The sequence below is a fragment of the Catenulispora yoronensis genome, from assembly GCF_039531695.1.
GTDB classification, from domain to species: domain Bacteria; phylum Actinomycetota; class Actinomycetes; order Streptomycetales; family Catenulisporaceae; genus Catenulispora; species Catenulispora yoronensis.
The window spans coordinates 230,687-346,029 of the sequence record NZ_BAAAQN010000001.1 but is presented as its reverse complement, the minus strand read 5'-3'; the positions used below and the strand labels follow the sequence as shown (position 1 = coordinate 346,029).

Genomic DNA, 115,343 nt, shown 5'->3' with positions numbered 1-115,343 from the left:
GCGAGGACCTGATCCCGGAGATGTTCCAGCAGGTCATCGGGATCGCCGACCCGGACGGCCGCCTGGAGGCGTTCAAGGACTACCTGGCCCGCCACATCGAGGTCGACGGCGAACAGCACACGCCGATGGCGATGCAGATGCTCATCGACCTGTGCGGCGAGGACCAGTCGCGGTGGGACGCGTGCGCCGGGACGGTGAACGCGGCGCTGGAGGCCCGGGTCGCGCTGTGGGACGGGATCGTGGGCCTGCTCAAGGGCTGACGGGGGACTGGGAACGGAGAGATTGCTGACAGTGGGCTGACAGAGGGGATCGGCGGCAGACCGGCTTGGCCCCGCTCGGCTCCGGCGCTGGCATCCGTCCCCGGCTCCGCCACCTGTTCGCCATCTCAGAAGCGCGCCGCGCAACTCCTATAATGTCTATGGACAAAGGGGGCTGATGGGGAACGCGAACTGCTGGCCCCGGCCACTCGTCCTCGACCCAAGGAAGCGCCCATGTCTGTCACCGATCAGTACCTGCTGAACAACGAGAACTACGCCGCCGGCTTCACCGGACCGCTCCCGCTGCCGCCGTCGCAGAACGTCGCCGTCCTGGCCTGCATGGACGCCCGGCTGGACGTCGCCGCTGCGCTGGGGATCGGCGAGGGCGAGGCCCACGTCATCCGCAACGCCGGCGGCGTCGCGACCGACGACGCCATCCGGTCGCTGGCGATCAGCCAGCGGCTGCTGGGGACGCGGGAGATCATCCTGGTCCACCACACCGAGTGCGGCATGCTGACGTTCACCGACGACGACTTCAAACAGCAGATCCAGGCGGACACCGGGATCAAGCCGGCGTGGGCCGCCGAGGCGTTCCCGGACGTCGAGGAGGACGTGCGCCAGTCCATCCGGCGCATCAAGGCGAGTCCCTTCATCCCGCACACCGACGCGGTGCGGGGGTTCGTCTTCGATGTCGCCGACGGCCGGCTGAACGAGGTCAAATAGCGAATAGCCGACCGCGAAGCGAAACGCTCGCCGTCCGGACCCGAAGGTCCCGACGGCGAGCGTTCTGCTTTACGGTAGGTGCCCAGTGGTTCCGGGGCGTCAGTACGCTGACGCGGCGAGAGCCAACGCCGGGACGAACCGTGCCCCGTCGATGGTGCCCCAGCCGGTCGCCATGTCGTAGCCGACTCCCGCGCTGGGACCGGTCACGCCGTTGTCGCTGATGTTGCCCACGGTCACGTCCTGGATGCCCGTGAACTTGCCGATCCGCGGGTTCGTCGACAGCGGGCCCAGCTGGTACAGCGCCGAGTTGATGGTGCCCAGCCGGTGGCCGGCCACCTGGTCGGCGAGCGCGACGACGCCGGCCATGATCGGGCAGGACTCGCTGGTCCCGGCGATCAGGTGCCAGCCCGGGCGGGTGAAGCTGAAGTACACCCACGCCGCGCCCGACAGGGTCGCGCTGAACGAGATGTCCGGCGTGCCGCGCTGGGCGCCGACCACGGACTTGACGCCGTTCTGGTAGTCGGGCCGCTTGAACACGTGGGACTGCCCGCCGCCGCCGACGACGCCGCCCGGGTCGAGCAGGTCGTTGTCGTTGCCGGTGACGTCCGGTGCGGTGCGGTTGCCGTTGTCGTCGATCGCCGGGTAGGTGCCGCCGATCGAGGTGACCAGCGGGTCCGAGGAGGGCCAGGAGTTCGCCGGGTACGGGAAGAACCCGTTGCCGTCGAGGGTCTGGCTGGTCACGCCGTTGTCGCCGGAGGAGGCCAGCACCGTCACGTGGTGCGCCGCCGCGTCCTTGTACGCGTACCGCAGGTTCGTCAGCGACGAGAAGTCGTGCTGGTCGAAGCCCGGGAACGTGTCCTCGGTGGCGCCGAAGCTCTGCGAGATGACGTCGCCGACCCCGGAGTCGATGAGCGACTTCTCCGCGTCCATCATCTCCGGCAGGCCGGTGACGCCCTCGGTCTCGGCGACCGCGGTCTCGGCCAGCACGATCTTCGCGCCGGGGGCGATCGCGTGGGCGTACTCGACGTCCAGCGTCGTCTCCTCGGCCCACCCGATCATGGTGGAGTCGTTCGGGTCGAACGGCGGGACGTTCCCGAACTTCCGGATGTCCACCGTGGTGTCCGGCAGGCCCCACTGCTTGTCGAAGACCTCCAGGTCGGCCTGGATGCTGGGCGACCCGTAGGCGTCGACGATCACGATCGTCTTCCCCTTGCCGGTGACCCCGGCCTGGTACAGCGGGTTCAGGTCATAGGCGCTGCGGTACTGCAAGGGGCTGTAGCAATTGATCGCGAGCTGCGTCAGACATTGCGACGTCGGCAGCGGCGTGGGCAGGTTCGCCACCTCCCGGCTCCCCGAGATCATCGGGTGCACCTGGGTGCTCTTGCCGGAGCCCTGGCTGCCCGCGGACGTCACGGTGGACGCCGCGGACGAGGCCGCCAGGGTGAACGCGCTCGCTATGGCGAGGCTGAGCGCGCCGGCACGGGTGGCACGTTTGCGGGTGCTCATTTGACTCCTAGTCCTTGGAAAACACCCCGATGGAACAGTGCACTGTGCACGTCACTCAAAAGGCGGGCGGAACGCAATGGCGCACCGCCGCGATTGACTGAATCGTTATCGGGAAACAGGGTTTACCCTCTGTGAGTCAGGACACTGTTTCAAATCGCGCGAGTGCCGCGTCGGAGGACGGTCACTGTGCGTGGCGCCCAAAACCGATATCGGGCGGGCCGACCACGGTGATAGAACTGCCGCTGTGCATAAGTCTCTGGCGTTTCCCGACCTGCTGCGGCTGATCGACGAGCGCGCGACCGCCTTCCGCGCCGTGATCGCCTCGGCACCCAGCCTCGACGTCCAGGTGCCGACCTGCCCGGAGTGGACGCTGTTCGATCTGGCGCAGCACCTGGGCCAGGGGCGCCGCTTCCGGGCCGCCACCGTCGCTGCCGGACCCGCCGACGCCGCCCCGGCCGAGGCGGTCGCCCAGCGCGCCGTGCCGGCCCCCCGGGAGCGCGACGAGCTGCTGGCCTGGCTGGCCCTGACGACGCAGGAACTGCTGGACGCGCTCCAGGCCTCCGACCCGGACGGCGCCTGCTGGACCGGCTGGGGCGCCACCCAGTTGACGGACACCTGCGGTTCGGTCGCCCGGCACCAGGTCCAGGAGATCGCGGTGCACACCTACGACGCCCAGGCCGCCGTGGGCACCCCGCAACCGCTGCCGTCGGAGGTGGCGCTCGACGGCGTCGAGGAGAACCTCTTCATCACCTGCTACACGACGGTCCCGTGGCCGCACAAGCCCACAGCCTTCGACTTGCACGCCACCGAGGGCCGCTCCTGGCGCCACACGGTCGACGGCGACGGTGCCCGGACCACCCGGCTGCCCGCCGCCGGCGAGGACCCGGACGCGGCCGGCGTTTCGCTGCGCGGTACGGCCAGCGATCTGGTTCTCTTCCTGTACGAGCGCATTCCGGTGGACTCTCTGGAGGTCGACGGGGACGCGGGGCTGCTCGAACTGCTCCGCACCTGGGAATGGTGGCTGTGACGGCACGCCACTGTTGGTTCAGGGGGCGCGGAGCTGGCTCCGCAGGGTGAGCGGCGCGTGTGTCGTGTGAGCGGCACGTGTGCTGCGTGAGACGTGTGTGCGGCGCGTGCGACGTATGCGGCGAGCGAGACGTATCAAGGTGCTGTCTCATCGGGCATCGCTGCTGGATGCCGAAGCTGTTGATAGATGGTGTTCGCCCGCTGCGCGAACGCTGCCGCGTCCGGATCCTCGCGGAGATCGAGCACTTCCCCGATGGCGCGCAGCGCATGGGCCTGGTCGAGCGGAGCCTCGGCGGTAAGGGCTTCGGCGACGGACGCATGGTAGGAGTTCAGCGCCTCGGGAAGTTGCCGCCGGCCACGGTGGGCATGCCCGGTGGTCAGGTGGATGCGGGCCCGGCGCAACGGGTCGTGGATCGACGCGGCCAGGTGTGAGGCGTGGTGGAGATGCTGGAACGCGGCGCCGTGATCGCCCCGGTTGATGTCGGTGCCGGCGAGGCTGATGAGCGTGTCGATCTCGTTGCGATGGTCGCCGAGGGCCTGGAACAGGGTGAGCGCGGTGTGGAACGAGGCCTGCGCGGCCTCGTGCTCGCCGAGGTCGCTGTGGACGGCGCCGATATTGCTGTGCAGCACCGCGGTGTTCTGCGGGTCGCCGAGATCGTCGATGAAAGCCTCGGCCTGGTGGAGATGCCAGAGCGCCTTGTCGACGTGTCCAGCCCTTCGGTACATCTCGCCGAGGTTCGTGTGGACGTCGCACTGCAAGGCCGGGTCCCCGATGTCGCGGGCGGTCTCCAGAGCCCGATGGCTGAGCGTGAAGGCTTCCGCATGCCGTCCGAGCTCGAACATCTGGACGCTCAGGTGGTCTTCGGCGACCGCGCGTCTGCCGAGGTCCCCGAGACTGTCGTAGAGCGCCGCGGCCTGCTCATAGGCGGGGATCGCCAAGGCCGGCTGGCGGGCATGGAAATGGGTCCGGCCGATCTGGACCCAGGCGTTCGCCTGGCCGTACCGGTCGCCGCACTCGACCCACGCGTTCAGTGCACGTTGCGCGAGGGACAGGGCGAGATCCAGCTCGCCGGTGCGGATGCGCGCAGCCGCCAGGTCGGTGAGCAGTCGTGCCGCTGTGGCGTCGCCGAAGCCTTTGCCGGCGTTGGCATGGCTCTCCATCGCCTGTTGCAGGATGCCGATGGCCCGGGTCCAGTCGCCGCGGCGGTCGAGGAACTCCGCCAGCACCAGGGGCAGCAAACGGGCCCGGTCGTGCCAGCCGCGCTGATGCGCCAGCAGGTTCATGGCGTCGAGGTTCTGCCACTCGGTGTCCAGCCAGGCGCGGGCCCGGCCCGGGGAGTCGAAGGTGGGCGTGGTCCGGGCCACCGCGGGCGACTCGGCGGCCGGCCGGCGCCGAGGATGAATCGCGCGGTCGGCGCTCAGCGCCGTGGCCAGATAGAACGACAGAAGACGGGACAGAGCCGCGTCGGTGTCCGCCGGTCCTTGGCGCAGGGCCAGCTCGGTGAGTGCGTACTCGCGCATCAGGTCGTGCAGCCGGTACCGGTGCGGCCTCGTCTCCTCGATCAGGTGGTATTCGAGCAGCGCCTCCAGCGCCAGGTCCGCGGTCGCCGGATCAGTGCCCGTCAGCGCGGAGACCGCGTCCGTCCCGATGTCGGGGCCGGGGTGGGCGGCGAGCAGGCACAGAACGGTGCGCTGCTCCTCGGGCAGGGCGTAGAGCGAGACGGCGAACGCCGCGTAAGTGCGGGAATTGAGATGGTCGGCCGCCGACCGCTTCTGGGCCGTGACCAGGCGGTCGTTCAGGTCTGCCAGCGCCCAGGTGGGGCGGGTGCGGAGGTAGGCGGCGGCGACCTCCATGGCCAGCGGCAGCCCGCCGCAGCGGCGGGTGAACTGTTCCAGGCTCTGGGCCAGGTCGGGCAGGTTCCGCCCGACGATGACCGACAGCATCTCGCCGGCCGCGGCGTCGGACAACGGCTGGAGTGTGTGCTGCCGCAACCCCGACAGGCCGGACAGCCGACGCCGGGAGGTCAGCAGGACGACGCTGCCCGGGGCCGTCGGCAGCAGGGCCTCGATCTGCTGGCTGTCGGCGACGTCGTCGAGCAACAGCAGAATGCGCAGACCGCTGGTGCGCCGCCGCCACAACGCCGCGAGGGCGTTCGTGCTGTCGGCGCGGGCCATCTGCCGTGCCGGGGTCGCGATGTCGTCGAGGGCTTGCACCAGGGCGTCCCGTGCGGTGACCGGCGATTGCGAGAGGTGATGAGTTCGCAGGCTGATTTGCAGGAAGCCGTCGGGGCAGTGCGGGCGCAGGAGGTGCGCGGCCCGGACAGTCAATGCGGTTTTGCCTATTCCGGGCATTCCGTCCAGAGCGAACAAGGCGGGGCCTGACCGGGTGCGGATGTCATGGGCTATGCCGTCGAGCAACTCCGCCAGTTCCTGGTCGCGGCCCGCGAGGTGGGGCGGATCCGGGTCGAGCGTGTCGGGCACCCAGGCGGTGCCGGTCGGCGCGGAGGGCCGGGAATGGGCGGTGCCGCGCAGGATCTGCTGGTGCATCGCACGCAGTTCCGGGCGCGGCTCGATGCCGAGGTTCTGCAGCCGTATGCGGGCTGTGTGGAAGGCGGCCAGCGCTTCTTCCGTCCGTCCGGCGACTTCGAGTGCCGACATCAGGAGGGCCACGGCCTTCTGGTCCGTGTGCCCGTCGCTCGTCAGTTCCGTGAGCTCGCCGATGAGGTCTGCGCTTGGGTTGTCGGTCTGCAATTCGAGCTCGATGCGGGCCAATGTGGCGTTGCGCCGATGCGCCAGGAGTACGCGGCGCGTGGTTTCCGCCCACTGGCCCTCGATCCCGGCCAGCGGCTCGCCATGCCAGAGCGCTTCGGCACGTTGTAGAAGCGAGCGCGCCTTGAGGGGCTCGGCCGCCCGCGTACTGGTGCCCAGGTGGAAAAGCTGGAGGAAGTGCCGCGCATCGATGTCTTCGAGCGGCATGTCCAGCCGATAGCCGCCGGAAGCGGTGCTGACGATGAGGCTGTCGCCACAGACGTCCCGGAGACGTTTGCGAAGGCGGGAGACATGCACCTGGATGCTCTCCCGCGCCGACCGCGGTGGTTCGTGGTCCCACAGGCGTTCGGCCAAGCTCTGGGCCGAGACGGCGTTTCCGGCCTCCATGGCGAGGATCGCCAGCAGACGCTTTTCCTTGCGGCCGCCGATCGGATAGGACCGCGCATCGTGCCATAGCTCCAGTGCGCCGAGCAACGTGAGCCGCACCTGGGTTCCCCCTTACCGGCCGCGTGTACGTCCCCTGCCTTCATGTCTACACCGGACAGGTTTCAGGCTCTAGGGCCTATTGGCTGTATATCGGCAAATGGCGGGCTTCAGCCTTCCATCGCCAGCCCGGTCCGGTACGGAGGGCGTAACGGTGCCAGACGGATCCCGCAGTCCAAGGCCATCGCCCAACGGATGAGGCTGAAGGTGCGCGGAGCCGTGGTCAGGGTCTCCCAGTGCCGGAGCGAAGTCTGGCCGACGCCGGCCCGGCGGGCGACCTCGATCTGCGTCAGCCTGTCTCCTGCCTTGCGGATATCCCGTAGAGTGGTTATCAGTCTCCTGAGCTCGTAGGTGTCCCAGTCCTCGCCGCGATCTCGAACCAGCGGAAGGTGGACTCGTGCGCCGAGGGTGTCCACGATCACGAGCCTCAACATCAGGGCGCGGGCCCAAACGATGAGATGGCGGACTGTCAGGGACTCCCGTCCGGATTCCCAGTCGATCACGGAGTTCGTGGAGACGCCGAGCAGGGAGGCGAGTCTGTGTTGTGGCAGGTCGCCACGTTGTACGCGCGCCGCGGTCAACTGAACCGTGAGGACGGCGACTTCTTCTTGCACTGCCGCGTCCGTAAGCGGCGCCATGACGACTCCAGGGCTTCTGCCGCAGACGCCCGTTTGACGGTCGGCGACGATCTAGTAGCTACGCGGCTTCGGTGGCGCGTCCGGCAGGGAGCGGGCATGCGTCAGCGCACGCCTTGCGAACCCATTCCCGCCGCTGCGACCAGGAAACCTAGGGCATTGCCCGACCAGGAGACCGGGCGGGCAGAGCCAGTGTAGGCCAGATCGGGGAACTTCTCGGAATTTCCGTGGTTCTTGCTGTGATCCAGATAATGAGGGTCCGCTTATACGGACACCGAATCAGAGATTTACCACCAAGTTTTCGGACTCTTCCGATAGCATGACTGCTCATACACTCGCCTGGACATGGCCAGGCCCTGGGACATGAGCGAGAGACAAAAGTGTCGAAGTCGAACAAGCTCCGTCTGTTGGTTGCTCCCGCCGCGGTGGTTATCGGGCTGACCCTGTCGGGGACCGCACAGGCCGCTGTCGTCGCACCTATGCGGGCCACGGCCTTGGTGGCCTCCGACAACTGGGTGGACCATGCCGGGATGTCCCAGAGGGCTGGTGCCCACCAGGACGCGGCCGCCGTGGATTTCGCCCCGCTCCGGGACGCGGCGACCGTGATCATCGAAGTGCTGCGGTTCATAGCTGGGCCGCAGGCTGCTCCGTACGAAGATCGCTGAGGTCTACGGCGCTGCTCTGCGTGCCAGTCCGGAGCAGCGCCGGATCGGTCGCGTGCCGACCCTCTCGTGCTCGATGTGATGCACCATCGGCACAGCAAATCTGAACAGCCGTCGCCGTGCTGGGACGCCCGGACTTCCGGGCGGCCCAGCATGGTTGTTCCGGCTCGGTGTCGGTCAAGATGCGGCGAGATGCGAGATGCGAGATGCGAGATACGCGATGCCGGATGCTTCACGCGCAATCGCATACTCAGGGTTTTTACTCAAGGTGATCGTCTTTACCGGGCGGGTTCGGCCGCTGTAGTGATGGCTCCGGTGCTGTGATCCATCGTCCAGGCCGTGCTCAAGGGGGTAGTTTGATGCGGGAATCAGAGGCTTTATCCGCTCGGTCGCGGGCGTCCAGGCCGTTGCCGTACCGGCTTGCCGGGTGGGGGTGTGCCGTCGGGGTCGTGGCGGCGTCGGCTGGTCCGCTGGCGGCGGCGAATGCGGGTGCGCCGGTGTCGTTCTCCCGGTGGGAGGGGCATGATCGCTATGGCACGGCGGCGGCGTTGGCGGAGGGTGCCTACCCTGGTGGTGCGGACAGTGTCATCGTGGCCAGCGGCTCCTCCTACGCCGACGCTCTTGCCGCCGGGTATCTGTCCGGCTATCTGCACGGTCCGATTCTGCTGACCGATCCCCACTCGTTGCCGGGCGCCACCAGCAGCGCGTTGGCGGCCTTGCATGCGCGGCACGTCTACATCGTCGGTGGGCCGATGGCGGTTGATGCGAATGTCGCTGCTGCTATCGGGGGTCTGCCGGCGGGCGGGGGTGGGCGGTTGCAGGTGACCCGGATCGCTGGGTCGGGTCGGTTTGAGACCGCGGCGGCGGTGGCCGAGGTGCCGCCGGGGTCGGCGGTCGGTGTGGTGGGTGGGCTGCGGACGGCGATTGTGGCGTCGGGCGTGAACTTTCCTGATGCGTTGGCCGGCTCGCCGTTGGCGGCGGGGGCGGCGTTGCCGATCCTGCTCACCGACCCGCGGGCTCTGTCCGGACCGACCTCGCAGGCGCTGACCCGGTTGGGGATCAAGCAGGTGCTGGTCCTGGGCGGACCGGCCGCGATCGACCCGGCGGTGGACAGGACCCTGACTTCGATGGGGATCACGGTGCACCGGCTGGCCGGGCCGGATCGTGGTGCGACCGCGGCCGCTATCGCCAACTGGGCCACCAGCACGCTCGGGTTCACCCCTGGCCGCGTCGCTATTGCGCGTGGGGACAACACCGGCGGTGGTGTGGACGCCCTCGCCGTCGGCCCGCTGGCCGGAGCCCGGCACGAACCGCTGCTGCTGACCGACTCGGCCACCGCCGCCGGCGCCGCGACCCTGAACTACCTGCGTATCTTCGGCCCGCAGATCAGCGGCGGCGACATCGCGGGCGGACCGGCAGCCGTCAGCCCAGGCCTGAAGACGCAACTGGAAGCACTGGCCACCGGCCATTCGCAAAGCCCGGACCCGGATCCGAACCCGGCCCCCGGTACCGGACCTGCCAAGCTGCACATCACCGTCACCGACCTGCCCAGCGGTCTGCCGGCGGCCGTCACCGTGACCGGCCCCGGCGGATACCGCCGTACCGTCACCACGACCACGGACCTCACCGGCCTGGACGTCGGCGCGTACCACATCGCCGCGGATCCGGTCACCGGCAGCAACGGAACCATGTACGTCCCGACCGTCGCCGGCGCCGACCCGACCATCAGTGCCAGTACGCCGGCCACCGGGACCGTCGACTACTACACACAGATCTCCGCCGCCACCAAACCCCTGGCCCCGGCCCAGGTCGCATCGGCCATCGTGAACGCCGACGGCACCACCACCGTCGTGACCGCCGCTGGCGCGCCGGTCCTGAAGTCCGGCGACATCATCGCCACCGGCATCGGCCCCGCGACCCCGAACGGCCTCCTCGTCGTCGTCACCAAGGTCGCCGCCGCCGGTCAGGCGAAGGCTCTGGCCGCCGGCGTCGCCACCACGAACCAGGGCCAGTCGCTGACCACTCGCCCGGCCCCGCTGCAAGCGGCGATCCCTCAGGGCAACCTGGACCTCGACACCGTGCTGCCGACCCAGAACCCGACGTCCGCGGTGCGGCCAGCGTCCGCAGCGCCGGCGGGCTCCGCCGCCGCCTCGTCGTGGACGAAGAACATGACCTGTACCGCCAACATGCAGGCAACGCTTCAGGGAACGCTGACGGCCTCCTTGGCCCCCGCCTTCCACGCCCACTGGTCGGCGAACAGCCTCGGCGCCACCGCGACGGCCACCGCCACGGTCGACTCCGACGTGAAGGCGACGGCCACCGCCGCCGGCGACTGCTACCTCAACCCGACACCGTTGGCGCCGGAACGCTCCTTGACGCCGATCGTCATCGAGATCGGCCCCGTCCCGGTGGTCATCGTGCCGCGGCTGCTGTTCACCGTCCAAGGAGACGCGCAGGCCGACGGCGTGCTCAGCTCCGAGGCCGGGATGCACCTGCAGGCGGTCGCCGGCCTGGGCTACGAGGTGCGCCAGCCCATCACACCCATCGGCTCTTATACGCAGAGCGGGTCCTACCAGCCGCCGACGGTGACCGGCAACGCCCTGGTCAGGTCGACGCTCAGCAGCAAACTGACCCTCGCGCTGTACGGGATCGCCGGTCCGGTCATCAACGTGGACACCGGCCTGTCCTTCGAGGCGTGGGCGGCGACTCGGGACTGGTCTCTGTACGGCACGTTCGCCGCGGGGGCCGAGCTGAACATTCCCGCGCTGGGCATCGACATTTCGAAGCAGGACGTGATCAAGGGCGATGTCCGCATCGCGGGTACGGCCTGAAAGCCCCCGGTCCGGTCGGCCGCCGGACTGCCAGCTTTCTGCCAGCCCCCGGCGTGATGCTGGGGGCTGTTTCCACGTGCCCACGTATGAGGAAGGCTGGGACATTGAACCAGTTGAGGAAGGCCGCCGTCGTTGTGGCGTCGGCGGTCATGACGACCATGACGCTGACGAGCCAGGCGCACGCGGGCTATCCGCTGGAGTACAACGTGATGATCTACAGCGGCACCGGGCAGAATCTCTGCCTCGACGCCGACGGTTCGCACGGGTTGTACGCGGGGGATCCCGTGAAGCTCTGGCCGTGCAGCTCGGGCGACAGCTACGAGGCCTGGGACCTTCACGACGACCTGACCATCAGCCCGCATTCCAACAGCGATCTGTGCCTGGACGCGTCCGATCCCACCGGGACGTTGGCGGTCGGCGCGGCGGTCCAGATCTGGTACTGCAACGGCGGCAGCAACCAGCAGTGGGGCGGCGCGCTCGGCAACGCCGTCAATTGGTACAACGGGGCTGTCTCCAACGGAACCTTCCTGTACCTGGACGCGAACGCCTCCTCGCCGGTGCAGGCGGGGACGCCGGTGGAGGTCTGGACGCTCAACCACGGCTCGAACCAGGGGTGGGCCTGGGCGCCGCGTTCCTGAGGCGACGACTGCTCCGAACTCGATCGCCGGGAAGCCAGGCTCGGCGCCTGAGGAGGAGGGCTCGTCGGCACTGTGCTGGGCTGCGCTGTGCTGGGCTGTGCTGCACTGTGCTGCGCTGGGCTGTGCTGTGCTGCACTGCGCTGGGCTGTGCCGCGCCGAGCCTTCATCAGTCCGTAAGGAGTCGATGGCGTGTGCCGGGCCCGGTCAGGCGGTTACCTGGTGCAGTGAGGAATCCCATCCCGAAGGACCCGCCGTCCTTCGTCCGCGACGGCGCTCCCGACTCCGCCGCCGACGTCCTGGTCGTCGACGACGACGCCACCGTCGCCGAAGTCGTCGCCGCCTACCTCACCCGCGAGGGCTACACCGTCCGCCGCGCCGCCGACGGGCCGGGCGCTGTCGCCGCCGCGCAGCAGCGCCTGCCCGATCTGGTGCTGCTGGACCTGATGCTGCCCGGCTTCGACGGCTACGAGGTGCACCGCCGCATCCAGGCGCTGGGCCCGGTCCCGGTCATCATGCTGACCGCGCTGGGGGAGGAGAGCGATCGGATCCTCGGGTTGCAGGTCGGCGCGGACGACTACGTGACCAAGCCGTTCAGCCCGCGCGAATTGGTGCTGCGCGCGGCCGGGGTGCTGCGCCGGGCCCGGCCGCCCGCGCCGGCCCCCGGAGCCGGTCCGGACCTGCGCCGGGCCGGCGGCCTGGAGGTCGACATGGTCGGCCACCAGGTCCGGCTGCACGGCGAACCGGTCGCCCTGACCGGCCGCGAATTCGACCTGCTGGCCTTCCTGCTCGACCATCCCGGCCAGGCGTTCACCCGGACCGAGCTCATGCACCGGGTGTGGGGCTGGGAGTACGGCGACCAGTCGACGGTCACGGTCCATGTGCGGCGGCTCCGGGAGAAGATCGAGGCCGACCCGGCCGCGCCGGTCCTGATCATGACGGTCTGGGGTGTGGGCTACCGGCTCGACGTGCCGGAGGACTACGAAGGGCAGGTCCACTCGCAGGCCAATGCCGCCCACCTGACCGGACTGGAGACCTCCGATGCGTGACCAGGGCCATTTGCCAGTGAATGCCTCCTGCGCAGCGGCCGCAGACCCGATCGGACTGGAGACCTCCGATGCGTGACCAGGACCATTCGCCGGTGAATGCCTCCTGCGCAGCGGCCGCAGACCCGATCGGACCGGTGACCCGCGATGCGTGACCAGTTCCTCATCATCCTGATGGGCGCGGGCTCGGCCGTCGGAGCGGCCGCGATCGGCTGGACCGCGCTGCGGATGTTGCGTGGCCGCTCCCTGCGCGCCTCACTGTTCGCCAGCGCCGCGACCGCGGTCCTGGCCGTCGTCGCCGGTGCTCTGATCGCCTCCCGCGCGATGTTCATCTCGTCCCACGACGCCGGCGTCGTACTCGTCGTCTCGTTGTCCGGCGCGCTCGTCACCCTCGTCCTGGCCTTCCTCCTCAGCCGCAGCCTCGCCGACGACAGCAAGGCCCTGAGCTCGGCCCTTCAAGCCCTCGGCGACGGCGAACCGCTGACCGGCCGCCACGGCCCGGCGGACGCCGCACCCGCGCTGGCCACCGGCGAACTCGCGGCGCTCAGCCGCGAACTGGCCGCCACCGGCGCCAAACTCGCCGAGTCCCGGGACCGCGAACGGGCGCTGGAGCGGTCCCGGCGGGAACTCGTCGCCTGGGTCTCGCACGACCTGCGCACCCCGCTGGCCGGACTGCGCGCCATGGCCGAGGCCCTCGAAGACGGCGTCGCGCCCGACCCCGCGCGCTACTACACCCAGATGCGCGAGGCCACCGACCGGCTCGCCGGCATGGTCGACGACCTCTTCGAACTGTCCCGGATCCACGCCGGAGCCCTGAGGCTCACCCTGGAGCGCGTGGCGCTCGCCGACCTCGTCGACGGAGCCCTGGCCGAGGGGCAGCCGCTGGCCAAGGCCCGCGGCATCGACCTGACCGGTGTCGTGACCACGAACGCGACGGTGCACGGCGACATCCGCGAACTGTCCCGGGCCTTGTCGAACCTGGTGGTCAACGCTATTCGGCACACCCCGGCGGACGGGATGGTCCGGATCGAGGCGAGCGAGGTGGTGGCCGCCTCGCCGCCGTCGCCGCGGTCGACCCGCGAGCCCGATGCGGCGGGTGCGACCAGCAAGGCTGGCATGGCCAGCGCAACCACCACAGCCGGCGCAACCACCACATCCGCGCCGGTGCCAGTGCCAATCGCGGTGACCGAACCACAGGTGCGGATCTCGGTCACAGACGCCTGCGGCGGCATCCCCGAGGAGGACCTCGACCGCGTCTTCGACGTCGCCTGGCGCGGTACCCCGGCCCGCACCCCGGAGGCCGCCGGCCCGATCGGCGCGGGCACGGGCGCGGGCCTGGGATTGGCCATCGTCCGCGGCATCGCCGAGGCGCACTCCGGCGACGTGACGGTCGGCAACGTCGAGGGCGGCTGCTGCTTCGAGATGCGCTTGCCGGTCCCCGTCCCGGTCGGCTGACGCGGCGCGGAGCGCGGCACAGTCGCCAGGCGAGCCTGCCCCTCCACGCACGACGGCCGTGCTTGGCTTGGATCATGAGGCGCTCGATTCCCCGGGGGGTATCTGTGTTCGAGGACGCTCGTGCCTGAGATCACGAGCGTCGACGTCGAGCGCATGACGTCGGCCTTGTTCATCGAGCCCGGAGTGCGCTCGCCGAGCTTCACCAAGTTCTGGACGCTGCTCGTCCTGGCCGCGCTGATCGCCTCGGCCGGGGTCGTCGGGGACTCCACCGCCACGGTCATCGGAGCCATGATCGTGGCGCCGCTGATGACGCCGATCCTCGGCAGTGCCCTGGCCTTCGTCCTCGTCGACCGGACCCACCTGGTCCGCTCGGTGCTGCTCGTGCTCTGCGGCTCGGCCGCCGTCGTCGCCGTCGGCTACCTGGTGGGGTGGGTCGCCGCGCCGCCCGACGACTTCGCGGGCAACAGCCAGGTCGCCGCGCGGATCAGTCCGCATCTGATCGACCTGGTCGCGGCGCTGGCGACGGGGACCGCCGGCGCCTTCGCCCTGGCCCGCACCGACGTCTCCGACGCCCTGCCCGGCGTGGCCATCGCGATCTCCCTGGTGCCGCCGCTGGCGGTGACCGGGCTGCTGCTGGACGTCCATCGCTACCACGACGCCGGCCAGTCGGCCCTGCTGTTCGGCACGAACGTCGCGGCGATCATCGCCACCGGCATCGCCGTGTTCCTGGCGTACCGGGTCCGCGCCGCGGCCGCCGCCGCGGGCCGGCATGTCGGGCGGCTCCGCGGCCGCGGCCTGGCCCTGGTCGGCGCGCTGCTGGTCCTGGTCGCGGTACCGCTGACGGTCGGCACCTTGTCGGTCACCCACGACCGGCAGCTGGCCGCCGACGCCGGCCCGGTCGCGCGCCGCTGGGCCGACGGCCACGGCTGGGAGGTCGAGGCGGTGAGCGCCCGGGACGGCAAGGTCGAGATCACCGTCGTCGGCCTGCCCCCGGCGCCGGACCCGGAGGGCCTGCGGGCGGCGCTGGACGGCGCCGGAGCCGGCGACGCCCCGCTCCTCCTGCACGTGCTGGGCGGCGACAGTCTGCTGTGTCCGGCTCATGGCGGCCAGTGCAAGGCGGCCCACACGGCCACCGTGCCGAATCCCGCCTCGTAAGGCTCGCCCGCCGCCCCGATTCGTATCTATTTTCCGACTGTGCTACAGTGATCTTGTTGCAGTAGTGGTACCCATGAACTAAGTGTGCGCCTGATGCTTTGCGGCTTCAGGCGTCTTTTGTTTCCGGAGTTCTCCGGTTGGGGTCATTTCGGCGGCCAGGGCTCCGCGCAGTGCGGAAGTCCTTTCGTTCCCCACACCGAGGAGGAAGATCATGACGACCGGTACCGTGAAGTGGTTCAATGCGGAAAAGGGTTTCGGGTTCATCGAGCAGGATGGCGGCGGCCCCGACGTTTTCGCGCACTTCTCCAACATCGCTTCCGACGGCTACCGCGAACTGCGGGAAGGCCAGCGGGTGAGCTTCGAGATCACGCAGGGCCAGAAGGGCCCGCAGGCCGCGAACATCGTTTCGGCCTGATCGCGCGAAGCCTGATCGCAGCGCGGCGAGCCCGGATTTCCGGGCTCCGCTCGACGTGAGTCCGGCCCGGCACCTGGACAAGGTGCCGGGCCGGACTTTTCTGTTCCGCGGGGGCGACCGGGGGTGCGGCCGGGGATGCGACGGGGGGGTGCAACCCCGAGTGCGACCCCGAGTGCGACGGCGGGATGCGATCGCGAACGCGGGGGCGAGTGCGGGGGCGAAGACCGGGTCAGGCGGCCGCGCGCAGCTTGGTGAGGGCCTCGGCGAGGATGGCCTCGGCGTCGGCGTCGCTGCGCCGTTCGCGGACGTAGGCCAGGTGCGTGCGGAACGGGATCGTCGGCGTCGGCGCCGGCGGGTTGTCCCGGTCCAGGCCGGCGGGGCGGTGGCAGTCGCGGCAGTCCCAGGTCGTGGGAATGTCCGCGGAGGCGGCGAAGACCGGACTGGTGGAATGGCCGATCGCGCACCAGAAAGTCACCGCGCTCCGCGCGACCGACGGGCCTCTTTCGTTCTCGCCTCTGGGGCCGGCGCCTATCCTGCTCCCACGTAGTCCGCTGCGCGCCATAGTTTTTGGAGCCTCCTTTGCCGCGGTCGGCTTCGAGCTCAGCTGAGCGAACCGTCCCGCTGTGACGAACAGTACGCCCTCGCGACGGCCCTGATCAGAAAACTGTCCGACCGGTTATAGGACCGTTGGGCAAAGTTGTTCCCGGGCGTAGGATGACCCCGACCGAGGACATGTCGCACATCGGTATCCGCATTGGTGTCGCCCTGGGTTCACGACCGATCTCTCATCGGATCAGACGGGCGGATCATCCCGCATGTCGAAGCGTTTCTTCCCCACGACTCCGGAACCGGGATGGCAGTACTTCGCTTACGGCAGTCTGCCTCGCCTGGCCCTTGAACCGACGATGGCGGGGACGGGTCTGTTCGACGGGGCGTGGTGGCCGCGGTCCTATGAGGCGGCGGCCGAACTGCCCGGCCTGATCACGGCGCTCGGCGTCCATCTGGGCCGGATCCGCAGGGTCGCGCTGGAGACCGCGGTGTGGGCGGACGCGCCGCGCTCGATCACCGTGAACCGGGACATCATCCGGATCGGCTGGCTGGCCGCCAGTGCCGGAACCATCAGCATCAGCCTCGGGATCCACGAGCAGCGGCTGCTTCTGGTCGTGCCGCCGGAGACGGACCTGCGCACCGCGGCCTCGGCGATGGAGTGCGCCGCGACGACCGGCAACCACACCCCGGCCGACGAACTGCTCGGCCCGGAGATCGAGGGCATCACCGGATGGTGATCGGTATCCGCACGACCGTTTCGTCGATGTCGTCGGTGCGGACCGTGACGGCGAGCTGCCAGGAGCCCGCGACGGGCACGGCGACGGTGCCGGTGAGGTGACCGAGGCCGGAGGCGCGCAGCCGTACGGGCAGGGGCCCTATGTTCTGGGCGGCGAGTCCGAAGGACGCCTCGATTTCGAGGACTTGCTCTCGAGCGCCGTTCGCGCCCAGCGTGTAGAGGTGGACGGTGTCGGTTCCGGTCCTGGCCGGGTCGACGGTCACCTGGACGGTGCCGGTGCCGGCGGGTCCGCCGGTGTCGAAGGCCACTGATGCGCTGACCGGACCGGCCCCGGCGGCGACGGCGGTGCGGGCGGGTGCGGCGTTGACCAGCGCGGAGGTGAGCGCGAGGACGCAGACTCCGACGGCCACCTCGCAGGCCACCGAGCGTCGCAAGGATCTGATGGCGGTGGTTGTGGTTGTGGTTGTCGCGGTAGCGGTGGCGGTGGTGGTCTGGCTGCCGCGGTGGCGCGCGATCCAGCCCCGGGCCAGCGCGCCCAGACCGATCAGCAGGAGAACGCCGGCCAGCTTGACCAGCAGCAGCCGGCCGTAGGCGGTGCCGGTCAGCGCCGACGGGGTGCCCACCTGCCGCCAACTCTGGTAGGTGCCGGTGCCCACGAGAACGATCACGCAGGACAGCGCGACAGGTGAGAACCGGCGGACCAGCCGGGCCTTCTCGTCCGGGTCTGCGGGGCCACGACGGCTCAGCACGATCCCGGCCAGCAGTGCCAGACCGCCGAACCAGACCGCCATCGCGACGAGGTGCGCGACGTCCACCGGCACCGCGAGCGCGACCTGCATGCCGGTCCCCGCATGCCCGGCGACGGCCCACGTCGCCGCCGTGCCGACGGCCAGGACGGTACCGGCGGCGGCCGCGAGGAGCCGGGCTCGCCGGGAAGCATCGGCGACGCGAGCGACCAGCCAGGCCAGCAGGCCGGCGGCCAGGACGAGCAGCGCCAGCCGCACGCTCAGGGCCTCCCCGAGCCGGGTCGACAGGGTCGCACGCACCACGCCGGTGTCCCACACCCGGCCGATTCCGAAGCCGCCACCATAAGGACCCTGCAACGCCAGCACCCCGACGGTCGCCACGAACAGCCCACCCCAGGCCGATCCCAGCAGCAGCCGCACCGGCCTGGTCCGGGCACCGGCCGGCCACCAGGCCAGAACGAAGGCCGAAGCGCCGACCAGTACCGCGAACGCGGCGTAGGCGACGGTGCGGGCCACGCCGTAGGCGACGCCGACCGCCGTGCTGCCGGCCGGGTTCAGCGCCGCGGGATGCAAAGCTGTGGCCGAGGCCGCTCCGACGCTGAAGGTGAAGGCGCCCTGGACCGGATGGGAATCGGCCGAGACGACCCGCCAAGCCACGGTGTAGGTGCCCGGTGCCGAGGCCGCCTCCAGGCCGACGGCGACTTGATCGGCATGGCCGGCCGGATGGTCGGGGCTGCCGGTGTCGACTCTGGTCCCGTTCGGCGCGAAGACCCGCAACGCGCCGAACTGGAGCTCCACCGGCTCGTCGAACGTCACGGAGACCTGGTGCGGGGTCGAGGCGAGGAGTTGGCCGTCGGTGGGGGAGGTGGTCACGACGGTGGCGTGGGCGAAGGCGCCCGGAGCGGCGAGAAGCAGCAGGCTGATGATCAGGATCGGTAATATCAGCAGTCTGCGGAACATCGCGGTCTCCTTTCGGCTTCGCGGGCGGTCGGTCGCGGTCCGGTCGCGGTCGGGTCGCAGTCAGGTCGCAGTCGGCTTCGCGGTCAGTCGCCGTTCCAGCAGCCGATGACGTCGGTCGCGACTTCGTAGGCCACGTCGGCGCGCGTCAGTTTGTTCGGTCCGGAGGCGGCGGGCAGAGCGGTGGCGTCGACGCGCAGCGTCTTGGCGTCCTTGAGAATGACCACTGTTCCGTCGGCGGTCTGATAGCCCGGGTTGCCCAGGCCGAGGGTGCCTGTGAGCTGGCTGGTGGTGCCGAGCTGCTGTCGCAGGGTCGTGAAATAGGTGTTCGCGGACGGGGTGTCCGGCGACTCCTTCACCGACAGCACCAGCGTTCCGGAAGGAAGGTGGTAGGTGCAGGTGAAGAGGTGGTCGGTCCAGGTGGAGGTCGTGGTCGGGGCGGGGGACGCCGCCAGGATGGCGGCCACGTCCTTGGCGATCTCCGGGCCGCACACCATCGATGCCGACGCCGAGGGCGGCTCGGCGGTTGTGGTCGTGGTCGTGGTTGATGTCGGAGCCGCCGGAGCCGCCGGAGCCGCCGGAGCCGCAGCCTTCGCCGACGCGCAGCCGGCCAGGACCGCCGAGACGCCGATCGCCGCGACCAGCTTCAGGGCGCTCATCATGTCCTCCTCGCTAGGCCGGACGGATGCCGGTCAAAGTGGCGTAGACGACGATGTCGTCCAGGTAGTGCTGGTTCTCGAACGGTCCCGCGCAGGTGATCAGGCGGAGCTGGGGGTTGGCGGTGTTGCCGTAGACGGTCGCGGTCGGGAAGGAAGCCTTGGGGTACTTGGTGACGCCGTCGATCCGGAACCGGGCCACCGTGCCGTCGCCGCGCGTGACGTCGACCGTGTCGCCGGGCCGCAGGGCGCCGAGCTTGAAGAAGACGCCTTCGGCCCCGGTCGTGCCGTCGATGTGGCCGACGATGACGGCGGGTCCGACCTGGCCGGGGACCGGGGAGTAGCGGTACCAGCCCGGGGTCGCGGGGTCGGTCAGCGGCGGTACTTGCAGGGTCCCGTCGGAGTTCAGGCCCAGCTGGATCAGCGAGTGGTGCACGCCGATGGCCGGGATGCTGATGGCGGTGGGGGCGGCCGCCGGCGCTGCCGGGGGTGCGGTGGTCGCGGGTGCGGTGGTCGAGGGTGTGGCGGCCGCTGATGTGGTGGCCGGCAGTTCGGGGACGCTCGGCGCGGTGCTCGGCATGCTGCCCGCCGCCGGTCCGGCGGAGACGGGGAGGCCCGCCGAGGCCGGCGGCTGGGGAGCGTGTCGCTGAGCACTGAAGCCCAGGATCAGCAGAGCCGCCGCGATGAGCAGGAGGGCGGCGGCCGCCGACGTCAGCAGACGCCGACGACCGCTGCCTGACAACCCTGTCAGCGAGAACATGGCTGCCTACTTCTGGACCCTCTTCTGGGCCTTCGGCTGGACCTTCTCAGTGTTCTGGACCTGAAGGGCCGGCTGGGCGCCGGTCCGTCGGCGCAGGAACAGCATGCCGCCGGCCGCCGCCGCCAGACTCGCGCCGGCTGCGAACAGCCACGGCTCCTGCACGCCAGCGGTCCCGCCGCCACCGGTGTTCACACCGCCGCCGGGCACCGCGGTCATCTGCGAGACCTGAAGCGTCCCGCACAGCGCCGGCGACGTCGCCGCCAGCGGCAGCGACGGCACCAGGTCGCTCGGTGCGGCCTGCGCCTGCGCGCTCAGCGTGGACGGGTCCAGGCCGTGCACGACGATGACGGCCTTGCCGGCCTTGATGGAGGACACGGTGGCCGCGTCCAGAGTGATGGTGCGGGAGTAGTCGAAGCTCCCGCCGGACGGCGCGATCTTGACATCGGTCCCGGCCGCCGGGCTGGTGTCGCCGCTGACGCTGAGCGTGGTGCCGATCCCGCCGTAGGCCGGACCGCCCTCGGTGGTGCTGACGACACCGTCGCCGTTGGCGTCCGCCGAGGCGGCCGGGCACATGCCCATGCCGTTGATGTGGATGTGCTGGACGTGCGGGTACGGGGCGTTCATGAACGTCGCGGCCAGGCCGTGCACGTTCTCGGTGACCACGGCCTGGTCCCCGGTCAGCTGAAGCATCAGCATGCCGGAGCCGGTGGCGTGGTTCAGGGGGTTCAGCGTCGCCATGTAGGTGGTGGTGTCGCTGCTCTGCGCGCTGGCCGCCGAGGCGGTGAAGGCCAGCGGCAGGGCCAGGAGCGCCGCCGGTGCGGCCAGCGCCAGGATTCTCGTCGTGGTGCGATGCGTCATCGTGCTCTCCTCCAGCTGGTTCTCAGCTTGTTGGCTCGTTGATGACGTCTCTGATCCGCGGGCGGGCGCCTGTCACCAGCAAAGGAGGAATTGGCTCGGTCGTCATGACCAGGTGGCCCGCGAGGGGCAGGGAAATCAGCCTTCTCCAGCTATTCGGAGGTGATGCCACGACGGATTGGTCGCGCGGCGACTGGATGTGGGAGTTGCTGGGGCGGGCGTGCTCCCGAGGGTGCTCCCGGGCGTCGAAGGACTCGAAGGACTCGAAGTCGCGCTCGACGGCGGTGGCCTTAAGGGGCGCGAACCGCTGCCTTGAGGAGCTGCGGTTATCAGTTGCCCGCGCGGCCCACGCCGACTCCAGCTTATTGCGAGTAGCTCGCAGTTGCATACTATTTGCAACTAAGAGTCGGTCTTTCGGTGGTGTACGGACCACCTCTACGCTCGTGATCATACTTAGGCTAGCCTTACCTAAATCTGATCTGGGCCGGTGCGGCCCCTGACGGGAGGGACCTGCCATGACCGACACGGTGACCGAGACGGCGACCGAGACGGCGACCGGCGGCTTCGCCGCCCTGCTACGTAGCGCGAGCGCGGACGAGCACGAGAGGGCCGAGAGCTCGCCGTTCGTGGGCGATCTGCTCGGCGGGCGGCTCGGCGTCGAGGCGTACTCGGGCCTGGCCGGCCAGCTGTGGTTCGTGTACCGGGAGCTGGAGCGCGTCGCGCAGGAGCTGGACGGCCACCCGGTCGTCGGGGCCTTCGTCGACCCGGCGTTGTTCCGGACCGCCGCGTTGGAGCGGGACCTGCGGCATCTGCACGGCGACGCGTGGCGCGAATCGCTGGTGCCGCTCGCCGCGACCGACGAGTATGTGGCGCGGCTGCGCGACGTGGCCCGCGACTGGCCGACCGGATACGTCGCGCACCACTACACGCGCTACCTCGGCGACCTGTCGGGCGGGCAGGTGATCCGGGATGCCGCCGAGAAGTCCTGGGGCTTTCAGCGCAAGGGCGACGGGGTCCGCTTCTACGTCTTCGACGAGATAGGCAACGTCGCCGCCTACAAGCGCTCCTACCGGGCCAAGCTCGACGCGATCGGGGTCGACGAGGTGGAACAGCGCCGGATAGCGCAGGAGTGCAAGCGTGCATTCCGGCTCAACTCCGCGCTGTTCCAGGACCTCGGTCGACGCTATCCGCCGGCGGCCTGACCCGGCGCGGTGATCAGCTGCCCTGGTCCGTGCGGCGGCGTCGCAGGACGAACGCGCCGCCGCCGGCCAGGACCACGATCACGGCGCCGACGCCGAGCACGACTGGGAGGGACGAGGAGCCGGAGTCCTCGGTGGCGACGGAGGCTTCGGCCTTGGAGTTCGGTGCGGTGGCGGGGGTGGTGGCTGCGCCTGTGGTGGCGGCGCTGGTCGCGGCGGCGCTTGTGGCGGCGCTGGTGGCGGCGGCTGTGCCGGCGGACGTGCCGGCGGCCGAGCCGCTGCTCGGGGCGGTCGGCGTCGAAGCCCCCTGCGAGGCCGACGGCGCGCCCGATCCCTGGCTCAGGACGACCTTGAGCGGGTCCATCGCCGATCCCGCCGGGTAGAAGCCGCCGAACGCCTTGGCGCCCTCGGCGGTCAGCGTGGTCGTGACCGGGCCGCCGCCGAAGGAGTCCTGCGCCACCGCGAACGTCAGCAGCGGGACGGCCTTGACCGCGGTGGTCGTGCCGTCCTGCTGCTTGCTGGTGGTGTCGGCGCTGAGCGTGCCGGTCGTGCCGCTGGTGCTGAGCTTCAGCGCGGCGAGCCCGATGTCGAGCTGGCCGCCGTGCCCGGTGATGTGCAGGCTGCCCGCGAACGAGGAGGTGACGGCGTGGGTGGTGGTGTCGTAGTCCGCGGTGCCGAGCGGGAAGTGGAAGGTGCCGTCGGCGTTCGTGGTGGCGCCGTCGGCGGGGGCGATCACCCCGCCGGTGCCGGGGCTGGCGAGGTAGTCGCGGAAGCTCGCCTTGATGCCCCAGTCCAGCGCTCCGGACCCGAACGGGACGGTGGACGCGGCGGCGCTTCCAGCGCTCACGGCGGGGGCGGCGAGGGCGAGGGCGAGGACCGCGAGGGACGTCGCGAGTCGGGTACGCGAGCGGCGGACGAGCATGGGGGCCTCCAGAGCATCGGCAATAAATTTAGGTAAGGCTATCCTAAATAACGCTCGCCTTCGGCACCCGGACCGGATGCCCGATCCGGGCGCCGATTCAGGTGCCGATGTGGCTGCCGGACCGGAGGCCGAAGCGGGCGCCGGATCCGACCTCCGCAAGCAGTGTTCGAACCATCCCCGACTCGTGAAGGACCGCCATGCCCCGACTGGTATCGCCGGCGCTGATCGCCGTAGTACTGCTGGCCGCCCCGCTCGCCGGCTGCGGCAGTACGACCGGCGCCACGAGCGCCGCGGCCGCTGCCCCGGCCACCGGTCCGGCCGCTTCTTCGCCCACAGCTTCTGCTTCGCCCACAGCCCAGGGCGCCGTGATCCCGCTGAGCCATACCGCCGAACCCCGCCTGCCGGTCACCGTGACCTCGGCCGACGGGCAGCGCGTCACGGTCAACGCCGCCCGCCGGATCGTCCCGCTCAGCGGCAGCCTGTCCGAGCTCGTGTTCAGCCTGGGGCTGGGCAGCCGGGTCGTGGCTCGCGACGTGTCCACGACCTTCCCGCAGGCGGCCGGGCTGCCGCTGCTGAGCACCAACCACGCCATCAGCGCCGAGAGCGTCCTGGCCCAGCGCCCCGACGTGGTCCTGGCCGACAGCTCGACCGGCACCTCGAACGCGACCGCGATCACCCAGATCCGCGCCGCGGGCGTCCCCGTGATCACCTTCGCGGATCCACGCCAGCTGTCCGACATCGACCCCCGCATAGCCGCGGTCGCCGACGCGCTGGGCGTACCGCAATCCGGAGCAGCACTGACCCAGAGAACTGACACAGAGTTCGCCGCGATCCAGCCCGGAGCTCACACCGACGGCGCCAAACCGCGAGTAGCCTTCCTCTACCTGCGAGGCAAGTCCGCGGTATACCTGATCGGCGGCAAGGGCTCCGGCGCCGAATCGCTCATCACCGCGGCCGGCGGCCTCGACGCGGGAACAGCCGCCGGCTTCACCGCCCCATTCACCCCGATCACCAGCGAGGCACTCGCCCAAGCAGCACCGGACGCGATCCTGCTGATGAGCCAAGGCCTTGCCTCGGTCGGCGACGTCGACGGACTACTCAAGCTCCCCGGCATCGCCCAAACCCCGGCCGGCCACCATCGACGCATCATCTCGATCGAGGACGGCGAACTGCTGAGCTACGGCCCTCGCACGCCGGCGGTACTCCAGTCGATCGTCGCGCAGCTCTTTGCCGAGAAGGCGGCGAAGTGACTATCAACCGCACCTCGACACCCACACCCACCTCCACACCCACACTGACCTCGACCTCGACACCCGCACCCGCACCGACACCCGCACCCGCACCGACTTCGCCTCCGAGCCTGGCCCCGACTTCAATGGCAACTCCGACACCGACTCCGACGGCAGCACCGACACCAGCACCGGCCCCGACTTCGCCTCTGACTTCGACTTCGACTCCGGTCTTGACTTCGACCCCAACCCCAGTCCGGAGCTCGGCCCGGATCCCGATCCCGGCTTCGGCTGGGACTTCGGCCGCGACTCCGACCCCGACTTCGGCCGCAGCGATCGCGCCCCGCCCCCGCCCCCACCCCCGCACCCGAATCAGCATCCTGACCACCGCCCTGGCCGCCTCCCTAACCCTCCTCACCCTCCTCGCCTGCGGCCTGGGCGCCTTCCACCTCGCGCCCGCCGACATGCTCTCCTCCATCGCGCACCGGGCCCATCTCGGCGGTCGGCCGATGAATCCGATGGCTGAGTCGGTTCTGTGGAATGTGCGAATGCCGCGCGTGGTGTTGGCTGTACTTGTCGGGGCTTGTCTTGGCTGTGCCGGGGCGTTGATGCAGGGTGTGTTCGGTAATCCGTTGGCTGATCCGGGGGTTATCGGGGTCTCGTCGGGTGGGGCGGTTGGTGCGGTGGCGGTCATTGTGTCGGGGGTTCGGGTGTTCGGGCAGTGGACTGCGAGCGTCGCGGCTTTCGTCGGGGGATTGGTCACTGTGTTTGCCGTCTATCTGATGTCTCGATCCGGTGGGCGGACAGAAGTGCTGACGCTCGTCCTCACCGGCATCGCGGTCAACGCGCTCGGTGGCGCGCTGATCGGGATACTGCTGTTCCTCGCTGATCCGGTGGCGGTGAACGAGGTGGCGTTCTGGCAGCTTGGCTCGTTGAGTCAGGCGACGTGGCCGCAGGTTGTCGCGGTGCTGCCGTTCGCGGTGGTCGGGCTGGTCGTGGCTCCGCGCTTCGCCGGTCGGTTGGATCTGCTCGCTCTTGGTGAGGGGCCGGCCCGGCATCTGGGTGTGGACGTCGAGCGGCTGCGGCTGGCGCTGATCACCCTGGTCGCGGTGTTGACCGCCGCCGCGGTCGCGGTCAGTGGGATCATCGGTTTCGTCGGGCTGGCGGTGCCGCATCTGCTCCGCATGGCCGCCGGTCCGGGCCATCGCTTCCTGGTCCCGGGCAGCGCCCTGGGGGGCGGGGTGGTCCTGGTGGGCGCCGACCTCGCGGCCCGGACCGTCGCGGCCCCCGCGGAGCTGCCGCTGGGAGTGCTGACGGCGCTGCTGGGCAGCCCGGTGTTCTTCTGGCTTCTGCGCCGCTCGCGTCTCGCCCGCGGAGGCTGGGCATGATGGGCCGCCGTCCGGAACCGCCAATCCGCCGCCCGCCCGGCGCCCTGATCGCCGAGGCCCAGGCCGTGCACTTGGCCCGCGGTGGCCGCACCGTCCTGGACTGCGTCGACCTCCCGGTCCGCGCTGGCTCCCTCCTGGCCCTGCTCGGCCCCAACGGCGCGGGCAAGTCGACACTTCTGGCGGCCCTCAGCGGCGACCTGTCACCGAACAGCGGCCGCGTGCTCCTCCACGGCCGTCCCCTGCACGACTACCGCGCCCAGGACCTGGCCCTCCAGCGCGCGATGCTGCCGCAGTCCTCCCCGGTGAGTTTCCCCTTCTCCGCAGTGGAAGTGGTCCGCATGGGCCGCGCGCCGTGGGCCCGCCACGCCACCCTCGACGAGGACGAACGCGCCGTCACCGAAGCGCTGACCGCCACCGACACCCACCACCTGGCCGACCGCCCCTACCCGGCCCTCTCCGGCGGCGAACGAGCCCGCATCGCCCTGGCCCGCGTCCTGGCCCAGCAAACCCAGCTCCTCCTCCTCGACGAACCGACCGCCGCCCTCGACCTCCGCCACCAGGAACTCGTCCTCCGCACCGCCCGCACCCGCGCCAGCGCCGGCGACGCCGTGGTCATGGTGCTCCACGACCTCAGCCTGGCCGCCGCCTATGCCGACGTCATCGCGCTGCTGCACCAAGGCCGCATCCTCGCCCAGGGGCGTCCCGAGGAAGTCCTGGAAGCCTCGACACTCAGCGCCGTCTACGGCTGCCCGGTCGACGTCTTCTCCCATCCGACGCACGGCACGCCGATGGTGGTGCCGGTGCGAGAACGAAAAGTGTGAGGCGCCGCACCCGGAGGACCCGGGTCGGCGGCACCCTACCGCCGGAGCAGACGCTTCGCCGCCTCCGAACCGAACCGCCACCCCCGGATCGCCCACAGCCCGACGGCTCCCCAGAGCCCATCAGCCAGGACGATCCGAACGCTTTGCACCGGGCTCGGGGACAGCCGGTATTTGTGCGGTTCGGTGCCGCGGAGCAGCGACAGCTCGGGAATGGCTCGTTCGGCGGTCAGCGCCATCGCGGCGCGGGTGAGGGCGACGGAGACGTCCACGCGGGATCGCAGGCTGGGGAGGTAGCCGTACAGGTACCCGCCGACCATCGATTTGCCGATGATGAGCACGTCGGAGGCGACGTGCTCCACCTCCAGCGTCTCCTTGTTCTTCAGCGAGAACTCCGCGAGAACGGCCTGGAAGCCGACGGTCTCACCCGGCTCGGTCGAGTTCCGCAGCACCGTCGTGAGGTGATGGCTGAAGCGCTCCGTCATGTGCTCCGAGTTGACCGAGCGGTCGGCCCATTGCTGGCGGTGCAGGTCGAGGAATCTGGCCACCGCGTCCTCGGCGTCGGCCGCCGGTATCAGGCGAGCTTCCAACCCGACCTTGTCGAGTTCGCGCAGACGCCGGCGCAGCTGCTGCCGGGTCTTGGCCGTCTCGATCGTCTCGACGTGCGCCTCCAGCGGCACACCGGGTAGCGACAAGCACACCACGCCGGGGATTTCCATCGTTCCGCCCGGCCAGCTGTCGCGGACCTGGGCCAGGACGCTGCCGGGTCGGACGTCGGCGAAATCCAGCAGATCGAAGCGCAGCTCGCCGCGGATCGCGGTGACCAGCTGGTCGATGATGGCTGGTGCGTCCGGTATGCCCTCGCCCGAGTCGTCGACCAGAACGTCGCAAAAGTCCGATTGCTCGATGCCCACGGGTCGGAGCACCCGCCACAGCCGTTGCCGGGTGAGCACAAAAGCCGCCGCGGCGACCAGGACACCCTGGTGCCGGACGCCGACCACGCACAGCCGGCCGTCGGCCGGCGCGTACCAGCGGCACCAGGACGAGAGCCAGGTTCTCGACTGGAACGGTGTCGCTGCCGAGCAACGCCTGAAAAGTTGGTCCCACTCGGTTCCCAGGGCGTCGAGCGCGTCGGCTCCCCAGGCGACCTCCGCGGTCCAACCGGTCTCCCGCCAATTCACTGCCGACATCACCTGCCCCGTGGTTCAGCTGTGGGTTTGTCTCCCCATACCGTGTGGCGTCCCGTAACGAGCGCCGTTGCGCGTCAGATACTAAGCCACGCTCAGCATATGGTCGCGTTCGAGTCTGGACCGGGGCGGCGGCAGTTGGTCAACCATCAACTAGATGATATTTTTGTTCGATTTCGGAGGCTTGGATCCCACTGGCGGCTTGCGGGGTCGGCGTCGCAAAGCTCTTAAACTGCCTGAGTAACTGACGAGAGCTGTGTCCGCCCCGGCGAACCGGGGCGGACACAGCTCTCGCTTCGGCTCAGCTGCCGAAGGTCGCCCAGAACGAGCAGTGGTGGTCGGCCGCGAAGGTGCTGATCGGTGCGGTGGCCGTCGGGGACAGGGACAGGAATTGGTCGACGACGGGGACGTAGGGGGTCCAGATCGGCTGGCCCGCCGTGATCGGGGTCCCGTGGGCTGCGAAGTCGGCCCAGTACGCCATCATCTCCTTCGAGAGAGCGATCTGCGCCGCGCTCATCCCCGGGAAGCCCGGCCTCGGGAAGACGTACTGCAACTCCGCTGTGTGGAAGGCGCCGAGGGCGAGCCCCGGCGGCAGGAACGGCGGTGTCGGCGCGCTCGTGTCGTTGAACTCGTAGGCGTATACCGGGACGGTGCCCGCTATGGCGCGGTCGGCTGTGCGGGCCGGGCAGACGAAGCCCTCGTCCGTCGCGATCGCGTCGTAGGCCTGAGTCGGAGTGGCGTAAGCGGAGTCCGGATACTGGGCCAGCACTTCGGGAGCGCGGGCGCCGAACAGGCGGCCGACCAGGCCTTTGTAGGAGGCGTCGGTCAGCTGGAGTCCGGACAGGGTCGTGAACAGGCGCCACTCGTCGTGGTTGCTGCCCTGGAGGATCGGGACCCGGTTGTACGCGCCGTTCGCGAAGGCCGCGGCCGGAGTCTGGGGCAGCGCGCTGCCGCCGACCGTCGGGGCCCAGGCCATGTTCGAGGGCAGCAGGATCGGGGGCGCGCCGGCGAGCTCTTTGCCGAGGATCGCCGTCACGTCGGTGGCACGCAGGCAGGCGAGCTGCGTTGCGTCGGCGGGGCATCCCAGGTTCGTGGCGAGCAGCGCGCCTTGGGCGTCAGCGGCGGCCTGGTTCGTGAAGCCCACGCCCGCGCCGCTCTCCACGATGGCCCGCTGGAAGAGGCCGGCGGCCGTCGGCGAGACCACTTGGGCCCAGACCGCCGCGCCGCCCGCGGATTCCCCGGACAGGGTGGTCCGCGCCGGGTCGCCGCCGAAGCCCGCGATGTTCCCGCGAACCCACTTCAGGGCCGCCTGCTGGTCGAGCAAGCCGAAGTTCCCGGCTGCCGCGGAGTCCTCCGCCGCCAGCGCCGGCGTGTGGAGGTAGCCGAGCGCGCCGAGCCGGTAGTTGACCGTCACCACGATCACGTTCTCGGTCCGGGCCAGAGCCCTGGGGTCGACGTCGTTGTCGGAGCCGAAGACGTAGCCGCCGCCAGGGATGAAGACGATCACGGGCAGCTTGCCGAGCGGCTGCGGGTCGGGGGTGTAGACGTTGAGGTTGAGGCAGTCCTCCGACCCCTCGACGGCGCCGCCGGCCAGTTCCTCGACCTGGGCGCACTTGTTGCCCGGCGCCGTCGCGGCGCGGACTCCGGTCCACGGCGCCGCCGGAGCCGGAGCCTTCCACCTCAGGGCGCCGGTGGGCGGAGCCGCGTAGGGGATGCCGAGGAACGTGCGGTTGCCGGCCGCGACCGTGCCCTGGACCACTCCCTTGTCGGTGGTGACGAGCGAGGGGTCCGCGGTGGCCGCGGCGGCCTTGGTGAATGCGGCGGCCGTGGTGGCGGCGGCCGGCTGCGCGGCTGCGATCTGCCGGCCGGGGCCGACCAGCAGCACGGCGGCCCCCAAGAGTGCGGCTGACGCCGCGGCGGTTCTGCGGAGGAAGGACTCCATGCGGTACTCCAGTTCGATGACGTGGCGCCGACTCGGATTTCCTGTGCGTGAACTAATTCATCATTATCTTCATGGTGATCTAGATCACGAGGCTCGTGTCCTGCGATGCCATTGGGTGGAACGCGCATGTCCGTCCCGGGTCCGGGGGATCGTCACCCCGGCGTAATTCACCATGTTTATTATGGAGACCTGGCCGCCGCGGTCTGGTGCCGCACGTCGGATCGGCCATATCCTCCCTGCACGGGACCGAACGAGGGGCAGACATGGTTGCCAGCCACGGCGTCGAGGGCGCGCCTTCGAGCGAGACCGGCGCATCCGCCAAGAACGCCTCTGCCGCGTCCGGGCGCCGGCGGCTCGCCCCGGCCGCCGCCGCGGACCGTCCGGCGCCGCGGCTGTCGCGCGCCGAGAGCGTCGCCGAGCAGCTGGCGGCCATCGCCGAGAGCGCGGAACCGGGCGACCGGCTGGGTTCGAAGGAGGAGTTGCGGGCGCGCTGCGGCGTCTCGGTCGGCACGTTCAACGAGGCCATCCGCATCGCCCAGTCGCGCGGGATCCTGTCGGTGCGGCCCGGGCCCGGCGGCGGGCTGTTCGTCGCCGTCCAGTCCGCGATGGTGCGGCTCGGCAACTCGGTCCTGGCCCTGGATGCCGGCGGCACGACGGTCGCCGAGGCGGTGCGGATCCGCGACGCGCTCGACCCCCTGATGATCGAGGACGCCCTCTGGTACGCCTCGCCCGCCGACATCGCGGAGATGCGCGGGGTCGTCGCCGACATGGCCGCCGCGGTCGAGCGCGACGACCCGACCGCCTTCATCCACGCGAACTGGCGGCTGCACGCGCGGATCGCCGCGGTCAGTCCGCATCCGGTGTTGCGCTCGCTGTATGTCAGCCTTCTGGACCAGATCGAGTCGCACACGCTCGACGTCCTGCCGGTGAGCGAGCAGCCGCTCCCGGCCTACATCGCCGAGCGGCACGCGCTGCACGCGGCGATCGTCGACGCGCTCGACGGCCGGGACCGGGAGCTGGCGCTCCGGCTGATCGCGGAGCACAACACCAGCAACGCGCTGCCCGCCGCCCTGGGGCCGGCGCGTTAGTGGGTTCGACGATCGCCGCGTGATGTGTGGCGGTCGGTTGGGCACGACCCTCGCGTAATCAGCCGCGATCAGCCGCAGTCAGCCGCAGTCGGCTGCAATCAGCCAACGATCAGCCGACGATCGGCGCGGCGGTCGCGGCGCGGACGTCCTCGACGCTGACACCCGGCGCCGTCTCGCGCAGCACCAGGCCGTCAGCGGTGACGTCGAGCACGGCGAGGTCGGTGATGATCCGCTGGACGCAGCGCGCACCGGTGAGCGGCAGCGAGCACTCCGCGACGATCTTGGCGCTGCCGTCCCGCGCGGTGTGCTCCATCATGACCACGACGCGCTTGGCGCCGTGCACGAGGTCCATCGCGCCGCCCATGCCCTTGACCAGCTTGCCCGGGACGGTCCAGTTGGCCAGGTCGCCGCGCGCCGAGACCTGCATCGCGCCCAGGATCGCGACGTCGATGTGGCCGCCGCGGATCATGCCGAACGAGGCCGCGGAGTCGAAGAACGACGCCCCGGGCAGCACCGTGACCGTCTCCTTGCCCGCGTTGACCAGGTCGGGATCGACCTCCTCGGGCAGCGGGTAGGGGCCGACGCCCAGGATCCCGTTCTCCGACTGCAGCACGACGTGCACGCCGTCCGGAATGTGGTTCGGGACCAGGGTGGGCAGCCCGATGCCGAGGTTGACGTACTGCCCGTCGGCGAGTTCCCGCGCGACGCGGGCGGCGAGTTCGGACCGGGTGAGGGCCATGGTCAGGGTTCCGTTCGTGGTCGGGTGGTGCGCTTCTCGATGAGCTTGCCGGCCGTGCCGACCTCGACGACGCGCTGGACGAAGACGCCCGGGGTGTGGACGCGGTCGGGGTCGAGCTCGCCGGGTTCGACGAGCTCCTCGACCTCGGCGATGGTGATCCGTCCGGCCATGGCGCACAGCGGATTGAAGTTGCGCGCCGACGCGTCGTACACCAGGTTGCCGTGCCGGTCGCCGACGGCGGCCCGGACCAGCGCGAAGTCGCACACGATCCCGTGCTCCAGGACGTGGTCCCGGCCAGCGAAGGCCCGTACCTCGCGGGCCGGCGACGCGATCGCGACCGTCCCGTCGGGGTGGTACCGCCAGGGCAGGCCGCCGGTGGCGACCAGGGTTCCGACCCCGGCGGGGGTGTAGAAGGCCGGGATGCCGGAGCCGCCGGCCCGTAGGCGCTCGGCCAGCGTGCCCTGCGGTGTGAGCTCCACTTCGAGCTCTCCGGCCAGGTACTGCCGGGCGAACTCCTTGTTCTCCCCGACGTAGGAGCTGACGGTCCGGCGGATCCGGCCGGCCCCGAGCAGGATCCCGAGGCCGGCGTCGTCGACGCCGCAGTTGTTGGACACGGTCTCCAGGTCGTCGGCGCCCGCCTCGTGCAGGGCGCTGATCAGGACGTGCGGGATCCCGCACAGCCCGAATCCGCCGACGGCCAGCGAGGAGCCCGACGCGATGTCGGCGACGGCCAGCGCGGCGGAGTCATAGGTCTTGTCCATGCGGTCACTTCCTGTCGGGTGCGGGGGCGGCGAGCCGGGCCCCGAGGGCGCGCAGCGTGCCGTCCAGGCCTGCGGCGTCGGTCGCGGCGTGGACGTAGAAGTCGGGCCGGATCACGACCGCCTCGGCGCCCAGGTCGGCGAACCATCCCGCGTAGCGTCCGTCGAGGTCGACGACCTCGGCGTCGGGGCTGTCGGGAGCGCCCACGCGGAGCACCTTCGCGCCGAGCCGGGCCAGGACGGCGCGGCTCGCGGCGGTCAGCGCCACGGCTCCGGCGGCCCTGGGGCCCGGGTGCGCGTCGATGAGCACGAACCAGCCGTGGCCCACGACGTCGTCGAACAGGCCGGTGCATCCGTCGTACTCCACCCGGGACTGGATCGAGAGCAGGCCGGCCTGTTCGTCGCCGTCGGCGAAGACGCCGGGCCCGAGCCGGGGCGCGGGCGGCGGGGCCGGCGCCAGGGCGGGGTCCGCGATGGCGGCCATCAGCTCCCGATCACGCTCGGCCGCCTGCTCCTGCCCGGGCACGCAGATCACCTTGCCCAGACCGATGGAGACGTCGATGAAGTGGCGCACGTGCGGCGACCGCTCGGGTCCGTACGTGTCCAGGAGCCGGTCGTCCGCGGCGCCCCGCAGGACGAGATCGAGCTTCCACGCCAGGTTGAACACGTCGCGCAGACCCGCGCACATGCCCTGGCCCGCGAACGGCGGCATCAGGTGCGCCGCGTCGCCGGCGATCAGCACCCGGCCCGCGCGCCACTCGTCGGCCCAGTGCGCCTGGAAGCGGTAGACGGTGTGCCGTTCGAGCTCCGCGTTGTCGGGCGTCAGGCCCCAGGGCCGCAGGAGCTCCCACGCGGTCTCGGCCTTGTTCAGGTCGTTGACGTCCTCGCCGGGCAGGGCCATGAACTCCCACCGGCGCCGTCCGGGTCCGCCGGGGACGATGGTGGTGGGCCGCGCGGGATCGCACAGCTGCCAGGCCGGCGGATCGAACGTCATCGGCTCGTTCGGGATCATGTCCAGGATCAGCCAGTCGAAGAAGAACCCGAGGTCGGTCAGCTCGAGGCCGAGCAGGTTCCGGACCGTGCTGTTCGCGCCGTCGCAGCCGACCAGGTAACGCGCCCGGACGGTGTGCGGCTCGCCTTCGGCGCCGGAGTCCCCGGTCGGCCGCACCGTGACGGTCACTCCGTCCCGGTCCTGGTCCACCGCGACCGCGCGCAGCCCGCGCCGGACGGTCACGGTCGGGTGCTTGCGGGCGCGGGCGTCCAGCTCGCGCTCCAGGTCGGGCTGCGCGAAGAAGTTCGCGGTGTTCCACCACGACGGGCCCACGCCGCGCCAGTCGACCCGCAGCAGGGTCTGCCGGTTGGCGTTGCGCCACTCGTACCAGTCGTCGTAGGGCTCGATGATCGGGTCGGTGTCCGGCCGGATGCCGACGGATTGCAGGATCCGGGCCACCTCGTGGTCGAAGTGGACCGCGCGGGGCATCGGATAGATCCCGCCGTAGCGTTCGATCACGACGACTTCGTAGCCGTGCCGGCCGAGCAACGCGGCCAGCAGCTGCCCGACCGGGCCGTAGCCCACGATGGCGACGTCGGCCACGCGGGCCGAGTCCGCCGAGTCCGCCGGGTCGGCCGGGCCGGCCATGCCGGGCTCGGCGGCCGGGTGCGGGGAGGTGTTCATGGTGCGTCCTTTTGAAGCGGGTGCGCGAGCCGGGGCAGGAGCGTGCCGAGCCGGCCGGCGCCTCGGATCAGCAGCGGCCACAGGCCGCGCGGGGCGAAGCGCACGATCGCGATCAGCAGCGCGCCCTCGATGATCACGCTGGCGGTCTGGTAGCTCTCCAGCTGCTTGGTGAGCAGGTAGTAGACGACGACGGCGCCGACCGCCGGCCCCAGGACGGTCCCAATCCCGCCGACGATCGTCATCAGCAGGGCGTTGATGGTCCAGCCCAGGCCGAGCATGCCGCCGGGCTCGAAGCTGATCTGCTGGAGCGCCAGCAGGGCTCCGACCAGGCCGCTGAGCCCGCCGCTGATCAGCAGCGCGCCCAGGCGGTGGCGGAAGACCGGGACGCCGAGTCCGACCGCTGCCGGCTCGTTGTCCCGGACCGCTTTCAGGCGCATCCCGAAGCCGGAGTGCGCGACCAGGTACGCCGCGATCATCGCGATCGCGGCGACCGCGCAGGCCAGCTGGAACACCTCCACGGGCCCCGGAACCCCGGCGGCCGGCAGGCTGATGCCCGTCGAGCCGCCGGCGAACGACCAGTTCACGGCCCAGGCCTGCAACGCGAGCGCGGCGGCCAGGGTGCCGATGGCGAAGTAGTCGCCGCGCAGCCGCAGCAGCGGGTAGGCGAGCAGCGCCGACAGCGCCACTCCCGCGGCCACGGCGCCGACGACCGCCGGTCCGTAGCCCAGGCCGGCGTGCACCTCCAGCAGCCCGGCGCTGTAGGCGCCGGTGCCGACGAAGGCGCTGGCGCCCAGGGACATCTGGCCGGCATAGCCGGCCAGGATGTTCCAGGCCTGGGCCAGCGCGATGAAGGCCAGCAGGGTCGTGGCGATGTCCAGCTGGTAGGCGGTGAACGCCGAGGTGGACTGGGCCGCGATCGCGGCCGGCACGGCGAAGGCCGCGACGCCGGGCCACAGCCGCCACCGGTGGTCCGGCGTGCGCAACAGTGCGGTGAGACGGCTCGTCATGCCGGCGCCCTCCGGACGAACAGGCCACGCGGTCGGACCGCGAGGACGACGAAGAACAGCAGATACACGGACAGGTCGCGGTAGCCGCCGCCGAACTGCGCCGCGGCCAGCGACTGGACCAGGCCCAGCAGCAGCGCCCCGGCGAAGGTGCCGGCGACGTTCCCGACGCCGCCCAGCACCACGACCGCGATGCCGATCACCAGGTAGGGGATGCCGGCGTCCGGCGTGAAGCTGAAGGTGACCCCGAGCAGGACCCCGCCGACCGCCGTGACCGCCGCGCTCACCGCGAAGGTGACCGCGTAGACGCGGCGGATGTCGATGCCCATCAGCCCGGCGGTCGCCGGATCGGCCGCCGCGGCCCGGACCGCGAGCCCGGCCCGGGTCCGGGTCAGCACCAGGTGCGCCGCGCCGCACAGCGCCGCGGCGACGAGGAACGCGACCAGGTAGATGCCCCGGACCTGGACCCCGGCCACGGTGAAGCCGGACGTGGACAGCGAGCTGGTCAGCGCCTTCGGGGTCGAGCTGAACTCCTGGGAGAACACGCCCTGCACGAGCATCGAGATCCCGAACGTCGCGACCAGCGCCCCCTCGGCGCCGCGGACCAGCAGCCCGGTCAGCAGGAAGCGCTGGACCAGGTAGGCCAGGACCGCGACGGCGGCCACCGCGAGCGGCAGCGCGAGGAACGGCCCGATGCCCAGATGCTCGCTGATGACGTAGGCGAGGTACGCGCCGCCGATGAGGATCTCGCCGTGCGCGAGGTTGATCAGCCGCAGGACCCCGAACACGATCGACAGGCCCAGGGCCACCAGCGCGTACAGGCCGCCGAGGAGCAGGCCGTTGACGACGGCGTTCGCGGTCACCGGGGTGCTCCTGCCAGGTGGGCGGCGGGGTGCTCGGCGCGGCGCTGATCGGTGCCGAGCGAACTGTTCCGGCGCGAACCGGTGCCGAGCTGAGCGGTGCGGAGCTGAGCGGTGCGGAGCTGACCAGCGCCGAGCTGCTCGTTGCGGCACTGCTCGGTGCGGAGCTGATCGGCCCGGCGTGGACCGTCCCGGCGCGGACCGGCCGCCGTCACCGCAGGCCCTTCGCGGGTTCTTCCAGCTTCGCGTCCGGCGTGCTCGGCACGATCAGCACCGTGTCGTTGTTCTGCCACTGCGTCAGCAGGAACGGGGTGGCGGCCGTGTGCTTGTCGCCGAACTTGATGTGGCCCAGCGGGTAGTCGGCGTCGGTCTTGCCGATCGCGGCGTTGAGCTTGGCCGGGTCGGTGCTGCCGGCGCTCTTGATCCCGTCGGTGACGATCGCGGCCACGGTGTAGCCCAGCACGGCGATGTTGAGGTCGGACATGTTGCCCGGGTACTGCTTGCCCAGCGTCCCCATCAGGGCCTGGCTGTTGGCCAGGCCGGTGCCCGGGGACCAGAAGGCGTCGGACAGGGTGCCCTCGGCGATCGGGCCCAGGGCCTTCGGCCAGCTGTTGCCGGCCGCGGCCTTCGCGACGAAGGCGGCGTCGGGCTGGAATCCCAGGGCCTTCATCTGCTTCCACAGGGCGATGCCGTCCGGCGGGACCATCTGGCCGGCGACCAGCTGCGCGCCCTTGCTCTTGGCGTCGTCGATGAAGGAGGAGAAGTCGGTGGTGCCGACCGGGAAGGAGTAGTCGCCGACGACCTGGAGGCCGGCGGCCGCCAGCGCCTGCTTGTACAGGGGGCGCTCGGCGACGCCGTCGGGCTCGGTGTCGGTGAACAGCGCCACCTTCTTGCCGCCGGTGGTCATCGCCAGCCCCTTCGCGACGGCGGTGGCCTGGTCCTGCTCGTCGAAGAACAGGTCCCAGGCGTAGGTCCAGCCGGCGGTGTTGCCCGCTTGGAAGGCGTGGACGGGGTTGCACGAGGACACGTAGGGCACCTTCTGCTGCTCGGCCGCCAGCGCCTCGGGCGCCACGATCGGCGGCGTGCAGGCTCCGAGCAGCGCGACCGCGCCGTCCTTGAGGACGAGTTCGCGGACCTGCTGCGTCGCGGTGTTCGGGTCGCTGCGGTTGTCCAGCACGGTCAGCGCGACCTTGCGCTTGGTGCCGCCGACGTCGAGGCCGCCGGCCGCGTTGAGGTCGGAGATCTGCTGCTGGTAGCCGGACTGCAGGGCCACGCCGAACTGCCCCAGCGGGCCGGTCAGCGACAGGCTCGTGCCCAGCACGACGGTCTGGCCGCCGCCCGAGCCGCCGGCGGCGGCGTTCGCGCCGCCGCCCTTGGTGCTGCCGCCGCACGCGGCGGTGAGCGCCAGCGGGGCGACGGCCCCGGCGACGAGGGCTCTGAATATGGTGGATCGGCTCATGATGATGCGGGTCCCTTCGGTCGGTGGATCGGCGTTCAGGCGTCGCGGGCCGGGGCGAGAGCGGTCCTCGTCCCGAAATAGAACTCGTCGAGGGTGGCCTGGTCGGTGAGGAACTCGGGCGCGCCGGTGTAGCTGACGCGGCCGCGTTCCAGGACGTAGACCCGGTCGGCCACGGTGAGGCTGCGGTGCACGTTCTGCTCGACGAGCAGGACGGCGACGCCGCGCTCCCGGATCTTCACGAGCGCCTCGTAGAGCGCGTCGATCGCCACCGGGGCGAGTCCGAGCGAGATCTCGTCGCACAGCAGCAGCCGCGGGCGGGACATCAGCGCCCGTCCGATCGCCAGCATCTGCTGCTGGCCGCCGGACAGTTCGCCCGCGCGGCGGTCGGCCATCTCGGAGAGCATGGGGAAGATCTCGTGTACGTCGTCGAGCCGGTCGCGCAGCTCGGCCCGGCGCAGGCGCAGGCCGCCGCTCAGCGACAGGTTCTCCAGCACGGTCAGCTCGCCGAAGATCCGGCGGCCCTCGGGGCAGTGCGCGATGCCGTCGCGGTTGCGGGCGTACGACGGTTCGCCGCTGACGTCGCGTCCGGCGAACTCGATCCGGCCGGACGCCGCGCGCAGCGCCCCGGACAGGGTGCCGGCCAGGGTGGACTTCCCGGCGCCGTTGGCCCCGAGCACGGCGACGATCTCCCCGGCGTCGACGTCGACGCTGACGTCCCGCAGCGCGACGATGTCGCCGTAGGCGGTGGTCAGGGACGTCGCCCGGAGCAGCGGTTCTCGCGCGGGCTTCCGGGCAGGACGCTGATCGGGGACCGGCTTCGCGTCCGGTTCGGTGTCCGGTTCGGTGTCCGGCTCGGTGTCCGGCTCGTTCTCCGGTTCGGCATTCGTCCCGGCGGCGTGACCGCTGCCGAGGTACACCTCGCGCACTCGCGGGTCGGCGGACACCTCGGCCGGCGTCCCCTCGGCGATGACCCGGCCCCAGTCCATGACCAGGACCCGGTCCACGAGCGCGGCGACGACGCCTTCGACGTGCTCGACCAGGATCAGGCTCCGGCCCTGCGCGTGGATGGTGCGGATGAGCTCGACGACCTGGTCGAGCTCGCGCCCGTTCAGCCCGGCGGCGACCTCGTCCAGCAGGATCAGCGACGGGTCGACGGACAGCGCCCGGGCCAGTTCCAGGCGTTTGAGGTCCAGCAGGCGCAGCGCGGACGCGGGCAGCGCGGCCTTGTCGGCCAGGCCGCACGTCTCCAGGACCGCCTCGACCGCCGCGTACCGGTCCCGCGAGGCGGGTCCGCCCCGGCCGCCGAGACCGCTCCAGCTGCCGAAACCGCCCCAGCCATCGAGGCCGCGACGGCTGCGGCCGCCGCGCTCTCCGCCACCGCGCCCACCGCCGCCACGCTCTGCGCGCTCACCGTGCTCACCACGGCCACCGTCCCGCCGGGCCATCGCGCCGATCGCGATGTTCTCCCGGACCGTGAGCCCCTTGAACGGCCGCGGGATCTGGTAGGCCAGGGCGATGCCGTGCCGCGCGACCTCGTGCGGGGCCAGGTCGGCCACGGCCGTGCCGCCGAACCGGACAGACCCCTCGTCCGGCCGGTACGCCCCGGACAGCAGTTTGAGCAAGCTGCTCTTGCCCGCCCCGTTCGGACCGATCACGGCCAGGGCCTCGCCCGGGGCGAGGTGGAAGCTCACGTCGTTCACGGCGGTGACGCCCCCGAACCGCTTGGTCAGGTGCTCGACGCTCAAGGAGGGAAGAACCACAGTGCGCCCTTCGGCAGGCAGGAGGGGTGGGTCGAAAACATCAGGGGCCTTACTCGGTGGGGATCCGGGGCCGGCGCTACCGCGCGCCGTGGCTCCCGGTCATGAGCGCGCCCAGGTCCTCGGGCGCCAGGAACGACGGCGGCGGAGGCGGGCCCCAGTTGAACAGGCCCTTCGCGCCCTCCAGCACCTCCGGCGTCCAGAGCTGGTCGTCCGGGACGCAGTCCATGTCGGAGTAGTACTCGCTGAAGTTGCCGGCCGGGTCCTTGAGGTACCAGAAGAAGTTCGAGCCGGCGTGGTGCCGTCCCAGGCCCCACACGTGCCGCTCGGGGTGGTCCTCCAGCATCGCCGCCGCGCCCCGGCCGACGTCGTCGATGTCGTCGACCTGCCAGGACGTGTGGTGCAGGTAGGTGACCGGCGCCTGGAGCAGCAGCAGGTTGTGGTGGTCGGTCGAGCACCGCAGGAAGACCCCGACCTCGCCGATCCGGTCGCTGACCTTGAACCCCAGGCCCTCGGTGAAGAAGGCCCCCGCGACCGCCAGGTCGGTGGTGCCGACGACCGCGTGCCCGAGCTTGCGGGGCCGGACCGGCCCGGTCCGCAGGATGCCCGGCGCGCGCGAGCCCTGGCGCTCGATCCGGCCGGGGCCGTTATACGAGGTGGCCGGAACGCGCTCCTGCACGAGCCGGGGCGCCACCTCCAGGACCGCGCGCACGCCGGTGGCCGCTTCGACGGCGGTCAGCGTGTCGGCGGTGCGCTCGACGCCGACGACGCCGAGCCGGGCCAGGTTCGCCGCCGCGCGGCCGAGGTCGTCGCGGTCGTCGACGCCGACGCGCAGCTCCACCAGCCGGCGGGTCGGGGCTGCGACGATGCGCAGCTGCCGTCCGGCGTCCCGGGTGGTGAACCACCCGTCCGCCTCGGCGCCGAGCCCGAACTCGGAGTAGTAGCCGGCGGTCTGCGCGACGTCGGGGACGCCGATGGAGACGGACAGGAGCCGGTGCAGAGTCATGGTCAGGCCTCCTTGGCCGAGACGAAGCGTTGACGGAGCTCGCCGATGCCCTCGATCCGGCTCACCAGCTCCTCGCCGTCCCGCAGCCAGCGCTGGGGTTCGCGCCCCAGCCCGACGCCGGACGGGGTCCCGGTGAAGATCAGGTCGCCGGGCAGCAGCGGGATGCTCGCCGACAGCTTGCTGACCAGCGCCGGCACCGAGAAGATCAGGCCGCTGGTGCGGCCCAGCTGGACCTGCTCGCCGTCGATGGCGCAGCCGAGCTCCAGATCGTTCGGGTCGTCGAACTCGTCCAGCGTCACCAGCCACGGCCCGACCGGCCCGAACCCGGGCAGCGACTTGGCCAGGCTGAACTGCGGCGGGGTGGCGGCGGTCTGCAGGATCCGCTCGGAGATGTCCTGCCCGACCGTGTAGCCGGCCACGTGGGACAGGGCGTCGGCCTCGGAGACCTGGTAGGCGCGGCGGCCGATGACCGCGACGAGCTCGACCTCCCAGTCGGTGTGGCCGCCGGGCGGGAGCACGACCTCGCCGTACGGGCCGGTGATGCACGAGCTGAACTTGGTGAAGACCGGCGGCTCGGCGGCGGGGGCCGCGTAGCCCGACTCCGCGGCGTGCTCGCGGTAGTTGAGGCCGATCGCCAGCACCTGGCGCGGGGCCGGGACCGGCGACCCGAGGTCGTCCGCGTCGAACGGCTCGCCGGCCGGGAGGTCGGCCTCGCGGGCCCAGGCGGTGAACTCGTCCCAGCGGGCGTAGACGCCCTGCGGGTCCGGCCCGAACCGGCCGGCGCTCGCCGTCTCGACGTCGACGGCCGTCCCACCGGTGATCAGGGCTAAACGTCCGGCCACGTTGGCGATGCGCATGGGGTGTCCTGTTCCGTCAAGGATCCGTCAGAAGAAATAACCATGATGAATATGGAGAGCATGTTGGCTGGTCTTATTCATGTCAAGAGTGTTGCGGCGATTCATCATGGTGAATTTTCGAGGGTCGGCCGGGTGTGGTGCCCGGTGCCGCCCAGGAGCAGCCGCAGCGCGCCGGCCTCGTCCATCCGGTGCCCGCGCCAGGCCACGTGCTGGTCCGGGCGGACCAGCACCAGCGGTGCCTCGAACCAGTCCCGAGCCCCGGGCAGCTCGACCACGGTCAGCGGTATGCCGAGCCTGCGGGCGGCCTCGGCGATCGGGGCCGCGGCCGGGGCCGTGAGCTCCCCGACGAGGCTGTATTCGGGGCCGAGCACGTCGTAGAGGGATCGGCCGGGCGCCAGCCACCGGTGCGGCAGCCGGTTGCCCGGCGCGGCGCTGGGACGGTAGTCGCCGTCGGGGGGCGTTTCGGCACCGTCCTGAGGCGGTCCGGACGCACTGGCGGCACCGGACGCGTCGGCCGTACCAGCCGCACCAGCCGCGCCGGCCGACGCCACGATCGGGGAGTGCGCGTAGGAAGTGCCCAGCACCAGGTCCAGGCTGTGGAACTCGCGGTCCTTCGCCGCCCGGACCGCCGCCGCCACGGCCGGCCGGGCCGCGGCGAACTCGGCCGGCGGGCCGAGCAGCCTCGGATCGGCGAGTTCCGGGGCGAGGGTGGCCATGTTCCGCACCGCCACCGCGATCGTCTCGGCGGCCACCGGCCGCCGCTCGGCCTCGTAGCTGTCCAGCAGCGACGGCGGGGCCCACCCGTTGAGGACCGCGGCGAGCTTCCAGCCGAGGTTGACCGCGTCGCCGATGCCGGTGTTGTAGCCGTGGCCGCCCCACGGCGGATTGAGGTGCGCCGCGTCGCCGGCCAGGAACACCCGGCCGCTCCCGAACCGGTCGGCCAGCCGCATCCGGGCCCGCCAGGGGTCGGTGGCGACGATCTCGATCGGCACCCCGGCGCCCGGCTCGCCGATCAGGGCCCGCACCAGGCCCACCGGGTCCGCCGCGCCGCGGTCCGCCTCGACGCCCATGGCGATGCACCACCACGTGTCGGCCAGGTCCATCCGGCCGACCACCCCCGGCTGCCGGGGATTGAGCGCCCAGTACTGCACCGCGTTCCCGTGCCGGACCAGCTCGGCCAGCCCGGGGGCCCGGAAGACCAGGTTGAAGTTGGGCCGTCCGTCGTCCTCGCCCTCGAAGACCGCGCCGATGGCGTCCCGGACGACGCTGCGCGCGCCGTCGCAGCCCACGACGTAGGACGCCCTGATGCTCCGGACCCGGCCGGCCCCGTCCTGGACCAGGGCGGTGGCGCCGCCGCCGTCCTGCTCCACGGCGGTCACGGTCCAGCCGGTGGCCAGCCGGGTGTCCGGCAGCGCGGCCACCGCCTCCCGTAGCACGAGCTCGACCGCCGGCTGCGGGATCTGCTGGCCGGCCTCGGCGACGAGGTGGTCCGCGCCCAGGTCCAGGCCGAAGCAGCGGTCGAAGCGGGTCACCTCGGGCCCGAGCAGGGTGGTGCAGAAGACCACTTCGTCGGACCACGACGGCGCCAGCGCGGCCCGCTCGCGGACCGCGTCGGCCAGACCCCAGCGGCGCAGGTGCTCCATGGTGCGGGCCGAGGTCGTCTTGGCCCGGGGGCGCAGCCAGGAGACCGCCGGCCGGGTCTCGACCACGGTCGAGGCGACGCCGTGGGCGGCCAGCTCGACGGCGGTCGCCAGACCGGCCGGACCGCCGCCCACGATGAGGACCGGGGTCCGGTCGGGCGGCGGCGGGTGGCTTTCTTCATCGCGCGGCAAAGCAGCGCCTCTCCTCGTGATGTGCGGGTGTCGGTACGAGCGCGGTCAGCCGGTGGACGGCTCCGGACCGTCGTTACGGGACGGTTCGCGCGGCCTCACAGCGGTGGCGGCGTGTTCGAAATGATGTGCGCGGCACCCGGTCCGGGTCGTGCGCGGTTTCATTGATTGGCACGCCGGGCGCGAGCGGCGTGCGGCGTGTTTTTGGGCGGCAGGCGGCAGGCGGCAGGCGGCAGGCGGCAGGCAGCACGCAGCAGCGGCCCGCTGTGAGTAATGGAGCCAAGCCGGACCAGTCCGGCGACGCCTCAGCCGGCGGTGCTGCCCGAGCCCGGCCCCGGCGCCTTGGTCGAGCCGAGCTCGCGCGAGATGGCTCGCGCGGCGGCGCGCACCGCGGGGATCAACGCCAGCGGATCGGTGCCCGGCGTCGGAAAGACTATGGACAACGCCCCGGCCAGGGCGTTGTCGCCGTCCCAGATCGGCGCGGCGACCGAGACCACCGGGACCGGCTGGGAGCGGGCGACCTGCGCGTAGCCGACGCGGCGGACCTCCGCCAGCGCCCGGCGCAGATCAGGGTTGGAGACCGGCAGGCTCTCCGGCGTGAGCCGCCATTCCTTGTCCAGATAGTCCTGCTGGAAGTCGAAGCTCCCGAAGGCCAGCAGGATCCGCCCGACCCCGGTGGAGTGCAGAGGAGCCCGTCCGCCCACCCGGTACAGCACGGGACTGGCCCCGCGCGAGGACAGCCGCTCGACGATCAGCGCCTCGTCCCCGTCCCGGACCGCCAGCAGCACATGCTGTTTGGTGACCAGGCTGAGGTCCTCCATGTAGGGCATCGCCACCGCGCGCAGCCCCTGCCCGCGAGGCGCGAGCGAGGCGATCTCCCACAGCCGCACCCCGACCGCGAACCCGCCGTCCGCCGCCCGCTCCAGCACCCCCAGCTCGACGAGCTTGCGCGCCAGGCGCAGGGCGGTGCTTTTCGGCAGTCCCGCCCGCCGGCTCAGCTCGGCCAGCCCCAGGGTGCGGTGCTGTGCGCTGAACGCCCCGAGCAGCGCGAACGCCCGCTCCAGGACCGGCTCGCCGTGGGCCGGGCGTTTCCCGCGCGCGACCTGCGCATAGCCGACGCGGCGGTCGTCGGCCGGGTCCGTCGTCATCGATGTCGCCTTTCGGTCCGGCGCCGCTGCCGTCGGGCCGGGATTCCGTAGGGAGAGCAGTGGCGGACACCGTACCTTCCGCGCCGACCCGCCGCACCCAGAGCGCCCGCAGCGAATAGCTGCGGAGAGTGCGGTGGGCCCGCGCTCCGATTCCGCAGAGCGCGGGCCCACCGGTACTACTATGCCCACTACAGCCCGCCTCGGCTCACCGCCGAACCGGGCCCGGAGCGGTTAGCTGCCGTCAGGACGGCAGCGTCCAGTGCTGCGCATTGGTCGAATTGCAGTCCCAGAGCTCCAGCTGCGTGCCGTCGGTGGTCGTGGCGCCCGGATCGTCGAGGCACCGGCCCGACTGGGGGTTCTGGAGGGCGCCGGTCCCGGCCACGTAGGTCCACTGCTGGTTGGCACCGCCGTTGCAGTCCCACAGCTCGATCTTCGTGCCGTTCGTCGTGCCGCCGCCGGTGACGTCGACGCAGCGGCCGGCCAGCATCAGGGTTCCGTCACCCGGCACCGCGAACGACTGCGCCCCCGAGCCGTTGCAGCTCCACAGCTGGATGTGGTTTCCATCAGCGGTCGAGCCAGTGTTGTCGTCCACGCACTTGCCGGCGACGGCCGACGTGATCGCGCCGGTGTGGACGACGGGAGGCGTCCACTTCTGGGCGACCGAGCTGTTGCAGCTGTAGAGCTGCAACTGGGTGCCGTTGGTAGTGGTCCCGGCCGGATCGTCGGCGCACAGCCCCGAGTTCAGGTTCACCAGCGCGCTGGTGGCCGTGTCGACGCGCCACTGCTGCGCGCCGGAACCGTTGCAGCTCCACAGCTGGAGCTTGGTGCCGTTGACGATGCCGCTGCCCGAGGCGTCCAGGCACTTGCCGAGGGCGTGGACCGACCCGTCGCCGGTCACGGTCCACCGCTGGGCGGAGGAGCCGTTGCAGTCGTACAGCTGCACGGCGGTGCCGTCACCGGTGCCGGAGTTCGCGACGTCGACGCACTTGCCGGCGAGCCCGGAGGCGATGGGCCCGGTCGCGCCCGGCTGGGTCACCGGGGGCTGGGCACCGCCGGTGCCCGCGTAGGACGGAGGCGCCGACGAGCCGGCGGCCGCCCAGCCGGTGTTCGCGCTCGTGCCCAGGGTGAAGGCCAGCGTCCCGCCGCCGGTCGCGAAGGAGGGCGGGAGGTAGGCGTTGTTCCAGGCGGACCCGTTGAGGGTGGCGCTCTGGACGAACGGGGCGTTGTCGGCGGCCTGGGGCGCCGAGATGGAGATCTTGCCGCCTCCGCCGAGCGTGACGGTGACGCTGGTGAACAGCGGGCTGCCGATCGCGAGGTCCGCCGTGCCGGGCGTCTCCGGGAACAGGCCCATCGCCGACCACACGTACCAGGCGCTCATCGTGCCCAGATCGTCGTTGCCGACCGACCAGTTCGCCGGGTTGTTCGGCCACAGCTGGTCCTGCACCTGCCGGACGATCTGCTGCGTCTTCCACGGCTGCCCGACGTAGTCGTACTCCCACGGCAGTTCGAGCGAGGGCTCGTTGCCCAGGTCGGCGTGCGTGCCGTTGGAGCCGTGGAAGTTCGACAGCACGTTGTCCAGGTACGTCCCCATCGGGCCGTTGCCGCCCATGGCGTCGGCCAGGCCGCGCACGTTGAACGGCACCATGCCCGTGTACTGCCACGAGGTGCCCTCGACGAAGTTGTTGCTGCTGCTCGGATCGAAGCCGCCGGTCCACGACCCGTTCATCAGCTTGGGCTGCATGAAGCCGCTCGCCGGGTTGAACGAGTTGCGCCAGTCCTGCGCGCGGTTGAGGAACTGGCTCTGGGTCGCCGAGTCGCCGAGCGCCCCGGCGAACGACGACACCGCGAAGTCCGCGGTGTCGTACTCCAGCAGCGTCGCGACCGAGCCGTAGAAGCCTGACGCGTACGTTCCGTCCGAGGGCAGATAGCCGTAGTTCGTGAGGTAGTTCAGCCCACTGCGGATGCTGTTCGGGACCGTGGACTGCTTCACCATGGCGGCCTTGGCCGACGCGGTGTCGAAGTTGTGCGCGCCGAACGCGTAGTAGTCCGCGATGATCGCCTCGGCGGGGTCGCCGTTCATCACGTAGGTCTCGGCGTTGTCCAGCCCCCACTTCGGCAGGATGCCGCCCTGGGTGTAGTCGTTGACCATCGACTGCGCGCTGTCCCCGGCCTGCCGCGGTGCGACGAGCGCCTCAAGCTGGGCCTGCGAGCGGTAGATGTCCCAGCCGGAGTAGTTCGCGTACTGCGCGCCCTGGCCCCCGCCGACCGTGTGCACCTGGTGGTCCCACCCGGTGTACTGGCCGTTGGTGTCGCTGATGACGTTCGGATGCAGCAGCGAGTGGTAGAGCGAGGTGTAGAAGACCGCCTGCTGATCGGTCGTGCCGCCGGCTATCTGGATCTTCCCCAGGACGTTGTTCCAGGCGTTCTGCGCGTTCTGGCGGGTGCCGTTGAAGTCCCACCCGGAGTTCTCGGCCGTGCGGTTCGCGACCGCGTTGGCGGCCGAGACGTAGGAGATGCCGACCTTGGCCTGCACGACATGGTTCGACGACGCGTCGAACGTGACCGAACCGCCGTTGGCGAACGTCCCGTTCGTGCTGAACGACCGGTCGAAGACCATGTCGAAGTAGATCGTGTAGGTCGGGCTGGAGGCGCAGAAATGCCCGGACGTGATCGCTCCGGCGACCTCGTTCGTGCCGACGGTGCCGAAGTTCAGGACCGTCGTGCTGGTGGCCGCCGAACCCAGCTTGAACAGCAGGTTCGCCTGGTTGGTCGTCGGAAACGTGAACCGGGCCATGCCGGAGCGCGTCGTCGCCGTGAGCTCGGTCTTGACGCCGTTGCCCAGCGTCACGGCGTACGAGCCGGCGCTCGCCGACTCGGTGCCGTGGGAGAAGCCCGAGGTGGCGTTGGCGTCGATCCCGCCGACCGTCGGCAGGATCGGGATGTCGCCGGTGGCGTTGCACCCGGGTCCGGACAGGTGGGTCAGGCTGAAGCCGGTGATGGTGCTGTCGCTGTAGTCGTAGTTGCCGCCGGCCGGCCGCTTGGGGGTGTCCGGGCTCCACTGCACCATGCCGAACGGCGCGTCGGCGCCGGGGAAGGTGTCGCCGCCGTTGGACGTGCCCAGCAGCGGGTTGACGATGGAGGCGGGATTGGTCACCGGGCCCGCGGCCGCCTCGGCGGCGGTCGGGGCGACGGATCCCAGGACGGATCCGACGAGGGTCAGTGCGACGGTCACTGGCAGGCGCCATCGTTTCATTGGCTCAGGGCTCCAGGGTCGAATGGGGCGGTGTTCGGGTGCTGTGATGGTTCCGGGCGATATGTGCGAGTACTGCTATAAATGGGCACGAGTGCTGCGACGGAGACGCGGCGGGCCGGCGGCGCGGATGTGGATGATCCGCTCCGCCGGCCCGTCCCGGGCTCAGCCGGTCGGCAGCGTCGTCCACTTCTGGTTGGCGCCGCCGTTGCAGTCCCACAGCACCAGCTGGGTGCCGTCGGTGGTGGACAGCCCGGGGTCGTCGAGACAGCGGCCTGACACCGGGTTGCGGTAGCCGCCGTTGTAGGCCTGCCAGACCTGGTTCGCGCCGCCGTTGCAGCTCCAGGTCTCGACCTTCGTGCCGTTGGCGGTGCCCTGGCCGGTGGCGTCCAGGCACTTGCCCTCGGCCCGCAGGGTCCCGTCGGCGTACGCCGACCACCACTGGGCGTCGGTGCCGTTGCAGCCCCAGATCTGGGCCACGGTGCCGTCGGCGGTGCTGCCGCCGTTGACGTCCAGGCACTTGCCGGCGACCCCGGACTGCACCGCGCCGCCGGTCGGGGCCGGGGCCTTGAGCCAGCCCGCGGCGTCGGCGGCCTGGATGCCGCCGTTGAACGCGTCGGCCATCTTCTTGTAGCCGCCGTCGTTCGGGTGCAGCGCGTCCGACAGGTCGGCGGCGGTCAGGGCGCTCATATCGACGTAGCGGACGTGCTTGCCGGCGGCCTGCTCGGTCTGGACGATGCCGGGGATCTGCTGGTTGAAGGCGCCCCGGTTGGGTTCCTCGACGGAGTTCGTGGACACGATCACCGACCCGACCAGCACCGTCGCGTCCGGGGCGTCGGCGGTGAGCTGGTCGATCAGGGTCTTGAGACGCGCCGGGGCGGTGGACACCTGGTAGTTCTGGTTCAGGTCGTTGGTGCCGATCTCCAAAGTGATCACGTTGGGTCGGCGGTGGTCCACGGACGCGTCGGCCAGGGCCGAGATCTGGTCGATGCGGTAGCCGGAGTGGCCCTCGTTGTCGGGATCGGACATGGTGCCGTTGCGGCCGGTGCCGACGAAGTCCAGGGCGTGGCCCTCGGCGGACAGGTCGTCCCACAACGCCCCGCGATAGCTGTTGCCGGTGCTGCTGCCGACGCCCCAGGTGATCGAGTCGCCCAGCGGCATCAACCGCAGCGAGGTCGCGGCGGCGTTCGGAACGGCGGCGTTCGCAGTGGCGGCGGCCGCGGTGGTGGTCGCGCTCGTTCCGGCGACGCCGAGCGCGGCCAGAACGGTGGCGGCCAGGGAAAGTGCTGGTCGTTTCATGAACAATCCTCACTGTGCTGCGGGGGGTGGCGTGAAAGAGGAGTGGCGCAGGCGGCGCCGGGCGCCCACCCGATCGGGGTGGACGCCCGGCACTACGTCACAGAGGTCTGCCGGCGATCAGGCCGAGGGCAGGTGCCACTGTTGGTTCACTCCGCCGTTGCAGTCCCAGATCTCGACCTGGGTGCCGTTGGTGGCGCTGAAGCCGGGGTCGTCCAGGCAGCGTCCGGAGTCGGGGTTGACCAGCGTGTTGCCGTTCTGCTGCCACTGCTGGTTGCCGCCGCCGTTGCAGTCCCAGATCTCCACCAGCGTCCCGTTGGCCGTGGTCCCGGCCCCGGTGATGTCCAGGCACTTGCCGTTGACCTGCAACGCCCCGCCGTTGTACGTCCAGGTCTGCGCGCCGGTGCCGTTGCAGTCCCAGATCTGGGCCTTGGTGCCGTTGACGGTCGAGCCGCCGTTGTCGTCCAGGCACTTGCCCGCGATCCCGGAGGTGATCGGACCGCTCGGCGGCTGCGCCGTGCCGTTGCCGGGGGTGATCGTCAGGTTGTCGAACATGTCGGTCTGGTAGCCGACGACGCCGATGCCGACCTGCCCGGACAGGAACGTGCTGTCGTTGACGGTGCTCACCGTGCCGCCGTCCACCGTGGCGGTGATCTGCGTGCCCTGGAACGTCAGCCCCAGCGTGTGCCAGGAACCGGTGCCCAGCGCCCCGACCGTGCCGCTCGCCAGCGTGGTGGAGCTGCCGCTGGAGTAGTTCTTGACGATGGACCAGGCCCCGGTGTTGGAGACCCGGAACTTGTACAGGTTCTGGTTCCCCTGCGGCCGGGACTGGGTGCCGGCCCGGCCCAGCAGCTCCGCGGTGCCGGCCTGCCGCAGATCGACGTCGACCTTCACCGTGTAGTTGGACCACGTCGGATCACCGATCAGGGAGAACGCGTCGGAGTCGTTCTGCCACTCGATCGGGATCACCGGCGTGACCTGCTGCACGCACTGGCCCGAGCGGCCGTCGGCACACGGCTGGGCCTCGAAGGAGCCCTGCATGTCCGACAGGTACTTCGCCTCGGTGTTGGTGGCCGTGGACTCGAAGTTGTCGCTGTAGGGCAGCGCCAGCGCGGCGTTGGCCGGGGAGGTGGCGGTGCCCTTGCCCTGGCCGGTCGTGGTGGTGATCGAGTAGACGTAGCCGGGCTGCACGGTCAGCGTGTACGAGCCGTTGGACGGGGTGATGTCCTGGGCGTGGACCAGCGAGGAACCGCTGCTCGGGTTGTTGACGTTGGTGGACCAGACATGCACCTGGCCGGTGGACAGACCGCCGCTGACGTTGATCGTCACGCTCTGCGCGGCGCTCGCCGTCGTGGTCTCGACGATCGTGGTGTAGTCGCTGTTGTTCGTCGATTTCAGGGTGACGTAGGTGCCGTTGGACTCCGAGCCGCCCAGGTAGCCCGACCCGGCGTCCAGGAACTTCCAGCCCGGCTGGGTGAACTGGGTGACCTGTGCGGTGGCCCAGGTGTTGGCGCCGATGGTGTAGGCGCCGGACCACGGCGAGCCGGCGGTGGCCAGGCCGACGGTGGCGTAGGGGAGGTTGGGGTAGATCGCGGCGATCAGCGGCCAGTTGAAGTAGCTGACCATTTTGGCGTCGAGATAGCCGCGGGTGATGGCGCGGATCAGCGCCGGGGCGCCGGTGTTCATGTCCTGCGATCCCTGCTCGCTGTCCCACAGCGGCTTGCCGTTGGCCTGCGCGGCGGAGTCGCTGGAGCAGGTGTTGGCGTTGCCGCCGTCGCCGCCCTGGCAGGAGTAGTGGGCGCCCCAGATCGACACGGCGTTGTTGAACGCCGAGTTGGAGGCGGCCGCGTCGGCGGCGTCCCAGCCGGAGTCGTCGGCGACGATCTTCACGCCGGAGTAGCCGGCGTTGTTCAGGGCGGTGCGCAGGTTGATGTACCAGTTGGCGTCGTATCCGCGTTCGTTCCAGCCGCCGAGGTAGGTCACCGGCACGCCGTCGGCCTTGGCGCAGCCCAGCCAGCTGATCAGGTAGTTGATGGTGTCGGTGGACCAGAATCCGCCGTTGATCCAGCCGGGCGCGGCCCAGGCCAGGCCGTAGAAGGCGATGTTGGGGTTGCGGGCCTTGGCCTGCTGCGCCAGCCAGAACTCGTATCCGGCGTTGCAGTTCACGACCCCGCGGGTGTGCTCGATCGAGGGCTCGGAGCCGTCGGTGGAGTTGGCGTCCCCGCCGATCTCCAGCTTCAGCATCTGCAGATCCGCGCCGTAGCCGGGCTTGAACAGGTAGTCCAGGATCTGCGACTGCTGGGCGGCCGGGTAGTCCCGCAGCAGCCGGGAGTTGCCGCCACCGCCGCTGATCGCGCCGATGCCGTCGAACGTCCGACCACCGCTGTTCCCGTTCGCCGAGATCGTGGTGGACGTCGCCGCCCGCGCCGGAGTGCCGGAAACGGTGAAGAACACCGACGCCAACAGCGCGGTCAGGGCCAGGTAGAGCAAGGGTCTCGGTGGTCGGGTCGTGGGGGTGGGGCTCATCGGACTTCCTCTCGGGACGGTCGACCGGTCCACGCGCGCCGATCGGCGACGATGGTGACGCTCGCCCCTGGCGACAGCCGGTGGGCAGGACTCGCCGCGCGGGCGCCCGTCGCCGCGCCGCGTCGGCCGTGGAGCATGATGTCGGTGGACGGCCGCCGGCGCGACGTGGATCAGCGTGCTGTGGGGCGCCCGACGGGAACGAGGCGTCGCCGGGTGACTGGCGACCCCTGCTGTGTCGGATGAGGGCGGTCGCCCGGCAGCCGGTGGGTCACCGTGGTGCATCGTGGTGAGTATTGAGCGGTTCTGTCAATAGCCTGGAAATAACTCGGCGATTTCAACGAGATGGCCCAGAGTCGAACAACAGGACTTCGAAGCGGGCCGGCCCGGGTCACCGGGCGCTGACCGGCGGGGAAGCCGTCCGGCGCGCCGGACGTCCGGGTTCGGCCCGCTCCGCCGTCTTGACAGGGCTTTGAGTGCGCCCGATACTCACCCCGGTGTGTGAACGTTCCCATGAGCGTGGGCGGTGCGCTCGACTCGATCTCCTGCTCTTTTGATCAGAAAGCAAGGCCAACAACCGGACAGGCTCCAAGGGTCGCGCTGCCGGTGTGTCCAGAATCTGGGAACGTTATCAGCTTTGGACGCACGCGAGCCGGGCGGCGCCCAGGTGGGCCGTGACTTTGTGGACCTGTGATCCGGCCTTCCCGCCCCCACCGAAGCACTCAGGAGCCGCACATGTTCAGAACGAGAACGAGGAGACTGACAGCAGTCCTGGTCGCGCTGGTCTCGGGCCTGGCGTTCGCCATCGGCGTCGTCGGAGGTGGTTCGGCGGCGGCCGCCCAGTCGCCGGCGCCCGCCGCCTCCAGCCCGGCCGCGGCTTCCGGCGCCAAGGTGCTGATGGCCGGCTACAACTCCGGCACCGGGCTCATCGGCACCGACGGCTGGTGGACCTCCGCGGTCGCGCTGAGCACGATCATGACCTACCAGCAGACCACCGGGGACACGTCCTACAGCTACGCCATCGCGGGAGCCTTCAACGCGAACAAGGGCTCGAACTTCGAGAACGCGTACATGGACGACACCGGCTGGTGGGGCCTGGCCTGGGTGCAGGCCTACGACCTCACCGGCAACACCGCGTACCTCCAGATGGCCCAGACCGACGCCGCCTACATCCACAACTACTGGGATTCCAGCTGCGGCGGCGGAGTCTACTGGAGCACCGCCAAGTCCTACAAGAACGCGATCCCCAACGAACTCTTCCTGGACCTGACGGCGGCGCTCCACAACCGGATCCCCGGCGACAGCACCTATCTCGGATGGGCGAACGCGGAGTGGAGCTGGTTCAACGGCAGCGGCCTGATCAACGGCTCGCACCTGATCAACGACGGTCTGAACAGCGGTTGCCAGAACAACGGCCAGACGGTCTGGACCTACAACCAGGGCGTGGTCCTGGCCGGGTTGGCCGAACTGTCCCGGGCCACCGGCAACACCGGCCTGCTGTCCACCGCCGCCACGCTGGCCGGCGCCTCGACGGCGCACTTCAACCAGAACGGGATCGTCGTCGAGCCCTGTGAACCCAACTGCGGCGCCGACGGGCCCTCGTTCAAGGGCGTCTACGTCCGCGGCCTGCGCACCCTGGCCACCGTCGCCGGCACCACCGCCTACGACGGCTACCTCCAGGCCCAGGCGAACTCCATCATCGCCCACGACACGAACAGCGCCGGCCAGCTCGGCCTGAGCTGGGCCGGCCCGATCCAGGGCCTGACCTCGGGGGCGCAGGCCAGCGCCGAGGCCGCCCTGGTCGCCGCGCTCGGCGGATCGGCCCCGCCGACCGGCCCGATCACCTCCGCGCTGGCGGGCAAGTGCGTGGACGACGACCACCAGAGCACGGCCAACGGCACCGCGATCCAGCTGTGGAGCTGCAACGGGTCCGTGGCGCAGCAGTTCACCGTGAATTCCAACGGCAGTCTCAGCGTCCTGGGCAAGTGTCTCGACGTGATCAGCGGCGGCACCGCGAACGGCGTCAAGGTGCAGCTCTACGACTGCAACGGCACCGGCGCCCAGGTGTGGAGCGCCCGGTCCGACGGCTCGCTGCTGAACCCGCAGTCCGGCCGCTGCCTCGACGATCCCGCCAGCAGCACCACCGACGGCACCCGGCTGGAGATCTGGGACTGCAACGGCGGCGCCAACCAGAGGTGGACGCTGCCGTAAGCCGTCGCCGGCACCACCCGCCGGTCTTCTGCCCGGCCACGAACGGTCCACGGACCTCCTCCAGCGGCTCGGCGGTCAACGCGTCCGCCGAGCCGGCCATCGACCTGTCCACCATCCTGTCCACCACTTCTGCCCATCACCCTGCCCATCACCTGGAAAAGAGAACTCATGGCCCTCCCCAGTCCCCGCAGATCCAGAACCCTGATCCGGTCGTTCGTCGCCGGGGCGACCCTGGTCGCCGCCGCGGCCTTCCCCAGCCTGACGTCCGTGGCCCACGCCGCGACCCTGGTGTCCGATCCGGCCTCGCTGGTCGACGCCCGGATCATGACCAGCGGCGGCGGCAACGACTTCCCGGGCGCGGACGTGCCTTTCGGCATGGTCCAGTGGAGCCCGGACACCGCCACCGGCCGCAACGACGGCGGCGGCTACGACTACGGCGCCAGCCAGATCCGGGGCTTCGGCCTGACGCACATGGCCGGCCCCGGCTGCGGCGCGATGGGCGACCTGCCGATCCTGCCGCTGACCGGCGCGCTGCCCTCCGGCGACCCCGGTGCGCACATGGAGTCGTTCACCCACACCGGAGAAGTCGCCACTGCCGGCTACTACTCGGTGAACAGCGGATCCTCCGCGATCAAGACCGAGCTGACCGCGACTCAGCGCTCCGGTATGGCGCGCTTCACGTTCCCGGCCACGACCCAGGCCGACCTGCTCGTCAAGCTCCTGGACAGCCAGAACAACACCTCGGCGTCCAGCGCGCAGATCGTCAGCAACACCGAGATCTCCGGCACCGCCACCAGCGGTGGCTTCTGCGGTGAGGCCGGCAGCTACACGGTGCACTTCGACATGGTCTTCGACCAGCCGTTCACCGCCAGCCAGATCGTCAACGAGGGCCAGAGCGCGGGTCCGAACTCGGTGTTCCTGACCTTCAACACCAGCTCCAACCACGTCGTGCAGGCCAAGGTCGGCGTCTCGTTCGTCAGCACGGCCAACGCCAAGGCGAACTGGCAGGCCGAGAACAGCGGCTTCGACTTCAACGCCACCCAGACCGCGGCGCACAACAGCTGGAACACCCTGCTGAACAAGGTGCAGGTCGGCGGCGGCACGGCGGCGCAGCAGCAGCTGTTCTACACCTCGCTGTACCACGTGCTGCTGCACCCCAACGTGGTCAGTGACACCAACGGCCAGTACATGGGCTTCGACAACGCCGTGCACACGGCCTCGTCGGGACACGCGCAGTACGACCAGTTCTCCGGCTGGGACGTCTACCACGCGCAGACCCAGCTGTCCGCGCTGGTCGCACCAGTGCAGACCTCTGATATAGCCCAGTCGCTGGTGAACGACTACGCCCAGGGCGGCACGTTCCCGCAGTGGGGCTTCATGAACTTCTACAACTGGGTGATGGCCGGCGACCCGGCGACCGCCGCACTGGCGAACTACTACGCCTTCGGCGCCACCAACTTCGACACCGCCACCGCACTGTCGGACATGCTGCAGGAGGCCACGACCAACAACAACGTGCGTCGCGGGACGACTCTGGAGAACCAGTACGGCTACCTGCCGGACGATCTCTACAACGGCAACCTCGGCTGCTGCAACGTACACGGCTCGGCCGCGAGCCTGCTGGAGTACGACCAGGCCGACTTCGCCCTGTCCCGTTTCGCGTCCTCGCTCGGCGACTCCGGCAACGCCACGACGTTCGCCAGCCGGGCCAACAACTGGAAGCACATCTTCAACACCGCCAACGGCCTGATCAACCCCAAGAACAGCAACGGCTCCTGGGTGAGCATCAGCCCGACCAGCTCCAACGGCTTCATCGAGGGCAGCGCCGCGCAGTACCGCTTCGTCGTGCCCTTCGACCAGCCCGCCGAGGCGGCTCTGCTCGGCGGCAACTCGGCCACCAACTCGCTGCTGGACAGCTTCTTTACCACCATGGACGGCTCCAACGGCAACCAGTCCTTCCTCTCCAACGAATTCGACCTGGGCACCCCCTGGTTCTACAACTGGACCGGCGCACCCTCCCACACCCAATCCGTCGTCAACCGCATGCTCAACCAGTTCTACAAAGACACCCCCACCTCCGCGGCCTTCCCCAACAACGACGACCTCGGCACCATGTCCGCCCAATACGTCTGGGGCGCCCTGGGCATGTACCCGGTCACCCCGGGCAGCGGCGACCTGATGTTCAACAGCCCCATCTTCACCCAGGCCGTCGTACACCTGCCCAGCGGCAACACCATGACCATCAACGCCCCCGCCGCCTCAGCGAGCAACTACTACGTCCAGTCGCTCAACGTCAACGGCGCGGCCAGCACGAAGAACTGGATGTCGCAGGCCACGTGGAAGAACGGGGTCACCCTGGACTTCACCCTCGGCTCGGCGGCGTCCTCCTGGGGCTCCGGGGCCGCCGACGCACCGCCGGCCTATGATTCCGGCACCAACCCGACCTCGCACACCGGCCCCGTCACCTCCGGGATCGCGGGCAAGTGCCTGGACGACAACGGCGGCTCGACCGTCAACGGCACCAAGGCCCAGATCTGGGACTGCAACGGCACCGGCGCCCAGCAGTGGACCTCCACCGGAGGGACGCTCCAGGTCAACGGCAAGTGCCTGGACGTCACCGGGGCCGGAACCGCCAACGGGACGCTGGTGGAGATCTGGGACTGCAACGGCGGTGGCAACCAGCAGTGGCAGCAGAACGGCAACACGCTGGTCAACCCGGCCTCCGGACGCTGCCTGGACGACCCCGGGTTCAGCGCCACCAACGGCACCCAGGTCGAGATCTGGGACTGCAACGGCGGAGTGAACCAACAGTGGACGCTGTCATAGCGGACCGCTGGTGATCCGGTGCTCCGACCCGCCTGTGCGGGTCGGAGCACTGTCGCGTAGGGCGAATCGATCACCGGACCGGTCCGGCCGGAACCCTGGCCGGATCCGGCCGAGTCCTACCTCCGGCGCGAAGGCGTCGGGCCGGCCTTCGTCGCCGCGCTCCAGCACCTGCCCGCGACCCGGCCCGCCACACCCGATCCGCCACACCGGCCTGCCACACCGGCCCGCTACCCAGCGCGCCGCACCGGTCGACAGTGTCCTGCGACGGGCCCGGCGCCAGGCCCGGCGCAACGCCCGGTGACCATGGGCGCCCCTGCCGGCGGCGGGTCCGGAGCCCGAGCTCCGACCTCGCCAGGGCGTCGATCAGACGTGGGAACGTTATCAGTGGAAACAGGCCGGAAACAGTTCCTTCAGGATGCTGAATTCCCTGCTCAGACTGCGATCTTCCCTCATAGATTTGTGAACGTTATCATCAGGGCGGGGGGCTGATCCGGCGCCCCGGCCGGGTCGTCGTGTGCTGCGCTCGGCAGCTCGGTGGGGTTCACGCAGGAAGGCTGGTGTACATGGGGCACAGGGCTGGACGGGAGCGGGGTCCGGAGGTCGCCGGGCCGCGCGGCGGCCGGGGATCGCCGGCGGTCGCGCTCGACATCGGGGGGACCAAGACCGCCGCGGCCCTGGTCTCCGACCGCGGCGAGATCCTGGGCTCGGCCACGATGGCCACCCGCGGTGGGCACGCCGACCTGCTGGCCGGGATGGAGCGGCTGGTGATCGAGGCCGTCGGCCCGGTGGGCCTGGCGGAGGTGTCCGGGCTGGGAATCAGCTCGGCGGGGCCGATCGATCTGGCGTCCGGAACGGTCGCGCCCGTGAACATCCCCGAGTTGCGGGGCCTGCCGCTGCTCAAGCGCATGGCCGCGCTGGTCCCCGGCCGTCCCGCGCGGCTGCTCGGCGACGGCTTGGCGGCCGCCGCCGGAGAACACTGGGTCGGGGCCGGGCAGGGTTTCGAGGACCTGCTGGCCATCGTGGTGTCCACCGGGGTCGGCGGCGGCCTGGTGCTGCGCGGCCGGCTGCACGGCGGGGCGTCGGGCAACGCGGGTCACGTCGGCCACGCGCCGGTGGTGATGGACGGCGATCCGTGCCCCTGCGGGGGCATCGGATGCCCGGAGGCGTACGCGAGCGGGCCGTCGATGGTGGCGTTCGCGGTCCGTAGCGGTTGGCGGACGGACGCGCGGCCCGACGGCGAGGCGCTGGCCGAGGCGGCCCGCCGCGGAGAGCCGGCCGCGGTGCTGGCTTTCGAACGCGGGGCCGGCGCCCTGGCCGCGATGATCGCGGCCGCGGCGGCGACCTGCGACCTGCGCCGGGTGATCATCGGGGGCGGGGTGGCCGCCGCCGGGCCGGTGCTGATGGACCCGCTGCGACGGTCGCTGGGCAGATACCTGTCACTGACGTTCCTGGCCGGCCTCGAAGTGGTGCCGGCCGGACTGGGCGCGCGGGCCAGCCTGATCGGCGCCGCGGCGGCCGTGCACGAGCCGGACCGGTACGCCATCAGCGAAGTCACCGCCTCGCTGGTGAGCTCGTAGCCGGGCGGCCGGGCGGCCGGGCGGCCGGGGCGCCGGGCCACTGGTGCCAGTGGCGGCAGAAGCCGTGGTCGGGGATCGGGTCGCAGGCTGCGCCGGCTGGTGCGGTGGCCGTCGGCCCGACCGGGTCGGCGGGGGTTTGCGGCGGGGTTCGCGCAGGGTTTACTGAGGGGTCGGCACGGGGTTGCGGCAGGTTGTCCGCATTGACCTCTTGCGAGACGCTAAATCCCGTCCTGTCTTGCGAACGTTATCACGATCCGGCCACGGTGCCCCGGCAGCTCGAAACACCTCTTGCGGAGAACGAGAACCGGCCGACACAATGCATCTGTGTGAACGTTATCATTTTCGCCGAGTACCGGCGGGGCTGGTGGCGGTCCACCTCCGACAGCCTGCGCGAGCGCGGGTCGTCGATTCCACACCTGGTCCGGTAGCGCCCGCAACGGCGCCGTCGCAGAACCCGCTCCATCCCCGGCATGTCAGCACTCTGCTGTTGTCGGCCGGCGCGCTTCCACGACAGACAACGATGGCAATGAACGGAGAGGTAATGCGCTTTTCGCGACAAGCCGCGGTGGCCGTTTGCGGCGCCGTGGCCTTCCTGGCCGCGGCGTGCGGCAGCAGCAGCAGTGGCAGCGGCAGCAGTGGTGGCAGCGCCGGGGGCGGCTCCAAGAGCGTGGAGGTCTTCACCTGGTGGGCCGACGGCGGTGAGAAGGCCGGGCTGGACGGCCTGGTGGGCGTCTTCAACACCGCGTGCACCGGCGACAAGTTCGTCAACGGCGCGGTGGCCGGCGGCGCCGGCGCCAACGCCAAGCAGGTCCTGGCCTCCCGCCTCCAGCAGGGCGACCCGCCGGACACGTTCCAGGCCCACGCCGGCGCGGAGCTCTCGGACTACATCAACGCCGGTCAGATCGAGGACCTGAGCGCGGAGTACAAGGAGTGGGGCCTGGACACCGCCTTCCCGAAGGGCCTGCTGGACAACATCTCGGTGGGCGGCAAGATCTACTCGGTGCCGGCCAACATCCACCGGGCCAACGTCCTGTGGTCGAACAAGACCGTCGTCAGCGGCGCCGGCATCACCACGGCCCCGACGACGATGGCCGACTTCCTCGCCGACCTGGACAAGCTGAAGGCCAAGGGCGTCCAGACGCCGCTGGCCCTGGGCAAGGACTGGACCCAGGAGATGCTGTTCGAGGCGGTCCTGATCAGCGACCTCGGCCCGGCCCAGTTCACCGGCCTGTGGAACGGCACGACCGACTGGAAGGGCGCCGCGGTCACCCAGGGCATCAACGACTACAAGAAGCTGCTGTCCTACACCAACAGCGACCGCGACACCTACGACTGGACCGACGCCGAGAAGCTCATCATGGAGGGCAAGGCCGGCTACCAGCTGATGGGTGACTGGGAAGCCGCCGACCTGGACACCAAGGGCTTCAAGGACTACGGCTACCAGGTCTTCCCGGGCAACGGGAACACCTACCAGTGGCTCGCGGACTCCTTCGTCCTGCCGAAGGGCGCCAAGAACGCCGACGGCACGAAGTGCTGGCTGAAGACCGTGGGCAGCGCCGACGGGCAGAAGGCCTTCAACACCAAGAAGGGCTCGATCCCGGCCCGCACCGACGCCAGCCCGGCGGACTACCCGGCGTACCAGCAGGCTGCCATGGCCGACTGGAAGGTGGACACGGCGGTGCCGTCCTGCCCGCACGGTTCGGCCTGCTCCCAGGGCTGGCAGGGGGCTGTCGCCTCGGCCCAGGGCAAGTTCTCGACCGACCAGAACGTCTCGGCCCTGCAGAGCTCGCTGGCCGCGGCCGCGGCCCAGTTCGCGCCCAAGAAGTAGCGGGCCGGAGCAGTCCGAGTCAGGATCCTGAGTGATCCACGAGTGATCCACGGCGGGTGCGACGGGCTCCGGTCCGGCGCACCCGCCACCCGCCGCATCCGCCGGCCCGGCGCCGCCGTGGCATCCGCCGGCTCGGCGCTGCCGTACCCCCTGCCGAGCCCGCGCGGTGCGTGGCTCGCGGACGGGCGGCCGAACCACCACCCCGCCCCGGAACGCCACGGGTGGGATTTCCGCGAACCGGAGGTTGGCAGTGCGTTACCGAACAAGGCGATGGCTTCCGGGCCTGCTGCTCATCTCGCCTTCGTTGATACTGTTGGCCGTACTCGTGTACGGCCTCATCGGTTGGACTGTGAACCTGTCCTTCCAGAACCGTCATAATGCGTTGCCGTCCAAGGGCTTCGCGGGCCTGTCCAACTACACCGACCTGTTCACCCAGGACATCGGCGGACGCTTCACCCACTCGCTGTGGAACCTCGCCGTCTTCACCGTCGCCTTCATCGGCGGCACCCTGCTGCTCGGCTTCCTCTGGGCCTTCCTGCTGGAGCGCCGGGCCCGGGGCGAGGGGTTCTTCCGGGCCGTCTACCTGTTCCCGATGGCGGTCTCGTTCGCGGCCTCCGGGGTGGTGTGGCGCTGGCTCATGAACCCGGGGAAGGGATCGGCGGCCGGCGGCATCAACGCCATCTTCGGGGACCTGCACCTGTCGTTCCTCCAGAACGACTGGTGGACGAACCCCGACTGGGGCATGGCGGCCATGGCGCTGCCGGCCATCTGGCAGCTCTCCGGCTACATCATGGCGCTGTTCCTGGCCGGCTTCCGCGGCATCCCCGCCGAGCTCAAGGAGGCCGCGACCGTCGACGGCGCCAGCACCTACCAGCTCTACCGGCACGTGCTGTTCCCGCAGCTGACGCCGGTCGCGCTGTCCGCGCTGATCATCACCGGCCACGTGTCGATGAAGATGTTCGACCTGATCATGTCGGTGTCCGGGGCCCAGTGGCTCACCGAGGTCCCCTCGGTCTACATCTGGCAGACCCTGCTGACCAGCGACTACGCCAAGGCCGCCGCCATCTCGGTGATCCTGCTGCTGTTCGTCGCCGTCCTGATCGTCCCGTACTTGATCCATGTGTACCGAGTGGAGAAGGCCCGATGACCGCCACCGACCTGACTCGGAGTGCCCGGGCCGCGAACCACGCCAGGCCGCCCGGCCGGCGTACCGGCGCCCGCGCCGTCTCGGCGCACACCGCCAAGTACACGCTGCTGATCCTGTCCGTGCTCGTCGTGCTCATGCCGGTCTACGTCCTGGTGGTCACCAGCTTCAAGTCGGGGTCGGAGATCGGCGTCACCGGGCAGTGGAACCTGCCGAAGCACTGGACGACCGCGAGCTGGGACAAGGCCTGGCGGGCGCTGGGGCCGTCCTTCGGGCGGACGTTCCAGATGGCGATCCCGGTGGCCCTGATCTCGTCGCTGATCGGCTCGGCCAACGGATTCGTGCTGTCCCGCTGGCGGTTCCCCGGCGCCGACCTGGTCTTCACGCTGATCCTGTTCGGCATGTTCGTGCCCTACCAGGCGGTGATGATCCCGCTGCGCCAGATCGTGCAGAACATCGGGATCACCCCGGGCATTCCCACCCTGATATTCGTGCACTGCGTGTACGGGATTCCCATCTGCACGCTGATCCTGCGCAACTACTACGCGACCACGGTCCCCGAGGAAGTCATCGAGGCCGCGCGGGTGGACGGCGCGGGGATGCTGCGCACCTTCTGGTCGATCATCCTGCGGCTCTCGGCACCCGGCTTCGTGGTGACGATCATCTGGCAGTTCACCTCGGCGTGGAACGACTACCTGTTCGCGATCTTCCTGTCCAACACCCGGAACGGGCCGATCACCATCGCCTTGAACGCGCTGGCCGGGGCGCAGTCCCCGGACTACGCGGCCAGCATGGCCGGGGCGCTCATCACGTCCCTGCCGACGCTGGTCGTCTACATCCTGCTGGGGCGCTGGTTCATCGGCGGCCTCATGGCGGGGTCGGTCAAGAACTGAGGCGGCTCAAGAGCTGATGCGGCTCAAGAGCTGATGCGGCGGCGGCCCGGGGTCGGGGGTCCGCCGCTCAGGGCCGCGGCGCGGCGTCCTCGGCGACCGGCCGCAGTTCGCCGGATCCCCGGGTGACCACGCGGGTCAGCAGGACGACGGAGCGCGGCGGCGACTCGTCGCCCGCGATCCGGGCGAACAGCAGGTTCGCCGCCGTCGTGCCGATGGCGGCCGGGTCCTGGCTCACCACGGTCAGCGGGGGCTGGAGCTGGTCGGCCAGGGCCACGTCGTCGAACCCGATCAGCGCCACCGACCCGGTGCCGGGCTGCCCGGCCTGGCGCAGCTGCCCGAGCCCCTCCACCACCCCGGTGGTGATGAGGTCGTTGCTGGTGAACAACGCGGTCGGCGGGGCCGGCAGGCCCATCACGGACAGCACCGCGGTGTGCGCGTCGGTCTTGGCCCGCAGGCCGTGCCGGATCAGGTCCGGCTCCTTGGCAATGCCCCGGGAGGCCAGCGCGCGGAGGTAGCCGGCGAAGCGTTCCTGCTGGGTCCAGATGTCGTGCTGGTCGCCCAGGAACGCGATCCGCGTGTGCCCGTGGTCCAGCAGCTGGGTCACGGCCCGGAAGGCGGCCTCCTGGTTGTCGACCGTGACCGTGTCGACGTCCAGCCCCTTGGCGGGGCGGTCCACGCACACGACCTTCGTGCCGCTTTTCATCCGGGCGCGCAGGAACGTGTGGCTGCCGGCGGTGGGCACCACGATGAGCCCGTCGACGTGGTGCGCGCAGAACGCCGACACCATGTCGCGCTCGCGCTCCAGCTCGTCGTTGGTGCTGCCGACCAGCACCAGGTAGCCCCGGCGCCGCGCCTCGTCCTCGACCGCGCGGGCCATCGTGGCGAAGAAGGGGTTCGCCAGATCGTCCAGGACCAGGCCGATGGTGGCGCTGGTCCGGTCCTTGGTCCGCAGGTTCCGGGCGATGTCGTCGCGCTGGTAGCCCAGCTCCCGGACCGCCTTCTCGACCTTGGCGATCGTCTCCGGCGCGACCCGCGGCTCGCCGGACACGACCCGGGAGACCGTCATCAGGCTCACCCCGGCGGCGTTGGCGACGTCCCTCATGGTCGGGCGACGGGTCACGGTGCTCCTAGTTCTTCCCGGTTCTTCCGGCGTTCGGCCATCGTACCCGGTGGGCGGAGCCAAACGTCCGACGACCTGTCCGTGAGCGGCCGGCGGGGGAGCGGGCCCGGGCGGCGAGCGGCCGCTCAGGACAGGTGCGAGCCGGGTTGATTCAGCCTGGCGACCCAGGAACATCCGGGGTGGAAGCGGCTGTTGACGCACTGCTTCCTGGCCCGGTGGCCCGGTCCGGCCGCCGCCGGCTCCGGTATCGCCACGGCGAGATCCCCGTCGTCGCTGAGGATCCGAGCCTGGAGATCGCGCAGCGACGGTCCCGGGTCGCTGCCCAATTCGGCGGCCAGGCGGCTGCGGGTCTGCTGGTAGCGGGCCAGGGCGTCGGCTTTTCGGCCGCAGCGGTAGAGCGCGAGCATGAGCTGGCCGGCGATGCGCTCGTCCAGGGCGTTCTTCTCTGCCTGGTCGGTCAGCTCCCCGACCAGCGCGGTGTGCCGTCCCAGCCGCAGATACAGGTCGGTCAGATCCAGGCGGGCCGAGTACCGCTGGAGCAGCAGATTCTGACGCGCGGCGTTGCTCCACGGGGTCTCCATCCCGGTGTACGGCTCGCCCCGCCACAGATCGAGGCCCGCCTGGAGCAAATCAGCTGCCTGGCTGTCCGAGGACTGGGCGCGGGCCGCGGTGAGCAGCTCGCGGAAGCGGTGCACGTCCACGCACCGCTCGTCCAGGACCATCTTGTAGCCCGAGGGATGGCGCACGATGTGCACACCCGACGTGGTGTTCAACGCCCGGCGCAGCAACGAGATGTAGGTGCTCACGGTCGGGCGCGGATTCTCCGGCACCGGGCCCTGGCCCCACACCCGGTCGATCACCTGGTCGACGGTGACGACCCGGTTCGCCTCGGCCAGGAGCACGGCCAGGACCGCCCGTTGCCGGGCCGACCCGACCTGCACCGCCCGACCGGCGACCATCGTCTCGATGGCGCCGAGAACCCGGAACTCCGTCATCGCCACAGTGCCCACCCTCTTTGCGCTCATGGTTCCGTGAAGCGTGTGCTGGCCCGAGGCCACCCCGCTCATCGTCACAACCACTCGCACAGGGCGCGGGCAATGTCGGCGCCCGGCGGAAACGAGCAGAATTCGGCGGACATCCGCGGCGGCTCACCGCCATGGCTGGATTCCGGCACGCGGGCGCGGCCGAGGTGGGGAGACTGTAGGCTGCGATGGTTCATGACATGTCGGTCTATGCCTGACCGCGGGGGTGCGGTGATGGACGGGGTGCGGTGATGGACGCTGATCCGTACCAGCGGCCGCTGCTGTCGGTCGAACGGTTCGCCGAGGCGGTGGCCGGGGCGGAGTCGCTGGAGGATCTGGCGGAGCTGCTGCGGACGCTGCGGCGCCGGCATGCGCGCGAGCGGCGGGACAGCAGCCTGACGTATCAGGAACTGGCTGAGAAGACCGGATGGTCGCGCAGCGCGATCGCGGAGTATTTCACTGCTCGTACTCTGCCTCCCATCGACCGGTTCGACGCGCTGCTTGAGGTGCTGGGTGTCGCGCCGGCTGAGCGGCGCGCATTGGCGAGTGCCCGCGACCGGGTGGAGGAGAACCGGCGGCGCGAGCAGCATGCCGCGGCACAAACCGACAGCATCGGTCGCGCCAACCGCAACGACAGCCGCGCGGGCGCATCGCGGCCGACGCGGGGACCGTGGCAGCTTCCCGCCGACACCGGCCTGTTCACCGGCCGGGCCGGCGAAGTCCGGACCATCCTGGACCTGGCCGAGCACGCCGTCGCCCCCGGCCCGGGGGCCGTGGTGATCTCGGCGATCGACGGAATGGGCGGAGTCGGCAAGACCGCTCTGGCTGTGCATGCCGGGCATTTGCTGGCCGACCGGTTCCCGGACGGGGCGCTGTTTCTGGAGCTGCACACCCACACCGTCGGCACCCCGGCGCGCACCGCCTTCGACGTCCAGGGCACCGCCCTTGTGGCCTTGGGAGTGGCGCCGGAGGCCATCCCGGCCGACCCCGACGCGCGGGCGGCGGCCTACCGGGACCGCTTGGCCGGCACTCGCACGCTGGTGCTGGTCGACGACGCCCGCGACGAGGCCCAGGTCCGGGCCCTGCTGCCGGGCACCGCGGGCTGTCTGGTGCTGGCGACGAGCCGCAATCGGCTCAAGGCCCTGGACGACGCCGAAGCCGTGCCGTTGGACGTGTTGGCGCATGGCGAGGCCGTGGAGCTCTTTTGCAGAACCGCCGGCATCGGCCGCGCGAGCCCGGACGATCCGGCGGTGCCGCGGATCGTCCGGCTGAGCGGTGGGCTGCCGCTCGCGGTGCGGATCTCCGGGGCGCTGCTGCGGGCCCGTCCCGCCTGGACGCCGCACCATCTGCTGAACGACCTGACCGAGAACCTGGCCCTGGCCGGGTTGGAGGCCTTCGACGACGGTCGGCGCCGCCTGCCGGCCGTGCTCGACATGTCCTACCGGCACCTTCCGGAGCGGGCGCGGGTCCTGTTCCGGCGGCTGGGGCAGATTCCCGGTCCTGACGGCGACGTCCACGCCGCGGCCGCTCTGCTGGACTGCGACCCCAAGACGGCCGGCAGACTGCTGAGTCTCTTGGCCGACCACAGCATGCTCACTGAGCAGACGGTCGGCCGCTGGCGGATGCACGACCTGTTGCGTGAACACGCCCGAGCCCTCGCGGACAGCGAGGACACCTCCGAGCAACGTCAGGATGCCCTCGACCGGCTTCTGCACTTCTATGCCCACGTCGCACAAAGCGCCTCCGTCCCGATCGCGCGCCTGCCACGCTCCGCTCCCGGTGGCCCGGCCCCGGCTCACGTCCCCGACCTGACCGATCCCGAGGCGGCGCGGACGTGGCTGCGCAGCGAGCACCGCAACCTCGACGCCGCCTGCGCCCATGCTCACGAACACCACCTGGACCACCACACCGTCGCCCTGGCCGCCGGCCTGGCCGAGATTCTGATCACCGATGGTCCGTGGACCCGCGCCCTGGAAATCCACCAGGCCGCCGAGACGGCCGCCGGCCCCGACCGGCCCGCGGCCCGCGCCACCGCCTTGACCAACCTGGGGCGAATTCGCTGTCTGATCGGCGACTACGCGGGGGCCTCGGACACCTACGCGCGGGCCCTGGACCTCCTTCGCCTCCCGCAACTCGGCAATCAGCTCGGCAATCAGCTCGGGGAAGCCACCGTTCTGACCGACCTGGGGCAGGTGCGCTATCAGACCGGGGACCTGCCTGGCGCGGTGGAGGTTCTCCAACGGGCCTTGGACATCTGTGGGCGGCTCGGCAACCGCCTTGGTGAGGCGAACGCGCTGACCAACTTGGGGCATGTGCGGGACCTGATGGGCGACCTGCCAGGCGCGGTGGAGGCCTTGCTGCGGGCCCTGGACCGCTATGAGCAGCTCGGCAACCGCCTCGGCGAGGCCACCGTCCTGACCAACCTCGGCCATGTACGGGATCTGATGGGGGAGTGGCCGGGGGCAGCCGAGGCCCAGGCGCGGGCTCTGGACATCTACGAGCAGCTCGGCAACCGCCTCGGCGAAGCCAATGCCCTGACCAGCCTGGGGCACATATGCTGCGTGACCGGGGACTACCCGAGGGCGGCAGAGCTCTTGGAACAGGCCCTGCGGATCTTCCAGCAGATCGGCCACCGCCTTGGCGAGGCGTCCGCCTTGAACAACCTGGGCCGAGTACGCCACGCGACCGGGGACTATCCGGGAGCGGCGGACGCCCAGCAACGGACCCTGGAGATCTTCCGCCGGATCGGCCACCGCCTCGGCCAGGCCTACGCCCTGACCGACCTGGGGCATGTGCGGTACTCCACCGGCGACTACCCCGGAGCGGCGGACGCCCAGGAACAGGCCCTGCACATCTACCGACGCTTCGGCAACCGCGGCAACGAGGCATATGCGCTGAACCGTTACGCAGCCACCATCGCCGCCCTTGGCGACCGCCCGCGCGCCCTCACCCTCTACCAGCAGGCCCTCGCGATGAACCGCGAGCTGAGCAAACCCGACGACGAGGCGATCTCGCTGGAAGGCATCGGCGAGCACTTCCTCGCCGCTGGTGACCCGGAGCAGGCGCGAGCGCACTTGTGTCGGGCCTTGGAGATCTACCGACGACTCGGCATGCGCCTCGACATCGAGCGCGTCCAGGCCCTGGTTGCCTCGCTCGAAAGCGAGTAGCAGCGTTGCCCTTGTGCGCTATGGAATCACGAAGCCCAGTCCGTCTTCGTCGACCTCGACTGATGGCGCTGCCGCGCGGAGGGCGCCTTCGGGACCGAGTACGGCTATCCCGTCCTGGCTGCCCGGCCAGATCAGGGCGAGGCGGCGATCGCTGCCGGCCGCTGCCAACAGGCGGTTGACCTCAGCGGCTGGAACGAGCGAGCAGTCCAGCCACGGGTCTTCCGTAGCCGGACTGCGCGGGTCGGCCAGATCGAAGCGGTAGAGCTCAAGCGTCTTGCCGTTCACGGCCACTGCGTAGCCTGGCGAGCCCAGCTCGCAGGGATCAACCGTCGCGACTCGCAATTCGACGCCGCACTCCGCGAGCGCCGGCGCCAGCCCGTGAAGCCACTTTTCGACGTCCCCTTTGCTGAGGTCCTCACCGTTCGTATGCCAGAATCCACCAGCCGCCCATCTCTGCTGCGACTCCTCATAGGTGGACTCGGGCGAGGTCAACACGGCTATGACGGTGTTCTTCTCCGCGATCGGCACGTCGTCCCATACGCCGGCGACGTCCAGGTTCCTGACGGTTTCCACATATCGCCGCCATCCTGGCAGTGCTTCGCGGGGATGCTTGGCGGAAGTTTCATGCCGTACGCCCGTCCCGGCGGGGTGGACAACCCTTCGGAGAAGGTTCACGGGCTCATGATGCCGCTGCAAGCCAGGCCGCAGCGAACTGTTCGCGCGCCTGACTTGCAGCGGCTTCTTGCTTACGAGGATCGAGGACTGATCGCGTTGGTCTGTCGAAGCTCTGTCGTCAGCTTCTCCACGACCTCCTCCTGCGGCAGAGAGGTGTCGGCGTTGATGAACCGACGCACGGTCTTGGTTCCTTGCTGCTGTTGCTGCTGCTGTTGTTGCTGCTCGGCGTCTGCTCGGATGCCCAGGTTGTTGAGAGCACCCAGATCTGTGATCTCGGGGCGTTGGGCGGCCATGATGGACTCCTCCTCTTGCTGGTTCTTCAGTGGATTCAGGAGGGCTGGTTGATGCCGATCAGTCCGCGGTCGGCAAGTTTGGTGAGAAAGTCCGGCAGGGTCTGTTCGACGCCGTCCGGGGCTTGTGGCGAGTCGTCCTTGGCGGCGAAGTCCGCGACCAGCGCTTCGTAGGCGAGACCCCGGTCGAGGCGTTTCCAGATCTCCGTCGCCGGCGCGTTGAGCCGGTAGCTCTGGTTGCGCAGGGTGTCGTAGAGGACCATCTCGTCGTCGACGTCGAGGCTCTCGATGCCGAGTCCGTGCTGGACCATCGCCCCCTTGGGGATGTCGAGACGGGAATTCTCGTCGATGGTGAACGTCGATTCTTCTTGGCTTGCGGACACCGCGTTCTCCTCAACAGGGATATGGGTTTCTTCTGCTTTCCGCCTCAGTCGAGGCTCTGGACGACGGCGCGTGCGCTGTCGCAGACGTTCTGCGTGAACACCTCGCCGACGGGTGTGAACCGGCCGCTCGAAAGAATCATCGGGATCGCGAGTTCGAGCCCTGAGCCGATCTCGTGGAGACGCTTCGCCGCCGGGGCTCGGGTCTCCGGGCGGGACCGCACCACGCGTGCGTAGTACTGCGCGAGCAGCGTGTAGATGTAGAACGCGTGGTAGAAGCCGTAGTAGTCGCGCTCGGACCCGGACCACGGCAACGTGAAGTCCGGCCCGTTCTCGGTGTTCTCGAACAGCGGATCCGTCTCCATCACCCAGTACAGGACCTGGTGGCCGAACTCGTGGATCAGCGACTCCTCGACCTCCAGGAGAGTCCGGTCGTCGCCGGCGATGAAGATCAGGCCGGTGTACCGCGAGGCCGAAGCGCTGCGGAACTCGCTGTCGGGCACGTGGACCACGGTGTGCACGAAGCGCGGAAACATGTCCCCCAGCGCGGGCCACGCCGCTCGCGCCCGCCCGAGCGCGGCATCGGCGACCCCTGAGAAGAATTCGAGCGGATACGCCTCGCACGCCTTCATGCGCTCCTCCTCCGCGGAGGAGCCGGAACCGGTCGGGAAGGTGTACGTCGGCGACGAGACCATGCTGACCAGCGGATCCACGTCATGGCGCTTCAACCGCACCGAGCCGGCCACCGTCAGCCCGTCGGGCCCGCCGTCGGCCACGCACCGGTCGCGCACCGAGGCGAAGTCAGTGAGCCAACCACCGACCGCGTCCACTCCCGGGCCGCCGGCCCGCATCCCGGACGAGGACTTGGCCACCGCCTGGCGCAGCCAGATCAGCATGGCCGGATGCGTCATCAGCCGGTGCCGGTCCTCCGGGTTCATGGCGAGCAGGTCGCGGACGTCGTCGCGATACGTGACCACGCTCGTCTCGCGCGGCGCCGAAGCCGACCACCGCAACATCAGATCGGCGATCACACTCTGCCGAAGGGAGACGACCTCGCTGCGCAACGCTTCCCAGGCATCAGGCGGATCTGACGGGTAATACGTCGCTCCCTGCCGAATCTGGTCCTTCACGCTTTCTGGATAGCAAGCGGACATCATCGCTCCAGGGCAGATTCAGATCTCCGCGCATTTGCACGAATTGTGGTGGATCAGAATTCTCCACCACCCCCAACCGTCCTGCCGTCGACCGGTCCGCGCATCTCGGAACGAGTCCGGCTCCGGCGTTCCGAGATCGCTCCCTCGCAGGTGAGGGCCGGAAGACCGGCCCACCGCGGCGCCGAAACCTGTTTTAGCCCATGTGGGGGCCGCCTCACGCCCCGGGATCAGCGGTGATCGGCGATTTCACGCCGGCCCGCCGACTCTCCAACTGGGCGGCGAAAGCGACACCGTAAAAGAGCGCTATCGCACTCAGATTGGCCCACAAAAGAAACGCCAGCACCGCGGTGAGCGGACCGTAGGTGGTGCTGAAAGTCGAGCTGCCGTTGATGTACCACGCCAGTGCGGCGGTCAGCGCCAGCCACAGCACCAGGGAGACGCCGGCGCCGAACATCAGCCAGGTCGCCGAGGGCTGGCGGCGGCGTGGGGCGCTGCGGAACAGGATGCCGGCCGAGATCAGGGCCAGCAGGACGCCGACCGGCCAGCGGGCGACGTTCCACGCGTTCGACCATCCCGGCGACCACCGGTACACCTCGGTCAGGGAACTGCCAAAGGACTGGCCGAACACCATTAGCGCCAGGCCGCAGGCGATCGGCACGCCGGCCAGGACGGCCCGCAACAGCGCGCCGCCGTACTTGGCGGGGAACGGCCGATCGCGTTGCACGCCGTAGATGCGGTTGGCGCCGCGCTCGATCTGTCCCATCGCCACCGTCAGCGACAACAGCGCGGCGGCCAGGCCCAGCCACACGGCCGCGCTTCCGCCGTCGCCGGCTCCCTGAAGCGCCTTCTCCACGGAGTCACGGCTGGCCGCGGGTGTGACTCGCTCGATCGTCCTCTGCAAAGCCTGGCCCCACCGGGCGTCATGCGCGGTCTGCGCCAGACCCACCAAGGCGATCAGGCCCGGCATGGCGGTCAACGCCATCTGGAGAGCCAGAGCCCTGGCGTGGCTGAAACCGTCGCCGTACCGAAGGCGCACGAACGCGTCCTTGGCCAGTCCGGCGCTTCCGGTGTGGCGCAACGTCCGCCAGGCGTCGTCCGCCGACAACTCCTCGCCGGACATGGTCCGGGTCTGCGGCACCCTCGTCGTGGTCGACATGGCTCGCTTCTGTCCCGATCGGCACGGATCATGCGCCGGTTTCGGCTTCCCGGCCTGGGCAATCGGGCCACCATGGAATCCGTCGCGGTCGTCGCCCATGAGGACAAACTCGCCACTCTGCCCGGAACCGACCCCCGGGAGCTGCTGCGCGCGGCGCTCGCGGCGCGGGGTGAGCCACCGCCGAGGTGCTACGCGACCACCGCGCGCGACTCCGGCGGTGAGGCGACGCGGGCCGCGCTGGCCGCCGGTGCGCGGCTGGTGGTCGTCTGCGGGGGTGACGGGACGGTGAGCGCCTGCGCCGCGGTGCTGGCCGGGACCGGGGTGCCGATGGCGGTGATCCCGGCCGGGACGGGGAATCTGGTGGCCGGGAACCTCGGGATCCCGAAGGACCCGGCGGCGGCGGTCGAGATCGCGCTCAACGGCGTCGACCGCCCGATCGACGTGGGGCGGATGACCGAAGGCGTGGTCGTCGGCATGGCCGGCCTGGGACTGGACGCCGCGATGGTGCAGGACGCCCCGCGCTCGCTCAAGCGGCGTCTGGGCTGGCCCGCCTATCTGGTCTCGCTGACCCGGCACCTGGCCGACCGGGGATTCACCATCGCTGTCGAGGTGGACGGCCACAGCACTCAGTACCGGCATGTGCGCGCCGTGGTCATCGGCAACTTGGGGGCCCTGCACGGCAGTCTGACGTTGTTCCCCGACGCGCAGGCCGACGACGGTGTGCTGCGGGTGGCCATCCTGGCTCCGCGCTCGCTGTTCGGCTGGCTGGTCGTCGCCACGCGGCTGCTGCGCAAGCGCGGCCGAAACGGCGGTTCCGTCCAGCGGCTGCACGGGCAGCGCATATTCATCAACGGCTCCCGGGAGCTGCGCCGGGAGTCCGACGGCGAAGCGCTCGCGGACGGTTTCGGGCTCGACGTCGTCGTGGAGCCCGCGGCCCTGATGGTGCGGTCGGACCGGAACCGCGACGGCGGCTGAGTCCGAGTTCTGACTTGGTGCTGTTTGTTTGACCGCCGGTGTCCCGGTCAAACGAAGACCTCCGAAGCTGGAACGTCCGAGCGAAGGAGCACCATCATGAACGATTCCTCTTCCCGCCGCGCCGGCGGCGGAGAACGATCCGGTCCGAGCTGGGGCCTGCCCTGGGCGCCGCCGGCGGAGCTGGACGAGCTGTTCGACCGCCTCGCCCGCTGGGCCGGCCGGTCGCCCGGCGGAGGCTCGCGCGGCCCCAGGTGGACGCCGGTCGTGGAGGAGGACGAGAACGCGGACGCCTGGTGGGTCCGCCTGGAGCTGCCCGGCATTCCGCGGGACCGGATCCAGGTCGAGATCGAGGGCCACCAGCTGTGCGTCCGCGGCGATCTGGAAGACGCCGGCGCGGGTCGGACGGGCCACTTGGCGCATCGCGCGGGAAGCTTCCTGTACCGGACCTCGCTGCCGGCCGACGCCGACCGCGACAACGTGCACGCCGATCTCGCTGACGGGATCCTGACCTTGACCGTGCCGCGAGTCGGCCCCGGACAGCGCAGGACGGTCACGATCAGCGGTCGGTCCGGAACGCCCGCGACCCCGTCCGCCGCCCCGTACGCCGCCTCCGGAACGCCGGCGACACCGCCCGGAGTGTCCGGGACACCCGGAAGCTCCGGAAACTCGGGAGTACCCGGAAGCTCCGCGATCCCGTCCGGAACGTCAGCGACCCCGTCCGGAACCTCCGCGACCCCGTCCGGCGACCGCCAGTCGGTGATCGTGGCGGGCGACGCGGGCAATCAGGATTCCGACACCGCACGACCGGATCGGCCGGGCGACCGCCCCTGAACCGCGGGGGCCGGGCCTGACTCCCGAGCCCACCATGCCCGCGATCGGGCTCCCACTATTTGCCGCTGGTCGACTGCGAAAGCCGACCGGCGGCAGTGCTCTGTCGCTCCTCGTCACCCCTCGGTGCGCGGGACCGTGCTGGCGGTGTCGAAGAAGAACGTATGGATGTTGTGGACCGCGGCGGTGAAGTCGTCCAGGTTGAACGGCTTCGCGACGTACGCGTTCGCATGCCGGGCGTACGCGCCCGTCACGTCGTCCGGCGCGTCGGACGTGCTGAGCACGACCACCGGGATAACCTTGAGCGCGGCGTCGGCCTTCAGCACCGCGAGCAGCTCGTGGCCGTTCATCCGCGGCATGTTCAGATCCATGACGATGAGGTCCGGGTGTGCGAACCTCGGGTCCTGGAGCCGTTGCAGCGCCTCCACCCCGTCCTCGACCCGGGTGATGACGTGCTGTCCGCGCTCCAGCAGCGCGTCCTTGATGAGAAGCGCGTCCGCGGCGTCGTCCTCGACGAGCAGGATGTCGTAGGCGCGCGGGCGCACCAGGGATCCGGTCGTCATGAGTCGGTCTCGTCGGACGGTTGGCGCGAGGTCTTGGCGGCGGTGACCAGTCCGGGCCAGCGGCGCCGGGCGCCCTGCCGGCTGATGTTGGTGGCCTGCCCGAGCTTGGGGTAGTCGGCACCGGCGAGCACCGCGCGCTCGGCCGCGGCGTTCTCTTGGCGGATCACCGCGCGGCGGACATGAGTCAGGGCATGGAGATGGGCGAGGGCGTCGCTCTCGGCCAGCTCGTCCGGGTGGCTCGACTCCGCCGACAACGGACGGAACGCTCGATGCGCCAGACGCTGCGCCAGATCCTGCACGGCGGCGTCGGCGAGTGCCGCGATCTCCTCCTCGGAGAGGACGACGACGAAGGGAGGGCCTGGCATGCTGCCAGCCTAACCCCCCGGACTGAGGCTCGACAACACTTGTTGTCGAGTTGGATGTATGGTGTGCCTGCCGCTCCCGCGAGGCTGCGGCGCCGGTCGCCGTGTGCTGGTGCGGGATCTCCAGCAACGGCGGGCGGACCGGGAAGGGTCTTTGTTAAGCGTGGGCGCAGGGGAGGGTGGACGCGGTGCCGAACTCGTCTGAGTCCGCGGTCCCGGCGGGCCGGGTCGTCGTGGCACCGGCGCCTGGGCGGTTTAACCTGACGACCCGGCAGTGGCTCTGGACCGCGGTCGCCTCGACACTCGCCGTGTTGTCGATCCTCGGGGCATTAGGCGTGTGGGTCTTCAACCTCAGCTCCGCCGACACCTCCGCCGTCGTGGACCGCCACACCCCGGCGCTCGTCCAGGCGGTGCGCCTGGAGACGGCGTTCATCAACCAGGAGACCGGCGTCCGCGGCTACGGCCTGTCCGGGAGGACGGATTTCCTTCAGCCGTACACCGACGGTCTCGCCCAGCAGGAAGCAGCGGCCGCGCAGCTCCGCAAGCTGTTCGCCGGCGATCCGAGGAACCTCGCGGAGCTCGACAAGCTCCTGGCCGACGCGGACGCCTGGCAGTCCTACTTCGCCCGGCCGACAGCCGCCGCCGCTCCGGATGTCGTGCAGGCGCTCACCGCGCAGCGCGTCACCAAGAGCAAGGCGCTTTTCGACACCGTGCGGGCCGACACCGCCGCACAGCAGGCGCATCTCCAGTCCGCGCGAGTCGCGGCCCGCCAAGCCCTGACGAACGTGAACGCGTTGCGTGACTGGGTCTTCGCGGCGATCGCCGTCGTGATCTTCGTGGTCGCGGTCCTGATCTTCGAGGGCCTGCGGCGCGGCGTCACGAGCCCGCTGGCCCAGCTGGCTGCGGACGCCCGGCAGGTCGCCGACGGCGACCTCGACCACCCGATCGCCGGAACCGGCCCGGCGGACCTGCGCCAGCTCGCGGACGACGTCGAAGGCATGCGGCGGCGTCTGCGCGACGAGCTCATGACCGTGGACGAGGGCCGCCGCCAGCTCGACGCGCAGACCGTCGAACTGCAACGTTCCAACGCGGAGCTGGAGCAGTTCGCCTACGTGGCCTCGCACGACCTCCAGGAGCCGCTGCGAAAAGTCGCCAGCTTCTGCCAGCTTCTTCAGCGCCGCTACGGCGGCCAGCTGGATGAACGCGCCGACCAGTACATCGAGTACGCCGTCGACGGCGCGAACCGGATGCAGACCCTGATCCAGGATCTCTTGGCATTCTCCCGCGTCGGCCGGACGCAGGAGCCCTATGACGACGTCGACCTCGAAGCCGTCTTCAACCGTGCGCTGGACTCCCTGAGCATCGCGGTGAGCGAGTCCGGAGCCGAGGTCACGCACGACGCGCTGCCCGTGGTCAGCGGTAACGCGACCCAGCTGGGCATGCTTTTCCAGAACCTGGTGGGCAACGCCATCAAGTTCCGCGACCCTGCTCGTCCGTCGCGCGTGCACGTCTCGGCGACCCGGACCCGCGACGGGGACGAAGGCGGAGTCGGGGCCGAAGACGGGGACGGTGCCGAAGGCATGTGGACCGTGGCGGTGTCGGACAACGGCATCGGGATCGGCAGCGAATACACCGACCGGGTCTTCACCATCTTCCAGCGCCTGCACCCCCGGGACGCCTACCCGGGCAACGGCATCGGACTGGCCGTCTGCCGCAAGATCGTGGAGTTCCACGGCGGCCGGATCGCGGTCGACCCCGAGTACGCGCCCGGAACACGGATCGTCTTCACGCTGCCCTCCGGGGCGGCCCTCGACGGCGAAACGTCGGATCTCCTCGCCGGCACCTTGGTCGAAAGCAGGGAAGAGAGCAGGGAAGTATGAGCGTCCCACTCGATGACGACCGCCTTCTGCACGACGCCTCCGACGACGACTACCGGATCCTCCTGGTCGAGGACGACGGCGGCGACGCCCTCCTGGTCCGGGAGATGCTGGCCGACACCGGGCTGCGCCACACCCTGCTGTGGGCGACGACGCTCGCCGACGCCCTGAAGCTGCTGCGCGGCGGGCGCACGGACTGCGTCCTGCTGGATCTCAACCTCCCCGACGCGTCCGGCCTGCCCTTCATGCGCGCGGTCCAGGCCGCGGACCCGGACGCCGCCATCATCGTGCTGACCGGCATGGCCGAATTCGGCAGCGGCGTCCCGGCCATGGCCAACGGTGCCCAGGACTACCTGGTCAAAGGTCAAGTCGACGCCGACATGCTGCAGCGCGCACTGCGCTATGCCGTCAACCGGAAGCACGCCGAGCGCGCCAACGCCGAACTCATCGAGAAACGCGTCCGCGCCGAGGAGAACGTCCGCCTGGAACGCGGCCTGCTGCCCGCTCCGCTGCTCACCAGCTCGGCGGTCACCGCCACCACGCGCTATCTGCCCAGCCGGGAACAGGCGCTGCTCGGCGGCGACTTCCTGGACATCGTCGAGACCGCCGACGGCATCGTGCACGCGATCATCGGCGACGTCTGCGGCCACGGTCCCGACGAGGCCGCGCTGGGCGTGTGCCTGCGGATCGCCTGGCGGACCCTGGTGCTCGCCGGCCACCGCGACGTCGAGCTGCTCGATCTCCTGGAGCAGGTCCTGGTCGCCGAACGCTCGCGCCCGGAGGTCTTCGCGACCTGCGCGACGATCTCGATCGACCTGGCCGCCGCCTCGGCGACGCTGTTCCTCGCCGGCCATCACGAACCCCTGCTGATGACGGCCGAGAAGGCCGAACCGGTGTCGGCCCGGCACGGCGCCGCCCTGGGCCTGGCCCCGGGCCAGCGGATCTGGCACCCCAGCGTGATCGACCTCGCCGACGCCAACGCGCTGCTGCTCTACACCGACGGCCTGATCGAGGGCCACGACGGCCCCGGCCGCCGCCGGCTCGGCGAGGCCGGGCTCGTCGACATCATCGCCACCGCCCCCGCGCTGGCGGCGAGTCCCTTTCTGGACCACCTGATCACGGTGGTGCGGACCCTGGATGCCGGCCGGCACGCCGACGACATCGCCATGCTGCACATCGCGTGGGATCACGCTGTGCAGCGGGGCGGCGCCGGAAACGGGCCGGTGCGCGCGGCCGGCGCGTCCCATCGCCGGACCGCCGGCGCCTCGATCGAGCACCGGGTCCGGAGCGGAGGGCGGCCATGACGGCGTCCCGGAGGCCTCACAGGCCCGGTACATCCCGAATATCCCGAAAATCCCTAATGCGCCGAATGCACCGAATACCCCGGATGTCCCGCCCCGCCGACGACTACCCGGCGGCGAACCGGGCCGCGTCGAACTCCACCCACACCTTCTTGCCTTCGGCGAGCTGCTCCACGCCCCACCGGTCGGTCAGCTTCGCGACGATGTACAGCCCGTGCCCGCCGATCACCCCCGGCCGGTGCGGCGAGCGCAGCTCCGGGGCGGACGCCTCGAAGTCGCTCACCTCCACCCGCAGGACCGCGTCGGACAGCAGGACGACGAGCTCCCGCGGACCCTTGCCGTGCAGGCAGGCGTTGGTCAGCAGCTCCGAGACGACCAGCACGGCGTCGGAAGCCGCGGAAGGCGCCGCGGCGGCGGGTACCGCCGGCCGCTGCCAGGCGGCCAGGGCCTCGCGGACGAAGTCGCGGCCGCGGCCGATGGGTTCCTGGACCCCGGTCAGCGGCAGCCGGAGCTCGGTGCGCCGGTCGTTGCCCGTCATGACGGCGACCTCGGGCAACCCGGTGCCGTCCATATCGGCGTACCACTGCTCGGTTCGGCGCACCAGCCGCCCGCGGCCCTCACGTCCTGCCCTGGGAGTCGTTCGGCCGAGCTGGCTCCCGGATGACGAAGATCGCGCCGGCGCCGGTGATCTCGAACACCCGCGTCACGGCCGGCGACAGCGACGCCAGTTCCAGGGCGAGGCCCGCCGACTCGGCCCGGGTCCGGAGCGTCAGGAGCAGGTTGAGGCCGGAGGAGTCGAAGAACTCCACCGCCCGGAGATCGACGACCAGCGGCGAGACGCCGGAGTCGATGACCTCCTCCAACGCCGGCCGCAGGGCCTCCACGGCGGCCCAGTCGACGTCGCCCCGCAGCCGGCACCAGGCCTGGTCCGCGGGCGTGCGCTCAAGGGTGGCCGTCAGGCGCCCGGGAATCGCGACCAGGACCATGCCGCTATCGTGGCTTTCGAGGCGCTCGTCCTCAGCCATACACCAGACACCTTTCCGTCCGGATTCATCACGGAATGCAAATACCACCGCCACCCCGGCTTCGCTGTCGGATCCGGCACGGTCATACCCCGATACCTCGTTCGCAACTTCATAAACGAACCAGCACCTTAGGAGACAACGGTGGCAGACAACATATCGAAGCGGCTTCTGGAGCTGCTCTCGGCCAAGAACGACGAGGTGATCGCCGCTTGGACGACGAACGTGGCCACTTCGTTGCAGGGCCGGGTGAGCCGGGCGGAGCTGGACCGTGAGCTGCGGGAGCTGTACGGCGCGTTCGTGACGGCGCTCGCCCAGGGCGGTTCGACCACGAGCGGCGAGGAATTCGCCGAGGTGCGGGCGCTGCTGGCCGAGCTGTCCCGGGCCCGGGCCCGGCAGGGCTTCAGCCCGACGGAGACGGCGCTGAGCGTCTTCGCGCTCAAGTCCGCCCTCGAATCGTTGCTGCTCGCCGACCTGGACGCCGAGGATCTGCGGGCCTACCTGCAGCTCTCCAGGACGCTGGACGACCTCGGCCTGTTCACCTTCGAGAGCTACACCAGGGTGCGCGAGGAGGTGATCAGCAGCCAGGCCGAGCAGCTCATGGAGCTGGCCACCCCGGTGGTCAAGCTGTGGGACGGGGTGATCGCGGTGCCGCTGGTCGGCACCCTGGACTCGGCCCGGACCCAGGTGGTGATGGAGAAGATGCTCCAGGCCCTCATCGACACCGGCTCCGAGCAGGCCATCATCGACATCACCGGGGTCCCGGCGGTCGACACGCAGGTCGCGCAGCACCTGCTCAAGACGGTCGTCGCGGCGCGCCTGATGGGCGCGGAGTGCACCGTGTCGGGCATCCGGCCGCAGATCGCGCAGACGATCGTCGCGCTGGGCATCGACTTCGGCGACATCGTGACGAAGGCGACCCTGGCCGACGCGCTGCGGCACGCCCTCAAGCAGGCCGGCACCGACCTCGGCGGCCAGGGCGGCCAGGGCGGCCGGACCCGATGAGCGATCGGATACCGATCCTGCGGATCGGCGACGTGCTGCTCGCCTCGATCCAGACGGACCTCGACGACGAGGCCGTCATGGCGCTGCAGGACGAGCTCGGCAACCGCATCGTCGAGTCCGGGGCGCACGGCGTGGTGATCGACATCACGGCCGTGGAGATCGTCGACTCCTTCGTGGGCCGGATGATCGCGACCATCGCCACGGTCGCGCGGATGCTCGACGCCGAGACCGTCGTGGTCGGCATGCGCCCGGCGGTCGCCATCACCCTCGTCGAACTCGGGCTGTCGCTCGGCGGCGTGCGCACCGCCCTGAACCTGGAGATGGGCCTGCGGGCCCTGGAGCGCCTGCGGGCCGGCCGGGACGCGGGTGCGGAGCAGGAGCGAGGGTGAGCTCCGACACGGCGTCCCGGACCCAGACGATCACCTCGAACGACGACGTGGTCCGGGCCCGCCAACTGGTCCGCAACCTCGCCCAGGAGTGCCGGCTGTCGCTGGTCGACCAGACCAAGCTGGTGACCGCGGTGAGCGAGCTGGCTCGCAACACCCTGATCCACGGGGGCGGCGGGACCATGGCGGCGGACTTCACGCAGGAGGGCGCCCGCCGGGGCCTGCGGGTCCGGTTCGAGGACTCCGGGCCCGGGATCCCGGACCTGCAGCAGGCCCTGACCGACGGCTGGACCTCCGGCGACGGCCTGGGCCTGGGGTTGAGCGGCTCGCGCCGGCTGGTCGACCACTTCGACATCGTCACCGCCCCGGGCGAGGGCACGACGGTCACGATCACGAAGTGGGCGCGATGACCCCTCCGCTCCTGGAATCGGAGGACGTCGCCTGGTTCCGTGACGAGCCGGCCTCGGCCCGGGGCGCGGCGGCCGCGCTCGGCCGCCGCATCGGGCTGGACGAGCAGCGGTCCTCCGAGGTCGCGCTCGCCGCGTCCGAGGTGGCCACCAACCTCGGCAAGCACGCGGTGGACGGCGCGATCCTGCTGCGGGTGATCCGGACCGAGGAGCACGCCGGCATCGAGTTCCTGGCCATCGACCACGGTCCCGGGATGCAGGACGTCGCGGAGTCCCTGCGCGACGGGGTCTCCTCGGCCGGCAGCCTGGGGATCGGGCTGGGCGCGGTGATCCGGCTCGCCGACGCCTTCGACATCCACACGCTGCCGACCCGGGGGACGGTGCTCTGGGCCCGGTTCTGGCCGCGGACGCACAACGGCGTCGGTCCCGCCGTCGTTCTCAGCGAACCGACCGTGGCCGGGGTCACCAGGCCGATCACCGGCGAGGAGGTCTGTGGCGACTCGTGGGCGACGCGGCTCGACTCCGGTGCGCCGGTCGGCGCGGTCGCGGCCCGGCAGTCGAGTGCCGTCGGCGTCGGCGCGGCTTCGGCTGCGTCGGGTTCGGGCAGCTCGGGTTCAGGCAGCTCGGGTTCGGGTGCCGCGATACCGGGTGCCGGGGGCTTGGCTGCCCCGGGTCTCACTGCCTCCGGCCCCGGCACCCCGGCCGGGCTTCGGAGAAGGTCGCCGCAATGGGCCGCGACGGCGGGCCGGTCGCAGCGCGTCGGCGACGACCCGGCGGTGCTGATCATGCTGTGCGACGGTCTCGGGCACGGTCCCCTCGCCGCCGTCGCGGCGGACACCGCGGTCCGGGCGTTCCGCAACGGCGTGGGACGGCATCCGGAGGACATCCTCCAGGAGATCCACCAAGCTCTGCGAGGAACCCGCGGCGCGGCGGTGGCCGTGGCGCGGATCGAACCCTCGGCGGGTCGGCTGCTGTACTGCGGGGTCGGCAACATCGTGGGAGCGCTCGTGGACACCGAAGGCCGATGGGGGCTGCTCAGCCAGCCCGGGATCGTCGGCCTCCAGATGCATCGGCTGCGCACCTTCGAGTACCAGCTGCCGCCGCACGGGGCCCTGGCCATGCACTCCGACGGGCTGTCGGACCGCTGGAGCGTCCAGGCCCTGCCCGGGCTGCTGCACCACGCGCCCATCGTCATCGCGGGCCAGCTGCTCCGCGAGGTCGGCACGCGCCGGGACGACGCGGGCATCGTCGTGGCCAAGGGGCTGTGGTGAGCGCGGCGAACCCGGCGAACCCGGCGAACCCGGGGAACCCGGCGGGTCCGGGGAGCCCGGGCGGTGAGGCGTCCGAGAGCATCCTGACGGTCACCGTCGCCTCCGAACAGGACATCTTCGCGCTGCGCCGCTACGGCCGGGCCGCCGCCGACGGGGCGGGTCTGGAGAACCTCGACCAGGTCCGGCTCGCCACCGCGCTCAGCGAGCTCGGTCGGGACCTGCTGCGCAGAGCGCCCCTGTCCGTGGATTTCAGCCTCGTGAAGCTGGCCGTCCCGATCCTGCGGGTCAGGCTCCTGTGGACCGACGGCCGGGTTCCGAGCCCGGCGGCGCTCAGCGCGGCGGCCCGGTTGATCGCGCGCGTGGAGCACATCGTGGGCGAGGTCGAGGGGCAAGGGAGTGTGGTCATCGAACACGTGCTGCCCCGGGACGCATCGGGGTCGGGGCCGGTCGCCCCCCAGCCGACGGCCGGTCCGCTGGCCGAGCGGATCCGGTCGGCCGTGACGGCGGCGGCGGCCAGCCGGGAGGACGAGCGCGGAGCCCAGACCCAGGACCTGATAGCAGCCCTCGAAGACTCCAAGGCCCGCAGCGAGGAACTGGAGCGGCTCAACGTCGAACTGATGGAGACCAACACCGGAGTCCTCGCGGTCTACACCGAGCTGTCGGAGGAGCTCGAACAGACCAACAGGGGCGTGGTCGCGCTCTACGCGGAGCTGGAGGAGAAAGGCCGCCTGCTCCGGGAAGCGAGCGAGTCCAAGACGCGGCTGTGGTCGAACGTCAGCCACGAGCTGCGCACGCCGCTGAACTCCGTCATCGGGCTCAGCCGCCTGCTCCTGGATCCGGACTCCGAGCCGCTCACCGCCGCGCAGCAGCGCCAGGTGGCGCTGGTCGCCAGCGCGGGCAGCACGCTGCTGGCCCTGGTCGACGAACTCCTGGACGTGGCCAAGGCCGAGGCCGGCCGCATGCAGCCCAACCTCGCTCCCGTCGACCTGCGGGCCGTGTTCGCCCAGCTGCGCGGCGTCCTGGCGGCCACGGCGCCCGGCGACGGCGTCGCCCTGCGGATCCCGGACGACGAGGATCTCCCGGGCCTGGTGACCGACGAGGCCATGCTGATCAGGATTCTGCGGAACCTGCTGTCCAACGGGCTGAAGTTCACGCAGCACGGCGAGGTGCGGCTGGGCGTTGGCCGGGATCCGGCGGAGGACCGCCTGGTCTTCGAGGTCCGCGACACCGGAGTGGGCGTGCCGGAGGACCAGCAGGCGGCGGTGTTCGAGGAGTTCTACCAGGTGCCTGGTCCGCACCAGCGCGGCCACACCGGCACCGGTCTGGGCCTGCCCTACGCGCGCCGCCTGGCCGAGCTGCTCGGCGGATCGCTGACGCTGGAGAGCACTCCGGGCGAGGGGACCTGCGTCACCCTCCGGCTGCCGACGGCCCCGACGGCGCAGTCGGCGCAGTCGGCGCCGCGCCGGCTCGACGTCCTGGTCACGATCGACGACGATCCCGGCTTCCACGACCTGTGCCGCCAGGAGCTGGCCGTGCTGGCCGACCGGGTCGTCGAGGTCTGCGATCCCCGGCTGGCGGTCGAGACGGTGGCCCGGGAGCGGCCGGGAGCCGTCCTGGTCGATCTGCACATGCCGGAGATGGACGGATACGCGGTCCTGGCCGCGCTCGACAGCGATCCCGCGCTGCGGGCCGTGCCGGTCGTCCTGGTCACCTCGGCCGATCCCGCGCTCGTCGACACCGAGCGGCTTCTGCACGCGACCGGCGTGCTGTCGAAGTCCCGGCTGACGGCCCGGGCAGTGGCGGCCGCGCTGTTCCCCGAGTCCGGCGCGGCCCCCGAGACGGGCACCGGCCCCGGCGGAGAGCGGGCATGACCCGCCCGGCCTCGGCCGACGAAGCACCCGCCCTGGTCCTGGTCGTCGACGACAATCCCGCGAGCCGCTATCTGATCGGCACGTGGCTCACGCGGGCCGGCCACACCGTGATCGAGGCGGCCGACGGAACCGAGGCGCTGGCGCTGCTCGCGGCCGACCGGACCGACCAGGCCGACCTGCCGGAGCTGGCGGTGGTGGACGTGCGGCTGCCCGACATGAGCGGCTTCGAGGTCTGCGAGAGGATCAAGGCCGATCCCCGGACCGCCGGCCTGCCGGTGATCCACATCTCGGCGACGGCCGTCGCCACCGCCGACCGCACCCAGGGCCTGGACCGCGGCGCCGACGCCTACCTGACCGAGCCGATCGCTCCCAGCGAGCTGGTCTCCACGGTGGCCGCCGTCATGCGTTATGCCCGGGCGCGCTCGCGCGCCGAGCGCCTGGCGTCCCACCTGGCGACGCTGAACCAGGCGACGCTTGATGTGTACGCGGCCCAGGACGGTCTGTCCTTCCGGATGGCGGCCGCCGCCGGGGCTGCGGCCCTGGTCCAGGGCACCGCTGTGGTGATCGCTCATTCGGCCGACAGCGAGTCCGTCTACGCGGACACCGCCTCGCCGGACGGTCCGACGACCTCGGACACGGTGACGCTCGGCCTGCTCGACCGCCTGACGCGGGGCCTGCCCGACAAGGTCGGCATGGGGACCTGCGAGGTCTCGGCGGAGACGCGATCGGCCCCGGCCCTGGAGCGGCTGCGGGCCGGCAAACTCGCCTTGTTCACGGCCAGGACCCAGCGCACCCGCCCGGCGTTCTGCATCGCCGTGGGTGCGGATTCGCTGCGTGCCGCCGAGGACGCCCGGTTGCTGACGCAGTTCGCACAGGCCTGCGCTCTGGCGCTGGAGGCTTTGCGGAGCTTCAGCGAGGAGCACGAACTGGTTCTGACGCTCCAGCGGGCGTTCCTTCCCGATCTCCCCGATCTGCCCGGCGTCGATATGGCGGTCCGCTACCTCCCGGCGGCCACCGGGAGCGAGATCGGTGGCGACTTCTATGAGGCGGTCGACACACCCGACGGGCTGATCCTCGCTGTGGGAGACGTGGCTGGGCACTCGCTCCAGGCCGCGATCGTCATGGGCGAACTTCGGCACGCACTGCGTGTCTACGCGATCGAGGGCCACGGCCTCAAGGCCCTCTTGGAGCATCTCGACAACGTGATGTGCCGCGAGCGGCCGGGCTGGACGGCGACGCTGTGCTTGCTGCGGCTGGAACCGGGGACGGGGCGGCTGGAGGTCGCCAACGCGGGCCACCTGCCGCCGCTGCTGCTCGACCCCGGCGGCGGTTCGCGGTTCGTGACCGAGCACGGGCCGCTTCTGGGCACCGGCGTGCCGATCCGCTGGGGATCCCACTACGTCGACATCGCGGCGGAAACCCGCATTCTGATGGTGACGGACGGACTCATCGAGGTCCGCGGGGTCGACCTGGCCGACAGCCTCCAGCAGCTGCGGGCGGCGGCGGTCGCCGGGCCCGCGAGTCCCGGGGCGCTCTGCGACCACCTGCTGGAGGTCTTCGGTCGAGACCATGACGACGACGTCGTGATCCTCGGCGCCCGCGTAGGGGATTTCGGAAGTCAGGGCGTGTCCCCGTTTGAAACGGCGGCGCCGGGTCAACCTGCGGTAGACGCCGCGACCTTGACGTCCGGCGGCCCCGTCCAGCCTGGTCGTCATTTCCAGCATGGAATGCCCTCGAACAGCACGCCTTGAACGATGCCATCGACAACCAACGGAGAGCTTCCATGACCGGATTCTCGTGCCAGGCCAGCGTTGACGACTCACAGACCGTGGTCGCGGTGAGCGGAGATGTCGACCTCGCCGTGGTCGACGTCTTCTGGGAGACGCTGGACACGCACCTCGACACCGGGCGCGTTGTGGTCCTCGACTGCTCCCGGGTGGAGTTCCTCGACTCCATGGGACTGCGGATCCTGGTCAAGGCTTCGCAGAAGGCGAACGAGGTCGGCGCCACTTTCCGTCTCGGGGAGTGCTCGCCGGCCGTTCAGCGGGTCCTGGACCTGGCCGGCTTCGCTGAGGCCTTCTCGACGGATTCCCAGTAGTTCGTAGTAGTTCGCAGTAGTTCGTAGTCGGTGCCGAAGTAAGGACGTAAGGACGGCGACGGCAGGACCGTCGCCGGCTCCACGTCCTTTACACCTACCGTCGCATCAACATCAGAACGATGACGATGATGAGCACCAGAACAATCGCGCCGACGCTGATATACATGCGGATCTCCTCGGTAGTTGTTCGTTCTTCGTTCTTCGCTTGGACCGGCGCCTTCTTGCCGTGAAAGCACTGAGTAAACCTCGCTGTACGCAATAAGAACCGCGTTGTTCTCCGAACGCGGCGGTCGGTCCTACTCGTCCACGACGACGGTGTCGCGGGATCCGCCCAGGCCGGCGGCGATGCACAGGACCGAGCCGGCGAGCGCGAGCCACATACCGATCTGCAGGCCGTGGTCGCTCGACCGCTGCACCTCGATGACGAACAACACCAAGCCGACGACCCCGACCGCTCCGGCCAGGCGCGTCAGCCACCCGCTGGCGTCGGCCAGGCCCAGGACGGCGACCAGCCCGACGAGGATGGACACGCCGCCGACGGACTGGACGAGGTCGGTCGTGCTGCCGAACGCGCTGTCATAAAGGGCGCGCCAGGAGATGTGGGTGCCCTGCACGTTCCGCGTCCAGTCCATGAACGCTCCGCCGATCAGCCCCGCCGCGCCGAGCGCGGTGAGCAGGAGTCTGGACGTCACTCCGGTCGATCTGGTGCGCGTCATCGATGAATGGATCACCATGGGGTGTCACCTCCGCGCGGCGCCCACAAGGCCGCGAAGGATCCTCCTCCGGGCTGGCACCGCCCTGACCGGTTGACCCACCAGCACATATCGAAACGGTCTCATCGATTCCGGAATCGGCTCCGCGGAGCACGGCCAACCGTCGTTTGACTCGCGATCCGAGGGGTAGCCGCGATCGGCATACGGACAGAATCCAGGAGGGGCCATGGGCTGGTGGCAGGACAGGGCAAGAAAGGCCGCGTACGCGCGCCTGACGGCGCAGGTCGCGGATCGGGAAGCCGTCCGCGCGGCGGAGGAAGTACTGGGTGCCGCCTGGATGCGGCAGCTGACGCAGGCTGAACAAGAGATCGCCGGCGAGCAGAAGATCTTCACGCATATGCGGGACACCGCTTATGACGTCTACCGCGCGTCCGGCGGCACGCCCGGCGGCGAGAACACAGGCGAGACCTACCAGAGGCTCGCGGTGTCCCAGCAAGACCTGCAACGCATCCGCGACCGGCGCAGCACCCTCGAACGCTTCGCAGCCAACGAACGTGCGTCATGGGCGTCGGCCGTGAGCGCGCGGGCCCTGGAGGCGGTCGAGGACCAGGAACAGCTCGGCGAGGCCGAGCGGGCCGCGCGCAGTCGATCCTGATACGGCCGTCGGTCCGCGTCCGCGCTGGTGTACGGCGGGGCCGGCGTCTGGAAGACTATCGGGAAACTACATTGCGTCGGCCCGCGGTTGCCCTTTCGCAGCTCATGCGGGATCGAGGGGGCTTCGATGGACGACGGCACCTCCGCACGGTCGCGACTCATCCTGTCGGTCTCCGATCAGGTTCAGCTCAGCCCACTGACTCGCCATCTGGAGAGTGTTCCGGGGATAGAGGTCGAACGCGGCGCGGCGCGAACTGCCGAGGGCGAGCAGGGCGCCATGGACGTTCTGACAGTGGTCGCCGGCTCCGGCGGTCTGATCGCCGCCATCAAGGTGCTGCCGGAGTTTCTTCGGGCCCGGCGCAGCGATGTGACCATCACCGTGGCCCTTCCCGATGAGCGAACCATCACTGTCGACGTCACGAACGTTCAGGATGCGATGGCCGTCCTGGAACGGCTCATCAATGGCTGACAGGGCATTCGACTTCTCCAGGTCGACCGCCGTGCTGATCGGGACTTCCGAGTACTCCACTCTGGTTCCCCTGCCGGCGGCGGCGCACAGCCTGGAACGTATGCGCCGTTTGCTGACGAGCCCCCTCTGCGGATGGCCTGAGAGCCGGGTGCACGTGTTCTTCAACGAACGCACCCCTTCCGACCTTCCGGAACGGCTGGGCCGCCGCCTTCAGGAAGCGCGGGACGTCGCCCTGTTCTATTACGTCGGGCACGGCCAGGCCGAGGACCCCGATGAACAGCTCTGCCTCGGCCTGACGGATTCCCAGTCCGTCTTCGGCCGTCGTGCGACGACGAGTCTGACCTTCGACTCGGTGCGGCGGTCCTTGCAGCAGAGCGACGCCGCGGTCAAGATCGTGATCCTTGATTGCTGCTTCGCCGGACTCTCCGTTTACAACGACGGCGGGCTCGGCGTCGTGGTTCGCGCCACCGGCGCCGGCGTCTTCACCGTGGCCGCCAGCGACAAGTCGCACTCGGCCTGGTCCGAGACCGAGCAGACGGCCGGGGTTCCGCACACCTACTTCACGAAGTACCTGGCCGAGATCGTCGAGCAGGGAATAGCCGGCCAGTCGGCGGCTCTGCGACTGGACACCATCGTGGAGCGTCTCGTCGATCGCCTCAAGGCGGATGGAAGAACAGCTCCGACCTATATGAACCGCGACTCCGGCGGCTCGTGGCTGTTCGCCCGCAACGCCGCGTACGTTCCTGGTGACCGGAGCGAGCACGAGGAAAAGTCGTCGAGCGAAGCGCCACCGAGGCCGGGCCCCGGCGGCGGCCCGTGGACCGTCCGGGGGCCCTCGGCGGTCCGGACGCTGGGCCCGGACCAGTCCAAGCGCACGATCAACGCCATGGCCTGGCTGACCCACTGCTACGGGGTGGCGTTCAGCCCGGACGGGAGCTACCTGGCCACCGCCGCCGCCGATTTCTGGGTCCGGGTCTGGAACGTCAAGACGGGCAAGGTCGTCAGGAGATTGAAACGCCACTTCGGGCGGACGCGAAGCGTGGCGTTCAGCCCCGACGGACGGACGCTGGCGGTCGCCGCCGGCAGTGAGATCCGCCTGTGGGACTGGCGCAACGGCGAGATCACCAAGATCTTGTTCGACCATACGGGCGTCGTGTACAGCGTGGCCTTCACCCACGACCCCGACGGGGAGGTCCTGCTCGCCAGCGGCAGCCGTGACGCCGCCGCGCGGTTGTGGAATCTGAAAACCGGAGAGGTGCGCAGACTGAAGCACGCCCGCGGTGACGTCCGGGCCGTCGAATTCAGCCCCGACGACCAGACCCTGGCGAGTGTGGGTGCTGACGAGAGTGTCCGCCTGTGGGACACGGCCACCGGGACCCTTCGGCATACCCTGACCGGCCATCAAGCCAGTGTGACCAGTGTGGCGTTCAGCCCTGACGGGCGGACGGTGGCCAGCGGAAGCTGGGACAAGACCGTACGGCTGTGGACCCGGGAGACGGGCATCGCCAACGAGCCCCTCGGGCACGACGGCAGCGTCTACGACGTGGCGTTCACCCCCGACGGCCGGTACTTGGCCAGCGTCGACACGAACTATGTGATCTGGCTGTGGGACCTGGCGAACGCCGGGCTTCGAATAGACAGCATCGGCGTCGGCGGCCTGGTGGGCGCGATCGCGATCAGCCCCGACGGCTCGGTGCTGGCCGGAGTGCAGTCCGACGGGCAGCTTCGACGATGGGGAATCCACGGATCCTCCATCGCGCCGAGCTGAGCTTCGGTACTCAGGCTTTGGTCTGCGGGCTTCGGGCTTTGGTCCGCGGGCTCTTTGTGGCCCTCAGACTTCGGTCTGCGGGCTTTGGTCCGCAGGCTTGCCTTGGCCCTCAGGCTTCGGTCTGCGGGCTTGCCTTGGTCCTCAGACTTCGGTCCGCGGACTGTGGTCCTCAGACTTCGGTCTGCGAGCCTCGGTCCTCAGGCTTCGGTCCGCGGACTGCGGTCCTCCGGCTTCGGTCTGCGGGCTTGCTTTGGCCCTCCGGCTTCGGTCCTCGGGCTTTGGTCGGCGGGCTTGCTTTGGCCCTCGGGCCTCGGTCTGCGAGTCTCGGTTCTCGGTCCGCGGTCAGCCGAGGTCCAGGAGCTGCTCGTAGAAGCCGCCGAACCTGCCCTCCGGCTCCACCAGATGGATCTCCAGGATCCAGTGGCAGATCCGGCCGGCGCGGTCCTTGCCGCGCATCGGCGTCGTGTTGCCGGGCGCGATGTAGGACTGGATCCGTTCGGCGTCCATGATCTCGTGGGGGAACTCGCCGATCAGGTGCCCGGCGAAGCCGGTGCCGCCCAGTTCCCAGCCGGCCGCGCGGGCGAGCCGCTGGATCTCGGCGTGCAGCTGGGCGCCGGTGATGTCCGGGTGCTCGGCGAAGAATCGGCGGCCGGCGTCGAAGACGGTCGGCAGGTCGGCGGCGAGCCGGTGCTTGACCGGATCGTCGCCGAGCACGTGGGTGCGGCCGAGGTCGGCCTCGAAGTCGGCGAAGATCGGGCCGAAGTCGGCGAAGGCGATGTCGTCGTCCTGAAGGACCCGGTCCGGCGGGTTGTCGTTGTAGGGGAGCAGCGTGTTCGGGCCGGAGCGGATGATCCGCTTGTGCCAGTGCCGGGTGGTGCCGAACATCTCGTCGGCCAGGTCCCGGATCCGGTCGCTGATCGCCCGCTCGGACTCCCCGGCGACGATCAGCTTCCGTTCGACGACCTCGTCGAACAGGGCGATCGCGTTGGCCTGCGCGTCGAGCAGCCGTCGGACGCGGAAGTCCTCGGCGGTCGCGGTGTCGACGTACACCCAGGCCTTCGCCCCGGAGCGCAGGGCGACTTGGATACGCAGGTAATCGACCTCGTAGGCGTCGGCCGCGGCGAGATCGTCAGGGGTGAAGGTGAACACGACGCCCTCGATGACGTCCTCTGAGGCGCCCGACGGTACGGCCATCGGATGCTGGTCGCTGCCGCTGTCGGCGATCACCGAAGCGTCGGTAATAGTCACGGTTTCCAGGCGGAAACCCGGTAGCGCGTCACGGTGGCCGGCGAGTTCGCGCCCGAACCGCGCTTTCTGCACCTGCGGTGCTTGCAGGGTTCCGTAGGAGAACAGCAGGTGCTCGGGCAACGGGACTCCCAGGGTGCGCGGCAGCGAACGATGCGGCCTACTTACGGCGAGGTGCTTACTCATGATCGGTTGCGCTGCCCGCAGAATCAACCTGGAAGCCCGCGGTGAGATGCAGATGCGAGGCGCAACAGCAGCCAGGCATCGTAGATGCGAGCCTGATGCCCACCGATTTGCGTATCAGTGTGCGGGGGCGGTTAGCGTTAGAGCCGGCCGGGCAGATTCCGGTGGGACCCGCGGTCCCGCCGACCCACAGGACAATCCTCAGGGGGATGAACGTTGCAGCCCACGGTTCCGCACCAACCCGCAGGTGCGGACGTTTTCTCCGCGCTGGAGAAGATCAAGAAGCTCGCGTTGTCACGTCCCGCTGCGCGGGGCGGACTTGACCGGCTTCGCGGCGGGCACATAGCCGTGATCGCTGAGCTCGGTCCTGCTCACCCCGCCGCGTCCGATCTCGGCAACCGGTATGTCAACGCGGGAGCGGCCGCGATCGCCGTCCGTGCCGACTCGTCCACCGCGGAGCCCGATTCCACGGCACGAATCAGTGCCCAGGTTCAGGCTCCGATGGTGTCCCTTGAGCCGGCCGGCACGAGCTACGAGATCTGGCGCGCCCGAGCCTGCGGCGCGGACATGGTCGTGCTGCCCGCCGCGACGCTGTCGGACTCGGCGCTGTACTCGTTGCTGGAGCGCGCCGAGTCGATCGGGATGGACGCGATCGTCGAGGTGGGCAGCGCCGCCGATCTGGTGCGCGCACTGCGGGCCCGGGCTCGGGGCGTCCTGCTGCGGTCGACCGCCGACGCGGTGTCTGTTGATGCAGCGTCCGCTGATGTGGTGTCGGCAGACGTGGTGTCGGCCGGCGCGAGCGTGGACGAGTTGCTGCTGATGGTCCCCGACGGCGTGGTGAAACTGGCCGAGTGCGGCCCGGGCGGCCGCTCCGGCCTGATCTCCCATGCCCGCAACGGTGCCGACGCCGTGGTGGTCGGTGCCTCACTGCTGGCCGGCGCCGACTCGGTGTCGGTCGTCGCCGACCTGGTCGCGATCGGCGCGCACCCGGCTTTGTCCGCACGGGGCCGCCGAGCCGCCTGACGGCTGTGCGGCAGCCCCTGACCCTGTCCTAGGCGCGCCGACCGGTTCCGGTCGGCCTGCCAGGACTCCACACCCGCGTCGACGGCCGCCCCGTGTCGTCGACGGCCGCCCCGCGTCATCGGCGGTCGCCAGCGACATCGCGTGGCTGACCGCGGCGCCTGGGCCGGGTCGAAGGACTCTGGTTCGGTGTCGAGAACCGGCAGGGTCCGCAGTAGGTCGCGAACCGTCTGCTCCTCGTTCTGAACCGAAGCAGAGTACGTGTTTTCTCTGATGTGCGGGCATGACCTGCTTGAGAACCTGTGCTGGAACAGGTTGCGGATCGGCGCCTGGCACGTCGGTCAGGAGGTCGGATCATGCTCGGTGGGCGTTCGGGGGTCGCCGGGGCGTGGCTGCGGTGCTTCCATGACAGCGAGCCGGGCGCGCCCAGGCTGGTGTGCCTGCCCCACGCGGGTGGTTCGGCGAGCTACTTCTTCCCGTTGTCCCGGCGGTTGGCGCCGTCGGTCGGGACGTTCGCGGTGCAGTACCCCGGCCGTCAGGATCGGCGCGCGCAGGATCCGATCACGACCATCGCGGGACTGGCCGACGGAGTGGTCGCGGCGCTCGCCGATGAGGGCGGCGTCGGTGGTCCGCTGATCTTGTTCGGGCACAGTTTGGGCGCGGTGGTCGGGTTCGAAGTGGTCCGTCGGTTGGAGCAGGGTGCGGCGTCGGGGTCGGCGTCGGTGCCGAAGCCGGCGGCGCTGATCGTGTCCGGGCGCCGGGCCCCGTCCCGGCAGGTCAGTGAGAATGTGCACCTGCGCGACAACGACGGGGTGCTGACCGAACTGGCACGGCTGGGCGGTACGGACGGCGGCCTGCTCGGTGACGAGGACCTGGTCAAAATGATCCTTCCCGCGCTCCGCGCCGACTATAGGGCGTTGGCGGACTATGCCGCGGCCGGGGGCTCACCGGAGGTGGTGGGGACGGTCGCGTGTCCGATCGTGGCGATGGTCGGCGACGCCGATCCGGTCACGCCGGTGGACGACGCGCTCGCGTGGTCGGAGTTCACCGCCGGCGGCTTCGAGTCCGAGGTGTTTCCCGGCGGTCACTTCTATCTGTCGGAGCATCAGGAGCGGGTCACCGACGCTGTTCGGCGCGTGGTGAAGGCGTATGCGTGAGGACGCGTTCGGACAGGTGATGGGGACGGAACCGTGAGTCCGATCAGGTGCAGAAGAGACCGCAAGGCCGACAACGGGAGAGGGAGCCGCGCGGCGGGCGGGGCGGCCCGGAGAGAGCCGGTCCGCGACCCGGACGGCAGAGGAATCAGAGACCTGGTTTTCCTGTTCGGGCATGCCGTGTCGATGTTCTGGGTCGGCTGGGGCTGGACGAGCTCGCTGGGCGTCTGGCTGGTCATCCCGGAGGAGCCGGTGACCGGTCGGGACGCCTTGACCGGCCGTCGCTTGTGCGGTCCGGCACCCGGCCATCCCGAGCGGCTCGTGCCGGGGATTCCCCTGAGCGGGCACGAGTGCGAGCTGTGGGCACAGCTGGAGGATCTCCGCGTCGACGGCGGCAATCGTTACGACTGAGGGTCGATACTTTCTTCGTATATCGGACCCTGCTGTGCGAAAGGTTCGCATAAGGGCTGCTTTAGGTCGGCTGAGAATGATGAGAGGCCAGTCGCCCCACGCCGGCGCACGAGCCGGCAGCGCACGGAGGGAACCACCATGGACGCACCCGAGATCCACCTTTTGGCGGCCGGCGGCGCCCTTCCCGGACCAGCGGTGGACAACGCCAGGCTGGCCGGGCTGTTCGGCGCGGACGAGCTCTGGCAGCAATGGGTCGACGTCTTCATCGGCACCCAGACCCGGCACTTCGCGGTCGACCTGGAGACCAACGAGGTCCGGTACTGGCTGGCCGACCTCGGCGCGACCGCGGCCCGGCGCGCGCTGGACGCGGCCGGGCTCGCCGCCGCCGACGTCGAACTGGTCGTCCTGGCCACCTCCACGCCCGACCAGCTCATGCCGGCCACCGTGAACGTCGTCGCCGACCGGCTCGGGATCGACGGGGTGCCCACCTTCCAGCTCCAGTCCGGGTGCACCGGGGCGTTCCAGGCGCTGGAAGTGGCCCGGCAGATGCTGCTGTCCGGCCGGCACCGCAACGCGCTGGTGATCGGCGGCGACGTCTGCGCCAAGCTGCTCGACGTCGACCGGGACCGGGGCCGGGTCCGGGCCGAGGACCTGGTCAACATCGCGATGTTCGGCGACGCGGCCGGCGCCGCGGTGCTGTCCGCGTCGCCGGGCCCGGACAGTGTGCTGATCCGCCACCTGGACCTGCGGCTGACCGGCCTGGGCCGGGCTCCCGGCCACACCGTGCAGTGGTGGGGGCCGGCCCGCAGGGACGAGGACGGACCGGGCGCGGCCGAGGACTACAAGGCGATCGAGGAGCGGGTGCCGGTGATGTCCGCCGAGGTGCTGCGGCGGATCCTGGACGAGCTGGGCTGGGCCGGCTCCGAGGTCGACTACCTCCTGCCGCCGCAGCTGTCCGGCCGGATGACGGCGAAGATCGTCCAGCGGCTCGGGCTGCCCGGGGCCAAGGAGGTCAGCTGCGTGCGGGAGACCGGGAACACCGGCAACGCCCTGCCGTTCTTCCAACTGGAGCGCCTGCTCCCGTTGCTCGGCGCCGGGCAGCGGGCCGTCGCGGTGGCGATCGAGTCCAGCAAGTGGATCGAGTCCGGGTTCGCGGTGGAGAAGCCCGGCGGGCGGCCCGGACCCGGCGCCGACCCCCGGAGCGGGTCGCAGGACCATGATTCATTTCGGTGACCAAGGCATCTTGACGTGGCCGGGAGCCCGGTGGAACCGCCCGGCGCCACATCATGATCCTTCATTGACAGGCATCTCAGGACCGTGCGAATATCGCCTCGTGTTGTCCTCATATGGCAGAAAACTGCTGCCATGCCTCATGCCGTTCTGGATCACCCGGCGGGGTGACCATTTCGACGAGACCTGTCCGCGCTCCCCGCGGCTCGGGTAGCCGGCACGAGGAAGTTCAGGGTTTTGCTTTTGTGGTTCCCGCCTCGACGAAGGCGACGAGGACCGTTCGGGCGACCACCGCCTGCCCCCCGGTGGCGCTCTCTCTCCGACTGCTGGGATGCCTCGGTTCCGTGCGACGAGGCTGCGCCGGCCCGCCGACCCGCCCCCGGCGCCGCTGCGGCGGCCCGGGTCCGGCCGACGGTGCGAACCCCATCACATCGGCGCACGACGGAAGGATGTCAGCCGTGTCCGACACCGTTCTCGACTCCTCGGCCAGGTTCGCCGCGCCCGGCGTCCAGGTCCGCTCCGGAATCCGCCCCGACGTCCGCCCCGAAGTCCGATCCGACGGCCGTTCCGAAGCCCGGCCCGACGGTCGTTCCGGAACCCGATCCGAAGCCCGGCCTGACGGCCGATCCGAAGCCCGTCACGAGGAGCGCCGTCGCCTGCTCGCCGCCCTGACCGCAGTCCGCGGCGGGAGCGCCCGCATCGTCGAGATCGCCGGTGAGCCGGGCAGCGGCAAGACGCGCCTGCTCAACGAACTGGCGTCGGCCGCCGCGCGGGCCGGAGTCCGCATGCTCAGCGGGCGGTGCAGCGAACCGGACCGGGACACGCTGGTGCACATGCTCACCCGGGCGATGGCCGCCGAGGCGGTGATCGGGGCGGGGGTTCCCGCCGTTCCCATCGTTCCCGTCGCCCCCGCCACCCTGGACCCGGCTCCGAACCTCGACCGCGAGTGCCCGCCCCACCCGGTCGACGACGAGCACCTGGACGCGTTCCGCGCCGCCGTCGGCCGGTTCGCCCGGGAACCGCTCGTGCTGATCCTCGACGACTTCCACTGGGCCGACGAGGCCTCGGTCGAGTTCATCGACCACCTGCTGCGCTGGCCGCCGGCCGCGCCGCTGCTGCTGGTCGTGTCCCACCGGCCGGCCCAGAGCGGGGCCCGCCTGCGCAGCACCCTGGCGCACTGCGCCGAGCTGGGCACCGTCGAGCGGATCGAGCTGCGCCCGCTGACCCGGGCCGAGTCCGCGCTGGTCCTGGAGCTGCCCGAGGACGACGAAGTCCTCGGCGGGCTGCACGAGGCCGCCCGGGGCAACCCGCACTGGCTGGTGGTGCTGGCCGGCCTGGACCGGTCCGGCGCCGGCCCGGAGCCGGCGCCCGCCCGGCCCGACGACGATGTGTTCCACCAGTTCACCGCCCGGACCCTGGGAGAGACCGCGCTGCTCGGGCCCGTCGAGCGGACCGTGCTGAACACCGCGGTGGTGCTCGGCGGCGATTCCGACATCGACTTCCTCGCCGCGGCCGCCGGCCTGGACTACGACGCGGTCTGCGACGGCGCCGGCGACCTGGTGCGCCGCGACCTGCTGCGGCCGGCCGGCCCGGCCCGGTTCGCCCTGCGCCACCCCCTGCTGGGCCGCGCGCTGCAACCGGGGATCCCGTCGTGCTTCCCGGAACTCGTCCACCGGCGCGCCGCGCAGTTCCTGGCCGACCGGGACGCGCCCGCCGCCGAGCAGGCGGCCCACCTGGAACTGAGCGGCGACCTGACCGGTCCGGAGGAACTCGGGATCCTGATCCGCGCCGCCGCCGACGTCGTGCGCACGGCTCCGGACCAGGCCGTGCACTGGTGCCGCGTCGCCCTGCGCTGGCTCGCCCAGGGCGGCGTGCACCAGGGCTGCCGGGCCGAGGTGCTGCTGCTGTTGGCGCGCACGCTCGGCGGATCCGGACAGCTGGAGGAAAGCCGCGAACTGCTGCACGAGATCCTGCGGCTGGAGCCGGAACCCGGCCGGATCCGCGCCGCCGCGGCCTCGCTGTGCGCGATCATCGAGTACCTGATAGGCCACCGGCCGGAGGCGCGCGCGGTGCTGGCCGCCGAGCTGGAGTGCGCCGACCGGTACGCGCCGCAGGACGCGGCCCGGCTCCGGATCGAGCACGGACTGCTGACCATGAGCGGGGAGGTCGGACTCGACCCCGAGCTGATGCGCGCGGTGACCGCCGCGGCCTCCGAGGCCGGGGTGGACCGGGCCACCGCCTCCGGGGCGCTCGCCCTGCGCGCCCTCGACGACGTGCTGCACCGCCGCTACGCCGCCGCCGACGAGAGCATCCCGGCCTGCGCGGTCAGGATCGACGGCATCGCGGACGCCGCGCTGGCCGACAAGCTGCTCTACCTGGTCGCGCTGGCCTGGGCCGAGATGTACACCGCCCGCTTCCGCGACGCCGAGCGACATTTCCGCCGGGCCGTCGCGATCGCGGCGAGCTCGGGCAACATCGTGGTCATCCCGATGTTCCTCAACGGCCTGCTGTACGTGGACCTGCACGTCGGGCCGCTGGACACCGTGGAGATCAAGGACTGGCACAGCCTGGAGGCCGGCGGCGGCCACGGCGACGACGTGCGGACCGTGGCCCTGGCCCTGGAGTCGATGTCCACGCTGTGGACCGACGACGGCGACAGCGCCCGGGCCCTGCGCCTGGCCGAGGAGTCCTTCTCGCTCTATCCCTCCCGGCTGTGCGGGAAGACCAGCTCGACCCTGGCCCTGGCCAGCGCCACGGTGCTGGACGGCGACGTGTCGCGGTGCGTGTCGTTGGTCCTGACCAGCGGCGGCGGCCCCACGCTGGAGAACCTGCCGCCGGCGCTGCGCCCGATGTGCTTCGAGCTGCTGACCTACGCCGCCGCCGCGGCCGGACACCCGACCGCCGACGACTGGGCCGCCCGCGCCCAGGAGTCCGCCGGAACCATGCCGATGCCGCACCAGCAGGCCTACGCGCTGACGGCGCAGGCCCACGTCGCCCGCCACCGGGGCGAGCACGCCGCCGCGGCAGCGCTGTACCTCCGCGCCGCGGACCTGTTCGGCTCCGTGCAGATGGTCCGAGTCCGCGCCAGAACCCTGATCCTGGCCGCGTCCTGCCTGGCCGACGCGGGCGACCTCGGCCAGGCCGACGCCGCCTACGGCCTGGCCGAGGAACTCGGCCGCGACTGCGGCGCGGCCCGCCTCAGCAGCGACGCCCGCCGCCTGCGCGGCCGCCTCGCCGAGAACCGCCCGCCCGGCCGCGACCACGGCGACACCCGCCGCGCACTGTCCGCGCTGACCAACCGGGAACGGGAGATCGCCGTCGCGGTGAGCACCGGGAGGCGGACCCGGGAGATCGCCGAGGACCTGCACCTGAGCCCGCGAACAGTGGACGTGCACCTGACACGGATCTACCGCAAACTCGACCTGAGCTCGCGGGCCGCCCTGACGAAACTGATCACCGAGATGGAGCTGCTGCTTCCGGCCTCGCTCGGACCGGTGGTCGGCCGGGGCCCGGGAGCCGGCCCGGGGGAGCGGTCCGGGAACGGTTCCAGAGCGGGCACGAAGCGGCTCGCTCCGGCCCGTCCCGCGCGCTATGAGAACGGGACGCTGGGGGCTGTGGGGTAGCGGCGGCTCGGAGATTCGCATCGCTGCTGCCGGTTGCCCGCCACCACTGACCATCCACCATCCACCGAACACCACCCACCGAACACCACCCACCGAACACCACCCACCGAACACCAATCACCGAACACCAATCACCGAACACCAATCACCGAACTGCTGCCCGCCGACCGTCGCCTGCCAGCCGGTCATCGCCGACGCTTGGCTGCCGACTGCCGACTGCCGACTGCCGACTGCCGACTGCCGACTGCCGACTGCCGGTGAGTAGCTGGCAAGGAATCTCCGAACCTGGTCAGGGCCGACGCGCGCGTTTCGGGCGCACATTTCGCGCGCGCTCCGACCCGTTCCCGAGCTGCGCGTTACCGCCCGTTCGCCGACCTCGCCACCCGTGGTACGTAGTTTCTCTGATGTGCCGCCGTCGGGCGCTGGCGATACTGGCCGTGCCGCATGCGTCTCCGGGTTCTTATTCACCTGGGACCGCGTATGCCTTTCACTCAGCAGCCGGCCCGCTCCCGCCGCCGCGCACGGGGCCAGGCTCGAAGCCCTAGGAGAACCACGCATGACGCAAACCCCTGCCCGCGTTCCCTTGTCCGTTCTCGACACCGCGCCGATCGGCGTGGACTCCACTCCCGCGGAGGTGCTGGGGGCCACCCGGACGCTCGCCCAGCATGCGGAGGGGCTCGGGTTCACCCGGTTCTGGTCGGCGGAGCACCACAACGCGCCGAGTATCGCGGCGTCGTCGCCGGCCGTGGTGGCGGCGGCGCTGGGGCAGGCGACGAGCCGGATCCGGATCGGGACCGGCGGGATCCTGCTGCCGAACCATTCCGCGCTGGTGGCGGCCGAGCAGTTGAGCACCCTGGCCGCGCTGCATCCCGGGCGGGTGGACTTCGGGATCGGGCGGGCGAACTCCGACATCAGGATCGCCACGGCGCTCGGTTCGCCGCAGGGCGACGACTTCCCGCAGCAGATCGCCGATCTGCTCGGGTATCTCGGCACCGAGACCACCGGCGTGCCGTACAAGGGTCTGATCGCCGCGCCCGGTTTTGTCGGCAAGCCGGCGTTGTGGCTGCTGGGCTCCAGCACCTACAGCGCGACCCTCGCCGCGCGGCTCGGCCTGCCGTTCGGCTTCGGCCACCACTTCCGTCCGGACAACACGCTGGCCGCGCTGGAGGCCTACCGGAACGGGTTCCAGCCCTCCGCGGTGCTCGACCGGCCCTACGCCTTCGTGGCGCTTCAGGTGATCTGCGGCAAGGACGACGAGCACGCCGCCTATCTGGCCGGCCCGGTCGCGCTGACCTACCTGAAGATGCAGACCGCGCCGCCGGAGCGGCTGCCCACGTTCGACCAGGCCGCCGCCTACCCCTGGTCGCCCGAGGAGCTCAAGGCCCGGGAGCAGGTGCTGGCCAGCCAGGCCGTCGGCGGCCCGGAGACGGTCCGCACCCGGCTGGCGGACATCCTGGAGGCGACGGGCGCCGACGAGATCATGGCCACGACCATCGTCCCCGACGGCCCGGAGACGGTCGCCTCGCTGACCCGGGTGCGCGAGCTGTTCGGCGACGCCGACCTGCCGCTGGGACTGGCCCTGTAGGTCCGGCCCCGGAAAGGAAAAGCCGCCGACCTGTCTTGCCCTGGCGGAGGCAAGACAGGCCGGAGTCCTACGGTGTCGTGCCGCCGTGCCGCGTCCTGCTGCGGTTGGGTCGCGTCCGGCGGCGTCGTGCTGCGTCGTGCTGCGTCGTGCTGCGTCCGTGCTGCTCCGCTACCCCTCCAGCGCCCGCAGCGCCGCGGCGAGCAGCTCGGTCCGGGCCTTGTCGGACAGCGTGCCGCCCTCGTCGGCGAGGATGCCGGCCAGGCTCTGCACGGCGCCGACGGCGGCGCGGGCGCGGACCCGGGCGGTCACGTCGGCGTCCGGCCCGGCCAGGGCCGTGACCAGGCTCGCCTCCATGTCGGCGACGTCGTGGCGGGAGAGCTCCTGCTGGACCGAGGGGTCGTTGCACATCTCGGTGAACTCCGCCCCGGAGCCCGCGAGCCGGTCGATGTAGCCGGCGAGCAGGTCCCGGGGGGCCAGCCGGCCGGCGTTGGCGGCGTCGACCAGCCGGCGGAAGTCCGCCACGTGCTCGCCGAGCAGGCTGCTGAGGATCTCCGACTTGGACGAGAAGTGGTAGTAGAGGGCTGCCTTGCTGGTGTTCACGCCCGCGGCGATGTCGGCGATCGACGTCCCGGCGTAGCCCTTGCTGAGGATCAGCTCCCGGGCCACGTCAAGGATCTGCGCACGCAGGGGGGACGCTGCCCGTTCGGCCACGGTGGTTCCTCTCGACTCAGACAGCTTACTTGACAACCGTTCGGTCAGCTACTCTACTTAACGATCGTTCAGTAAGTGAGAGTCGTGAGACTCCCGGGCAGGGAAGGACGGATGTCATGGCGCTGGACAAGACCGGGGGGACGCCGCCCGCGGCGCCGGCCCCGGACGACGACGGCTTCCGCTGGGGCGGCACCCACGTCGTGGTCCTGATCGTCGTCTGCCTGGCGCTGCTGCTGGAGCTGATCGACATCAGCGTGGTGAACCTGGCGCTGCCCACGATCAAGACCGACCTCGGCTTCTCCCAGGACGACCTGCAGTGGGTGGTCAACGCCTACACCGTGCTGTTCGGCGGCTTCCTGCTGCTCGGCGGCCGGACCGGGGACCTGGTCGGGGCCTGGCGGGTGTTCCAGATCGGCCTGGTCGTCTTCATGGGCGCCTCGCTGGCCTCCGGGCTGGCCCAGGACGGCGGCACCCTGGTCGCCACCCGGGCCGTGCAGGGCATCGCGGCGGCGTTCGTCTCCCCGATGACGCTGGCGATCATCGCCTCGGTCTTCCCCGAGGGCAAGCACCGCAACAAGGCCGTGGGCATCTGGGGCGCGACCGCCGGGATCAGCACGGCCCTGGGCGTCATCCTCGGCGGCGTCATCGTCAACGAGTGGGGCTGGCGCTGGATCTTCTACATCAACCTCCCGCTCGGCCTGGTGATGCTCGCGCTGACGGTGCGCTACTTCAACGCCGACCGGCCCGAGCGCGGCAATCGCAACTTCGACGTGGTGGGCGCCGTGACCGCCACCGCCGGCCTGAGCCTGCTGGCCTACGCGGTGGTCCAGACCGACAGCCACTCCTGGGGGTCGGCGCGCACGCTCGGCCTGCTGGCCGGGTCGGCGGTGCTGCTGGGCTGGTTCGGCGTGCACGAGTCCCGATTCGCCACCGAGCCGCTGTTCCCCTTCTCCCTGCTGCGCAACCGCACGGTCAGCGGCGCGAACCTGGTGCAGACCCTGTTCGGCGGCGCGATGTTCTCGATGCTGTTCCTGATCTCGCTCTACCAGCAGCAGGTGCTGCACTTCTCGGCGCTCAAGGCCGGGCTCGGCGAGCTGCCCTTCACCGCCGTGCTGGTGCTGTTCGCCCCGCTCGGACCGGTGCTGCTGCCCAAGATCGGGCTGCGGCCGATCATCCTGATCGGCTCGGTCGTCTCGGCCGGCAGCCTGGTGCTGTTCGCCGAACAGGCCTCTCCGACCGCCGGGCTGGGCTCGGCGATCATCGTCCCGGGCATCGTCCTGGGCGTGGGGATGTCCCTGCTGTTCATTCCGCTGACCATCGCGGCGGTGGAGGGCGTGCCGCCGGAACAGCACGGCATCGCCTCCGGCGTGCTCAACATGACCCGCACCGTCGGCGGCGCCATCGGCCTGGCCGTGATCTCGACGGTGGTGGCGAGCCGGACCTCGCACCGGCTGCTGGCCGGGCGCCCGACCCCGGTGGCGCTGACCGACGGCTTCCGGCTCGGCTTCACGATCAGCGCGGTGCTGATGGCGCTGTGCGCGGTCGCGGCGGTCGTGGTGTTCCGCGGCTCCGCCGCCACAGCCTCGGCGACGATCCCGGGCCCGACCTCCGGAGCGGGCGCCGCCGGCGAGTCCGCGGCTGTGGCCGAGGCGTGAGGCGACCCTTCCAGCGCGCCCGAGGCGTGACGTGACCCCTCCCGAGCAGCCGCCGAGGCGTGAGGTCATCCCTCCCGCGCGGCCGAGGCGCGAGGGGCCACCTCACGGCAGCCGGACCGGCGCGTTTCCGGCGCGGCCCGGCCGGTTGGCCGCGTTGGCCAAGTTGGCCGCGTTGGCCCAGCCGGCCGAAGCGGCCGGGTTGGCCGACCGCGGATGAGGCCGGTCGGGCTGCGGCACGGCGCGATCGGGCGGCGCCGCCGGGCGCCGCGGGCCCAGGGTCCGGCCGTGCGGCTGGTGCGGTTGGTGCGGGAACCGGCCCGGGTGCTGCCCGTTCGGCACCGGGGAACCCGGGGAACCCGGGGCCTGCGGGCCCCGCAGCCCGCGGCCCTGGCCGCCGTCCAGCCGGTGGTCGGCGGCCAGGATCGCGCGCTGCAACTGCCGCAGCGCGCGGCCCGGCTCCAGCCCGAGCTGCTCGTTCAGCACGGTGCGCGCGCTCTGGTACACCGCCAGCGCGTCGGCCTGCCGGTCCGATCGGTAGAGCGCGAGCATCAGCTGGAAGTGGAAGGGCTCGCTCAACGGATGCTCGGCGGTCAGCGAGTACAGCTGTCCGACGAGCTCGCGGTGCCGGCCCAGCGCCAGCCCGGACTCGATCTGCAATTCCAGGCACTCCCGGCGCGTCTCCTCCAGCCAGGTGGCGAATCCGTTGATGATCGGCCCCTCGCGCAGATCGCCCAGGACCGGCCCGCGCCACAGCCGCAGCGCGTCGTCGAACCGCCCCGCCGCCTCCTCGAAGCGCCCGGCCCGCACCTCCTGGCGCCCCTGTTCGGCCAACTGCTTGAACTCGTGCAGGTCGAACTCGTCGGAGCCGATCGTCAGCGCGTAGCCCGGCTTGCGGGTCACGATCGGGTCCGGCCGTCCGGGCCGGTGCAGGAACTTGCGCAGTTGGGAGATGTGCACGTACAGCGAGGCCGTCGCGGTCCGGGGGAGCTCGTCGTGCCAGATCTCGCCCATCAGCTGCTCGGTGGAGACGAGCTGGTCGGCCCGGACCAGCAGGGCGCCCAGCAGGGCCTCGATCTTGTGGGCGCGCGGCGAGAAGGTGCTGTCCCCCTCCACCAGGCGCAACGGTCCAAGGATCTCGTATCTCATGGTGTACCAGCCGTGTTCTGCGGTCCTGACTGCGATGTATGCGGCCGTGCGAACGACTGCGGGCACACGGGTGCGGCCGGCGGATCCGCCGCGGACGGGACCAGCTCAGGACCTTGATTCTTCCGGTCCGTCCTTGCACCGAATATCGCCGCCGCCCGGCCGGGAGCGCATCAGCGAAACTACCTAAGTTGCTTCCAAGGCCCCGTTAAAGCCTGATGTCGCAGCTCGCACAGGTTTCCGACCATTAAGGGCCCTGCGACGCCCGGCCGGATGCGGGCCGGGCGCGGGCCGGATGCGGGGCCGGGCGCGGGCGTCCGCGGGCCGCCGACAGCCCTTCCCGGCAGATACGTAGTTTCTCTGATGTGCGTCCCGCGGAGCGCTGGAACGCTGATGACGCGACGCCGACGCCTGCCGGCCCCGCACGCCGGCCCCGCTCCTTCGAACCTCTTCGCCGCGACCTCGGCGATCTCGGCGCCCACGGCCCCGACGTGCCGGACCGGAGCGGGCGCCACCGATTCCGACGCAGCCTTTCCCGTGGGGAGTGTGGATACAGCCATGCCAGGACGAAGCAGATCACGGACACCGCTCCGGTCGGCCGGGGCGGCGGTCGCGCTCCTGCTCGCCGCCGCGGCCACGGCGGCCTGCGGCTCCTCCGGGTCGCCGGCCTCGGCGGCCCCGGCCGCCGGCGGCACCCTGACCTACGGGTCGGACCAGCTGCCGGACTGCCTGGACCCCGCGGTCAGCCCCGAGGACATCACCGGGATCGTCGACCGCGAGGTGTTCGACTCCCTGGTCTCCGAGAGCCACGACGGCACCTTCCACCCCTGGCTGGCCAGCAGCTGGAGCGTCGATCCCGCCGGCACCGTGTACACCTTCCACCTGCGCACCGACGTCAAGTTCCAGGACGGCGCCGCCCTGGACGCCGCCGCCGTGAAGGCCTCGCTGGACCACGTCGTCGCCCCGGCCACCGCGTCCCAGTACGCCGCCAGCCTGCTCGGGCCCTACACCGGGACGAAGGTCGTGGACCCGGCCACCGTCCAGATCACGCTGTCCGCCCCCTTCGAACCGCTGCTCCAGGCCCTGAGCACGCCCTACCTCGGCATCCAGTCGCCCGCCGGGCTCCAGGCCGGCAAGACCCAGCTGTGCACGCACCCGGTGGGCTCCGGACCGTTCAGCTTCGTCAGCTGGACCAAGCCCACCAGCCTGGAGCTGAAGAACAACCCCGCCTACAACTGGGCCCCGGCCGACGCGGCCCACCAGGGCGCCGCCTACCTGGCCGGCATCACCATCCAGTTCAACACCGAGAACGCCAGCCGGTTCGGCTCCCTCACCAGCGGCCAGTCCCAGGTCATCGAGGACGTGCCCCCGGTCGACATCAAGACCCTCAAAGCCCAGTCCGGCCTGGGCCTGCTCACCGAGCAGCGTCCCGGCGCGGTCTACACCATCGGCCTGAACACCGCCAAGGGGCCGCTCGCGGACCCGAAGGTCCGCACCGCGCTGATGCGCTCGGTCGACTTCGACCAGCTCATCCAGTCCATCTACTTCGGCCAGTACGCGCGGGCCTGGAGCATGCTCAGCCCCACCACCCCCGACTACGACGCGACCCTGGCCAAGTCCTGGCCGCCGGACCAGGCGCTGGGGAACCAGCTGCTGGACCAGGCCGGCTGGACCGCGCACGACGCGGCCGGCTACCGCACCAAGGACGGCCAGGAACTCACCCTGCGCTGGCCCGCCGCCAGCCCCCGCCAGGACCGCGCCGCCCTGGCCCAGGGCATCCAGGCCGAGGCCAAGGCGGTCGGCATCAACGTCCAGTACGTCAACGAGGACCAGGGCGCCTACATCCAGGACCTGATCGGCGGCAAGCTCGACCTCGTCGACACCAGCTTCGTCCGCGACGAGCCGGACATCCTGCGCCACTTCTTCGCCTCCGACCAGACCATCCTCAAGGGCGGGGCCAACGAGTTCGGGCTCCACGACCCGCAGCTGGACCAGTGGCTCAACGGCGCCGCCGCCGGCTCCGACGCGGCCCAGCGCAAGCAGAGCTACCTCGCGGCGCAGCAGTACATCATCAAGAACGCGCTGGCCATCCCGGTCTACGTCCCGACCACCCTGGTCGGCTACCAGACCAAGGTCCACGGCCTGGCCCTGGACGCCGACGGCTCGCTGCTGTTCCACGGCGCCTGGATCGCGAAATGACCGGGCGCGCGGCCGCCGGCTGGCTGCTGCGGCGCCTGGCCCTGGGCGCCGTCGTCGTCCTCGGGGCCGCCACGGTCGCCTTCCTCGCCTTCCACCTGGCCACCGGCGACCCGGTCCGGGTCCTGCTCGGCGCAGAGACCCCCACCCCGGCCCAGCTCGCCGAGGTCCGGACCCAGCTCGGCTACGACCGGCCGGTCCTGGTCCAGTACGGCAGCTTCCTCGGACACCTGGTCCGCGGCGACCTCGGGTACTCCTACCAGACCCGGGAACCCGTCTCCGAGCTGATCGGCGACCAGCTGCTGCCGACCGTCGAGCTCGCCGGCAGCGCCCTGATCCTGGCCCTGGCCGCGTCCGTCGCCCTGGCGGTGGCCACGGCCGGCCGGCGCCCCGTCCTGCGCGGGGTGTCCAGCCTGCTGGAACTGGTCGCGATCTCCGCCCCCAGCTTCTGGGTCGGCGTGCTGCTGCTGACCTTCTTCTCCTTCCGGCTGCACCTGTTCCCCGCCGTCGGCTCCGACAACGTGGACGCCCTCGTGCTGCCCGCCGTCACCCTCGCCCTCGGCCTGGTCGGCACCTTCACCCAGGTGCTCCGGGCCGGCATCGAACGCGCCCTGGCCGAACCCTTCGTGCTCAGCTCCCGGGCCCGCGGCACCGGCCAGACCCAGGTCCGGCGCCGCCACGCGCTGCCGCACGCCCTGGTCCCGCTCATCGCCCTGTCCGGCTGGACGGTCGGAGCCCTGCTCAGCGGCTCGGTGGTGATCGAGACGATCTTCTCCCGGCAGGGCCTCGGCCGGGTCGTCGCCACCGCCGTCGGCGGCCGGGACCTGCCGGTCATCACCGGAGTGACCGTGGTGTCGGCAGCCGCGTTCACCCTCACCTCGCTGCTCGTGGACTGGCTCTCCCGGGTCGTGGACCCCCGGCTGCGCGAGAACCCGGCATGAGCGCCGCCTCGGCCGACGGCGCCGGTCCCGCCACCGGCGCCGTCCCCCGCCGCCGCCTCCCGGTCCGGATCCGGCCCGCGCGCCCCGCGGCGCTCGCCGCCGGGCTGGTGCTGGCCCTGATCCTGCTGGCCGCGATCTGGCCCGGCCTGTTCACCGGCCGGCCGCCGAACGCCGTGGACCCGCCGGCCGCGCTCCAGGGCCCCGGCGCCGCGCACCTGTTCGGCACCGACGAGCTCGGCCGGGACGAGTTCAGCCGCGTCGTCCACGGCACCCGGGTCTCGCTCGGCGTCGGACTCGGCGCCACGGCCCTGGCGCTGGCCCTGGGCTCGGCCGCCGGGGTGGTCGCGGCCACCGCCGGCCGGGTGGTGGACGAGGCGGTCATGCGGGTCTGCGACATCCTGCTGTCCTTCCCCGGCCTGCTGCTGGCCCTGTTGGTGGTCGCGGTCCTCGGGCCGGGCACGGCCGACGCCACCGTGGCCATCGGCGTGTCGATGGCGCCCGGCTTCGCCAAGCTGGTCCGCAGCCAGGCCCTGGTGATCCGCCGCTCCGACTACGTGCGCGCGGCCGTCACCTTCGGCCGCCGCCGCTCCGAGATCCACCTGCGGCACGTCGCCCCGAACGCGCTGGCCCCGCTGCTGGTCCTGGCCACCGTCACGGTCGGCGGCGCGATCGTGGCCGGCTCCTCGCTCAGCTTCCTGGGCCTGGGCCCGCAGCCGCCCTCGCCGGACTGGGGGTCGATGCTCGCCGACGGACAGAACTACCTGGCCGTGTCCTGGGCGGTCGCCGTCTTCCCCGGGCTCGCGGTCACCGCCACCGTGGTCAGCTCGACGGTGGTCGGTGCCTATCTGCGCCGACGGTTCGAGGGGAGGGGCGCCGGTGACGGGTTTTAGCGGTAGCGGCGAGAGCAGTGCCAAGAGCAGCACCGAGAGCAGCGGCGGCGGCAGCGCCACGGACACCGATCCCGGCCTCAGCCCCCTGCTCGAAGTCCGCGGCCTGCACGTCCGGTTCGCCACTCGCGGCGGTCCGGTGGAGGCGGTCCGGGGCGTCGATTTCGCTCTGTATCCAGGACGCTGTCTGGCCATCGTCGGCGAGTCCGGCTCCGGCAAGTCCGTCACCTCCCGGGCCTTGGTGGGCCTGGCCGGGGCCCGTTCCGAGGTGCGCGCCGACCGGCTGAGCCTGGACGGGACGGACCTGGCCGCGCTCACCGACCGGCAGTGGGAGCGGGTGCGGGGCGGCCGGATCGGCCTGGTCCTCCAGGACGCGCTCCAGTCGCTCGACCCGATCCGCCCGGTCGGCGCCGAGATCGCCGAGGCCTTGCGCAACCACCGGATCGTCGACCGCGCGGACGTCCCGCGCCGGGTGGTGGAGCTGCTGGCCGGGGCCCGGGTCCCGGAGCCGGACCAGCGGGCCCGGCAGTACCCGCACGAACTGTCCGGCGGCCTGCGCCAGCGGGCCCTGATCGCCTCGGCGGTGGCCGCCGAGCCGGACGTGCTGATCGCCGACGAGCCCACCACCGCCCTGGACGTGACGGTCCAGGCCCGGATCCTGGACCTGCTCGCCGCCCGGAAGGCCGACGGGACCGCGATGCTGCTGATCAGCCACGACCTGAGCGTGGTCGCCCGGCTCGCGGACCGGGTGGCGGTGATGTTCGGCGGGAAGTTCGTCGAGGAGGGCGACGTCGCCGACCTGCTGCACGCGCCCGGCCATCCGTACACCAGGGAGCTGCTGGCGGCGGTGCCCGCGCTGCACGCCAAGGGCACTCGGCTGGCGGTGACGGCCCCCGGCCGGGCCGCCGTCGGGCCGGGGGACCGGGCCGGCTGCGTCTTCGCCGCCCGCTGTCCGCTGGCCACCGACCAGTGCCGGTCCACCGATCCGCCGGTCGTCCACCTCGGCGCCGGGCACACCGTCCGGTGCTGGCACAGCGACGAGGCGTGGCCGGCGCCGGCGGCCAGGACGCAGCGCGAGCGCGGCATTCTGGCCGGCGCTGGAACCGAGGCCGGTGCCGGAGCCGGAGCTGAAACCGGAGCTGAAACCGGTGCCGGAGTCGGGGCCAGAGCCGGAGTCGGAGCCGGTGCTGGCGCTGGTGCCGAAGTCCGCGACGCGCCGGTGATCGAGGTCGACCGCGTCTCGAAGTCCTTCCGCCGCCCGGACCGGACCCGCCGCCAGGTCGTGCGCGACGTGTCCTTCACGCTGGCCGCCGGGGAGACGCTCGGCCTGGTCGGCGAGTCCGGCGCGGGCAAGACCACCGTCGCGCAGATCGTGCTCGGCCTGCTGGAGCCCGACGAGGGCGCCGTCCGGCTGCTCGGCCGGGACTGGTCCGGCCGCCGGGAGTCGGCCCGCCGGCCGCTGCGCGACAAGATCCAGCTGGTTCCGCAGGACCCGATGGCGGCCTTCGACCCCCGGTACACCGTGGAGCGGGTGGTCGGCGAGGCCCTCGGCGCGCCCGGCGGCCGCTCGGCGCGGCGCGAGCGGCCGCGGATCAGGGAACTACTGCGCCTGGTCGGCCTGGACGATGGCGTCCTGGGCCGGCACCCGTACCAGCTGTCCGGCGGCCAGCGGCAGCGGGTGGCGATCGCCCGGGCGCTGGCCCCGGAGCCGGCCGTCCTGGTCTGCGACGAGCCGGTCTCCGCCCTCGACGTCTCGGTCCAGGCCCAGATCCTGGACCTGTTCGCGGACGTCCAGGACCGGCTCGGCGTCGCGATGCTGTTCATCTCGCACGACCTCGGCGTGATCCACCACGTCTGCGACCGCGTCCTGGTGATGCGGGACGCCGAGGTGGTGGAGGCCGGACCGGTGCGGGAGGTGTTCGGCGCCCCGCGCGAGCCCTACACCAAGGAGCTGATCGCGGCGCTGCCCCTGACCGACTGACTGACCGATTGACCGACTGACCGACTGACCGACTGACCGATTGACCCTTGACCCGCCGGACCCCGTTCCGCCGCCCTCACCTCTCCCACGGACCACAGCCACCGCGCACCTGTCTGCAGTGCGCGGCGATCGCGCCCACCTCGGGCACGTCATCACCACACGAAGGGAAACACCTCACCATGCGACCGAACTGGTTCGCCAAGCGCTCCCGGGTGCTCGCCGCCGCGGCCCTCGCGGTCTCGGGCGCCGTCGCCGGCGTCGCCGACTCCGGCCCCGCCGCGGCCGCCGCCTCGCACAAGCCCGCGCCCGCCGCACTGCACCTGCGCAACCTGACGCTGGTGCTGAACTGGCAGATCGTCAAGGGCCTGACCGAGACCGGCGGCCCGCGGGTCGGCACCGACACCGACTACAACATCTCCATCTACGCCGCCGACGGCTCCCTGCTGGGCACCCAGCAGGGCAACACCCTGATCAACTACATCGACCCGGTGACCGGCGACATATTCGTGCACCAGCAGGACATCGTCAAGATCGCCGGCGGCACCTTCGTCGACAGCGGCGTCGTCAACGCCACGCAGAGCTACAACGGCCAGCAGCAGACGCTGTGGGTCCAGGGTGTCAGCGGCAAGCTGGCCGGCCAGTTCGGCGTCTTCCAGGACATCCCGGTCATCCCGGTGCTGGGTCCGAAGATCTGGCAGGCCACCGCGGACATCGAGCTCGCGCCGGCCGGCGAGCTGTCCCAGGCCACCGGGCTCGACGCGTTCAACAAGCTCTACGCCAAGACCATCGCGCAGGGCTCCAAGGGCCCCTGGGGCTGATGGCGGGAGCCGACTAGCGGCACCTGACTCCGGGACATGAGAAGACCGGCCCGGTTCCCTCCGCACGAAGCGGAGGGAACCGGGCCGGTCTTGGTTTCCGCTCGACCGGCCCGCGTATCAGCCCTCCGCGGTTTCAGCGTCGGCAGCCTCCGCCGGCTCGCCGAACCACGCCGTCAGGCTCTCCGCCAGGCCGTCGAACCCTGATTCCCCGCCGTCGCCGGTGCTGAGCCAGGCGACATGCCCGTCCGGACGCAGCAGCGCGGCCGCCAGGCCGAGCGCCGCGCTCGGCTCGGCCACGACCAGGTCCACGCGGTCGGCCCAGCCCGCGACGTCGGGGGCGGGATTCTTGCCGCCGGACAGATCCAGCAACACACCGTGCCCGCCGCGCAGCAGGGCCGCCGACTCGGTCTCACCGGCTGCCGTCTCCAGCCGGACCGGAGGGAGCCGCAGTCCGAGCAGCGGATGCGGTGCAGCAGCTTCGCTAGTCCCAGTCCCAGTCCCAGTCCCAGTCCCGGCGCCGGTCTCGGCATCGGCCCCGACCTGCGGCAGGTAGCGGACACCGAGCCCCTGCGCCGTCTCGGCCAGGAACCGGTTGACCGGCTCGAACTTCAGCAGGTGCCCGAACAGCGCCCGCAGCGGCGCCGCCGACTCCGGCGGCGAGGCCAGGGCCTCCTGCGCGGCCACGTTCTCGACGGCGAACCGCCCGGCCGGCAGGCGCTCGGCCTCGTACGTGTCGAGCAGGCCCGCCGGGGCCCACCCGCCGATCGTCGCCGCCAGCTTCCACCCCAGGTTCAGCGCGTCCTGGAACCCGCTGCTCAGCCGCTGGCCGTTGAACGGGAAGAAGACGTGCGCGGCGTCCCCGGCCAGGAACACCCGGCCCTCCCGGTAGCGGTCGGCCAGGCGGCTCGGGTTGTCGGTGCGGCCGAGCCACAGCACCTCGGCGTTCGTGAACGGGCTGCCGGTCAGGCGCTCCACGCGGGTGTTGAGCTCGTCGAGAGTCACTTCGTCGGAAAGCGCGTGCCCTGATTCGAGGTCGAACTCCGAGGTCACGATGCGCCACAGGTCCGGCCCGATCGGAGTACCGGTGAACAGGCCGCCCACCGGCGAGTACTTGGCCCCGAAGTGTTCGCCGTGGAAATCGGCGGACGCGATCCGGACGTCCCCGATGAGCCCGTAGAAAGGCTTGTCGGTGCCGGTGAACGGGATGCCGGCCAGCTGACGGATCGCACTGCCGACCCCGTCGGCCCCGACGACGTACTGCGCGGTCAGCTGCTCGGTGCCGTCCGCGGTGCGGACGTCCAGGGTCACGGAATCCTCGTCCTGGGCCAGCCCGACCACCTCGGCCCCGCGCCGCACGGTCACCCCGAGCCCCCCGGCCCAGCGAGCGAGGTGCTGTTCGAGCAACGACTGGGGCGCCACCCGCGAGTGCCGGTGCGGCCCGAACAGCGAGCTCTGGTCCAGGAAGATGTTCGAGAAATGCGACAGCGGGAGCTCGATCGTGCTGCCCACCAGCGCGTCGAGCAGGCCGCGCTGGTCCAGGAGCTCGACCGTGGCGGAGTTGATCGCCATGCCCGGGGCGTGCGGGTCCGGTTCGGCCAGCCGGTCCAGGACGACCGGCTGCACGCCGGCCAGCGCGAGTTCGCCGGCGAGCAGCAGCCCGATCGGACCTGCTCCGACGACGATGACGGAATGACTCATCTGCGTGCTCCTGTGGTTGGTTCGGGCCGGGTTCAGACTCGGACGGGTGCGGGTGCGGGTGCGGTGGGGGTGGGGGTGTCGGGCGCGGTGGCCGTTTCAGTGCCGGACAGGCTGTCCCGCAGATAGCGGGCAAGTGCCGAAGCGCTCGGGTGGTCGAACACGGCCAGCGGATCGAGGCTGATGCCGTCGGCCGCCTTCAACCGATTGCTCAGCTCCAACACGGTGAGGGAGGAGAACCCCAGATCCGGGAAGGGGATGTCCGGATCGATGGCGTCGGCAGCGCCATGCCCGAGGATCTCGGCCGCGTAGAGGCGCAACAGATCGCTCAGGATCCGTTCCTGCTCCTCGGGCGAGGCGTGGGCCAGCTGCTCGGCGATCGGACGGGTGTCCGCGTGCGGCACGTCGGCAGGGTTCGCGGGGACCGGCGGCCGGTCCGTGACCACGAGGTTCGCTATCCCGTTCCGCAACGCCCACGGCAGGACCGCTGCCGTGGGCACGGCCTGTGCTCCGCCGACGGACCGCCACGTATCCCAAGACACTGATACCGCGCGCACACCTTCGGCGCGCGCCCGCAGGACCAGGGCTTCGAGCGTGTGGGGCACGAGTTCGCCCAGAACCACGAAGGCGTCGAGCTTCAGGTCACGTGTGAGTTCGTCAAGATACTGCGCCACCTTCGCTGCGTCGTTGGCGGCGTCGGGCTCAGCGACATGGACGACCGTACTGATCCGCGCCGTACTGCCGACCTGGTCCACCAGCTGCCGCAGCGCTTCGCGATCACCGAGGTCGCCGTCGACATGGACGACGTTGGAGGCTCCGGCTGCGGCCAGCAGTTCGACGGCATCGCGCGCCGACGACTCGGTGGCGCCTGTGAGCAGGACGGCGGCATCGCGGTCCCACTCCCACGCGGCTGTGCCGGCCCGGGTGCCGACCAAGACGAGTTCCAGACACGGGGCGAACAAGCCGGTCGAGCGGATGGCGAGTTCGCGCTCGCCGCCGGTGTGTCCCAGAACGCTGACGAGCCGGATCGCCGTCCGCCGGTCCAGGACCGTCGGCAGATCGATGACGCCACCCCACAGTCGCGGGTGCTCCGCGGCGATCGCCCGGCCCAGGTCCCAGAGCCGGGCCTGGTCGAGCTCGGGGACGGTGCCGTCCGACGCCACGGTGATCGCTCCCCGCGACCCGAGCCAAAGTGGTCCCGGCGTACCGGCCTCGTTCAGGGCTCCCAGAAGCACGGGGATCCAGTCGGCGTCCAGGAGCGAGAGCACACCGTCCAGGGCATCGGTGTCGGTCGGGGCAAAGGCTTCCCGAAGACGCTTGGTGAGGTCGTCCGGTCCGTCACCGGCAGTGGGATCGACAATCAGGGTGCTGAAGTTCCCGCCTTTGTGAGCGGCACCGGCGATCGCGACGCTCAGCGCCGGGTCCTGGGCCAGGTCGGCGGGAAGGACCACCAGCCAGTTCCCGGGCCGGGCAGAGATCGCAGTCGGGACCGGCCTCCACTGCACCCGATAGCGCAACCGTCGCTGGCGTCGCCATTCGGCGAGCACTGACAAGACCTCGCTCAGCGGAGTCTCCGCTTCGACGCCGAGGACGGCCGTGACCGTCGCGAGGTCGCCGGACTCGACGGCGGTCCAGAACGCGGCGTCCTCAGGTTCGCTGCCCGCCGCGCTGTCCGACGACTGTGGCGAGGTGGGGTTCAGCCAGTAGGTCTGCCGCTCGAAGGGATACGTCGGCAGCGGCAGCGGTTCCGCGTCGGTGCCTTGAGGTGCAGGCCAGACGATCGTTCGCCCGGACGTGTGCAGGGTGGCCAGCGCGACGGTGAAGCCGTCCGGCTCGGAGCGTTCGGGACGGAGCGCCGGGACGGCCACGATCGCCGCCGCGTCGGACTCCAGCGCTCTGCGCACCAGGGCGGTCAGCGTCGCGTCGGGGCCCAGCTCGAGGAAGTGGGCCGCTCCTCGCGCCCGGAGCGTGCGCACCCCCTCGTGGAAGCGCACGGGGCGGCGGATGTGCTCGGTCCAGTATTCGGCGGTGGTGATCGCCTCGGGGTCGGCCGGTTCGCCGGTGAGGTTGGAGACGAGCGGAACGGTCGGTCGCTGATAGTCGAGCGTCTCCGCGACGCGGCGGAACTCGTCCAGGACCGGGTCCATGTGTGGGGAGTGGAAGGCGTGCGAGACCGTCAGAGCTTTTATACGGTGCCCTTGCTCCTTGAAGTGCTCGGCAATGGTGTGCGCGGTGTCATGGTCGCCCGCGATCACGGTGGAGGTGGGGCTGTTCAGCGCCGCGATCGAGACCAGCTCCTCGTGGCCCGCCAGCAGCGGGAGGACTTCGTCCTGCGTCGCCTCGACGGCGATCATCGCGCCACCGGGAACCGCGTGCTGCATCAGACGGCCGCGGGCGGCGATGAGCTTCGCGGCGTCCGGCAGCGACCACACGCCGGCCAGGTACGCGGCGCTCAGCTCGCCGATGGAGTGGCCGATGAGCAGGTCCGGAGCCAGGCCGTAGGATCCGGCGAGGCGGTGCAGGGCGACGTGCAGCGCGAAGAGGGCCGGCTGCGCGTAACGGGTCTCGTGGATCAGTGCGCTCTGCGGGTTGTCGGGCGCGGCGAGGATCAGTTCCCTGATGGGCCGGTCCAGGTGCTGGTCGAAGGCCGCCGTCACCTCGTCCAGCGCCTCGGCGAACACCGGGTACGACCGGTAGAGGCCGGAGCCCATGCCGGGCCGCTGGCCGCCTTGGCCGGAGAACAGGAAGGTGAGCTTGCCGCGGACGGTGGCATGGCCGGTCACCAGATCCGCCGACCGGCCGCCGGTGGCGAGCGCGTCCAAGGCGGCCAGCGTCTGGTCGGTGTCGCGGGCCAGGATCACGGCCCGGTGGTCGAAGGTGGTCCGGGTCGTCGCCAGCGAGTGGGCGATTCTGGGCAGGCGGTGATGCGGATAGTAGCCGTAGAAGGCGCGCAGGCGGGCGGCCTGGGAGACCAGCGCGGTGGCCGATTTCGCGGACACCAGCAGTGGGATGGGGACCGCCGTGGTCGGCGCGGGGTCGGTGGCGGATTTTGAGGCCTCGTCGGTGGTGGGATCCGTTACCGCGGGTTCCGTCGCAGAGGGCTCCGTCGCAGCAGACTCCGACGGTGCGGCGGCGGGTGCCTGTTCGAGGATCACGTGCGCGTTGGTGCCGCTGATCCCGAAGGACGACACTCCCGCCCGGCGCGGCTGCCCGGTCTCCGGCCACGGCGTGGCCTCCGTCAGCAGGCTGACACCGCCGCCGGACCAGTCGACGTGGCTGGACGGCTGGTCCGCGTGCAGGGTGGCCGGCAGCAGTCCGTGCTCGATCGCCTTGACCATCTTGATGATCCCGGCCACGCCGGCCGCGGCCTGGGTGTGCCCGATGTTGGATTTGATCGAGCCCAGATACAGCGGCCGGTCGGCGGGCCGGTCCTGCCCGTAGGTCGCGATCAGCGCCTGCGCCTCGATCGGGTCGCCGAGGGCGGTGCCGGTGCCGTGGCCTTCGACCGCGTCCACCTGGTCCGGGGTCAGTTCCGCGAAGGTCAGGGCTTGGCGGATGACGCGTTGCTGGGACGGTCCGTTGGGGGCGGTGAGTCCGTTGCTGGCGCCGTCCTGGTTGACGGCGCTGCCCCGGATCACGGCCAGCACCGGGTGCCCGTTGCGCTGTGCGTCCGAGAGCCGTTCCAGCACCAGCAAGCCGGCGCCCTCGCCCCAGCCGGTCCCGTCGGCGGAGTCGGAGAACGACCGGCACCGGCCGTCCGGGGACAGGCCGCGCAGGCGGCTGAACTCGACGAACAGGTTCGGGGTGGCCATCACCGTGACGCCTCCGGCCAGCGCCAGCCCGCATTCCCCGTTGCGCAGCGCCTGGCACGCCAGGTGCACGGCGACCAGCGAGGAGGAGCACGCGGTGTCGACCGTGACAGCGGGCCCCTCGAACCCGAACGTGTAGGAGACCCGGCCCGAGGCCACGCTGCCGGCGCTGCCGTTGCCGATCAGGCCCTCGAACTCGGCCGCCGAGTGATGGAACAGCCGGGCGCCGTAGTCGGAGTACATGACGCCGGCGAACACCCCGGTGTCGCTGCCCTTGAGCGCGGTCGGGTCGATGCCCGCACGTTCGATCGCCTCCCAGGCGATCTCCAGCAGCAGCCGCTGCTGCGGGTCGATCGCCAGGGCCTCGCGCGGGGAGATGCCGAAGAACGCGGCGTCGAAGGCCGCCGCGTCGTGCAGGAACGCGCCGTTGCGGGAGGAGGACGTGCCGTGGTGGTCCGGGTCGGGATGGTAGAGCCCTTCCACGTCCCAGCCCCGGTCGGCCGGCAGGCCGCCGACCACGTCCGCGCGGTCCAGCAGAAGCTGCCACAGGAACTCGGGGAACTGCGCCTCGCCGGGATAGCGGCAGCTCATGGCGACGATCGCGATCGGCTCCCGGGCCGCTTGCGTGGTCTCGCGCAGGCGGCGCCGGGTCCGCTCCAGATCCGCCGTGACCCGCTTGAGGTACTCGACGAGCTGTTCTTCCGTGGCCATCGGTGATTCCGCTCCTGGTGGGTGGTCGGTGTTGTGCGGTCGTGCGGGGGGACTCTCGCGTCAGGCCACGCCGAGCTCGCCGTCGATGAGCGCGAGGATCTCGTCGGCCGAGGCGGACTGGATGCGCTCGGCGGTGTCGCCGACCGGATCGTCCGCGCTCCGCCCGGGGTCGCTCCAACTCTGGATCAGGGCATTGAGGCGCGCGGTGATCCGGACCCGGTCCTGCCCGTCGACCTCGGCGAGACCGTCGATGCCCGCCAGCGCCGCGTCGAGCTCCTCCAGCTGCCGCAACACGGGCTCGACGGCCGACCGCGGCGCGGGCGTGACATGCTCCAGCACGTGGTCGGCCAGCGCGGCCGGCGTCGGGTAGTCGAAGACCAGCGTCGCGGACAGGCGCAACCCGGTGGCCGCGGCAAGCCGATTGCGCAGCTCGACGGAGGTCAACGAGTCGAAGCCGAGGTCCTTGAACGCCCGATCAGCCTCGACCTCATCCGTTTCGCCATGCCCGAGCACCGCCGCGGCATGGTCGCGCACCAGCTCG

Annotated in this window: 92 protein-coding genes and 2 pseudogenes (2 of these 94 running past the window's edge); 49 read left to right on the top strand and 45 right to left on the bottom strand. The window is 70.9% G+C overall.

Annotated features, from left to right (window positions below; all coding sequences use genetic code 11):
- A protein-coding gene (locus tag ABD481_RS01200; protein ID WP_344663566.1) for a DUF3050 domain-containing protein crosses the window boundary here: on the top strand, positions 1 to 260 show its end. The gene continues 532 nt to the left of window position 1, outside the view; only the last 260 of its 792 coding nucleotides appear in the window; the start codon falls outside the window, past its left edge; it ends in the stop codon at positions 258 to 260.
- A 231-nt stretch (positions 261 to 491) separates the two neighbouring features.
- Positions 492 to 980, top strand: coding sequence for a beta-class carbonic anhydrase (locus ABD481_RS01195; protein ID WP_344663565.1), 489 nt, complete (start codon positions 492 to 494; stop codon positions 978 to 980).
- Between the two features lie 99 nt (positions 981 to 1,079).
- Here the strand turns inward: ABD481_RS01195 and ABD481_RS01190 are convergent, their stop codons facing one another.
- Positions 1,080 to 2,486, bottom strand: coding sequence for a S53 family peptidase (locus ABD481_RS01190; RefSeq protein WP_344663564.1), 1,407 nt, complete (start codon positions 2,484 to 2,486; stop codon positions 1,080 to 1,082).
- A gap of 244 nt (positions 2,487 to 2,730) precedes the next feature.
- Here ABD481_RS01190 and ABD481_RS01185 point away from each other — a divergent pair, with 244 nt between their 5' ends.
- Positions 2,731 to 3,513: a maleylpyruvate isomerase family mycothiol-dependent enzyme gene (locus ABD481_RS01185; protein WP_344663563.1), complete on the top strand. Its 783-nt coding sequence runs from the start codon at positions 2,731 to 2,733 to the stop codon at positions 3,511 to 3,513.
- A 134-nt stretch (positions 3,514 to 3,647) separates the two neighbouring features.
- Here the strand turns inward: ABD481_RS01185 and ABD481_RS01180 are convergent, their stop codons facing one another.
- Positions 3,648 to 6,767, bottom strand: coding sequence for an AfsR/SARP family transcriptional regulator (locus ABD481_RS01180; protein WP_344663562.1), 3,120 nt, complete (start codon positions 6,765 to 6,767; stop codon positions 3,648 to 3,650).
- Positions 6,768 to 6,874: 107 nt separating this feature from the next.
- Complete coding sequence (locus ABD481_RS01175; RefSeq protein WP_344663561.1) at positions 6,875 to 7,402, bottom strand: helix-turn-helix domain-containing protein; 528 nt, start codon at positions 7,400 to 7,402, stop codon at positions 6,875 to 6,877.
- 476 nt (positions 7,403 to 7,878) lie between these two features.
- Here ABD481_RS01175 and ABD481_RS01170 point away from each other — a divergent pair, with 476 nt between their 5' ends.
- From ABD481_RS01170 to ABD481_RS01140, 7 genes are all read left to right on the top strand, one after another.
- A complete protein-coding gene (locus ABD481_RS01170) occupies positions 7,879 to 8,064 on the top strand; it encodes a hypothetical protein (protein WP_344663560.1) in 186 nt (61 codons plus the stop codon).
- Between the two features lie 446 nt (positions 8,065 to 8,510).
- Positions 8,511 to 10,892: a cell wall-binding repeat-containing protein gene (locus tag ABD481_RS01165; protein ID WP_344663559.1), complete on the top strand. Its 2,382-nt coding sequence runs from the start codon at positions 8,511 to 8,513 to the stop codon at positions 10,890 to 10,892.
- A gap of 104 nt (positions 10,893 to 10,996) precedes the next feature.
- Positions 10,997 to 11,530, top strand: coding sequence for a ricin-type beta-trefoil lectin domain protein (locus ABD481_RS01160; protein ID WP_344663558.1), 534 nt, complete (start codon positions 10,997 to 10,999; stop codon positions 11,528 to 11,530).
- Between the two features lie 236 nt (positions 11,531 to 11,766).
- A complete protein-coding gene (locus tag ABD481_RS01155) occupies positions 11,767 to 12,576 on the top strand; it encodes a response regulator (RefSeq protein ID WP_344663623.1) in 810 nt (269 codons plus the stop codon).
- A gap of 144 nt (positions 12,577 to 12,720) precedes the next feature.
- A complete protein-coding gene (locus tag ABD481_RS01150) occupies positions 12,721 to 14,028 on the top strand; it encodes a sensor histidine kinase (RefSeq protein WP_344663557.1) in 1,308 nt (435 codons plus the stop codon).
- 120 nt (positions 14,029 to 14,148) lie between these two features.
- Positions 14,149 to 15,183 (top strand): DUF389 domain-containing protein, encoded by a 1,035-nt coding sequence (locus ABD481_RS01145; RefSeq protein ID WP_344663556.1) that lies wholly within the window; start codon positions 14,149 to 14,151, stop codon positions 15,181 to 15,183.
- A 211-nt stretch (positions 15,184 to 15,394) separates the two neighbouring features.
- Positions 15,395 to 15,598 carry a cold-shock protein gene (locus tag ABD481_RS01140; RefSeq protein WP_344663555.1) on the top strand — a complete coding sequence of 68 codons (204 nt, stop codon included), beginning with the start codon at positions 15,395 to 15,397 and terminating at the stop codon, positions 15,596 to 15,598.
- Positions 15,599 to 15,827: 229 nt separating this feature from the next.
- On the opposite strand, the gene ABD481_RS01135 is transcribed toward ABD481_RS01140, so the two are convergent.
- Positions 15,828 to 16,160, bottom strand: a complete 333-nt coding sequence (locus ABD481_RS01135) for an RNA polymerase-binding protein RbpA (RefSeq protein WP_344663554.1) — start codon at positions 16,158 to 16,160, stop codon at positions 15,828 to 15,830.
- A gap of 253 nt (positions 16,161 to 16,413) precedes the next feature.
- Between ABD481_RS01135 and ABD481_RS01130 the strand changes: the two genes are divergently transcribed.
- On the top strand, positions 16,414 to 16,884 hold the full coding sequence (locus ABD481_RS01130) for a DUF5994 family protein (protein WP_344663553.1): 471 nt from the start codon (positions 16,414 to 16,416) through the stop codon (positions 16,882 to 16,884).
- On the opposite strand, the gene ABD481_RS01125 is transcribed toward ABD481_RS01130, so the two are convergent.
- The 4 genes from ABD481_RS01125 to ABD481_RS01110 all read right to left on the bottom strand — a co-directional run bounded on the left by ABD481_RS01125 (position 16,871) and on the right by ABD481_RS01110 (position 20,860).
- Complete coding sequence (locus ABD481_RS01125; protein ID WP_344663552.1) at positions 16,871 to 18,589, bottom strand: copper resistance protein CopC; 1,719 nt, start codon at positions 18,587 to 18,589, stop codon at positions 16,871 to 16,873. The genes ABD481_RS01130 and ABD481_RS01125 overlap by 14 nt on opposite strands.
- 83 nt (positions 18,590 to 18,672) lie before the next feature.
- Positions 18,673 to 19,245 (bottom strand): hypothetical protein, encoded by a 573-nt coding sequence (locus tag ABD481_RS01120; protein ID WP_344663551.1) that lies wholly within the window; start codon positions 19,243 to 19,245, stop codon positions 18,673 to 18,675.
- Between the two features lie 13 nt (positions 19,246 to 19,258).
- On the bottom strand, positions 19,259 to 20,002 hold the full coding sequence (locus ABD481_RS01115) for a class F sortase (RefSeq protein ID WP_344663550.1): 744 nt from the start codon (positions 20,000 to 20,002) through the stop codon (positions 19,259 to 19,261).
- Positions 20,003 to 20,008: 6 nt separating this feature from the next.
- Positions 20,009 to 20,860, bottom strand: a complete 852-nt coding sequence (locus ABD481_RS01110) for a hypothetical protein (protein ID WP_344663549.1) — start codon at positions 20,858 to 20,860, stop codon at positions 20,009 to 20,011.
- Positions 20,861 to 21,372: 512 nt separating this feature from the next.
- Between ABD481_RS01110 and ABD481_RS01105 the strand changes: the two genes are divergently transcribed.
- Positions 21,373 to 22,059 carry a biliverdin-producing heme oxygenase gene (locus tag ABD481_RS01105; RefSeq protein WP_344663548.1) on the top strand — a complete coding sequence of 229 codons (687 nt, stop codon included), beginning with the start codon at positions 21,373 to 21,375 and terminating at the stop codon, positions 22,057 to 22,059.
- Between the two features lie 13 nt (positions 22,060 to 22,072).
- Here the strand turns inward: ABD481_RS01105 and ABD481_RS01100 are convergent, their stop codons facing one another.
- Positions 22,073 to 22,978: an HtaA domain-containing protein gene (locus ABD481_RS01100; protein WP_344663547.1), complete on the bottom strand. Its 906-nt coding sequence runs from the start codon at positions 22,976 to 22,978 to the stop codon at positions 22,073 to 22,075.
- Positions 22,979 to 23,175: 197 nt separating this feature from the next.
- Between ABD481_RS01100 and ABD481_RS01095 the strand changes: the two genes are divergently transcribed.
- Genes ABD481_RS01095 through ABD481_RS01085 form a run of 3 tightly spaced genes read left to right on the top strand, consistent with a single transcriptional unit; the run spans position 23,176 to position 26,416 of the window.
- Positions 23,176 to 24,228 (top strand): heme/hemin ABC transporter substrate-binding protein, encoded by a 1,053-nt coding sequence (locus tag ABD481_RS01095; protein ID WP_344663546.1) that lies wholly within the window; start codon positions 23,176 to 23,178, stop codon positions 24,226 to 24,228.
- A 44-nt stretch (positions 24,229 to 24,272) separates the two neighbouring features.
- On the top strand, positions 24,273 to 25,595 hold the full coding sequence (locus ABD481_RS01090) for a FecCD family ABC transporter permease (protein ID WP_425559091.1): 1,323 nt from the start codon (positions 24,273 to 24,275) through the stop codon (positions 25,593 to 25,595).
- On the top strand, positions 25,592 to 26,416 hold the full coding sequence (locus tag ABD481_RS01085) for a heme ABC transporter ATP-binding protein (protein WP_344663545.1): 825 nt from the start codon (positions 25,592 to 25,594) through the stop codon (positions 26,414 to 26,416). Before ABD481_RS01090 ends, ABD481_RS01085 begins: the two co-directional genes overlap by 4 nt.
- A gap of 35 nt (positions 26,417 to 26,451) precedes the next feature.
- Here ABD481_RS01085 and ABD481_RS01080 read toward each other — a convergent pair whose 3' ends face one another.
- Together ABD481_RS01080 and ABD481_RS01075 are read right to left on the bottom strand one after the other, a co-directional pair.
- A complete protein-coding gene (locus ABD481_RS01080; protein ID WP_344663544.1) occupies positions 26,452 to 27,603 on the bottom strand; it encodes a GNAT family N-acetyltransferase in 1,152 nt (383 codons plus the stop codon).
- Positions 27,604 to 27,901: 298 nt separating this feature from the next.
- On the bottom strand, positions 27,902 to 29,542 hold the full coding sequence (locus ABD481_RS01075) for a carboxylesterase/lipase family protein (protein WP_344663543.1): 1,641 nt from the start codon (positions 29,540 to 29,542) through the stop codon (positions 27,902 to 27,904).
- A gap of 263 nt (positions 29,543 to 29,805) precedes the next feature.
- Between ABD481_RS01075 and ABD481_RS01070 the strand changes: the two genes are divergently transcribed.
- A complete protein-coding gene (locus tag ABD481_RS01070) occupies positions 29,806 to 30,630 on the top strand; it encodes a FadR/GntR family transcriptional regulator (protein WP_344663542.1) in 825 nt (274 codons plus the stop codon).
- A 109-nt stretch (positions 30,631 to 30,739) separates the two neighbouring features.
- Here ABD481_RS01070 and ABD481_RS01065 read toward each other — a convergent pair whose 3' ends face one another.
- The 15 genes from ABD481_RS01065 to ABD481_RS00995 all read right to left on the bottom strand — a co-directional run bounded on the left by ABD481_RS01065 (position 30,740) and on the right by ABD481_RS00995 (position 50,794).
- Positions 30,740 to 31,369, bottom strand: coding sequence for a CoA transferase subunit B (locus ABD481_RS01065; RefSeq protein ID WP_344663541.1), 630 nt, complete (start codon positions 31,367 to 31,369; stop codon positions 30,740 to 30,742).
- 2 nt (positions 31,370 to 31,371) lie between these two features.
- The gene (locus ABD481_RS01060) at positions 31,372 to 32,130 is read right to left on the bottom strand and encodes a CoA transferase subunit A (protein ID WP_344663540.1); all 759 of its coding nucleotides are present in this window, start codon (positions 32,128 to 32,130) and stop codon (positions 31,372 to 31,374) included.
- Positions 32,131 to 32,134: 4 nt separating this feature from the next.
- Positions 32,135 to 33,802: a bifunctional 3-(3-hydroxy-phenyl)propionate/3-hydroxycinnamic acid hydroxylase MhpA gene (gene mhpA, locus ABD481_RS01055; protein ID WP_344663539.1), complete on the bottom strand. Its 1,668-nt coding sequence runs from the start codon at positions 33,800 to 33,802 to the stop codon at positions 32,135 to 32,137.
- Complete coding sequence (locus ABD481_RS01050; RefSeq protein ID WP_344663538.1) at positions 33,799 to 34,809, bottom strand: branched-chain amino acid ABC transporter permease; 1,011 nt, start codon at positions 34,807 to 34,809, stop codon at positions 33,799 to 33,801. The genes mhpA and ABD481_RS01050 overlap by 4 nt, the downstream gene beginning before the upstream one ends.
- On the bottom strand, positions 34,806 to 35,669 hold the full coding sequence (locus ABD481_RS01045) for a branched-chain amino acid ABC transporter permease (RefSeq protein ID WP_344663537.1): 864 nt from the start codon (positions 35,667 to 35,669) through the stop codon (positions 34,806 to 34,808). Before ABD481_RS01045 ends, ABD481_RS01050 begins: the two co-directional genes overlap by 4 nt.
- Positions 35,666 to 35,881, bottom strand: a complete 216-nt coding sequence (locus ABD481_RS01040; RefSeq protein ID WP_344663536.1) for a hypothetical protein — start codon at positions 35,879 to 35,881, stop codon at positions 35,666 to 35,668. The genes ABD481_RS01045 and ABD481_RS01040 overlap by 4 nt, the downstream gene beginning before the upstream one ends.
- Positions 35,878 to 37,125 carry an ABC transporter substrate-binding protein gene (locus tag ABD481_RS01035; RefSeq protein WP_344663535.1) on the bottom strand — a complete coding sequence of 416 codons (1,248 nt, stop codon included), beginning with the start codon at positions 37,123 to 37,125 and terminating at the stop codon, positions 35,878 to 35,880. The genes ABD481_RS01040 and ABD481_RS01035 overlap by 4 nt, the downstream gene beginning before the upstream one ends.
- Before the next feature lie 35 nt (positions 37,126 to 37,160).
- On the bottom strand, positions 37,161 to 38,870 hold the full coding sequence (locus ABD481_RS01030; protein ID WP_344663534.1) for an ATP-binding cassette domain-containing protein: 1,710 nt from the start codon (positions 38,868 to 38,870) through the stop codon (positions 37,161 to 37,163).
- Between the two features lie 91 nt (positions 38,871 to 38,961).
- Positions 38,962 to 39,888 carry a VOC family protein gene (locus ABD481_RS01025; RefSeq protein WP_344663533.1) on the bottom strand — a complete coding sequence of 309 codons (927 nt, stop codon included), beginning with the start codon at positions 39,886 to 39,888 and terminating at the stop codon, positions 38,962 to 38,964.
- Positions 39,889 to 39,890: 2 nt separating this feature from the next.
- Positions 39,891 to 40,745, bottom strand: a complete 855-nt coding sequence (locus ABD481_RS01020; protein WP_344663532.1) for a fumarylacetoacetate hydrolase family protein — start codon at positions 40,743 to 40,745, stop codon at positions 39,891 to 39,893.
- A gap of 104 nt (positions 40,746 to 40,849) precedes the next feature.
- On the bottom strand, positions 40,850 to 42,577 hold the full coding sequence (locus ABD481_RS01015; RefSeq protein ID WP_344663531.1) for an FAD-dependent monooxygenase: 1,728 nt from the start codon (positions 42,575 to 42,577) through the stop codon (positions 40,850 to 40,852).
- A 302-nt stretch (positions 42,578 to 42,879) separates the two neighbouring features.
- Entirely contained in the window at positions 42,880 to 43,722 is an 843-nt protein-coding gene (locus tag ABD481_RS01010; RefSeq protein ID WP_344663530.1) for an IclR family transcriptional regulator, read from the bottom strand.
- A gap of 241 nt (positions 43,723 to 43,963) precedes the next feature.
- Positions 43,964 to 46,954, bottom strand: a complete 2,991-nt coding sequence (locus ABD481_RS01005) for a lectin (protein WP_344663529.1) — start codon at positions 46,952 to 46,954, stop codon at positions 43,964 to 43,966.
- Positions 46,955 to 47,137: 183 nt separating this feature from the next.
- Positions 47,138 to 48,271 carry a ricin-type beta-trefoil lectin domain protein gene (locus ABD481_RS01000; RefSeq protein WP_344663528.1) on the bottom strand — a complete coding sequence of 378 codons (1,134 nt, stop codon included), beginning with the start codon at positions 48,269 to 48,271 and terminating at the stop codon, positions 47,138 to 47,140.
- Between the two features lie 117 nt (positions 48,272 to 48,388).
- Positions 48,389 to 50,794, bottom strand: coding sequence for a ricin-type beta-trefoil lectin domain protein (locus ABD481_RS00995; RefSeq protein WP_344663527.1), 2,406 nt, complete (start codon positions 50,792 to 50,794; stop codon positions 48,389 to 48,391).
- A gap of 732 nt (positions 50,795 to 51,526) precedes the next feature.
- Between ABD481_RS00995 and ABD481_RS00990 the strand changes: the two genes are divergently transcribed.
- The 6 genes from ABD481_RS00990 (at position 51,527) to ABD481_RS00965 (ending at position 61,270) form a co-directional block, all read left to right on the top strand.
- The gene (locus ABD481_RS00990) at positions 51,527 to 53,002 is read left to right on the top strand and encodes a glycoside hydrolase family 76 protein (RefSeq protein WP_344663526.1); all 1,476 of its coding nucleotides are present in this window, start codon (positions 51,527 to 51,529) and stop codon (positions 53,000 to 53,002) included.
- A 168-nt stretch (positions 53,003 to 53,170) separates the two neighbouring features.
- The gene (locus ABD481_RS00985; RefSeq protein ID WP_344663525.1) at positions 53,171 to 55,828 is read left to right on the top strand and encodes a GH92 family glycosyl hydrolase; all 2,658 of its coding nucleotides are present in this window, start codon (positions 53,171 to 53,173) and stop codon (positions 55,826 to 55,828) included.
- A gap of 563 nt (positions 55,829 to 56,391) precedes the next feature.
- Positions 56,392 to 57,405, top strand: a complete 1,014-nt coding sequence (locus ABD481_RS00980; RefSeq protein ID WP_344663524.1) for an ROK family protein — start codon at positions 56,392 to 56,394, stop codon at positions 57,403 to 57,405.
- Between the two features lie 541 nt (positions 57,406 to 57,946).
- Positions 57,947 to 59,233, top strand: coding sequence for an ABC transporter substrate-binding protein (locus ABD481_RS00975; protein ID WP_344663523.1), 1,287 nt, complete (start codon positions 57,947 to 57,949; stop codon positions 59,231 to 59,233).
- 310 nt (positions 59,234 to 59,543) lie between these two features.
- A complete protein-coding gene (locus ABD481_RS00970) occupies positions 59,544 to 60,380 on the top strand; it encodes a carbohydrate ABC transporter permease (RefSeq protein ID WP_425559090.1) in 837 nt (278 codons plus the stop codon).
- The gene (locus ABD481_RS00965; RefSeq protein ID WP_425559083.1) at positions 60,377 to 61,270 is read left to right on the top strand and encodes a carbohydrate ABC transporter permease; all 894 of its coding nucleotides are present in this window, start codon (positions 60,377 to 60,379) and stop codon (positions 61,268 to 61,270) included. Before ABD481_RS00970 ends, ABD481_RS00965 begins: the two co-directional genes overlap by 4 nt.
- Before the next feature lie 67 nt (positions 61,271 to 61,337).
- Here the strand turns inward: ABD481_RS00965 and ABD481_RS00960 are convergent, their stop codons facing one another.
- Together ABD481_RS00960 and ABD481_RS00955 are read right to left on the bottom strand one after the other, a co-directional pair.
- Complete coding sequence (locus tag ABD481_RS00960; RefSeq protein ID WP_344663521.1) at positions 61,338 to 62,390, bottom strand: LacI family DNA-binding transcriptional regulator; 1,053 nt, start codon at positions 62,388 to 62,390, stop codon at positions 61,338 to 61,340.
- Positions 62,391 to 62,515: 125 nt separating this feature from the next.
- Positions 62,516 to 63,415 carry an AfsR/SARP family transcriptional regulator gene (locus ABD481_RS00955; RefSeq protein ID WP_344663520.1) on the bottom strand — a complete coding sequence of 300 codons (900 nt, stop codon included), beginning with the start codon at positions 63,413 to 63,415 and terminating at the stop codon, positions 62,516 to 62,518.
- Positions 63,416 to 63,663: 248 nt separating this feature from the next.
- On the opposite strand from ABD481_RS00955, the gene ABD481_RS00950 reads away from it, so the two are divergent.
- Positions 63,664 to 66,579, top strand: coding sequence for an ATP-binding protein (locus tag ABD481_RS00950; RefSeq protein WP_344663519.1), 2,916 nt, complete (start codon positions 63,664 to 63,666; stop codon positions 66,577 to 66,579).
- 18 nt (positions 66,580 to 66,597) lie between these two features.
- Here the strand turns inward: ABD481_RS00950 and ABD481_RS00945 are convergent, their stop codons facing one another.
- The 5 genes from ABD481_RS00945 to ABD481_RS00925 all read right to left on the bottom strand — a co-directional run bounded on the left by ABD481_RS00945 (position 66,598) and on the right by ABD481_RS00925 (position 70,234).
- Positions 66,598 to 67,152, bottom strand: a complete 555-nt coding sequence (locus tag ABD481_RS00945) for a hypothetical protein (protein ID WP_344663518.1) — start codon at positions 67,150 to 67,152, stop codon at positions 66,598 to 66,600.
- A 173-nt stretch (positions 67,153 to 67,325) separates the two neighbouring features.
- Complete coding sequence (locus ABD481_RS00940; RefSeq protein ID WP_344663517.1) at positions 67,326 to 67,547, bottom strand: hypothetical protein; 222 nt, start codon at positions 67,545 to 67,547, stop codon at positions 67,326 to 67,328.
- A gap of 35 nt (positions 67,548 to 67,582) precedes the next feature.
- Positions 67,583 to 67,927, bottom strand: a complete 345-nt coding sequence (locus ABD481_RS00935; protein WP_344663516.1) for a PqqD family protein — start codon at positions 67,925 to 67,927, stop codon at positions 67,583 to 67,585.
- A 44-nt stretch (positions 67,928 to 67,971) separates the two neighbouring features.
- Complete coding sequence (locus ABD481_RS00930) at positions 67,972 to 69,054, bottom strand: aKG-HExxH-type peptide beta-hydroxylase (protein ID WP_344663515.1); 1,083 nt, start codon at positions 69,052 to 69,054, stop codon at positions 67,972 to 67,974.
- A gap of 238 nt (positions 69,055 to 69,292) precedes the next feature.
- A complete protein-coding gene (locus ABD481_RS00925) occupies positions 69,293 to 70,234 on the bottom strand; it encodes a YihY/virulence factor BrkB family protein (RefSeq protein ID WP_344663514.1) in 942 nt (313 codons plus the stop codon).
- A gap of 72 nt (positions 70,235 to 70,306) precedes the next feature.
- Between ABD481_RS00925 and ABD481_RS00920 the strand changes: the two genes are divergently transcribed.
- Both ABD481_RS00920 and ABD481_RS00915 read left to right on the top strand, forming a co-directional pair.
- Positions 70,307 to 71,209: a diacylglycerol/lipid kinase family protein gene (locus ABD481_RS00920; protein ID WP_344663513.1), complete on the top strand. Its 903-nt coding sequence runs from the start codon at positions 70,307 to 70,309 to the stop codon at positions 71,207 to 71,209.
- Positions 71,210 to 71,305: 96 nt separating this feature from the next.
- Positions 71,306 to 72,040 carry an Hsp20 family protein gene (locus ABD481_RS00915; protein WP_344663512.1) on the top strand — a complete coding sequence of 245 codons (735 nt, stop codon included), beginning with the start codon at positions 71,306 to 71,308 and terminating at the stop codon, positions 72,038 to 72,040.
- 113 nt (positions 72,041 to 72,153) lie between these two features.
- Here ABD481_RS00915 and ABD481_RS00910 read toward each other — a convergent pair whose 3' ends face one another.
- Together ABD481_RS00910 and ABD481_RS00905 are read right to left on the bottom strand one after the other, a co-directional pair.
- Positions 72,154 to 72,600, bottom strand: coding sequence for a response regulator (locus ABD481_RS00910; RefSeq protein ID WP_344663511.1), 447 nt, complete (start codon positions 72,598 to 72,600; stop codon positions 72,154 to 72,156).
- Entirely contained in the window at positions 72,597 to 72,965 is a 369-nt protein-coding gene (locus tag ABD481_RS00905; RefSeq protein WP_344663510.1) for a hypothetical protein, read from the bottom strand. The genes ABD481_RS00910 and ABD481_RS00905 overlap by 4 nt, the downstream gene beginning before the upstream one ends.
- 185 nt (positions 72,966 to 73,150) lie before the next feature.
- Here ABD481_RS00905 and ABD481_RS00900 point away from each other — a divergent pair, with 185 nt between their 5' ends.
- Together ABD481_RS00900 and ABD481_RS00895 are read left to right on the top strand one after the other, a co-directional pair.
- On the top strand, positions 73,151 to 74,842 hold the full coding sequence (locus tag ABD481_RS00900; RefSeq protein WP_344663509.1) for a sensor histidine kinase: 1,692 nt from the start codon (positions 73,151 to 73,153) through the stop codon (positions 74,840 to 74,842).
- Positions 74,839 to 76,143, top strand: coding sequence for a PP2C family protein-serine/threonine phosphatase (locus ABD481_RS00895; RefSeq protein ID WP_344663508.1), 1,305 nt, complete (start codon positions 74,839 to 74,841; stop codon positions 76,141 to 76,143). The genes ABD481_RS00900 and ABD481_RS00895 overlap by 4 nt, the downstream gene beginning before the upstream one ends.
- Positions 76,144 to 76,246: 103 nt before the next feature.
- Here the strand turns inward: ABD481_RS00895 and ABD481_RS00890 are convergent, their stop codons facing one another.
- Positions 76,247 to 76,741 (bottom strand): ATP-binding protein, encoded by a 495-nt coding sequence (locus tag ABD481_RS00890; protein ID WP_344663507.1) that lies wholly within the window; start codon positions 76,739 to 76,741, stop codon positions 76,247 to 76,249.
- Positions 76,742 to 76,757: 16 nt separating this feature from the next.
- Positions 76,758 to 77,165, bottom strand: a complete 408-nt coding sequence (locus ABD481_RS00885) for an STAS domain-containing protein (protein ID WP_344663506.1) — start codon at positions 77,163 to 77,165, stop codon at positions 76,758 to 76,760.
- A gap of 141 nt (positions 77,166 to 77,306) precedes the next feature.
- On the opposite strand from ABD481_RS00885, the gene ABD481_RS00880 reads away from it, so the two are divergent.
- Genes ABD481_RS00880 through ABD481_RS00850 form a run of 7 tightly spaced genes read left to right on the top strand, consistent with a single transcriptional unit; the run spans position 77,307 to position 84,200 of the window.
- Positions 77,307 to 78,167 (top strand): STAS domain-containing protein, encoded by an 861-nt coding sequence (locus ABD481_RS00880; protein WP_344663505.1) that lies wholly within the window; start codon positions 77,307 to 77,309, stop codon positions 78,165 to 78,167.
- Positions 78,164 to 78,556 carry an STAS domain-containing protein gene (locus ABD481_RS00875; protein WP_344663504.1) on the top strand — a complete coding sequence of 131 codons (393 nt, stop codon included), beginning with the start codon at positions 78,164 to 78,166 and terminating at the stop codon, positions 78,554 to 78,556. Before ABD481_RS00880 ends, ABD481_RS00875 begins: the two co-directional genes overlap by 4 nt.
- Positions 78,553 to 78,963 carry an anti-sigma regulatory factor gene (locus ABD481_RS00870; RefSeq protein WP_344663503.1) on the top strand — a complete coding sequence of 137 codons (411 nt, stop codon included), beginning with the start codon at positions 78,553 to 78,555 and terminating at the stop codon, positions 78,961 to 78,963. The genes ABD481_RS00875 and ABD481_RS00870 overlap by 4 nt, the downstream gene beginning before the upstream one ends.
- The gene (locus tag ABD481_RS00865) at positions 78,951 to 80,231 is read left to right on the top strand and encodes an ATP-binding protein (protein ID WP_344663502.1); all 1,281 of its coding nucleotides are present in this window, start codon (positions 78,951 to 78,953) and stop codon (positions 80,229 to 80,231) included. The genes ABD481_RS00870 and ABD481_RS00865 overlap by 13 nt, the downstream gene beginning before the upstream one ends.
- Positions 80,228 to 82,102 (top strand): ATP-binding response regulator, encoded by a 1,875-nt coding sequence (locus ABD481_RS00860; protein WP_344663501.1) that lies wholly within the window; start codon positions 80,228 to 80,230, stop codon positions 82,100 to 82,102. The genes ABD481_RS00865 and ABD481_RS00860 overlap by 4 nt, the downstream gene beginning before the upstream one ends.
- Positions 82,099 to 83,853: a SpoIIE family protein phosphatase gene (locus ABD481_RS00855; RefSeq protein WP_344663500.1), complete on the top strand. Its 1,755-nt coding sequence runs from the start codon at positions 82,099 to 82,101 to the stop codon at positions 83,851 to 83,853. The genes ABD481_RS00860 and ABD481_RS00855 overlap by 4 nt, the downstream gene beginning before the upstream one ends.
- A gap of 32 nt (positions 83,854 to 83,885) precedes the next feature.
- A complete protein-coding gene (locus ABD481_RS00850) occupies positions 83,886 to 84,200 on the top strand; it encodes an STAS domain-containing protein (RefSeq protein WP_344663499.1) in 315 nt (104 codons plus the stop codon).
- A gap of 296 nt (positions 84,201 to 84,496) precedes the next feature.
- Here the strand turns inward: ABD481_RS00850 and ABD481_RS00845 are convergent, their stop codons facing one another.
- A complete protein-coding gene (locus tag ABD481_RS00845) occupies positions 84,497 to 84,916 on the bottom strand; it encodes a sugar:proton symporter (RefSeq protein WP_344663498.1) in 420 nt (139 codons plus the stop codon).
- A gap of 223 nt (positions 84,917 to 85,139) precedes the next feature.
- Here ABD481_RS00845 and ABD481_RS00840 point away from each other — a divergent pair, with 223 nt between their 5' ends.
- From ABD481_RS00840 to ABD481_RS00830, 3 genes are all read left to right on the top strand, one after another.
- Positions 85,140 to 85,568: a hypothetical protein gene (locus ABD481_RS00840; RefSeq protein WP_344663497.1), complete on the top strand. Its 429-nt coding sequence runs from the start codon at positions 85,140 to 85,142 to the stop codon at positions 85,566 to 85,568.
- Between the two features lie 126 nt (positions 85,569 to 85,694).
- Complete coding sequence (locus tag ABD481_RS00835) at positions 85,695 to 86,036, top strand: effector-associated constant component EACC1 (RefSeq protein ID WP_344663496.1); 342 nt, start codon at positions 85,695 to 85,697, stop codon at positions 86,034 to 86,036.
- The gene (locus tag ABD481_RS00830) at positions 86,029 to 87,804 is read left to right on the top strand and encodes a caspase, EACC1-associated type (protein ID WP_344663495.1); all 1,776 of its coding nucleotides are present in this window, start codon (positions 86,029 to 86,031) and stop codon (positions 87,802 to 87,804) included. The genes ABD481_RS00835 and ABD481_RS00830 overlap by 8 nt, the downstream gene beginning before the upstream one ends.
- 342 nt (positions 87,805 to 88,146) lie before the next feature.
- On the opposite strand, the gene ABD481_RS00825 is transcribed toward ABD481_RS00830, so the two are convergent.
- On the bottom strand, positions 88,147 to 88,854 hold the full coding sequence (locus ABD481_RS00825; RefSeq protein WP_344663620.1) for a M24 family metallopeptidase: 708 nt from the start codon (positions 88,852 to 88,854) through the stop codon (positions 88,147 to 88,149).
- Positions 88,855 to 89,235 (bottom strand): annotated as a pseudogene (locus tag ABD481_RS00820) (gamma-glutamylcyclotransferase family protein); the annotation flags it as partial.
- 345 nt (positions 89,236 to 89,580) lie between these two features.
- Between ABD481_RS00820 and ABD481_RS00815 the strand changes: the two are divergent.
- The 6 genes from ABD481_RS00815 to ABD481_RS00790 all read left to right on the top strand — a co-directional run bounded on the left by ABD481_RS00815 (position 89,581) and on the right by ABD481_RS00790 (position 98,255).
- A complete protein-coding gene (locus ABD481_RS00815) occupies positions 89,581 to 90,255 on the top strand; it encodes an indole-3-glycerol-phosphate synthase TrpC (RefSeq protein WP_486323360.1) in 675 nt (224 codons plus the stop codon).
- Between the two features lie 353 nt (positions 90,256 to 90,608).
- Positions 90,609 to 91,409: a thioesterase II family protein gene (locus ABD481_RS00810; RefSeq protein ID WP_344663493.1), complete on the top strand. Its 801-nt coding sequence runs from the start codon at positions 90,609 to 90,611 to the stop codon at positions 91,407 to 91,409.
- A gap of 183 nt (positions 91,410 to 91,592) precedes the next feature.
- Positions 91,593 to 91,817, top strand: a complete 225-nt coding sequence (locus ABD481_RS00805) for a DUF6059 family protein (protein WP_344663619.1) — start codon at positions 91,593 to 91,595, stop codon at positions 91,815 to 91,817.
- Positions 91,818 to 91,955: 138 nt separating this feature from the next.
- The gene (locus tag ABD481_RS00800; RefSeq protein WP_344663492.1) at positions 91,956 to 93,050 is read left to right on the top strand and encodes a 3-oxoacyl-ACP synthase III family protein; all 1,095 of its coding nucleotides are present in this window, start codon (positions 91,956 to 91,958) and stop codon (positions 93,048 to 93,050) included.
- Positions 93,051 to 93,505: 455 nt separating this feature from the next.
- Positions 93,506 to 96,670 (top strand): helix-turn-helix transcriptional regulator, encoded by a 3,165-nt coding sequence (locus tag ABD481_RS00795; protein ID WP_344663491.1) that lies wholly within the window; start codon positions 93,506 to 93,508, stop codon positions 96,668 to 96,670.
- A 556-nt stretch (positions 96,671 to 97,226) separates the two neighbouring features.
- On the top strand, positions 97,227 to 98,255 hold the full coding sequence (locus ABD481_RS00790; protein WP_344663490.1) for an LLM class flavin-dependent oxidoreductase: 1,029 nt from the start codon (positions 97,227 to 97,229) through the stop codon (positions 98,253 to 98,255).
- Between the two features lie 168 nt (positions 98,256 to 98,423).
- On the opposite strand, the gene ABD481_RS00785 is transcribed toward ABD481_RS00790, so the two are convergent.
- Positions 98,424 to 98,966: a TetR/AcrR family transcriptional regulator gene (locus tag ABD481_RS00785; protein ID WP_344663489.1), complete on the bottom strand. Its 543-nt coding sequence runs from the start codon at positions 98,964 to 98,966 to the stop codon at positions 98,424 to 98,426.
- Positions 98,967 to 99,082: 116 nt separating this feature from the next.
- Between ABD481_RS00785 and ABD481_RS00780 the strand changes: the two genes are divergently transcribed.
- The gene (locus tag ABD481_RS00780) at positions 99,083 to 100,621 is read left to right on the top strand and encodes an MFS transporter (RefSeq protein ID WP_344663488.1); all 1,539 of its coding nucleotides are present in this window, start codon (positions 99,083 to 99,085) and stop codon (positions 100,619 to 100,621) included.
- 102 nt (positions 100,622 to 100,723) lie between these two features.
- Here the strand turns inward: ABD481_RS00780 and ABD481_RS00775 are convergent, their stop codons facing one another.
- Complete coding sequence (locus ABD481_RS00775) at positions 100,724 to 101,767, bottom strand: AfsR/SARP family transcriptional regulator (RefSeq protein ID WP_344663487.1); 1,044 nt, start codon at positions 101,765 to 101,767, stop codon at positions 100,724 to 100,726.
- A gap of 555 nt (positions 101,768 to 102,322) precedes the next feature.
- Between ABD481_RS00775 and ABD481_RS00770 the strand changes: the two genes are divergently transcribed.
- The 5 genes from ABD481_RS00770 to ABD481_RS00750 all read left to right on the top strand — a co-directional run bounded on the left by ABD481_RS00770 (position 102,323) and on the right by ABD481_RS00750 (position 108,587).
- On the top strand, positions 102,323 to 103,963 hold the full coding sequence (locus ABD481_RS00770) for an ABC transporter substrate-binding protein (protein ID WP_344663486.1): 1,641 nt from the start codon (positions 102,323 to 102,325) through the stop codon (positions 103,961 to 103,963).
- Positions 103,960 to 104,901, top strand: coding sequence for an ABC transporter permease (locus ABD481_RS00765; RefSeq protein ID WP_344663485.1), 942 nt, complete (start codon positions 103,960 to 103,962; stop codon positions 104,899 to 104,901). Before ABD481_RS00770 ends, ABD481_RS00765 begins: the two co-directional genes overlap by 4 nt.
- On the top strand, positions 104,898 to 105,791 hold the full coding sequence (locus ABD481_RS00760) for an ABC transporter permease (protein WP_344663484.1): 894 nt from the start codon (positions 104,898 to 104,900) through the stop codon (positions 105,789 to 105,791). The genes ABD481_RS00765 and ABD481_RS00760 overlap by 4 nt, the downstream gene beginning before the upstream one ends.
- On the top strand, positions 105,778 to 107,769 hold the full coding sequence (locus ABD481_RS00755) for a dipeptide ABC transporter ATP-binding protein (protein WP_344663483.1): 1,992 nt from the start codon (positions 105,778 to 105,780) through the stop codon (positions 107,767 to 107,769). The genes ABD481_RS00760 and ABD481_RS00755 overlap by 14 nt, the downstream gene beginning before the upstream one ends.
- Positions 107,770 to 107,948: 179 nt before the next feature.
- On the top strand, positions 107,949 to 108,587 hold the full coding sequence (locus ABD481_RS00750) for an allene oxide cyclase barrel-like domain-containing protein (RefSeq protein ID WP_344663482.1): 639 nt from the start codon (positions 107,949 to 107,951) through the stop codon (positions 108,585 to 108,587).
- Between the two features lie 117 nt (positions 108,588 to 108,704).
- On the opposite strand, the gene ABD481_RS00745 is transcribed toward ABD481_RS00750, so the two are convergent.
- The 3 genes and pseudogenes from ABD481_RS00745 to ABD481_RS00735 all read right to left on the bottom strand — a co-directional run.
- Positions 108,705 to 110,285, bottom strand: a complete 1,581-nt coding sequence (locus ABD481_RS00745) for an FAD-dependent monooxygenase (RefSeq protein ID WP_344663481.1) — start codon at positions 110,283 to 110,285, stop codon at positions 108,705 to 108,707.
- Between the two features lie 131 nt (positions 110,286 to 110,416).
- A pseudogene (locus ABD481_RS00740) lies at positions 110,417 to 114,760 on the bottom strand (type I polyketide synthase); the annotation flags it as partial.
- Positions 114,761 to 114,862: 102 nt separating this feature from the next.
- Positions 114,863 to 115,343: the 3' end of an SDR family NAD(P)-dependent oxidoreductase gene (locus tag ABD481_RS00735; RefSeq protein ID WP_425559089.1), read on the bottom strand. Its footprint extends 10,454 nt past the window's final position; only the last 481 of its 10,935 coding nucleotides appear in the window; the start codon falls outside the window, past its right edge — the gene reads right to left on this strand; it ends in the stop codon at positions 114,863 to 114,865.

Excerpts from the sequence above, each read along its gene's own strand:
- ABD481_RS01195 (WP_344663565.1), top strand. The coding sequence starts at position 492 with ATGTCTGTCACCGATCAGTACCTGCTGAACAACGAGAACTACGCCGCC.
- ABD481_RS01190 (WP_344663564.1), bottom strand. The coding sequence starts at position 2,486 with ATGAGCACCCGCAAACGTGCCACCCGTGCCGGCGCGCTCAGCCTCGCC.
- ABD481_RS01175 (WP_344663561.1), bottom strand. The coding sequence starts at position 7,402 with ATGGCGCCGCTTACGGACGCGGCAGTGCAAGAAGAAGTCGCCGTCCTC.
- ABD481_RS01170 (WP_344663560.1), top strand. The coding sequence starts at position 7,879 with ATGCGGGCCACGGCCTTGGTGGCCTCCGACAACTGGGTGGACCATGCC.
- ABD481_RS01150 (WP_344663557.1), top strand. The coding sequence starts at position 12,721 with ATGCGTGACCAGTTCCTCATCATCCTGATGGGCGCGGGCTCGGCCGTC.
- ABD481_RS01140 (WP_344663555.1), top strand. The coding sequence starts at position 15,395 with ATGACGACCGGTACCGTGAAGTGGTTCAATGCGGAAAAGGGTTTCGGG.
- ABD481_RS01135 (WP_344663554.1), bottom strand. The coding sequence starts at position 16,160 with ATGGCGCGCAGCGGACTACGTGGGAGCAGGATAGGCGCCGGCCCCAGA.
- ABD481_RS01130 (WP_344663553.1), top strand. The coding sequence starts at position 16,414 with ATGTCGAAGCGTTTCTTCCCCACGACTCCGGAACCGGGATGGCAGTAC.
- ABD481_RS01125 (WP_344663552.1), bottom strand. The coding sequence starts at position 18,589 with ATGTTCCGCAGACTGCTGATATTACCGATCCTGATCATCAGCCTGCTG.
- ABD481_RS01120 (WP_344663551.1), bottom strand. The coding sequence starts at position 19,245 with ATGAGCGCCCTGAAGCTGGTCGCGGCGATCGGCGTCTCGGCGGTCCTG.
- ABD481_RS01115 (WP_344663550.1), bottom strand. The coding sequence starts at position 20,002 with ATGTTCTCGCTGACAGGGTTGTCAGGCAGCGGTCGTCGGCGTCTGCTG.
- ABD481_RS01110 (WP_344663549.1), bottom strand. The coding sequence starts at position 20,860 with ATGACGCATCGCACCACGACGAGAATCCTGGCGCTGGCCGCACCGGCG.
- ABD481_RS01105 (WP_344663548.1), top strand. The coding sequence starts at position 21,373 with ATGACCGACACGGTGACCGAGACGGCGACCGAGACGGCGACCGGCGGC.
- ABD481_RS01100 (WP_344663547.1), bottom strand. The coding sequence starts at position 22,978 with ATGCTCGTCCGCCGCTCGCGTACCCGACTCGCGACGTCCCTCGCGGTC.
- ABD481_RS01095 (WP_344663546.1), top strand. The coding sequence starts at position 23,176 with ATGCCCCGACTGGTATCGCCGGCGCTGATCGCCGTAGTACTGCTGGCC.
- ABD481_RS01085 (WP_344663545.1), top strand. The coding sequence starts at position 25,592 with ATGATGGGCCGCCGTCCGGAACCGCCAATCCGCCGCCCGCCCGGCGCC.
- ABD481_RS01080 (WP_344663544.1), bottom strand. The coding sequence starts at position 27,603 with ATGTCGGCAGTGAATTGGCGGGAGACCGGTTGGACCGCGGAGGTCGCC.
- ABD481_RS01075 (WP_344663543.1), bottom strand. The coding sequence starts at position 29,542 with ATGGAGTCCTTCCTCCGCAGAACCGCCGCGGCGTCAGCCGCACTCTTG.
- ABD481_RS01070 (WP_344663542.1), top strand. The coding sequence starts at position 29,806 with ATGGTTGCCAGCCACGGCGTCGAGGGCGCGCCTTCGAGCGAGACCGGC.
- ABD481_RS01065 (WP_344663541.1), bottom strand. The coding sequence starts at position 31,369 with ATGGCCCTCACCCGGTCCGAACTCGCCGCCCGCGTCGCGCGGGAACTC.
- ABD481_RS01060 (WP_344663540.1), bottom strand. The coding sequence starts at position 32,130 with ATGGACAAGACCTATGACTCCGCCGCGCTGGCCGTCGCCGACATCGCG.
- mhpA (WP_344663539.1), bottom strand. The coding sequence starts at position 33,802 with ATGAACACCTCCCCGCACCCGGCCGCCGAGCCCGGCATGGCCGGCCCG.
- ABD481_RS01050 (WP_344663538.1), bottom strand. The coding sequence starts at position 34,809 with ATGACGAGCCGTCTCACCGCACTGTTGCGCACGCCGGACCACCGGTGG.
- ABD481_RS01035 (WP_344663535.1), bottom strand. The coding sequence starts at position 37,125 with ATGAGCCGATCCACCATATTCAGAGCCCTCGTCGCCGGGGCCGTCGCC.
- ABD481_RS01025 (WP_344663533.1), bottom strand. The coding sequence starts at position 39,888 with ATGACTCTGCACCGGCTCCTGTCCGTCTCCATCGGCGTCCCCGACGTC.
- ABD481_RS01020 (WP_344663532.1), bottom strand. The coding sequence starts at position 40,745 with ATGCGCATCGCCAACGTGGCCGGACGTTTAGCCCTGATCACCGGTGGG.
- ABD481_RS01010 (WP_344663530.1), bottom strand. The coding sequence starts at position 43,722 with ATGACGACGGACCCGGCCGACGACCGCCGCGTCGGCTATGCGCAGGTC.
- ABD481_RS01000 (WP_344663528.1), bottom strand. The coding sequence starts at position 48,271 with ATGAAACGACCAGCACTTTCCCTGGCCGCCACCGTTCTGGCCGCGCTC.
- ABD481_RS00995 (WP_344663527.1), bottom strand. The coding sequence starts at position 50,794 with ATGAGCCCCACCCCCACGACCCGACCACCGAGACCCTTGCTCTACCTG.
- ABD481_RS00990 (WP_344663526.1), top strand. The coding sequence starts at position 51,527 with ATGTTCAGAACGAGAACGAGGAGACTGACAGCAGTCCTGGTCGCGCTG.
- ABD481_RS00985 (WP_344663525.1), top strand. The coding sequence starts at position 53,171 with ATGGCCCTCCCCAGTCCCCGCAGATCCAGAACCCTGATCCGGTCGTTC.
- ABD481_RS00980 (WP_344663524.1), top strand. The coding sequence starts at position 56,392 with ATGGGGCACAGGGCTGGACGGGAGCGGGGTCCGGAGGTCGCCGGGCCG.
- ABD481_RS00975 (WP_344663523.1), top strand. The coding sequence starts at position 57,947 with ATGCGCTTTTCGCGACAAGCCGCGGTGGCCGTTTGCGGCGCCGTGGCC.
- ABD481_RS00965 (WP_425559083.1), top strand. The coding sequence starts at position 60,377 with ATGACCGCCACCGACCTGACTCGGAGTGCCCGGGCCGCGAACCACGCC.
- ABD481_RS00955 (WP_344663520.1), bottom strand. The coding sequence starts at position 63,415 with ATGAGCGCAAAGAGGGTGGGCACTGTGGCGATGACGGAGTTCCGGGTT.
- ABD481_RS00950 (WP_344663519.1), top strand. The coding sequence starts at position 63,664 with ATGGACGCTGATCCGTACCAGCGGCCGCTGCTGTCGGTCGAACGGTTC.
- ABD481_RS00940 (WP_344663517.1), bottom strand. The coding sequence starts at position 67,547 with ATGGCCGCCCAACGCCCCGAGATCACAGATCTGGGTGCTCTCAACAAC.
- ABD481_RS00925 (WP_344663514.1), bottom strand. The coding sequence starts at position 70,234 with ATGTCGACCACGACGAGGGTGCCGCAGACCCGGACCATGTCCGGCGAG.
- ABD481_RS00920 (WP_344663513.1), top strand. The coding sequence starts at position 70,307 with ATGGAATCCGTCGCGGTCGTCGCCCATGAGGACAAACTCGCCACTCTG.
- ABD481_RS00915 (WP_344663512.1), top strand. The coding sequence starts at position 71,306 with ATGAACGATTCCTCTTCCCGCCGCGCCGGCGGCGGAGAACGATCCGGT.
- ABD481_RS00910 (WP_344663511.1), bottom strand. The coding sequence starts at position 72,600 with ATGACGACCGGATCCCTGGTGCGCCCGCGCGCCTACGACATCCTGCTC.
- ABD481_RS00905 (WP_344663510.1), bottom strand. The coding sequence starts at position 72,965 with ATGCCAGGCCCTCCCTTCGTCGTCGTCCTCTCCGAGGAGGAGATCGCG.
- ABD481_RS00895 (WP_344663508.1), top strand. The coding sequence starts at position 74,839 with ATGAGCGTCCCACTCGATGACGACCGCCTTCTGCACGACGCCTCCGAC.
- ABD481_RS00885 (WP_344663506.1), bottom strand. The coding sequence starts at position 77,165 with ATGGCTGAGGACGAGCGCCTCGAAAGCCACGATAGCGGCATGGTCCTG.
- ABD481_RS00875 (WP_344663504.1), top strand. The coding sequence starts at position 78,164 with ATGAGCGATCGGATACCGATCCTGCGGATCGGCGACGTGCTGCTCGCC.
- ABD481_RS00855 (WP_344663500.1), top strand. The coding sequence starts at position 82,099 with ATGACCCGCCCGGCCTCGGCCGACGAAGCACCCGCCCTGGTCCTGGTC.
- ABD481_RS00850 (WP_344663499.1), top strand. The coding sequence starts at position 83,886 with ATGACCGGATTCTCGTGCCAGGCCAGCGTTGACGACTCACAGACCGTG.
- ABD481_RS00845 (WP_344663498.1), bottom strand. The coding sequence starts at position 84,916 with ATGACGCGCACCAGATCGACCGGAGTGACGTCCAGACTCCTGCTCACC.
- ABD481_RS00840 (WP_344663497.1), top strand. The coding sequence starts at position 85,140 with ATGGGCTGGTGGCAGGACAGGGCAAGAAAGGCCGCGTACGCGCGCCTG.
- ABD481_RS00835 (WP_344663496.1), top strand. The coding sequence starts at position 85,695 with ATGGACGACGGCACCTCCGCACGGTCGCGACTCATCCTGTCGGTCTCC.
- ABD481_RS00830 (WP_344663495.1), top strand. The coding sequence starts at position 86,029 with ATGGCTGACAGGGCATTCGACTTCTCCAGGTCGACCGCCGTGCTGATC.
- ABD481_RS00810 (WP_344663493.1), top strand. The coding sequence starts at position 90,609 with ATGCTCGGTGGGCGTTCGGGGGTCGCCGGGGCGTGGCTGCGGTGCTTC.
- ABD481_RS00805 (WP_344663619.1), top strand. The coding sequence starts at position 91,593 with ATGTTCTGGGTCGGCTGGGGCTGGACGAGCTCGCTGGGCGTCTGGCTG.
- ABD481_RS00800 (WP_344663492.1), top strand. The coding sequence starts at position 91,956 with ATGGACGCACCCGAGATCCACCTTTTGGCGGCCGGCGGCGCCCTTCCC.
- ABD481_RS00790 (WP_344663490.1), top strand. The coding sequence starts at position 97,227 with ATGACGCAAACCCCTGCCCGCGTTCCCTTGTCCGTTCTCGACACCGCG.
- ABD481_RS00780 (WP_344663488.1), top strand. The coding sequence starts at position 99,083 with ATGGCGCTGGACAAGACCGGGGGGACGCCGCCCGCGGCGCCGGCCCCG.
- ABD481_RS00775 (WP_344663487.1), bottom strand. The coding sequence starts at position 101,767 with ATGAGATACGAGATCCTTGGACCGTTGCGCCTGGTGGAGGGGGACAGC.
- ABD481_RS00770 (WP_344663486.1), top strand. The coding sequence starts at position 102,323 with ATGCCAGGACGAAGCAGATCACGGACACCGCTCCGGTCGGCCGGGGCG.
- ABD481_RS00765 (WP_344663485.1), top strand. The coding sequence starts at position 103,960 with ATGACCGGGCGCGCGGCCGCCGGCTGGCTGCTGCGGCGCCTGGCCCTG.
- ABD481_RS00760 (WP_344663484.1), top strand. The coding sequence starts at position 104,898 with ATGAGCGCCGCCTCGGCCGACGGCGCCGGTCCCGCCACCGGCGCCGTC.
- ABD481_RS00750 (WP_344663482.1), top strand. The coding sequence starts at position 107,949 with ATGCGACCGAACTGGTTCGCCAAGCGCTCCCGGGTGCTCGCCGCCGCG.
- ABD481_RS00745 (WP_344663481.1), bottom strand. The coding sequence starts at position 110,285 with ATGAGTCATTCCGTCATCGTCGTCGGAGCAGGTCCGATCGGGCTGCTG.